The organism is Spirosoma arcticum (assembly GCF_054779955.1).
The window spans coordinates 115,343-230,685 of record NZ_BAAGXG010000003.1; the positions used below are offsets into that span (position 1 = coordinate 115,343).

Genomic DNA, 115,343 nt, shown 5'->3' on the forward strand with positions numbered 1-115,343 from the left:
CCGTGTCGGACGCGGGCATCAGCCCCGACGAGATCAACCTGATCGACAGTTTGCAGAAGAGTGGCAAACTGAAAATCCGCGATTACGCGATGGTCAGTCTCGGCGAACCAAACATGAATTACTTTCTGAAACGCGGTCCGTTCCAAACCGACCGGCTGACGGTGCGCTCGTTTAAACTTTATGCCGACGGCGCACTCGGCTCGCGCGGAGCCTGTTTGCGTCAGCCTTACGCCGACCGGCGCGAAACGGGTGGCTTTCTCCTGCTCAGCCCTGCCGAGTTAGAGCGTGTTACGAAATTACTCTATGCGTCTAACTTTCAGGCCAATACGCACTGCATCGGCGACTCGGCCAACCACCTCATGCTGGAGTTGTACGGCAAGTTGCTGAAGAAGTCCAACAACCGGCGGTGGCGCATCGAGCACGCACAGGTCGTTTCGCGGGACGATGTCTGGAAATTTGGCCGATACTCAATTATTCCGTCGGTACAGCCCACCCACGCGACTTCGGACATGTACTGGGCCACCGAACGCCTGGGGACAATTCGGGTGAAGGGCGCGTATGCGTTCAACGACCTGATGAAGCAAAACAGGTTGATTGCGTTTGGCAGCGACTTTCCGGTAGAGGCTCCCAATCCGCTATTTGGTTTTCATTCGGCCGTAGCGCGTCAGGATGCCAAAAACTTCCCGGCCGGTGGTTACCAGATGGAGAACGCCGTTGACCGAAAGTCGGCCCTGCTGGCCATGACGCGCTGGGCCGCCTACGCCAATTTTGAAGAGCAATTACGCGGTAGTATCGCCCCCGGCAAACAGGCTGATTTCGTCATACTCGACCGCGACATTATGACCGTGCCGAACGCGCAACTACGGCAGACAGTCGTTCGGCAAACGTGGATTGGTGGTGAGCGGGTTTATTGAAACGATTCGTGATTCCAACGCTAAAGCGGTGGACTGATAAAGGTTGCTATACATGACTACTGACTCAACGCCCCTTCCCGAGCGGGTTCGTCCCCGCACCCTCGATGAGGTAATCGGCCAGCGTAAACTGATTGGTCCCAACGGGGGATTGCGCCGGGCGGTGGAGGCCGGACGATTACCTTCCATGATTTTGTGGGGACCACCGGGCGTTGGAAAAACCACACTGGCGCTGCTACTGGCCGAAGCCGTCAAACGGCCGTTTGTGGCCCTGAGCGCCATCAATTCGGGCGTCAAAGAAATTCGCGACGTGCTGAGCCGACCCAGCGGATTTTTTCCGCCAGTGGTATTCATCGACGAGATTCACCGGTTTAATAAAGGCCAGCAGGATGCGCTGCTCGGTGCGGTCGAAAAAGGCCAGATCACCCTCATCGGCGCAACCACCGAAAACCCATCATTCGAGGTAAACGGCGCCCTGTTGTCACGTTCGCAGGTCTACATTCTGGAACCCCTTAGCCGCGAGGAACTCATTCAGGTTGTGGACCGGGCCATTGCGCAGGATGCGTTTCTACGGTCGAAGCAGATTACCGTTGAGTCATACGACGCCCTGCTGCGGCTGTCGGGGGGCGACGGACGCAAATTACTGAATCTGTTAGAGTTGGTAGCTTCGGCGCACGTATCGGCGGAGTCACTGGTTATCACCGACGACAACGTAACGGCGGTGGCCCAGCAGAACATTGCCCGCTACGACAAATCGGGTGAACAGCATTACGACATTATTTCGGCGTTTATAAAATCGCTGCGCGGCTCCGACCCCAATGCGGCTCTGTACTGGATGGCCCGGATGATTGTGGCGGGCGAAGACCCGGTGTTCATTGCCCGGCGGATGCTGATTATGGCGTCGGAAGACATTGGCAATGCCAACCCAACCGCCCTGATTATGGCTTCTGAAGCGGTGCAGGCCCTTCGCGTCATCGGTATGCCCGAAGGCCGTATTATTCTGAGCCAGGTGGCGGTGTACTTAGCCACCTCGCCCAAGAGCAATGCGAGTTACGTAGCCATTGACGACGCCATTGCATTAGCCGAACAAACGGCGCATCTGCCCGTGCCACTCCATCTGCGCAACGCCCCCACGAAGCTAATGAAGCAGATTGGCTACGGCAAAGATTACCAGTATGCCCACGCGCACGAGGGCAACTTTGCCCGGCAAAACTTCCTGCCCGACGACCTGAAGGGTCATAAACTCTACGAACCCGGCCACAATGCCCGCGAACAGGAAATCCGGCGTAGCTTATCAACGTGGTGGGGCGAGTGGTACGGGTATTGAGCGCTAAATCACGAAGGGTAGCTGGGTACAGCCTTAACAGAACGGCTTGACTTTAAGCCGAATAGCAGCCTAAACAAAACAATTCTACGAATCACAAACTCGTACAGAAGAACGGTACACAAGAAGGTGCCTCCTACAATAATGATGTATTTTAAACCAATGCTGACCGGCCATTGAATAATGTAATACCCAATTCCGATGAGGACCGTTTGGTGCAAAATATAAAAGGGATAAACCGCTTCGTTCGTGTATTGCAGAAAGGCGTTGCCTTTCCGTAAATAGTGACGTGCGAAGCCAATAAAACACAGAGGCCAGCACCAAATATTCAAGCATTTAAAGAAACAAAAAAGCAGCCAGCCAGCAGTTGTCGTTTCCAGAAACCCTTCTCCGGGTGCGTGCCAACCCCAGTAAATTGCCCCGAAAGCAATAACGCCACAAGCGAAGTACCCCCATCGGTTCTTCTCAATCTGGGGCCAAACTTGTTCATAAATCGACAAGAAAAAACCGTAGATCAGGCAGAGACTGTAGAACGTGAAATTGTACCAGTCAGCCACCAAATTACGAGTATCCGGCCAGGCGTTACGCAGTAGCAATTCGGTTAGCAGCAGGGGCAGGGTGAGCCATAATAAGCCGTAATTAGCCGTGAAAAGAGATACTACTTTCAACCTGTTTCCGCCTTGACGCAGCCACAGAAATAGTGGCAATAGCAACAGCGAGTAAGCAAGCAAATACACCACAAACCAGAGGTGATTCCAAGTAAAATTACCTGATTTGAAAAAATCGGGATAAAAAGACCAGTACGAAGGATAGTTAATGCCGTGGTTAAGTCGTTCGAAATAGACCTGGGGTGGAATAACCAGCACGATACCGGCGACCAACGGGATCAGCAGTCGACGTATCCGATCTCGTACGTATACGACCGATGAGCGTCGGCTGAGCGCAAAGCGGGTACCGACACCTGAAATGAAGAACAATAGAGGTAGCCGCCATTGGTTGACGAACAACATAGGCAACTTAAAATCCTCCGTAAGCTGCTGGTTCTGAATGTGAAAGCCCCAATCCACAAAAATTAGTCCAGCATGGTACGGAATTAATAAACCGAACGCTAACACTCGAAGCCAGTCTAAGTAATAAAGTCGGCTCGTGGGGGCAACAGTGGGCATGTCGGAGAGATTTACAGGAGAAAATACAATAGACTCATATTATTGGAAAGTGTTGCACGTACCGTTTAGTAGTCTCTTCGGCCTGTTCATCGGTTTCCGTTTAGTTTTTCCTGGGTTGGTATCACCGCTACGTCCCGTTCGCGCTCGATCTGTTCGACGTACACGGCATAATCAGCTGGTTCAATTTTGACACCGAAATGATTGGCGTAGGCCTGGGTAAACTCAGCGCCAAAATACAGAATGGCCGCCGTGTAGTAAATCCAGACCAGAATAACGATCAGCGAACCGGCGGCTCCGTAAGCGGTGGTTGTTGTTTCGACGTACAAGCCGATCAGGTAGCGGCCCAGCATGAACAGCAAGGCCGTGAAGAGCGCACCCCAGCGCACAACCCGCCAGGCAATTTTAGCGTCAGGCAGGACTTTGAAAATAATGGCGAATAAGACGGTAACCACCGCCGTGCTCACCATAAAATTGAACCCACTGATGAGCAAAATGCCGAATTTGGGAATATAGCGCGTCAGCATGTCACTCAGCGCCAGCACCAAGCCGTTGACAATGAACGACACTAACAGCAGAAACCCAAGACTGACCACCAATGAAGACGACAGTAGCCGGTCTTTGAGCAGTTTCAGCCAGCCTCGTTTTGGTTTCGCCTTAACGCGCCAGATCAGGTTGACCGAATCCTGAATTTCGACAAAAATCGTGGTAGCACCAATCACCAGCGTCACCACACCAACCACCAAAGCCGTGCTGGTTTTGCCCGACAGTTCCACGGCTTTAATCATGTCCTGAATCTGTTTGGCAGCCTGATTACCCACCAGCCCATTGATTTGCGAAAAGACTCGCCCCTGAATAGCTTCCTGCCCCAGAAAAATACTAATCAGCGACATCACCAGCACCAGCAATGGAGCCAGCGAAAAAACGGTGTAATACGCCAGAGCCGCGCTTAATTTCAAACATCGGTCGTCAATAAACCCGTTGTACGAGTCTCGCAATAATATCCAGACATTGACGAAAAATCGCTTGATTGGCTGAGCGTTCATGGACGGGTGGAATTCAGGTCAGGTTATGCTACTAAAGATTTCGAATGTACCGCTGACCGCCCAATGCCCGCATCTGCCGGGAAATCTGACTCGTTCGGCGCTGAATGTAGTTTGACGGACGGCTGATAGAAAACTGGCGGGGATTGGGCAGCACGGCGGCAATGCGGGCCGCTTCACTACGGGTGAGCGAAGCGGCCGAGTGCCCGTGATACCGCATTGAGGCCGCTTCGACGCCAAACGTCATCGGGCCGGTCTCTGCCACGTTCAGGTACACTTCGAGAATGCGTTTTTTGCCCCAAATCAATTCGATCAGCGCCGTGAAATACACCTCTAACCCCTTACGAAGGTAGCTGCGGCCGTTCCACAAAAACACGTTTTTAGCTACCTGCTGCGAAATGGTACTGGCTCCGCGTGGCCGTTTCCGACGTTGGTTCTCCTTGATGGCATCCTGAATTTCGTCGAAGTCGAACCCCCAGTGCGTCGGAAATGCCTGATCTTCGGAGGCCACAACGGCCAGCGCAGCCTCCCGACTGATGTTGTCGTAAGGTCGCCATTTTTTGTAGATGTGGCCGCTCTCATTCGTACCAATCGTGTCCATCCAGCGCGAAACGATCAAAGGAGTTACCCAAACGGGCACGTATTTCAGCACGATGACGTAACCGAGAGACCCGAAAAAAAGCCAGAGAAACGCCTTGACACAGAACCAGTAACCCCGCTCCAGCAGGGGCCGCTCCCGAATGAACCGGCGGGCTTTTTGCCAGCGTCCTGACTTCTGCAGCCGGTGCGTCGACGCGTGTGAAGCTTTGGGGCGGGGTTGGGGAGTTACGTTGCGTAACGAATTACCGGGACGTTGCGGATTCATAAAATGGGGCTGCTGCGCGAAAATGAGGATTTTTACCGTAGCCTGAATGGCCTGTTAACCTTTTTATTAACGCCCGCCGGAGAAATCGTCGGTCCTGACCGCAAAACACCGACCATTCCACCCGCTCTACTCCACAAATAACGTCGCAGCCACCCGGTCGGCAAAGAGTTTGCCAGACTCGGTCAACCGCAGCCGGTCATTATCCCGTACCAACCAGCCCGATGCGTACAGCGTCATTAAATCACGAGCCTGAATCTGGGTGAAGTCAGCGCCAAGCAACGTGTTCAATTCGCCAACCGAGCAACCCCATTGCGTCCGTAGCCCCGTTAGCAGGTACTCGTTTACCTGGTCAGCAGTGGTTAGTTGTTCAACCGTCGCGGGTAACACCCCCCGCTCGATTTCAGCGATATAACGTGCATTGTTAGCGATGTTGTATTGCCGACTGTGATCCGTATACGAGTGGGCACTCGGACCGATGCCGAGGTACGGCCGTCGTTGCCAGTAGGCTGTGTTGTGCCGGGCATACCGACCCGGTTGGGCAAAGTTGGAGATTTCGTAGTGCTCGTAGTTAGCGCCGGTGAGTGCTTCTGTTAATTCTTCAAACTGTTTGGCTGCCAGTTCGTCGTCGGCAGGGGACAATTTGCCGGTTTTCTCCCAGCGTCCGAAAGCCGTATCGGGTTCAATCGTAAGCGCATAAGCCGACAGGTGCGGCACGTTGAGGGCGAGCACTTTTTGCAAATCGGCCGTCCAGAGCGATTCAAGGCGATTCGGGATACCATAAATTAAATCCACGCTTAAGTTATCGAAACTCGCTTCCCGCGCCAGCCGGACGCATGTTTCAGCTTCGGTGGCGGTGTGGGCGCGGTTCATCCAGCGGAGGGTGGCCTCGTCAAACGTTTGAATACCAATGCTCAACCGGTTAACGTACCGGCGCAGCATCGTCAGTTTCTCGGGTGTTAGATCGTCAGGATTAGCTTCGAGCGTGATTTCGGCCGGTTCGCCGTCGGGCAATACAGTGAAGTGAGCATGAATGGTATCGAGAATCTGCCCTAACTCCGATTCCGTCAGCAGCGACGGCGTACCGCCCCCAAAGTAAATTGTCTCCAGCGCGTTGGTGGGCAAGTAGTCTTTTTGGAGCGCAATCTCGGCGCAAAGAGCATCAACCAGCGCTGATTTTCGGCTCAGGTTGGTACTGAAATGAAAATCGCAGTAGTGGCAGGCCTGCTTACAAAAAGGGATGTGAATGTAGAGATGCATACATCCACAACACCATTAGACTAATTTTTTCTCCAAGACAATGGTCAGGCCCCGCTTTCCCTGTAAAGTACCAACGATGTCGAAACCCGCCCGAATGTTCAACACGAGCATATCGCGCCATTTATTATAGGTTTGCGTACGAATAGTATGATAACCGTTCTGCCAACACCAGTCGTGCTGCTGACGCATGAGTTCAGACGCGATACCCTGCCCCCGGTACGCTGGGTCGACGCAGCCGAGCCAACTGTAAAAATGACCGGGCTTTCGTTCATAACCGAGTTTGCAGCCAATGACCCGTTCATTGTCAAGCGCCAGCAGGGTTAGCATGGGTGCCTGATGGCAGTGGTAGTCGAGGTCAGCTATGAGTTCGTCGCGGGACTGGTTGTTAAATACGGTAATTAACAGGTCGAGGAGCGACGTTAGCAGGGCCCCTGTAGGCAGGCCATTGTGCGGTTGATACTGAAGATTCATAGGGCAAAAAAGGGGCAAAACCGTTATTTTGCAACACGGTTTTAACAATAGATTGTATGACGGCTCCTGAAACAGATTTATCCGAAACGCCCATAGTTGAATCGGACGCGCAGGTAAAACTCCGCGAATTGACCAATCAGAGTTGGAATCTGGAACTGTTTATCTCGGGCGCAGCGCTGTTTGCTACCCTCACTCTGGCCGACGGTCTCGACGATGCACTGATGTATTACCGTTACAACCTGATGCCCGACGAGAGTGGCATTCACGATATAATACCCACGCAAATCGTTAGTTTGTGCAAAGCAGCCTGCTACGTGTTGTTCGGAGCATTCCTGGCCAACTTCGTCATGCGGGCCTTCTGGGTGTCATTAGTCGGTCTGCTGGCTGCGTACCCCGGCGGCATCCGCTACGACCAGATTGCCATGCTAAGCCAGTACGCCCGCGAACAGTACGCCCGTCGGCTGGGTTCGCTGGCCGACTATGTCATCCGGCTCGACCGGCGCTGCAACGTCATCTTTGCGCTGGCATCGGTAGTAGCGCTCATGTTTTTGGTCATCGCCATTGGGTCTGTCGTCCTGATTACCGTCGTAACGATGCTGCAATGGACTTTATCTTCGTCGACCTACGCAGCGTTCCTACATATTTTTCGGTATGTACTCATAGCGTTATATACCGTGTTTATGCTTTTTCTCATTTGCGCCAACATACCCGCCTGGCGTGACAATCCCCGCGTAGCATCTTTATACTTCCACCTCAGTAATGGCATCTACTGGCTCACACCGGGGGTTGGCAAGGCTACTCAGTACATCACGTACACCTTTCTGAGCAACATTTCTAAAAAAACACTCTACCGACGGCTGGGAGCTGTCTTCGCTCTGTTTATGGTGGTCGAAATCGTGACGATGCTTATTGACGTTAACCGCGTTCGGGGTTCCCAATTGTTTGACAGTCGCTCCTTTATGAGCTTAAACGCGGGCGGCAGCGTGGTTGAGTCAACGGCTTACGACAACTTACGTCCCGAAGCAGTTTTGGCGAACCAGGCGACCATTCAGGCCGATGTCATCCGCGAACCCTACGTGCGGCTGTTTGTTGCCTACCCGAAATTGCTGGATGAAGAATTGACCAAACGATTTAAGGAACCACTTTGGCCCGATAGTTTAAAGCGGAAGGAACGGCGTGAACAACGAGCGACTTGGCGTATTGGGGCACTTAACCGCTATTTTCAGGTGCTCATCAACGACTCGCTGTATGCCGATCCGGGCTTTCTGTTCACCGAGCGGCCGGATAACGACCAGCGCGGTATAACCACCGTGCTGTTACCGACGAATATGAAATTGGGGAGAAACACGCTTGAAGTAACCATACCCGACTCGGGCAGTACGGTTCAATCGTATTGCAAGATTCCGTTTTGGTACGTGCCGGAGCAGTAAATCAACGGTCCGGGCATTTCTTGCAGCGTTTGCCCTTTTTGTACTTCTTGCAGCAAGTTTTCAAAACGCACTCGTGACCAATAAACGGATTCGTCTGGCCGGGAGATTTTACTGAAACGGTATTGAACACTTCTTCTCTACGACCGAATTCGGTTTCCATTGTCTATGTGTTGTCCGACTGCAAAAGTAATGTTATTTAGATTTATTAAAAATAAGGATAATGAGAAAGTTTTTAGTAGCAGTTGGGTTGAGCATGGTCGTGAGCGTGGTGTTCGCGCATGAGTTCTGGCTACAGCCGAGCCAGTTTTTTGCCCGCGTTGGCGACAAAATCAACCTTCAGGTGCTGGTTGGAGAAGGATTTTTAGGTGAACGTTCCGAAGGCAAAAAGAACCGCATCATCCAGTACCGCCACCATACCGACGCTGCAGTCACTGATTTGTCTCCTACCCTGTCCGGCGACACCTACGGCGACGTGTCGGTGACCCTCACTACACCCGGTACGAACCTGTTCAGCTTTGCCAATACCCCCAAATCCCTAGCCATGAAAGCCGATAGCTTTCTGTTGTACCTCGAAGAGGATGGCCTCGACAACGTGATTGCGGCCCGCCAGCAACTGGGCGAAACCACTAAGCCCAGCCGTGAATTGTACCAGCGTTGCGTGAAAACCCTCGTGCAGGTCGGCAGCAAGCCGACCGGCACATTCGCCAAAAACACGGCTATGCCGCTGGAGATTATGGCGGTTGAGAATCCGTACGCAAAGCGCCCCGGCCAAACGGCCAATTTTCAAATTCTGTTCATGAACAAACCGCTGTCGGGTGCGCTGGTTCGCTACTGGAACCGCGCTGCCACTCACCAATCGGCCCAAACTGCGCCCGCCGACCAACCGCCCTACGAGGAAAAGCAACGTTCCGACGCGCAAGGCCGGGTCAGGTTCCGGCTGCGGGCGGGCCAGAACATGGTGAGTGTAGTGCGAATGATACCAGCGCAGGATACGGCGTCGGCCGATTGGCACAGCTATTGGGGCAGTCTCACGTTTGGCAACCGATAAACAATTCTTTCTATGAACACTCTCCGCCGTTTTCGCGACTACGCGCCGTTCATGCTCCGGCTATCGTTTGGCTTCCAGCTAATCTACTTTACACAGGACAATATTTTCAATTTCGAGAAAATGCAGGAGTTTGAGCGCTATTTAGCCAAACTCAATTTTCCAATTCCGCTCGTTATGGCCTTTCTGGCCGCTTATGCCGAGTTTATTGGTGGGATTCTGATGATTCTGGGCTGGCAGACCCGGTGGGCCGCTGCGGTACTGGCATTCAATTTCACCATAGCGGTTGTGTTCGGCCACGCCGTTATCAGCGACACCTACGCCAATTCGTACCCATCGTTGCACCTGCTCGCGATGAGCATTTTTCTGTTACTCAACGGACCCGGCAAGCCATCCATCGACGAAGGAGTTTAATGGATAATGTAAAATGAACAATCTGCTCGTGCCATTATTCATTTTACATTATTCATTGTCCATTAAGAATTTCGCCCTTCATGTACAACTGTACCTGCCCCGCAATATCGACCCGGTCACCATTGAGTTTGCATTTCAGGTAGCCGCCCCGCGCCGACACTTGCCGGGCCGTGAGTTCGGTTTTGCCGAGCTTTTCGGCCCAGTACGGCACCAAAGTCGTGTGGGCTGAACCCGTTACGGGGTCTTCGTCGATGCCCGACAGTGGACCAAAGAATCGCGATACGAAGTCAACTTCAGCATCGGCATTAGCCGGGGCGGTGACGATTATGCCCCGCGCCGGCACCGTGCTCATCTCCCGAAAATCCGGCGTCAGGGCTTCAATCTGTTCCTGGGTTTCGTACACCAGCATATAATCGGTTTTCCCCTTAAACACCATCAGTGGCTTCTCCCCTAAACTGGTCAGTAAGGCGGGCGGCTGCACATTGGGCCGTTGCACCACGTCGATTGGGAAGTCGAGCGTGAGCCAGCCATTTTCACCCCGGCAAACCTTCAGCAATCCACTGCGGGAGTCGAAAAAGATCTGGTCAGTGTCGGGTTTTTCTTCTAAGTAAAAAACAACATGGCCCGTTGCCAGCGTAGCATGGCCGCACAAGTCGACTTCAACCGTTGGCGTAAACCAGCGGATATGGTACTGAGCGGGGCCGTCGGTTTTGACGTAGAAAGCCGTTTCGGCGAGGTTGTTCTCGGCCGCAATCTGCTGCATTTGTTCGTCGGGGAGCCAGTCGGTCAGTGGCACAACGGCGGCCGGATTACCCGCAAAAAGCCGGTTGGTGAAGGCATCGAGTTGATAAAGGCGCATAGAGTTCAGAGCTGTGTGTTAAGACGTTGAAAAACGGTTTCGTTGAAGGCCGTCAGCGACGGTAGTTTAACAGCAGCAATGTCAAATTTAGGATTATTACGCTCAAATTCGGCTGGTACTGCTACGGTAGACATCCCGGCCGTGTGCGCCGAAAGAAGACCACTGCCCGAATCCTCGAACGCCACACAATTGGCGGGCAACACACCCAGCTTTCGGGCCGTACCCAAATAAACGTCCGGGGCGGGTTTGTTGCGGGCTTCCAGGGTGGCCGAATGCCAGAGCGTAAGCAGCGAACGAATGCCAATTCGATCAACGACCACCTCGATCAGGCTCATTGGCGAAGCCGACGCAATTGCCGTTGGCATGCCGCGCCGGGCGAAGAACTCAATAGCGGCCACTGCACCCGGCATCGGCTCGGCGAGGGAGGCAATCCGCTCGTGAACATTGTCCGTGATGGCATCCGCGAGTTGCCCATTGCTCCGTCCCGATGCGTCGGCCGTCGACCAGGGCCGCTGGGTATGCCAGTAATTAACTACGTCTAAAATGGGCATGCCCGTCGTTTGTTTGCACTCGTCGTCGGTCAGAATCAGGCCAACCGAACTAAAAACGACGCGTTCGGCGGCTCGCCAGTGGGGTTCAGAATCCACTAATAGGCCATCCATATCAAATATTGCTGCGTGTATCAAAGAGAGTCGTAGAAGTAGAGTTGTAAGTCGTAGAAGTCGTAAGGGTTTAAGAATACGTCGGTCACTTGCGACTACCTTGACTCTTACGACTTACGACTATTTTGCCTGTTTAAACCTCCGCCCGGCGGAAGGGCTTAACGTCAACTTTATCCCAAACGCCCTGTACAATGTAGGGGTCCGTGTTCAAATAATCCGCCAATTGTTCGTCGGTCTCCAGATCGAGCATCAGCATGGACCCAATCATCCGACCCTCGGAATCGAGCAGGGCACCACCGACTATAAACTGACCATCGGCTTTGAGTTGACGGACGTAGTCAAGGTGAGCGGGGCGGACTGCCATGCGCCGGTCGAGTGCATCGGCATCGGTGTGGTCGTAGGCGTGAATAACGTAGTTCATAGAATCGTGAAATAAACGGAATCAGGCAACGGGGTTTTGTTTGAAGTAGTCGATAGTAAGATTATAAAAAGTTCGGGCTTCGGTTAGTAGCAGTTGCGCCTGTTCTTCGGTTATGTACGTGTCCATGTCATAATCTGCCGACTGACGGGCTTCAAAATTACGCTCCATAATTTGACCGGCTTCCTTTCCAAACTTTCCTGTTTTAACAAACAATTCGTGAAACTTAACCCTGGCCCCTTCGTGCTTTTTTGTCGTTATACCTTCTGTTAGTAGTAGCGCACAGGCGCAGTAAAATATGGCGTAATAAGATCGATTGGCTAAAGCCAGAACCTGATTATGATCGAGCAATATGTCGGCCGCGTCGAGTGCGTCATCGGCATGATTCAAATATTTTTGAATTAACTCAATCATACCAGTAATCCCTCACGCCGGGCATTTTCATAAACCGGCATAAAGGAAGACGCGTATTTTCGAGCCGCTACGGGTAGTGGAGAAACTGCCTTGCCATAATCGAGTATTAGATTCATTGTCAACTCGCTCAATCGAAATCCTTCGGCAATCGTATTCACCTGTTCATCATTGAGCAACACCATCAGGTCAATATCGGATTCCTCGTCATAATCGCCACGGGCGTAGGAGCCGTAGAGCACCACGCCATGCAGCCGGTCGCCATACAGGGTTTGCAGGGCCGCTTTGAACTCGCGCACGATGGGTTCGATAGCCGGATTAATGGCTGAATTTAGCGTCGTTTCCATAGTCAAACGTAAGCGTTCCGGCGTTTTCTTCCTAATTTCCGCTATTTCCTGGTCACTACTTGCTTTGTTGTCTAATGAAATTGATTTTCTACTGGTCTTTCGCTTTCGTGTCGGCATCGCTGCTCGCCCAGCCCGCGCCAAAACCAACCGGCTCCGCGAGCCGCCCACCACTCACCGTCGAAACTATTATGCAGGACCCAAAAGTCTGGATTGGCACGTCGCCAACCAGCCCGTTTTGGTCCGACGATTCCCGAACGCTTTATTTCAACTGGAATCCGGACAAAGCTACCAGCGACTCACTTTACAAGGTGACGTTCACAACCGGCCGGAGCAAAACGCTCATCGCTTCTTCGCCAACCAAAGTTAGCCCAATCGAGCGCCGGGGGTTGCCAACCGCTCCCCTGGGGGCTTATAACCGGACCTACACGCAACGGCTGTTCGAGCGGCAGGGCGATTTGTTCCTGCTCGATGTTAAATCCGGTTCAACCCGTCAGTTGACGAACACAGTTGAGGCTGAAACCGATGTTGTCTTCTCCGGCGATGGACAACGGGCAGTCTTCCGGCGCAACGTGACCAACCTGTTCAGCATCGACCTGAGCACGGGTCAACTTACACAACTGACTGACTTCCGAACGGGAGAATCGCCACCAACGCCAAAAACCACCGACGAAGAGAAGTTTTTGAAACAGGACCAGTTGCGGCTATCGACTGTACTGAGCGAACGAAAAGCCAAAAAAGACGAAGGCGAACGCACCAGCAAAGCTGACCGCCCCCCGCATCCAAAAGCCGTTTATCTCAATGGCAGGCAGTTGACCACCCAGCAGGTTAGCCCCGACGGAACGTTTGTGACGTATCGACTGACTAAAAGCGCGGCCAATGCTAAACTGGCTCAGGTACCCAGCTACGTGACCGAGTCGGGCTACACGGAAGAGATTCCGGCCCGCACCAAAGTGGGCGCACCGCAAGCGACGCACGAGTTTTTCGTGTATAACGTTGGCCGCGACACGGTTTGGTCAGTTAACGTCAGGAGCATTCCGGGTATTTATGACCAGCCTGATTATTTGAAGACCACTGGTACGACCAAACCCGACACCGCGAAAAAAGCCCGCCCGGTCATTATTAACGGCCCGGTCTGGTCGGCCGATGGCAAGTTGTGCGTCGTCGTCGTGCGGTCGGTGGATTACAAAGACCGGTGGATCATGCGCTTAGACCCGAGTGCAGGCCCGGCCAGAACACCCAGACTAACCCTGCTCGACCGGCAGCACGACGACGCCTGGGTTGCCGGACCGGGCATTGGCTCAACGCTATCGACGGGCAACATGAGCTTTCTGGCCGATAATCAAACGCTCTGGTTCCAATCGGAAGCCGATGGCTATTCGCATATCTACACCGTTGATGTGCTGACGAACGAGAAAAAACAGTTGACAGCGGGCAAGTTTGAGGTACAGCAGGTGCAGCTATCAAAAGACAAAACGCACTTTTTCCTCCAAACCAATGAAGTTCATCCCGGCGAACAGCACTATTACCGGATGCCCATCACCGGTGGAGAACGCACGCGGCTAACGACCATGACCGGCGCCAACGACGTGACGCTTTCGCCCGACGAAACCCGAATGGCCATTCGCTATTCGTCCAGCAATCAACCGTGGGAGTTGTACGTAGCAGATGTGAGTCAACCGTCGCTGGTTGCCAGTAAAACCCGGTCGGTGCGGTCGGTGAGGACACAGACCGAGGACAAGGCAATCAAACTAACCAGTTCCCAAACCGACGCGTTTAAGGCCTATCTCTGGCGTGACCCAACGCTGGTAACCATTCCCGCCCGCGATGGTCAGACGATCTATGCCCGGCTGTACAGACCCGATACTCCTACCGGCAAAAGTGTGGTATTCGTCCACGGCGCGGGGTATTTACAGAACGCGCACAAGTGGTGGAGTCAGTACTTCCGCGAGTATATGTTTCATAATCTATTGGTCGACAAAGGCTACACCGTGCTCGACATCGACTACCGGGCCAGTGCGGGCTATGGTCGCGACTGGCGCACGGGCATCTACCGGTACATGGGCGGTAAAGATTTAGACGATCACATTGATGCGGCCAAATGGCTCGTTCAGACGCAGGGCGTCGACGCGAAGCGTATCGGTATCTACGGCGGTTCGTATGGGGGATTTATCACGCTGATGGCCATGTTCACGCAGCCGGATGTTTTCAAGGCCGGAGCCGCACTACGACCTGTAACGGACTGGGCGGCTTACAATCACCCCTACACGGTCAGCATCCTCAACGAACCCCAGTCCGACTCGGTGGCGTACCGCCGTTCGTCGCCCATCAACTTCGCCGAGGGGCTAAAAGGGCATTTGCTCATTTGCCACGGCATGGTCGACGTGAACGTTCACGTGCAGGACGCGATCCGGCTGTCGCAGCGGCTCATTGAACTCAAAAAGGAAAATTGGGAACTGGCGCTGTACCCCGTCGAAGATCACGGCTTCGTGGAACCAACGAGCTGGATGGACGAGTACAAACGGATTTTGAAGCTGTTTGAGGAGCGGTTGTGATGCAGACAAGCGCGTTTCAGAGCTATTCGTAATGACCGTGGCAGGAAAGTACATCGATAGTCTCGTCGGTTGCACGGTAAACCAGTTCTAAAGCTGTTTGACCGGTCAACCCTGTAAGGTCTCAAAGACCTTGCAGGGTTAGATCACTCCACCACGACCCGGCTCATCACCCGCCGGTCCCCGGCATCGGCTTTGAGCAGATACGTACCAGCCGGGAGATCTGCCAATGGCCACTCAGCCGACTTTTTGCCCGTGAAGGCCGGTAGCTGATACTGCCGCACCGCCCGGCCCGATGCGTCGAGCAAGCCAATGCCCACCGCCAACCGCTCCGCCTGTTCGATCTCCACCCGCAGCCGATTCCGAACCGGATTTGGCACAACCCGCACCGAGAAAGTCGTTACGGGTTCGTTCAGGGCCGTCAGAATAAAGTCGATGGCGTTCGATGGGGGCGATAAGCAGCCGTTATCGGTAATAATAATGTAGTACTGGCCACTGGCAAAGGGCGCCAGCGTGGGCTGAGTTGCGTTGGCAACGGCCCTGGCGGAGTCGCTGCCCGTGCGGACGTACCACTGAATACCCGTGGTGTAGAAATCGGCCAGCAGCGTCCCGCCCGACTGCGTGATGGTGGGTTTGAACGGCGTCTGATTTTGCGCCTTCATCGACACAAATGCGGTGGCCGTGGTGCAGCGGTTGCTATCCACGACGCTCACCGTATAGGTGCCCTCGGACAGGCCAGTTTGTGTCGCCGTGAAGCTTCTGAGGGTATCCCGGCGTTCCGTCATCCAGTAATAGGTGAAGGGCTTTGTGCCGCCCGCCACCTGCACGGTCGCTCCGCCATTCGTACCCCCCGTGCAGGAAACATTTTTGATCATCCCATTCGAGAGTGTCATGGCCGATGCATCCGTCACAGAAACCGCAATGGAATCGGTACAACCCACTTCATCGATCACCCGGAACCGGTAGGTATTGGGACGAAGATCGGCAATCTGGCTGGCGGGCTGGTAAGGTTGCCCGGCTACCTGAAACTGGCGGATAACACCCGTGCCGCCCGTGCTTGTCAACTGCACCGCCCCCGTTGGGCACACGCAGCAGGCCGCCGGTACAACGGCGGCTTTCACCACCAGCGGCTCCGACTTAACTACCGTAGTTGAACTAACGCTCGTGCAGCCGTTCGCATCCGTGCCAACAATGGTATACTCACCAACGCCGACACCCGTAAATACGTTACTGGCCTGAGGAGGTCTGCCCGATGCTAATTGATAGGTCACCACGCCCGTGCCCCCGGCAGGCGTCAGTGTAATGGTACCGCTGTTGGGGCCGAAACAATTGACCGGCTTAACGGTAGATAGCACATTGAGCGGGGCGGGCTGATCCACAATAACGCTGGCTTTCCCCTGGCATCCGTTGGCATCCTGCACGGTTATTTCATAGGTGCTGGCCGCCAAACCCGTAAACAACGTACCCGCTTGCAGTGGGGCCGTGCCAATCTGATATTGATAAGGACCTTTGCCGCCTTCGACCGATAAACTAATACTGCCGTCGGACGCTCCTGCGCACCGGGCCGGGCGGATAGCCGGTTTGATAGCAAAGGGTGTTGGTGCGCCAATTTCGACCGGCTTTCGCAGCACACAGCCTTGTTTGTCTACCACCAATAATGAATAGGCCGTGTTGGCTTTCAGGTCGAAAAACGTGCCACCTGCCTGAAGTGGACCCTCGTTCAACGAATACCGATAGTCACCCGCACCACCCGACCCCACGGCAATCAATCCACCGTCGGCACCGCCAACGCACTTGGCTCCCACGGCCGTGACGGTAACGTTCACCGGAAGTGGTTCTTTAACCTCGGCAGTAACCCGCGACACGCAGCCCACCGCGTCACGCACCGCAACCGGATACGTTCCGGCCTTCAGGCCGACCAGGGAATTCCCCGCCTGAAATGCCTGCTCATTGAACTGGAACTGGAGTGCGCCGGTGCCACCGCTGGCCCCGATGGTAATCTGGCCGTCGCTCCGTCCCGAACAGGAAACTGGAACCAACTGCGTATTGATGGCAATAGACGGACGAACCGACACCGTGGCGGTAGCCGTCGTTGTGGTAACCGTGCCGACACCAGTGCCGGTAGCGGGCGGTGTTGTTATTGAGCAGGTAGCGGTGTAGGTTGTCGTTTGACCCGGTGCAACAACAATGCTGCTGCCCGTCTGGGCGGTTGACCAGCGAACGATTCCGGTGGCCTCGCAGCCCGAAGCCGTCAGGGTGGTGCTGGTTCCGGCGCAGATTAGGGCCGAACTAACCGAAACCGACAGTACGGCGGGTGCGTTGGCCGGGGTGGTATCGTCGGCGTGGGCTGACCCATTAGCTAACAACAGACTGACAAAGGCAACTACCTGACCGCAGTGGAGAAGAGTTGAAAGAACAAAGCGTAAAGCAAGCCTCATAAGCACTCAGAAAAATTAGTCTAAAGTTTTAAGTGTTTGCGGCTTAACAGCTTAATTGCATGTACACCGCTCCGGCGGCCCGGTCAAAACTAAATACGCTTCAATACTTAAGCAGTCAAGCAGAATTTGCTTAGACACTCAGTAAAACAGGCCCCAGTCGTCGGGAGCATCATTGTCTTTGTCGAAGTTATTGACCCACTCCACAAACAGCAGGCGAAACTGCTCAATTTCTTCGCGCAGCACGTTCAGATAAGCCGTTTGAGCCAGTTTTTCGGCTTTGCAGTAGGATGTCTGAGCCAGCAGTTCGCGGGCGTGCATTTTGATGATGACGGCATTTTCCATGCGCAGCGTGTAGAGATCGCCCCCTTCAGCGCCAACGATTTTAGGAGCCAGCATCATGGCATTGGCCAGCATCTGCTCGTGCATCATCAGCACGTCTTCCTCTTTATTAATGGTCTCGACAATCGCTTGCGTCAGTTCCATAAGCTCATTAGCTTTGCGCAGAATGGGCAGGTTCTTGATCCGCCGATTCTCCGCTTCCATCTCAGCACGAGCCTCCTGGGGATCGTAATCCTCGTCGAAACCGTCCCAGTCCATGAAGTTATCGTCGTCGTCCTCGTCGTCAAAGTTCATTGCGCATTGGCGAAGGGGTTGAGCACCTTCTTATGGACAAAGTAAACCAAAGGAATACCAAAAACAAACGGTTATCGCCGAAATCTCCCCATTGCCCTACCAAACCGGGCAGCAGCAGGCTCGTAGCTGACGACCTATTCTGGATCAATGCGTTCTTCAATCCTCACTGATTTATTTATGCCAGATCCGCAAAAATGAACAGTACTGTGGTTGATAAGGTTTTGTTTACCTAATTTAGTAACTAATTACACCTAAAACACCGTTATTTAGTGTCATATAGTGATTTGTTTTAATAGCTTTATCTGCTTTATTCATTATGAACATACATTTCCGCTCACTCACCGTAGCCATCACTGTATTCATCATCGGTATTGTATGCGCTGGTGAAGCGTCTGGACAGTTCGATGTTACGTTTCCGTTGAACCGGATGGTTATCCAGCGTAACAACACCAATCAGGCCACTGTTCAGATTGCGGGCAGCTACGCCCAGCCATTGGATGCCGTTGAGGCCCGGCTGGTGGCCCGCGTGGCCGGTCAGGGCACCAGCACCAATTGGGCTACGCTGCAGGCCAGTCCGACCAACGGGCAGTTTAATGGCACACTGACGGCATCAGGAGGCTGGTATCGAATTGAAGTGCGGGGAATGCGCAATGGGCAGGTCGTGGCCACCGACAGTGTGTCCCGCTTTGGCATAGGCGAAGTGTTTGCAATTATGGGGCACTCCAACGCCCAGGGGTCCAGTTGCATTATCAATGGCGAAGACAAGTGCGTAACCCGCGAGGGTGCCGTCGACGACCGCGTTACGGTTGTGGGTCTCATTACGGGTACACCCGAATTTTACCAGTACGAACTGACGGCCAACACCAGCATCTTACCCGGCCTGACGGCTTTCTCCCAATTGACGACCTATAGCGGTATGTCGCCCTTCGCCAAAGTGGCGTGGAACTGGGGCCGGATGGGCGACGTACTGGCGCAGCGCATCAACGTACCGATTTTGATCTACAACGCGGGCTTTGGCGGCTCCAACATGGAGTACAATTATAAAGCGGCCTACGACATTCCGTTCGATCACGGATTTATCAAGTACTCCCTTCGGATGCCGTTTGTGAATACGCGTAACCTGATGAACCTCTACGTTCCCTCAACGGGTATTCGGGCGATGCTGGTTCTGCACGGCGAAAACGACCGGGCCAACACGACCGACCAGATAAAAACGCACTACTATGGGGTAATCGACAAGGCGAAGACCGAATTTAACAAACCCGATTTAGCTTGGATCATCGCCCTGTCATCAACTGTAAACGGACCATTTCAAAACGTCCGAAATGCGCAGTACGATGTTTCGCACAATCCGGCTTACCGAACCTACCAGGGACCCGACCTCGACGTGATGACGTCGGTTGAGGAACGGCCCGACGGCGTTCATTACTCAGCAGCAGGTCAGTACCGGGCGGGCACGTTGTGGGCCGATGCCATCACCGACCAATACCTTCAGTCTATCACACCCTACATGGCCGAGTTACAGCCGTTAGCCAGCATTGCCTGCGCCAGCGGCAACCAGCTTCAACTCACCCAGCCCGGTAGCTATTCATACAGTTGGGACACGGGCAGCACCGCCCAAAGCCTCACCGTTGGTGCGGGTACGTATTCGGCCCGGCTGCGCAACGCCCAGAAAAAAGAATACTTTCCACCCGCCGTAACAGTTCCCGGCAGCGTACGCCCGCCAACGCCAACGATTACGACCACGGGTAGCGCATCGGTAATCTGCCAGAGCAGCGGTCTAACGCTAACGTCTTCCAACAGCGCAGACCTGAACCGATGGAGCACGGGAGCAATGACGCCATCCATCACGGTCACGTCGCCGAATGCGTACACGCTGCAAGCGCAGAATGCCGTGTACGGATGCCTGTCAAATACCGTTTCAAAAACAATTAGTTTAGCCGGAACCGACCTATCGCTGTCGATGCGGGTTAGCCGCCGAACCCCCGTTGTGGGCGATACGGTAACGTTCACACTGACAGTGCGCAACGAAAGCGCCTGCGACGCACGCAACGTGTCCATGCAGAACCGCCTGCCGGATAACCTGACGTTTGTGTCGTCGGCCGATGGATTGGCCGTTGCCAATGGCGTTGTGAGCGGCACGGTAGCGGTCATTCCTGGAGGCAGTGCGGTTAGCCGCCGGTACGTTGCCCGCCTGACCGCACCAGCCGTTTATCAGAACGCGGCCGAGGTAGGTGCCGTTGTCAATATTGACCCCGACAGTCAGCCGGGGTCGGGCACCGGCGATGGACAGGACGATGCCGCATCGGTCGATCTGCGCACCAAATCGACGGGTGCGCTGGCGTTGTATGCGTCGCCAAACCCCAACCAAACGCCCCTGCCGCCTGTGCAATCCAATCAGCCCCCAGCCGCGTCTGACAAAGCTGACCTCAGCCTGACAATGCAAACGAGCAGCCGTGTTTTGACGGCGAACGAGTTGGTGACTATCACGCTGACGGTCTCTAACCGGGGCGGGCTCTCGGCTACGGGAATCAGTCTCCAAAATGAGCTGCCAACCGGGTTTCAGTTTGTCAGTTCGGCATCGGGTATGACCGGGAGCGGTCAGGTTGTAGCGGGAACAGTTGGTAGTTTGGCAAGTGGACAAGCAGTTACGCTGACGTTTGTTGCCAGGGCGGGCGGGACCGGAACGGTTGAAAACAAGGCTCAGATTACCGCTGCCGATCAGCCCGATTCCGACTCAACGATCAATAACGGAACCAACAAAGGCGAAGACGACGAAGCGCGTACCGATCTGCGAATAGCAACCCCATAACGTGGCTCGGCCAGCTCGACAACAGGGGATCGACGGGAGCCTTTTCTGAGAAAACGGCCGTGCAATCGAACAAAAACGGGGGCAACCTGTATATTTGTCTGCTGTAAACCCTGGTTCCCTCTGTTTAGAATGACGTATTGTTTAGGTATCAAAGTCGCGTCGGGTTTGATTGCAATCGCCGACAGGCGCCTGACTTCGGGTACGGAGGTATCGTCGAATCGCAAAATTTCGGTTCACGAAGTTGAAAATCACTCCCTCTTCGTTATGACATCGGGCCTGCGCTCGGTGCGCGACAAGGCAATTACATACTTCAGGGAAGTGCTCGCCGAGCGTGACCAATCGTTCAACAAGCTTTACAAAGCAGTAAATGCTTTCGGCGAACAGGTCCGGCGGGTAGCGCAGGAAGACAAAGCCGCCATCACAGCCAGTGGAATGAACTTCAACCTGAACGCCATTGTTGGTGGGCAGTTGGAAAACGACGAGGAGCACAAGCTGTTTATGCTGTATCCCGAAGGCAACTGGGTGGAGGTCGATCAGGGGTCGCCATTCAAAATAATTGGCAACTCCGGCTACGGCAAACCCTTATTATTCAGAAATTTATCGTACGAAACCAGTCTACAGGATGCGCTGAAAATCGGCTTTCTGGCGTTTGACGCTACCCGCGTCAGCGCCAACGATGTAGACTATCCCTTAGATATTGTTGTCTACCCAAAAGACAGTTTTCACATGACCGAGTACCGGCTCGAAAAAGAGGATATGGAGGAGGTGTCACATCAGTGGAGTGCCTTACTGAGCAATTCGGTCCGTAAACTGCCAACGTACTGGATGGACCCCATTTTTGATAAAGTCAGGAGTAAAGTTTAATGGAGAATGGTTAACGAATAATGAACACTGGACGCCCGGTTGTCATTATACATTACTCATTATTCATTAACCAGTTTCCCCACCCTATGCACATCCACGTTCGCCACGAATCCGAGTACACCTACGATTACCCGGTTGCGCTCGGTCCGCAAACGTTGTATCTCTACCCGCGAGCATACCCCTACCAGCGGTTGCTGGCTTACGAACTAACGATTGACCCAAAACCGTCGCGTATTGTGCGCAACATTGACGTGGAGGGTAACGTGCAGCAGTTGGTTTATTTCGACCATCCCACCCGCCATCTGAGCGTAACGGCTGAGATGGAAGTTCAGTCTGACGAATTCAACTCGTTCGACTTTGTCCTGTTTCCTTTCGACACGCAACGGGTGCCGTTTCACTACCCGAAATCTGTAGAAGACCTGCTACAGCCGTATCTGGAGCAGGTTGGCATGTCGATTAAGGTTAGGCACTGGGCGGAGCAGATTGCAGCCGGGGCCGCCTGGCAGACAACCGCGTTTTTGATGGCCCTGAACCAAACCATTCGTGAGTTCACGTATGAAGTGCGCGAACTGGGCGCTCCTTTCCCCCCCGAACAGACACTGACGCTTTGCAAAGGCTCCTGCCGCGATTATACCACCCTGTTCATTGCCGCCTGCCGAAGCATGGGCATTGCGGCCCGGTTTGTGAGCGGCTACCTACTGGGCAACCCTCAACAGGAGCATCAGCTTCATGCCTGGGCGGAGGTGTATCTGCCCGGCGCGGGCTGGCGCGGCTTCGACCCCACCGAAGGCTCGGTGGTGGTTAACCGGCACGTCTTTTTAACCTCCACTGCCAAACCTGACTTAGCCGCACCCATCAGCGGTACGTTCAGCGGCCGGGCCAACTCGGTCCTCCGGTCGGAATTAACATTTTTATGAGTACCACACCGGATCGAACGTGGTGTAGCCTGATCGTCAGCCCAGCCTTGCCCAAGATCAGACAAGACCCATGAACTGAACCGCATTTTGTCCGTTTTCTGCCCATTGCCGACTATCTTTGTGGACTTATAAGGGCATTTACCTAACCCATCAGCGTGGCATTAATTAAGTCTATTTCCGGAATTCGAGGAACAATTGGAGGGCGCAGTGGCGATGGACTGACACCGTTGGACGTAGTGAAATTTACGGCTGCTTTTGGGCAATGGCTCCGTCACCGTAACCCTGACCGTCAGGTGGTTGTGATTGGGCGCGACGGGCGGCTGTCGGGCGAGATGGTCTCTAAACTGGTTGCAGCTACCCTGCAGGGTCTCGGCCTGAGTGTGATTGACCTGGGCCTGTCGACTACGCCAACCGTTGAACTGGCCGTAACGGGCGAAGGCGCATCGGGCGGTATTATTCTGACCGCCAGCCATAACCCCATTCAGTGGAACGCACTCAAGCTGCTCAACGAAGCCGGTGAATTTATTTCGGCTCAGGATGGGACCGACGTACTGACCATTGCCGAGGCAGAGTCGTTCGATTTTGCCGAAGTGCGTAAATTAGGTCGCTACCGGACCGACGATACGTGGCTGCAAAAACACATCGACCAGATTCTGGCCCTACCCCTGGTTGACCGCGACGCCATCGCCAAACGCAATTTCCGGGTGGTGGTCGATGCCGTCAATTCGACGGGTGGATTAGCCGTACCCCTGTTGCTGGAAGCGCTGGGCGTTGAGCAAATCACCAAACTGCACTGCGAACCAACGGGCAATTTCGCCCATAACCCCGAACCGCTGCCCGAAAACCTGCGCGACATCATCAAAGAGATGGAAAAAGGCGCGGCCGATCTCGGCATTGTCGTTGACCCCGACGTGGACCGACTGGCGCTAATTTGCGAAGATGGGTCGCCGTTTGGCGAGGAGTACACGCTGGTAGCGGTGGCTGATTACGTCCTCAAAAACAGCAGTGACAAATCAGAACAGTCCCGCAACACCGTCTCGAACTTGTCGAGTACGGTGGCCCTGCGCGACATAACCCAAAAACACGGTGGGCAGCATTTTGCATCGGCGGTGGGTGAGGTAAACGTGGTTGAGATGATGAAGGCCCATGATGCCAGCATTGGGGGCGAGGGCAACGGCGGCATCATTTATCCTACCCTGCACTACGGCCGCGACGCGCTGGTGGGCATTGCCTTATTCCTGACCCATCTGGCCCGGTTCGGCAAATCGGCCTCGATGCTCAGGCGGACGTACCCGAACTATTACATCTCTAAAAACAAGATTGAGCTTACGCCGGACATCGACGTTGATGCGGTGCTGGAACGAATTCAGGCTAAGTACGCCCGGAATCCAATCAACACCATCGACGGCGTTAAAATTGAGTTCGACAAGGAGTGGGTTCACCTGCGCAAGTCGAATACCGAGCCGATCATCCGCATCTACTCTGAGTCGGAAACGCTGGCCACCGCCGACCATCTCGCCGGAAAAATCATCAGCGACATCCGGGAGCTATTAGCGGAGAAACGCTGAGTCAACAAAGTGAACAAGTAGGAGTGCCACTGCCTTTTGGCGGTGGCATTTTTCGTTAGTCAATATTCAGCAACACCAGTAAGTCAGAAATAACCCTGTTTGTTCAACACCTTTTGGCAGCAAGTTTCGGCTGGTTACGAATGAGCGGCATTTAACCCCCACTGTGTAGAAAAAACTACTCAACTAAACTTGTATTGATTTGCGAAGCAATACGTTTTCAAAAAACAATCAGCTATGAATCAACATCTTATTGACCATCGTATGCTGTGGCACAGTTTTTAAGGTATAGTAAGAGTATTAGTTAATTGAACAAACTAACTTCAGAAATCATGAGCTTTATAAAAGGAGTATTGACTGGCTTGGCTATTGGCTACCTGACGGCCCCCCGCAGTGGTAAAGAAACCCGCGAGAAACTGTCCAGCAGTGCTAAAGATTGGCAGGATCAACTCAATGAAGGTATCAACCAGGTGAAATCGCAGGTGGATCAGCTTGGTGGCCAAGTGAAGAACACCGTCGATCAGTATAAGGGCAAAGCAGAAGATACCTACGATCAGTTTAAGAACGACGCCAACAGTAGCAAGCAACAGGCCAAGTCGGCCTATAATGACAACGTGGACGATGCCGCTAACGCAGCTAAATCCGGTATCAACGAAGCTGAAAGTGCCTTCAAAATGAATTAGTGCTCTCTGGTTTACTCAACCTTATGAATAGTAAGCTCCCGCCCGATTAGATCGGGCGGGAGCTTTTTTTGGCTCCAGTGCCACAAAATAGTCGCACAGAGTCGATTGCCTGTGTAGCAAAGAACAAAGCCCGGTCTACTTGAGACCGGGCTTTGTTGCCGTTTCAATGAAATGCCTGTTAGTTGCATTAGGAGCAAACTATGACATTCATTCAATTTATCAAAACCTACTTCGTGGAGTACGTCGTATCGTCGGTGTCAAAGCCGGTCCGCTCCGTACGAACGGTGCCTTCTGTGGTGCCGAGGTTCTCAACGTCAACTTCCGTTTTGCGAACCGTATCGCGGATAACTTCGTCGTGTTCGGTTACTTCTTTGCCAATCGAAATTTCTTCAACGACGTTGGCCGTTTTAGAAACTACTGCACGTTCGGCAGTCTCACGCATCTCAATCTGACCTTCCTGGAAGGCGTTCAGATCGGCTTCCGTAGCAGGACGGTTCACTGGATTACGCGTAACGGTTACGCGCTCTTCACGCAGACGAAGGCTTTCTTCAACCGGACGCTCAACAATGCGGCTACGTACACGCACACCACCTGTTTCAACCTCGCGCTTACCTACCTGCAGATTCTCCTCAACAACCTTAATGGTATCGCCGGTATTCATGTCCCGGTCGGTCATATCCGTCAGGTCTGTGCGGTCGGTTGTGCCCATTGTGGTACCCGTATAACCCATAGCACTCGTACCAGCCACACCTGTTTCGGTTGCCATGCTGCCGTATTGAGCATCACGCTCATTTACGTCGACAGCGCCGTTGTCGTCCAGAATGTCGGCAGCCCGCTCTGCTTCATCTTCCGACTGAGCATGAACCGTTACAATCGAACTCCGGTCACCAACCCGCGAATACCGGTCGGCATCATCACCACCGCCAAACAGCGAACTAAAGAAGTTACCGATACCGCTACCTACGTCTTTCGTGTCGTCGGCTACCTCTTCAGCATACGTACCGCTGGTGTTCCTGTTACGATCCTGAACATAATCTCCACCCGTTGACGTAGACGAATCTGTCTGCGTTGCGGATAGGTCAATGCTGCTGCGTGAGAACCCGTCGCTTACTAATGCTTCTACTGCCTGTTGTGCTTCACTGGCGTTGTCGAATACTCCAATTACTGTGAGTGCCATGATGTTGTTAGTTTAACGTTGAAAAGATTGATTAAGATTAATTTATAACGAAGGCTTGACAATCAAACCGAGCGTCCTTCTTCACTGTCGACCCGCTGCACAGTCACCTCCTCCCGGCGAAGCATGACCCGCTGCGTTTCATTGGTTGTTGTCTGCCGCCTGGTAACGTGCACCTCCTCAACCAGCAACAACCGTTTTTCGGTAATCAGTACTTCTTTCAGTACCGGGAAAACCGTCGTGTCTCCATCATAACGCACCGCCGGGGGGGCATCTACGTATTGATTGATGGTGACCCGCTCCACACTGAATGCTTCAGTTGTTAACGGCACATCAACGGTCTGCTCTTCTTCCACAACCGTTTTGTTCACCAGCAAGCGACCCGTTTCAACAACCCGCTTCTCGACCAGCAACTGCTCTTCAATAACTGGAAATGTATTGATGTCAGTCGTGGTCAACCCCTGCGTAAAGGGAAGAGTTAATTCAGTGGGCTTGTCGAAATCTTGAGTTGAATCCATTGGTGGCAGATGCTTCGGGGGGCGGTTATTAATAACCGGTGACGCCTTATTAAAAGAGTTGAACAAGTCTATTTGTTCTACATTTCCTGTTATTTTTATGTTAGCAACGTCTGTATCAGCGGTACAACGTTGCCAGCCCTCTTTTTTGAGCGTCGTCGATCTACGGACTATATTCTGCACTACCGCATCTCGCTCACAGGTCGATCATACCGGCTATAATCGTCCTTGGAATCAGTACCCATTTTAGCTCCGTACCCAGCGGCTGCTACGCCAATCAGCAAGCCAAGGAACCCAAAAATGGCCCCCTTCGACGCGGCCGAGGCAGCATCATCTGCCACGTGACGGGCCTTGATTTCAGCCTCTTTTTTGGTTTGTTCAAACTTAACACGCGCCTGCTGATACGTCTTCGTCCAGTTGTCAACGACCTGTTCGGCTTCGGCCCGGCTTTTGCCCGTCCGTTTCATAACTACGTTGACGGCGGCATTCCGGTCGATTTGATCGGCAACGCCTTCGCCCCGTTTCACGAACTGGTCAATGATACCATCGGCGGTTTCGTCGGCTCCCTGCGGATTAGAAGCAGCTCGTCCGGCGGCATTCTGTGCCTGATCACCTGCCCGTTCAACCTGATTCTCCAGCGCTTCGGGACGCAGACCGGGTTTGCCCGTTTCGCGCAGCAATTAGTTAACTTCACTTTTCAGATCGCTGAGGTCCAGATCCACACCGTTGGCACGTAACTGGTCCTGAGCCTGATCTGCTAATCCCGGCGCAGCAGCCGCAATGCCTGAACTGGCCCTGCTTACGATACCGCTCACTAAACTGCTGGCTCCACCAATGATCCGCCCAACGGCTGTTGTCAGCAGATAAACAGTAAAGAGCGTTACCAAGCACCACGTCAGTACGCCGTGAATAACGCCGTCGAATAGACGCGGTGTGCTGGCCAGCCGACCGGCTACCCAACCACCCACAAACAGCGACAGCAAACTGCTGACGATGTACCAGATGGCGGTTCCAATGCCCAGACCGGCCGCCGGGTTTTGCTCATCAACGGCATCAATTGAACTTAGCCCGACACCAATACCCAGTAGTGTCAGCAACATTTGAGTGACAATAGCCACCAAAACTCCGGCAAAAACGGCGCTCCACGATATGCGCTTCGTTAAGGCAAGTCCTCCCGTTAGCGGGCGTTCTGTGTACGTAGTTGCACGATCCATATTACTTTTTGTGTTAGTTGAAAAGAAGGTGAGAGTTCAGTCGCTCACCAGAGCGCATCTCTGTCAAAACCATGCCGCATTCGTAGTTGATAATCTATACTATTGATTATCAATAGATATAGTAGACAAAAGCTATTTGTCGGTCAATTGCCCTACTTCTCAACGGGGAATTTGTTACTCAAAACTGTGTAGTAAGGATGCATTATTAGGGTTAAGCTGCGGTACTTTTACTTAAGTAATACACAAAGAAAATCCCGCTGTAGCGGGATTTTCTTTGTGTACGTGACTGATTACGCCTTACAACTTAGTGACAACTACGTCGATCCGGCGGTTTTTCTCACGACCCGCTTCCGTTTCGTTCGTTGCTACCGGCTTCGACTCGCCCCGCTCGCGCGTTGCAACCCGCCCGGCGTCGATACCCGCTTTCACCAGCTCAGCTTTGACAGCATCGGCCCGATCCGCCGACAATGGATCATTGAGCGATTCAGGACCGGTGCTGTCGGTGTTGCCTTCGATGCGGATGTTCAGACTGGGATACGCCTGCATAATTTGAATCAGGTCGTCTACATTCGGACGGGCTTCCGTTGTGATGCGGGCCGAGTTGGTTTCAAAGGTCAGATTGTCAAACGTAAATATCTTCGGAACCTGACCACCTTTGACGGCTAAAAACTTGGCTAACTGGAAGTTGAACGAGTTTTCAGCCACGTTCAGCTTACGGCCACCCGGCAGGTCGACACCCACGCGAACCTCAGGACCCGAAGCGGCTGCGTTTCCATCTGTATCAGAGGCAATCGTTTCGGTTGTATCAGCACTAACTACAGTTCCCTCGCGAGCATCTGTGGTCGCGGTTTCGTCACGGTCACACATTCGTGTCAGCAGCAGAAACAAACCAATCAGGCCTAATGCCAGTAGCAGCCAGCGCCACCAGCCCCCCCCTTTGTTGTCGTCATCGTCGGTGCGCACGGTGGACGTGACCGGAGCAACGGGCGTGACCGGAACAACGGGCGTAACCGGCACCGACGTTGTTGTTACGCGGGTTTGGGTAATGGTAGGCAACCAGGCAACAGCCGTAGCGAGGGCGGCTGGGATACTGGCCCGAATGCCGTCGGTCTCGTCCCGAAACAGTGTAGCAAGTTGGGTTTCGCTTAAACTCCCCGTCCGGATTCGGGTATGCAGATAACCCATCAGCACCGACGCGACCAAACCAATCAGGGTGCTGGCCGATGCTTGTTTAATGCCACTGTAGGTAGCCGTCTCCTGGGCCAACTGCCCTATTTGCCCCCCGTGTAGCTTGGTCATGAATTCGTTACCCGATTGAGCGGCTTTCTGGCGGTCTTCCGGCGTTTCGACTAACTGCTCCATATTCTCGGAGTCGAACTTGGCATTGTTCAGCAGGTTATGAATCAGCGTAAGGCCATCGCTCTGATTTGATCGGTTGATGACCCCAGCCGTTACAGCGGGCAACAATCCGTCCACTGCCGTCTTGGTGGATGCTGGATTTTCATCGAGTGTCTGAGCTAAATCGTTGACCGTAGCCGTCGTGAATTTAGAGCGCAGATGCTCCAAGATGTGATTGGTCATTTCAATTAGTGATTAAGAGAACGTTGAGATTGTTAGTAAAATAATTGAACTACGTCACGTTGCTGAGTTCACTATCGACACCGATGTGCTAATCAGCGTTTGTTCGTCAACACAACACGAACAGCAGTGCATGGTTACTTTTTCGTATTGTGTGGTACGAAACTGAGTATAAACAACATGGATAAGAGGGGATTGCCAACGACACTCTCATCGTCAGCAACCCCCTCTTTTGACTTTTTCGCCCGTGTTTTGCACCAGCGAGATGCGTTATTTACCGGTGAGTAGCCGCCGTAGATAGCCTTACACCAATGCAAACAAATCCGTTATGCCCAGCATCCGTTTGCTGATGAAGCCCTCGCCAAATTCTACCCCGATGCGGTGACCATGTTCGCGGGTGCGGGCTTCCAGAAACTTCATGAATGGCTCACCCGATATGTAACTCTGCGGCTCGGAACTATCGGGGTTAAAAAACTGGCTCTGGTACGCTTTGATAGCTTCTAATTTTTGATTCCAATACGGCGACACATCGACCACAAAGTCGGGCGTTAAGGAACGGTCCTGGATGAAGTGATAAATGAAATTGGGCCGGTGAGCTTCCTGCGACTGCCCGTCTTTGCCAACGGTCTTAATTTGCCGCAAACCGGCGTAGAAACACGCCTGAATCACTAATTCAGCCGCCCGGCCGTGGTCGGGGTGGCGGTCATCGGGGGCGTTAGTCAGCACAATTTGGGGCCGATACTGCCGGATAATCGGAATCAGGGCCATCTGGTGCTCCTCATCGTTGCGGAAGAAGGCGTCGCGGAAGCCCATGTTCTCGCGGGCAACCAGCTTCATTTGCTTTGCTCCTTCCGCCGACTCCTTCAGTCGAATTTCCGGAGTGCCACGGGTGCCGAGTTCGCCCCGCGTCAGGTCGACACCAGCAACGGTTTTACCCTGGGCTACCAGCGACAAAACGGTGCCGGCACAAGTCATTTCAATATCATCGGGGTGGGCCGCGATGGCCAGAACGTCAACGGTCATGAAGTATCAGTGGGAAAATTACAGTGTTACTACTACCTGAATACTACTACAAACCCCACCCGAAGGTTCAACGGTGTTTATTTCAAAAAGTTAGACAAGTTCTCTTTCGTGACTAACTGAAACGGAATCAGCGTTTGCTTCTCATACGCCTGACCTTTGGCGGCTTTGATGGCTGTTTCGATAGCTTTCGATCCCTGCTGCTGGGCGTTCTGAAAAATCGTGGCATCCAACGTGCCTTTTTTTACGGCCTGTAATCCATCGGGAATAGCATCGATGCTCACAACAATCACCTTATCGTTCAAACCCGCATCGGTCAGTGCTTTCACGGCTCCCAGGCCCATCTCGTCGTTTTGGGCAAACACCGCGTTGATTTGTGAGCCGTAGGATTGAATCCAGTTTTCCATCAGAGACATGCCCTTAGCCCGGTCCCAGTCAGCCGTCTGGTGAGCAAGGAGTTTCAGGCCGGGGTACTGCTTCAGGATCTCGCGGGCACCCTGCTCCCGTTTTATCTGGGCAGCCTGACCCATGTAGCCGTGCATCATCAGCACGTTGCCTTTCCCCCCTAACTTGTCGGCAATGAACTTCATAGCAATCCGCGCCGATTCCACATCATCCGAACCCACGAAGGCCGACGGTTTCGCGCTGGTCTCCGAGTTGACGTTGATAATTGGAATTTTCGCAGCCAGCGCCTTCGTCACGGCGGGCGAACTGGCTTCCACCTCGCAGGGATTCATGATGATGGCGTCTACGTTCTGCGCAATGAAGCTCTCGACCTGCTCCACCTGTTTGAGCGCCGACCGCTCGGCATCGACGGTGACTAACTCAACACCGGTTTCCTGCGCTTTTTTGGCGATTTCGTCGTGTACGTTGACGATGAATTCATTCTGCATACTGAGCATGGTGACGCCCACAATCAGTTTCTTTCCTGCGTTGTCCTGACCTTTTTCATTGGACGCAGATTGACTGCAACCGATTAGCAGGCTAACGGCGAGTAGCGTGATACCAGGCAGATTCGATGATCTGAGTTTCATTAGGAGTCAATTAGTGGGTCGATTCAAACTGTCCAGCACCACGGCACCGATGATAATGATGCCCATCACGATCTGCTGGTAATAAGACGTGACGTTGAGCAGATCCAGGCCGTTGCTGATGACGCCAATTAATAACGCCCCAATCAGCGTTCCGGTCATGGTTCCGATGCCGCCCGAGGTGCTCGTTCCGCCGATGATAGCGGCCGCAATGGCATCAAGTTCGAAGCCGGTTCCGGCGTTGGGCTGGCCCGTTGTGATGCGGGACGTAAGTAGGATTCCGGCCAGTGCGGCTAATCCTCCGCTCAGCGTGTAAACCACCATTTTCACCCGGCTTAAGGCAATACCCGATGCTCTGGCCGCTTGTTCGTTGCCCCCAACGGCGTACATATACCGACCAATAACCGTCTTTTTGAGTAACCCCGAACAAATGATAAACGCCAAAATCAGGATGATAATGAGCATCGGAACGCCCCCAATTTTACCGCCACCAATGAAATTGAACGAGTCTGATAAATTGGATACTGGACGGCCTTTGCTCAGAATTAGCGCTAATCCCCGGCCAATGGTCATGGTGCCCAGCGTGACAATAAACGGCGGAACCCTGCTCCGGGTGATGACGAAACCGTTAAACGCACCAAACACCAACCCCGCAGACAGGCCAGCCAGTACCGGCACAGCCACCGGATACGTATCGGGATGGGCAAACAAGGCCGCCACCACGCCCGTAACGGCCACCATGGAGCCAATGGAGAGATCAATGCCGCCCGTGATAATGACGAACGTGACACCAAACGCCAGCAGGGCGTTGATGGACACCTGGGTGACGATGATTGTCAGGTTTTGAACGGTTAGAAACTGGGGAGTAATTAGCGAAAGCGCAATACAAATGCCGATGAACGCCAGCATAAGCCCGTACTTACCAATGCCCCGAATGCGCGTTTTGTACGAATTGTCAACTTGATTGAACTGAGTAGTGAAGCCGCTTTTCATTGGTGATCGGGAGAAATTGGCAATTAAGGCTGCATCGCATAGCGCAGGACCGTTTCGGGCGTGGCTTCTTCCCTGGAAAGCACGGCTGTTTGTTTTCCTTTCGCCAGCACCAGTATCCGGTCGCTCATGCCCAGCAGTTCGGGAAGCTCAGATGAAATCAGGATAATAGCGATACCAGCCGCTTTTAACTGGTCGATCAGTTTATAGATTTCGGCCTTCGCCCCTACGTCGATGCCCCGCGTTGGTTCATCGAGGATAATCAGCGACGGAGACGATAACAGCACTTTTCCGATGACAACTTTCTGCTGATTACCGCCACTGAGATAAACTACTTTCTGGTCGGGTCCAGCCGCTTTTATCGTCAGATCAGTCATCATCTTCGTAGCGGCTGCCGACTCACTGCTGGCCCGAATGAACGGTCCATCAGCGTATTTCGATAAGCTGGCCAACGTCATATTATACTTGACCGACAAACCCGGAATAAACCCTAACCGCTTCCGGTCTTCACTAACGTAGCCAATGCCCTGTCGGATGGCGTCGCACGGTGATTTGATGGTTGCCGGTTTACCCAGGATGTAGATTGCGCCACTGTCGATGCGGTCCAGGCCGAAAATAGCACGGGCAACTTTCGTTCGTCCGGCACCCATCAGCCCCGCTATGCCAAACACTTCTCCCGCGTGAACAGCAAAATTGATGTCGGCAAATACGCCGGAGCGACCAAGCTTTCTGACCGACAGTACTTCGTCGCCTTTGCGCCCGGTCGAATTGGGAAACAGGCTACCAATCTCCCGACCTACCATCAGGGTAATCAGGGTGTTTTCGTCCAGTTCAGAAGCCGGGCTGGTGCTTACGTAGTTGCCATCCCGCAGCACGGTGATCGTGTCGGCAATGGAAAATATCTCGTCCATCTTGTGCGAGATATAAATGATGGACACGCCTTTTTCCCGGAGACCCCGGATGATGCCGAACAGTGTAGCGACTTCCCGGTCCGACAGCGCGGACGTCGGCTCATCCATAATAATCACGCTGGCATCGTTGGAAATGGCTTTCGCAATGTCGACCATCTGCATTTCGGCCACGCTCAGGTCCTGCATTTTTGCATTGGGGCGGATGTTCACGCCCATTTGCGCCAGCAGTATTCCTGCCTGATTCGTCAGATTCCGGTCATTTAACCAGCTAAATAATCCGCCCTTCGTTTCCCGGCCCAGGAAAATGTTTTGTGCCACCGTTAATTCGGGAACAATTAGTATTTCCTGATGAATCATGGAAATACCTTTCTTTAGCACATCGTGGACGCTACCGGCTTTCAACTCATTTCCGTCGAAGATAATCTGGCCCGAATCCGGCGTCAGCAACCCGATCAGAATCTTCATGAACGTGGATTTCCCGGCTCCGTTTTCGCCCATCAAGGCGTGTACTTCACCTTTTCGAACGTTCAGTTGAACATTGTCCAATGCCTTTACACCCGAAAACGATTTCGTGAGTCCGCGTACCTGAAGAATGTAGTCTTGGTCGGGAGTGGGCATTGTTTGGTGACGGATGTTACCCCACGGCAGCGGCCGGGGACGGTCGGCCGCTGCCGTGGGGTAGAGCACTCATTAAGCTGTTTCCTTTCTCCCATTGGCAAAGGCTTCAGCCCCTGTGTCTTTCCAGCTTTTCGAGTTGGCTGACTCAATTACGGCTTCGCAGACTTTCTGGGTTTCCAGCGCATCCTGGAACGTGGGTGCGCAAGGGTCACCGGTTTCTAAGCTTTGGAGGAAATCGGCCACCTGATGCGTGAACGTGTGCTCATAGCCGATGCTCGTTCCCGGTATCCACCAACGATTCATGTACGGCTGATCGCTGTCCGTCACGAGGATAGAACGCCAACCCCGAACGACCGACTCATCGCTGTGATCGAAGTATTCCATGCGGTTCATGTCGTGCAAATCCCACCGGATGGACGCGTGTTCGCCGTTGATTTCAAAGGTGTACAACGCCTTGTGACCACGGGCGTACCGAGTCGCTTCAAACAGACCCAGCGAACCATTCTCGAAGTGACAATGGAACAGACAAGCATCGTCGATACCCACTTTTTGCACTTTGCCCGTCAACTGGTGAACCCGTTCTTTCACAAACGTTTCGGTAACGGCCGATACGTCGGTGATGGCCCCGTTCAGCCACATGGCCGTGTCGATGCAGTGGGCCAGCAGGTCGCCCGTCACGCCGGAACCGGCTGCGTCGGCGTCTAATCGCCACAGCGCGGTTCCGCCCTGCGGCAGGTCGGCGTTGATGGTCCAGTCTTGGAGGAAGTTGGCCCGGTAGTGAAAAATACGTCCCAGCTTACCCGAGTCGACGATTTGCTTAGCCAGCGTAACCGCCGGGACGCGCCGGTAATTGTACCAGACTGTATTCTGAACGCCCGCCTTTTCAACGGCTTCGACCATGCGTTGCCCCTCGGCTAATGTGCGGGCGAGTGGTTTTTCGCACAGAATCATTTTTCCCGCTTCGGCAGCCGCAATCGCGATTTCGGCGTGCGTATCGTTGGGGGTGCAGATGTCGACGGCGTCAATATCGTCGCGGGCGATGACCGCTTTCCAGTCGGTCTCGAAGGACTCGTAGCCCCATTGCTCGGCGAATTTCTGCACGTTGTCGGCGTTGCGCGAACAGACCGCTTTCAACACCGGTCGGTATTCCAACTCGGGAAAGAAATGACTAACCTGGTTATAACCGTTGGAATGCGTCCGGCCCATCAGGCCGGTTCCGATTAATCCAATTCGTAGTTCTTTTTTGTTTGCCATGTTAGGTGAGGTTTTCACGATTCATACCAGCCGTGCAACTTACGGACGTTGACCATCGTGGCCAGAATATCGTTCCAGGTCTGCTGGTTGTTCATGACCTGATTGGGGAACATGCAGCCATCCCAGCAGATGTGTTTGAAGGCCTTGGTGAGCTGACCAGTTTCATCGCGTAGCCAAAACCCGGCGTCGTTGGCTACGTCGAGTTTGCCGTTGGGGTCCAGCGCCTGGCAGTGCCGCCCGGTTTTGTCGTGAGAGCCCGAGCCAAATACGGTCCCGTCATTTTGGGCAACGTGAAAGTCGATGGTCCACGGACGCAGAGCCGCCGTCAATGTCTTAAGCGCTTTGGTCAATTCGCTGCGGTCGCTCCAGTCATAATTCTCGGGCAGAATGCGGTCCTGTTCGCGATTGTATCCCATCGTGTACAGCAACGTGTGCGCCATATCAGCCTGGAAACCCATATTGGGCCGGTTAACGGCTTCGAGGGTTTCCAGCATAGTTTTCCAACTGTGCATCCCGCCCCAGCATATTTCACCCTCGGCGGCTAATTTCTCACCGTAGTCGGCCGCTACGTCGCAGGCTTCGCGGAAAGTCTGGGCAATAAGCTTGGTGTTGCCGGTTGGGTCGGCGTCCCAGCTTTGGGGCGAACTGGCCGAATCGACCCGTACGACCCCGCTTGGCCGAACGCCTAACTCGCGTAACCGCTGCCCAACGTGGCAGGCCTTACGAATCATTTCGGCAAACTGAGCACGCTCCTCCTGGCTGCCCATTGCCGGATTGCCCCAAATCGGCGCGACCATCGAGCCGATGTTCAGGTTATACCCGGACACCTTATCGGCCAGCCGTTTAATGTCGTCGTCCGACATGTCGATGTTGAGGTGTGGGTCCATCAGGCCAATGTCAACGCCATCGAACCTGACCCCATCCACCTCGGCGGCTGCGGTCATTTTGAGCATCGTATCGAACGGGATAGGAGGTTCGGAATCGGGGCCTTTACCGACGATACCCGGCCAGGTTGCATTGTGGAGTTTGGGGTAGTTATTTTCGTTCATGGCAAAGGGGTTAAAAAATTTCGGTGATTTATCATTCCGACTGGTCCGCCGGTGCGGGAGGAGGAATCTCAATGTTGCGTATTAATCAATCTTGAGATTCCTCCTCCCGCACCGGCGGACCAGTCGGAATGATAGATCTCAATGTTTCACAGCACTAAATCAGGGTTGCCCGGTCCAAAGTGTTTCAGAATTACAATTGGGTCGGTAGTAGATGGGTTGACAATGGTGACGCCTTCCACAGCCGCCTTTTCGCTCACAAAAAATTCGTCATTCGTCAATTGACCGTACCGAATCAGAGCGGGCGTTTCAATGTCCCAGACGCCCAGTTTCCCATGCCCCTGCATGACAATCAGCCCGTAGGCCGCGCTGTCTTTGATAGTTACAGTCGTTCCTGGAAAAACGGTCAGTTCTTTGGCACTGAATGCGTCTGACTTGTAGCAAACCCAGTTTTCAACGTAACCGTCGGCTTGCATTTGGGCTAAGTCACCAACGGGTTTCGGATTCATGAACCGGTTGGCCATCATGTTCGGGTCAACGTTCAGATCCCAGTCAATGGCTTCCATCAACAGGTCAAAATCACCTCTTCGGTCAGTGGGCGTACCGTTCCAGAGCAAGTCTTCGGGAACAATAGCTTCGTTAACCAGCGACTGATACATAGCAAAAACGTCGGAGGCTTTCTGCGGCTCGTAGGTACACAGGCTCCCCGGCGCGTGGAGCAATCCGGGGGGCACATCCCAGCCAGTGCCGGGTTCGAGCCGGTAAGCCGACGAGAAGTTAGTGATCTTGTTATCGCCTTTAGTGAAGTTGACTAAGCACTCGCGAATCTGTTCTCTGGTAGTGCCGGGCGCGATGCCTATGAACGTGTACGGAAAATCACCCCCGTGGTTATTTAACTGGGGTGGAAAATAATACGCTTCGGGTTTGCCCAACTGACCAATAAGCGCGGCTTGCTCGTCGTTGTGGTGCAGGTGGTGGGGAAGCGGCCCCATGTTGTCGAAGAACTTTGAGTACATCGGCCAGCTACCGTACTCGTTCCAGAGCCGCTCACCGATTAACTCACCCTTGAGTTCATTAACAGCATCTTTCAATAAGAAATGCGCTTCATCCGCTCCGTCCTGAAAAACAATGGCACTCAGGCCCTCATTTTCGCCAGTCAGCGGACCATTTTTCGCGGGTGTAGTGGACGACAGCCAGCGCTCGTCGATGCCGCCCCGTTCACCACCCAGCACGTAATAATCGTCGGGGTGGAGCTTGATTCGTCGTCCCGGTACGCAGAACGACCGGGGCACCCAGGTGGGAGTTAGTCGCAAAATACCCTGTCCCTGCTCCAGGGCTTTTTCCGCTACACTTACAGTCAAGGTTGTTTCCATTAACGTTCATTCTTACTCAGCGTCTGCTGAACGGGTTAGAAATTGATTGATTTGTGTTTGGTAAATTGACTGATCTGCGCCGGATTGTGCAGCACTTCTACCTCTACGTCGTACGTTCGACGTTCACCCGGTTCCAGAAATAAGAGCGTATTCTGCTCCCTCGCTTTGGCCTGGCCAATGGGCGGGTGGGTGCCGGGTTCGATGCCGGTGACGTACTCGCCATTCCCCCAATGCTGCCAATTGGTTAGCCACGGTAGCTGTCCTTTCTGAAACCGCAGTGCCACCGCCAAACCGAGTTGCGCGTTGTGCAGTCCGGCGCTGCACCAGCCCGTGTCATTGGGCGTGGCATCAATGAATGCCACCGCTTCGCCCGTGCCGCTGTGGGTATCCATTGGCGCGGGACACGTTCGGAAGTCATGGCCTTCCTGGAAGATGTCGCCGTTAATGCCACCCTCCCGCGCCTGCCAGTCGCCCTGCCAAATTAGTTTGGTTCCTTCATCAATGAATGGCCAGCCAAAATTAAAATGGTAGAGTAGCATGTGAGGAGCCGATGTATTGGCCCGGTTGATTACTTCGTCGTGAATCCGAATGGTAGGTTGGCCGAGCGTTCCCGAAATGGTCCGTTTCAGTTCCAGACTGGGTCCGAACACCGTCGTTTCCCGCATCCGGCCGGTCAAGCTGAAGTCCAGTTTACCCGCCACCAGATCAGGCTGGATGATGGACTCGATTTCGGCTGGGATGTTGCTGATTCGCCCGTGAATTCCTCGTTCACCGTATTCGTCCTGCTCGGGGCCACCCACGTGCGAGAGACCACAGGTCGTTAGTAATCCGCCGTTGAACGTCCTGAGCCAGCCGAGTCCCCGATCCGAAAAGGGCTGGGGCGTGGTGATCCCGGAATGACTCAGCCAGGCCAAACTGTGCTGGTTGTAAAACGCGTCGGCAATGTCCATCGCCCGGTCAATGATCACTTTGTAGCGCAACCCCGTACCGGTATTGATCCAGGCCACTCGAACACCCCGCCCGGCACCATTGTCGAGCACGGATGTTTCGATGCCGCCCAACTGGGCCGAATTCGAGATTTTGTCTGTCCAGGGTTGTAGTGCCAAAGTCAGAAAAATGGATAATGAATAATGAGTAATGCACAATGAAACTTCTGATAATTAACACTATACATTATCCATCGTTCATTATCCATTTTATACTACAACTGCTTCAGCATCAGGTTCCGGTACTGCACCTTCATGGGTGGGCCTACGTGTACCTGTACGCCGAGCAGCCCTTTTGCCTTGCCGTTGACGGTGTCTTCGTCGGTGACGTCGCTCATCAACACGCCATTGATAAAGTGCTGTAAGTGGTTGCCTTTGACGATGAGGTGAAACTTGTTCCAGTCTTCGGATTTAATCAGCGTCTTCAGCGAATCAGAACTACCCAGCGAACCGGTCACAGTCAGCCCGCCCCAGGCATTTTTACTAACCTTCGCCCGGACCGCTTCCGGTGTTGCCTCACCCGTATAAGCAGGAATCGTCGTTTTCTGTCCGCGATACGCGAGTGTTGTTCGCTTCCGTTCCTCGTAGTTCTGGCCCGTGTACCGGTTTTTCCCGTCGATGTCGGCCTGATAGCCGCGTAGCGCAAAGGGTACGTCGGTTAGCCGGTCGCTACGGTAGTTGATACCAGAGTTACCGTCAGCGGTTATGTTGAACTCACCGGTAAACTCAAAATCGCCGGGTTCACCACCCTGCCAGACAATGAACGAGTTGGTCTTCAGCAACGTAGCGGGCGTGATTTCGCCAACCAAATTACCGTTTTCGACGCGCCAGTAGGTAGGATCACCCTCCCACCCTTTCAGCGTTTTGCCGTCGAATATCTTGACAAAGCCATTCGTCTTCTTTTGGGCCGTTGCGGAGAGTCCACTGCCGATCAGCACCGAAGTCAGCACCACTCCCACCAAAAGAACCCTCAAATTCTCTTTCAACATAATACTCGTAGTTCAGGGCGTTGCTTTATTTTCCTTTCGATGCGCGGTCGGTGGCTTTGTACACATCGCTGTCCGGTTTCCCGCCCGACTTCAGATAGGCGATCAGGTCTTTGAGTTCCTGTGGGTTCAGGCTGTTGATGAGACCCGGATACATAATCGACTCGGGTGAATACCGCTTCGACGTAACGTCTTTCTTTGGAATTTTCCGGAGATCATTGCCCGCAAACGGGTTCTGGGAAATCGAGTAGTTTGCCTTGTCCTCGTTCACTAACCGACCCACGACGGACTCCCCGTTTTTCAGGTAGAAGATCGTCGACGCGTACTGGTCGGAAACGGCCTTGCTGGGATGGATGATGGACTCCAGAATGTCTTTGTTCGAGAAGCGGGTACCGAGTTGGGTCAAATCGGGGCCAATGTCTCCACCAGTGCCTTGCATGGCATGGCAGCTACCGCATAAGGTGGCCGCGTATATTTTCTTACCCGTCTCAAAGTTCAGGGCCGTGGTTGCTGTGTCGACGGTGGCCAGAGCATTGTCCAGCGTCCAGCGCCGACCCGGCCCTTTCGGCGTATAATCAGTCTTGACAATGTCGTTGCCGGAACTGGTCAGTATATCGGCCCCCGACAGTTTATTGAACTTGTCGAACTGATCTTTCGGTACGTGGTTCAACGCCAGTTTGCGTGCCCGGTCGATAAACCCGACGTAGCTCCGTCCGCCCTCGTATTTAAACGCATTGCCAAACCAGGTGAAATACTTCGCACGGGATTCTGGCGTCCAGCCAGTTTCTGCCCGGCTCAGCATAACCGCGTAGTACGTCTGCTGAAGGGGCGGCACTTTCGACAGCATTTTGGCAATATCCATTCCATACTGTGGATTCCGCAAAATCAGGTCATTGGAAGCCGTAGCTGGTTCCAGACCAAGATTTTTACTGCCGGATTCATCTTTTAAGTCCATCTGCGCCAGCGTTTTGTTGACGGCACCCGGTGCTTCTAAGTAAATCAGGACTTTGCTGAGGCCCCGATTCAGCAAGGCTGTTTTTGCCGGATATTTCGGGTTCAGGTACGCGATAACTTTTTCTTTGTCCGCTGCTTCCGGGGCACCCATCCGCAGGAAAATCAGCTCGAAAGAACGTAGCATATCGAACTGTTGCGATTCGGGCAACTTGTCGTAGTTGATTTTCAGGAGCGAATTGATGGCTTTGCTCTTCACATCCGTATTCCCCTGACGAGCCAGCGCCACCATAGCCTGTATCGACCGTTGTGGATCAGTTTCGGCTAAGGCCTTCTCCTGCCACTGCGCTACCGGCTGATGTTCAACGGCAATGCGGGCGGCATACCGAACAAACCGGTCTGGGTGATTCAGATTAGGCCAGGCGGCTGCAATAGCCTCGGCGTTAGGACCTTCGTGGTATTTTTCGAGACTGGTCCTGAGCTTGTGCTCGGCCGTCAGAGCGGGTGCCTGAGACGTAGTAGCCTCAGAACCCGCGTAATAAACCCGGTACAAATCCGACTCCAACCGGCGACCGCCGGTCATAAAATACAGCGCACCATCGGGGCCGATGGTCCCGTCGGTTAAGGGCAGCGGGCTTCCCGAAATAAACTCTTCGCGTTCTCCTTCGTACGTAGCGCCTTTTGGTTTGAGATAAATCGAGTAAATAATGCCAAAACTCCAGTCGAAGGCGAATATTGACTGACGGTACTTTTGCGGAAACTTAGCCGTCTGACCAGACAATACGTTGGTCGGCGACCCCTGCCCAATGTTGAGCACCGGCGGCAGGTTGTCGGGGTTGCCGGGCAGCCATTTGCTGTTGCCGGTACGCCAGCCAAATTCAGCCCCGCTGACAACGTGGCAAATCCGGGTCGGGCGGTACCAGGGCAGACCAAAATCCCACTCCATGTCTGAGTCATAGGTGAACATATCGCCCGCTTCGTTGAAGGCAACGTCGAACTCGTTTCGGAAGCCCGCGCCCATCAATTCCCAGCGTTTGCCTTCGGGGTCTATTTTAGCGACCCAGCCGCCGGGTGCCATCCGGTCGTTGGCATGACCGCGCGGGTCCTTAATGAGCGGGAACATGTTGTCTTCCTTCCAGTTAGAAGGCAACCGATACGCGTCCATTTGCGGTACGTCGGTGTGATTACCGGCAACCACGTAAATCGACTGTTTGTCGGGCGAGAGCACGACGCTGTGCGGCCCGTGTTCGCCTTCTCCCTTCAGTTCCCGCAACATCGTCACCTTATCGAACTGATCGTCGCCGTCCGTGTCCTGTAGGCGATACAGGCCACTGGGTTTGGGGAACTGCTTGCTGGGCCGATTATTGACCATCACGTACAAGCTGTTGAAGGCATACAACAGGCCCTGTGCGTAGCCCATGCCAACGCTGGTATCTTTGGCGATAGCCAGCTTTTCAACGGTGGGCTGGGTCGAGCCGGAACCGATGGCGGGGATTTTTAATCGAAACAGACTACCGTACTGATCGGATACAATCAGCCGACCTTTATCGTCGAAGGTCATTGATACCCACGACCCCTGCTGGGTTTCGGAAGGACTGTAGATGTGTTCGGCTTTAAAACCCGGCTGAAGTTTAAGTTTTTCGGCTTTCGGATTCTCCGCTCCCTGCCGGTTGTTTTCCGGGTAGTTTACGCTGACCCAGGACGCGCCGATCAGAACGAGCACCGAGACCGCCAATCCGAGTTTAGCCTTGTTGATTGTAGTAACCATAACGCTTCTAAAAAATTAAATAATGAGTATCGTTGGAGTCATTTCTGGAGTGCCCCTGTGGACTGGACACACCGCTGTAATTAGCTGAATTAAAAACTAAAATCAGGGGTATTCTACTGATTAGATTGGCGAATTAGCGTTACCCTCACCCCCTGCCCCTCTCCCTGGGAGAGAGGAGGAAGACCTCCGGCTCGATGCACCCCTCTCTCAAAGGGCGAGGGGCAGGGGGTGAGGGGTTACGCTCAGAAATACGGACTCAACGCCGACTCAACGGCGGGCAACGGATAATAGTCGTCCAAAAGGGTAAAGGCGTTCGGCGGGGGCACAGCTCCGGCAGGGAAATAATAATTCAGCGGGTTCGCTTTGACCCGTTCTCCATACGCCCCGATAATCTCCTTCACCCGGCCCGTGCGGACCAGATCGAACCAGCGTTTGTTTTCAAAGGCCAATTCTACGCGCCGTTCCTTAAAAATAGCTTCGCGCATCGTGGCCTGCGCGGTCGCGGTCGTGGCGGCTAAACCCGCCCGTGTCCGTACCTGATTCAGGTACGTAGCTGCTTCGGCCGCTTTACCCTGCTCGTTCAAGGCTTCGGCCAGAAACAGCAGCACCTCGGCATAGCGATATACTGGCAGGTTGTTGCCCGTGTTGTTGTGCAGCGAATGGGGTTTCGCAAACTTTTTGATGTACGGATACTCTTTAATGTCCCGCAAACTCTGGCTTAACGTAACATAGCCAACAGAAATGTCTTTCCGCTTGTCACCGGTTTCGTAGGCGGCAATGATATCCGGCGTGGGTACGTTTTCACCCTCTCCGGTAAGCGGCTGCGGGTTCGACGTACCGGTTATCGCCACAATTTCGGTGGCTGTTATGGGTGTCGGTAACACCTGATAAATGTAGTTGCCGTTGTAACCAGCCGCCCCTTCCAGAAACTGGACTTCAAACACCGATTCGGCGTTGTTCTTGTTGCCCGTCGTGGTCGAAAAAGCGTTGGTATAATCGGGCATGAGCATATAGCCATCGTTGGTGACTACGTCCTTCATCAGCGCTTCGGCCTGCGCCCATTTCTTCTGCACCAGATACAGATTGGCCAGCAGAGTTTTAGCCGCGCCGGATGTTACCCGCCCCGCATCCTGTTTTGCCCGGTTTGGCAGCAGTTTACTGGCCTCCGTGGCGTCTTTGTCAATCTGCGTGTAGATTTCCTCGGTCGTTGCCAGGGGCAGAGCCGCATCCTCCCGCCCGGTCACGGGTGTCAGGTGCAGCGGCACTTTACCGAACAAACGCACCAGTTCAAAATAAGCGTGCGCCCGCAGAAACAGGGCCTGTCCTTTCAAATTGTTTTTCGTATCGGCGCTGGCAAACGTGACGCCGTCAATCAGGGCCAGAATCTGATTGGTGCGGGCAACGATCTGGTAATCCAGCCGGTATTGCTGAAGCACGTTGTCGTTCGACGTCACCTTTCCGGCCTCGCCGGTAGAGGTGGGCAACGCAAAATCGGCGATGTTTTCGGTCGGGTCAACCGCCCCGAACAAAACGTTGCGGGCGTAATACGTATTATCGGAGTGCAGTTCACCCAGGATCCAGATCCGGTCGTTCATGATGGGCCGTAATGGCACGTACGCTCCGTTGACGGCCTGCTGAAAATCAGTTTCTTTCGTGAAAAAGATTTCCGAGCTTAAATTCGTCTCCGGAATTACCGTTAAAAAATCGTCTTGGCAGCCGGTCAGGCATACGCCCAACAGACTGGTTAGCAGGAGTCTCGTTTTCATTCTTTTAGATGGGTAAGAATGTTGAAAGATGAGTTTGATGCGGCTTAGAAGTTGAGATTCACGCCCAGGGTGTAGGTGCGGGGAACGGGGTAGTTCGAGAAATCGACGCCCTGACTCAAATTGTCGCCGGGTCCGTTCCCGTCACCCTGCGCGCTGGTCTCCGGATTGGGGCCACCCCGGTATTTGGTGAATACATACGCCTGCTGGATGGATGCGTACAGCCGGGCCGATTTAAAGAACCGACTCATGGCCCCGAAGGTGTAGCCCAAGGTTATGTTCTTAATGGTGAAGAAGGACGCATCGGCTAAAAAGTGCGTACTGTTCCAGTCCCGCTCGATACCGGTGAAATTACCGCCATTGTTGGTCGCGCCGAATTGCCCATCGCCGGGCGTTATAACGGTGGTAGCGAACCCAGTGGCATTGTTTTTAACCCGGAACCGATCTTTCACGCCCGACACCAGGTTAAATACGCCATCTAAGTTGGCGGTGCTGTACAAATGGCGCACCCAAAGCTGATTGCCGTAGGAGCCAGACCCCTGAATCGCCAAATCGAAGTTGCCGTAGTTGAGCGTGTTCGTAATGCCGTACGTGAATTTGGGGAACGGGTTGCCAATAATCGTGCGGTCATCCCGGTCGCCCCCGTTGGTAATTACGCCATCGCCATTAACATCCCTCAGTTTTATGGTCCCGATAGCCGAGCGCCCCGGAATGATGGGGGAGTTGGCGAGTTCTTCGGCGCTCTGATAATAGCCTTCTTTAACCAGGCCGTAGAACTGGCCAAAGGGCTGCCCTACCTGCGTGATGTGAAACGTACCGTACACCCGGTCGATGCCCGGTGCCAGCGATACAACCTCGTTCCGGTTAAACGAAATGTTGGCATTGGTCGTCCATCGCAGTTTTCCGGTTGTGTTTTTAGTCGTCAGGGCAAATTCATGCCCCCAGAACTTAATTTCACCAATGTTGTCGAAGAAACTACCGAACCCGGCTTCCTGCGGAATCTGCACGGCGTAAAGCAGGTTGGTAGTCCGTTTGGTGTAAAAATCGTAGACAAACTGAATGCGGTCGTTGAACAAACCCAGGTCAAGGCCTATGTCGAACTGTTTGGTCGTTTCCCAGCCCAGATTGGGGTTCGACAGCGACGTTACCACTGCTCCGGTAGCCACGTTATTGCCAAAGACCGAGTTCACGGTATTATTGACCAAGGCATACTGGGTATAGTTACCGATGTTGTTATTACCAATTATGCCATAACTGGCCCTGATCTTGGCGAACGATACCTGTGAAAAGTCTTTCAGGAAATCTTCGTCGGAGACGACCCAGCCTACCGAGGCCGACGGGAACGTACCGAAGCGATTGTTAGCCCCGAATCGGGATGAACCATCACTTCGGATGGAGGCCGTCAGCAGGTATTTGCCTCTGTAATTATACGTTAAGCGGGACAGGTAGGACGTTAGCGCCCATTCGTTCACCGCATTGCCCGTGTTCGATGGAATGTCGATGTTTGACCCAACGGGCCGGGCAACAGCCGCCCGGTCAATATTAATCGCCCCCTGAATCGTTGGCAGTCGGTCGTCGGCGTACGTGTTGGCCTGAATCCGGGACACATCCTGCCGGAACCGCTGATTGGTGAAACCGGCCAGTAACTCAAAATTATGATCACCAAAACTCCGGGCGTAGGTCGCTAAGTTTTCGTTCAGCCACGATACATTGTCGTACGTCTGCCGGATCGACACGGCGGTGGTTGGAATCGGAACGTTGATAAAATTAGTCGCCGTCGACGGGTTAAAGAAAAAGAACTTAGAGTTCAGGTATTCCACGTTGATGCTCGAACGAAGCGTCAGGCCATTAATTGGTTTATACTGCGCGTACGCATTCGCCAGCAGGTTTACATTCTTTGTTTCGTTAACCAATTCATTCGCGGCCCGTACCCAGTTTGGATACGCAAAAATATTACCCGTGTTGCCCGGCAACTGGTTGAACCGGGTCAGTTCGCCGTTGGCATCGTAAATGGGCATGACCGGCCAGGTATGCAGGGCGTTGAACAGGATACCTGTTCCCCGGTCGCCATCGGTGCGGGGCGTATTGTCGAACACGTAGGACGGGGCCACGTTGAAACCCACGGCTACTTTATCGGATATGTTGTAGTTTGAGTTCAGCCGGAGCGAATACCGTTTGTAAACGTTATTGAGCACCACGCCCTGCTGATTGAAATAACCGGCCACTAATGAGGTGTTCGATTTTGCGTTGTTGGACGAGATGCTCAGGTTATAACTTTGGATGGGAGCCGTTCGCAGCAGGGCACCGTACCAGTCGTTGTTTTTCCCCTCATACTGGGCCGGATTCTGAAATATATCCGGTACGGCCTGGTTCCGGTCTTCGTAATATTCTTTTTTGTACTGAGCAAACTCAACGGCATTCAGCATGGCTACCCGGCCTTTTTGCGGCACCTGCTGCACCCCCGCAAACGTGTTGAAACTGATGTTTGTCTGACCGGGCTTGCCTTTTTTGGTGGTGATCAGCACGACCCCGTTGGCCGCCCGCGACCCGTAGAGCGAGGTAGACGCGGCATCTTTCAAGATCGAAATGTCCTCAATTTCGTCGGGGTTGAGCTGACCAATGCTGCCCGTAATGGGAAAGCCGTCAATGACGTATAACGGATCGCTGCCAGCCGAAACCGACACCTGCCCCCGAATTCGGATGGAGATTCCCTGACCGGGTTTGCCCGTGGTCTGGTTGATCTGCACCCCCGCTAAGCGGCCCTGTAGTTTCTGGCCGATCTGCGAAACGGGCAGGTCTTTAATTTCCTGCGCACTCACCGTTTGAACCGCCCCGGTTATTTCTTTCTTCAACTGACTGCCATAGCCAACTACCACTACTTCGTTCAGCGTCTGGTCGTCGGGCGATAAAGCAACCGTGAGCGTGGTTTGATCCCCAACAACGATCTCCCTGCTTCCGTAGCCAACAAAGCTAAAGACCAAGGTAGATCGGGTGTTGGGTACGGCGAGCTGAAAGCTGCCGGTGCCGTCGGTGGTTGCGCCCTGCGTGGTTCCTTTCACCACCACACTCACACCGGGTAAACCTTCCCCTTTTTCATCGGTCACCTTACCCGTCACTGGTATGTCTGCTAGGATAAGGCTCGTTAGTGTCTGCCTGGGAACGTGCAGGGCTAACAGGTTTTCACTAACCGATGGGCTGCGGTGGGATAATGTCGTTACCGTTTCCTGCGCTACGCTCCCGGAGGAGCCAGCTACTACACCCAACGCTATTAATGCATAGAGTCTTTTCATGGTTACATAGGATAAGGAGTAGAATTATTAGTGATCCAATTCTAAAAAAGACAATTGAATAGCCAAATATTACCAACCTTGTCTTGTTAACCTTCCTACACATACCTACCGTATACACAATTAACTTAATTAATGAAGACCTCATCGACCAGCAGCAGGGCGGGCTTTCCTTTGTTCGGATGCCAATTGGGGAGTTGGCTTACTGGTTTTGCAATAATTTTCAGGCAGGAAACGGCTTGCGGAGTGAACGAACACATAATCGCTTTTAATGCGGGTGCACTCTTTTTGAGGGGTTGGTCGGGCCTGAGCGTCGCGATTAATTTTAGCTGATCGCGGCTGGTACCGCCCCAGATTTCAACCGTGCCCGGCGGGAATATGCCGGTTTCTTCCTCAACCATAATGCGTAACGCAACGGAACTCACCCAAACCGGCTTTTTAAATTCGGATATCAGTGCCATGTCGTTTTTACGGAAACCCGCCCAGTTGTTAGCCCAGGCCGGGCTGTTGGCGTTGAACGTGCCCAGTTTGCCATCGAAGAATGTGTGAGCACCGTCGGCCTGATGAACCGGGTTGAGCGGCAGCAACAGATTCACACTATCCGGTTTATGGGTGCTTTTATAAAAGTCGAACGTAGCTACCGTGCTGCCAAACCAACCCGCCTTGTACGCCCTGGCTTTAATAAGTGTCGGTTTGTCGATTACCGTTTCGTTGGCAAACACGGGCGAGTTGACGCTGTCCGGCTCGGTTCCGTTGGTGGTGTACCGAATTTGAACGCCTTTGATGGGATGTTTTAGCTGCAGCGCGAGTGACTGACCGAAAATAGTAGAGCTGTTTTTTACCTGCGGTGGATTGAGTTTTATCGGTTCGCTGCCCGCCCCGTTGAATCCGGCAATGAACTGTATGTGCCTGTTCGCTTTTTGCAATTGCCCGATCTGGGAAGCGGTCAGAGCCGTGTTCCAGAGCGAGACGGTTTTCAGGCTTTTGAACGTGCCGATCTGCTTTCTTAAGTCGTCGTAACTCACCCTCGTCCCCGACAATGAGAGGGTTTTCAACTGCTTGAGAGACGCCAGTTCAGCTAATCCATTGCCCGTAACATCCGTGAAGTTCAGGTCTAATTTTTGGAGGTTCTCGAATTGACTGATGCGTTTCAGATCCGCATCGGTCACGGGCATCTTGTTGAGATTCAGGTAAACGACCTGCTGTTTTATCGAACTCAACTCGGCTAATTTCTCGGGTGTGTAGGCCGTTCTGTTGTACAGGTTAACCGCCAGCGCGGGCGATTCTCTGGCTAACGAAGCAACCGTCCGATAATCGTTATTAAGCTGCTTAACCGTCTCTTCATCAGCCGCATCGAAAGCATATTCGTCCGCCTGCTCAACCGGTTTGAACAGTGCAGAAGCAATAAAGCGCAATGAATCCGTGGGCGGCAGGTCGATTACTCTTTTCTTGAAATCGGCCCGGCCCTTTACCCACAATGACAACAGTGTGGTTTCCTGCGGAGTGAGCTGACTTTTGCCCGAGGGTGGCATGTGCTTTTTCTCGTCCAGCGGCAGGTGAATCCGCTGCAACAATAAGCTGCTGTCTGGCTGTCCGGCTATAAACAATTTACCGGTTTTTCCGCCCTTCCGAATCCACTCGGCACTCGTCAGGTTCAGTTCGCCCTTCAGCTTGTCGGGGTTGTGGCAACTGACACACTTCTGCTCAAAAATGGGCTGAATCACGTGGTTAAAAACCAGCGCCTGATCGAGCGGAACGGGAGCTAATTTAGTTTGGCTGCTCAGCGGCTCGAACAGGAAGTTATCACCGTGCGTCAATGTAGCGCCGTAATGCCCCGCCCCAATGAGACAAACAACCGTTGTCAACGCACCCGTTTGAGCAATGCGGGCGTTATACCAGGTCTTATTCCGACCCCAGTAAACCAGTGCCGAAATGTAGAAAATACCCACGCCCGACCACTTATGCCATTGCAGTACCTGACCGCTGTAACCGTCTTCCTTAGACAAAAACAAGCCCATGACGACCGTCACACCGGCGAACAAGGTCCCAACGAGCAATAGATTGCCTAAAAAGGTCCGGTATAAATCAGTTGACGCATTGCTTCCCCGAAACCGAAAAACCTCCATCACCATTGCCAGTAATAGCAGCACAATCGGAAAATGAAGCAACAACGGGTGCATTCGCCCCAGCGGTTGCAGCCAGACGGGCACGACAATACGGTCGCCAAACAGCAACAGGAATAGGGTGAACACCGCCAGCACAAACATCGCCTGCTCCGCCAGACCGATCAGTCGTTTATTCATAATAAAACCGTCAGATTAAGCGATGAGGTCATGTACGACCTTCCCGGACACGTCCGTTAACCGGTACCGACGACCCAAGTGTTTGAAGATCAGTTTCTCGTGATTGAGGCCCAACTGGTTCAACACCGTTGCCTGAAAATCATGCACGTGCACCGGATTCTGCGCGATGTTGTACCCCATCTCGTCGGTTTCGCCGTAGACGATGCCGGGTTTGATGCCCCCCCCCGCCATCCAGATCGTGAAGCAGCGCGGGTGATGATCGCGCCCGTAGTTGTCTTTAGTTAGTTTGCCCTGGGTGTAGCTGGTTCGGCCGAATTCACCGCCCCAGATCACCAGCGTTTCGTCGAGCAATCCACGCTGCTTCAGGTCAGTCACTAAAGCCGCCGACGCCTGATCGACGTCCTTCGCCTGCTTCGCTATTTCGAACGGGAGGTTGCCGTGCTGATCCCAACCCTGATGGTACAACTGAACGAAGCGAACTCCATTTTCGGACAGTTTGCGGGCCAGCAGGCAGTTAGCAGCAAAGGTGCCCGGCACTAAACAGTCAGGGCCGTAGAGCTTGACAATATCGTCCGGCTCTTTGGAGAGGTCCATCACTTCAGGCACCGCCGTTTGCATTCGGTACGCCATTTCGTACTGTTTCACTTTAGCGGTTATCTCCGGGTCGCCAAACTCCTGATACGACAGATCGTTGAGTTGCGCCAGATTATCGAGCATGTCCCGACGCGCCTGCCGGTCCATGCCCTCGGGGTCGCGCAGGTAGAGCACAGGGTCCTCGCCTTTGCTGAACTGGACGCCCTGATGAATGGAATCCAGAAATCCATTCGACCACAGTTTTGAGTAAACACCCTGCCCGTTGCCAATTCCGCGCGACAGCAGCACGGTGAAATTGGGCAGGTTCTTGTTTTCGTTACCCAGCCCGTAACTCAGCCACGAACCCATGCTCGGCCGGTTGCCCTGCTGCGAACCCGTCTGCAAAAACGTCAGGGCCGGGTCGTGGTTGATGGCTTCGGTAAACATAGACTTCACGATACACAGGTCATCCACGATGCCAGCCGTGTACGGAAATAGATCACTGACCCACGCCCGCGACTCGCCGTACTGTTTGAAATCGACGAACGACCCCACCATCGGAAACTCCTTCTGGTTGGCGGTCATGCCCGTCAGCCGTTGCGTTCCCCGGATGGAAGGCGGTAACTCCTGCCCCATCAGTTCCCGCAGTTTGGGCTTGTAATCGAACAGTTCCTGCTGGGCGGGCGCTCCATTCTGGAACAGATAGATCACCCGTTTGGCCTTCGGCGCAAAGTGCGGAATGCCGGGCGTCAATCCGTCTTCGTCCGTTCCATCTCCACGGAACAGATCGGGAATCAGCAACGAGCCTAAGGCCGCACTGCCCAAGCCTAAGCTCAGGCGGGACAGAAAGCGACGCCGGTTAAAATTCAGGCCGTGTTCGAGGATTTCTTTTTCCATTGTGGTCAGAAATTATCTAAAAATAGGCTCATCACCCCACCCCTAACCCCTCCCCGTCAGGGAGGGGAAAACTAATCATGTGCTTGTTCCCCTCCCTGACGGGGAGGGGTTAGGGGTGGGGTATCTATCACGACTTTGTAATGGTTTCTTCTAAGTTATAAATCGTCGTCACGACCCGCATCAGCGCGGCCAATTCGGTACGGTCGATCCGGGCTGGAATGGGGTGTTCCCCAACGGCTAATGTCTTATCGACGTTCGCTTTGGTAAGCTTTTTAAGCTCTCTCTTGTAATAGGTAGTCAACAGCGCTGCTTCTTTTTCACTCGGTTTCCGGCTCACAATCAATCGGAATGCCTTGCTGATTTTATCGTCCACGCCACTGCGTTCCTGCAATAACCGAGCGGCCAACACGCGCGACGCTTCCAGCACCGTCGGGTCGTTCAACATCACCAGGGCCTGCAACGGTGTATTAGTTTTCAATCGTTTGACCTCACATAGATCGCGGTTGCTGGCGTCGAAAATAGCCATCGACGGCGGAGGAACGGTACGCTTAATGAGCGTGTACATGCCCCGCCGGTAGAGGTTTGCTCCGTGATCCTGGGTGTACATCGACAGCAGTCCCCGCCCCGACGTAGCGCCTTCCCACAAACCCGCTGGCTGGTACGGTTTCACGCTGGGACCGCCGATGGTTGGATTCAGCAATCCGCTGCTGCTTAGCACTAAGTCTTTGATAAATTCGGCATGAATCCGGTAACGCGGCCCTCTTGCCAACAAATTGTTGTCCGGGTCAGCCGCTAATTTTTCCGGCGTAATCACCGCCGATTGCCGATACGTAGCTGAACTCACCATCTGTTTGACTAATCGTTTGATGTCCCAGCCGTGCTCCATAAAGTCGACCGCTAACCAATCGAGCAGTTGAGGATGTGACGGCAGATCGCCCTGCATCCCGAAGTCGCCGGACGTTTTGACGATGCCTTTCCCGAAAAACTCCTGCCACAATAGGTTGACATAAACCCGCGCCGTGAGCGGATTTTTTTTATCGAACAGCCACTTAGCCAGCCCCAGCCGATTTTTAGGATAGCTTTCATTGAAAGGCAAAATGGCGGTTGGCGTACCGGGCTGGACTTCATCGCCGGGAGCATCATACGCCCCCCGCTTCAGGATAAACGTTTTGCGGGTCGTGTCCAGATCGCCCATCACCGACACGATCAAGCGGTTGGTATCCCGCTTGTTGACGAACGACAGAATGCTTTTTACGTCTTCGTCACTAATTTCCATCATCGGCTTTTTGGCGTACGTATCCGGCCCGCCAATGACCGATTCCATGCCCACTTCCTTCACGTTATTAAAAAACGCGAAGAGCTGGTAGTATTCTTTGTGCGAAAACGGATCGTATTTATGGTCGTGGCAATGGGCGCATTCCATTGTTATGCCGAGTAATCCCTTGCCAAACAAATCGTTGCGATCCGTGACGTACATCGTTCGGTATTCCTCCTGAATGGTGCCCCCTTCTTCGGTGATTTTATGGTTTCGGTTGAAAGCCGTCGCAAGCAGTTGCTCCTTGGTTGACTTTGGCATCAAGTCCCCCGCTAATTGCCAGGTTACAAAATCGTTGTAGTGCAAGTTTTTGTTGAACGCGTGGATTACCCAGTCGCGCCAGGGCCATTGCGTCCGGTAGCCGTCGTCCTGGTACCCGTGCGAATCGGCGTAGCGGGCCAGGTCAAGCCAATGCAGGGCCATTTTTTCGCCGTAGGCCGGACTGCGCAACAACTGATCGACCGCCTTTTCGTAGGCGTTAGCGCCTTTATCGACCAGAAAGCTATCCATCAGGTTGAGGCTGGGCGGCAACCCGGTCAGATCAAGGCTTAGTCGCTTCAGTAACCGCTCTTTGTCCGCTTCTTCATTGGGCGCAACGCCCGCTTGTTCCTGCTTCTGTAAGATGAAATAATCAATCTCGTTTTTCGGCCAGTCAGTCTGTTTCACTGGCGGGAGTGCCGGTTTCTTCGGAGCGACAAACGCCCAGTGTTTTTCGTAAGCAGCGCCTTGTTTGATCCATTTTTCGATGAGGGCTACTTCACGAGCCGACAGTTTCAGGTTGGACGCTGGCGGGGGCATCATGATGGACGTGTCGGGCGAGGTAATCCGCAAAAAAACCTCCGATAGGTCGGGTTTGCCAGGTACCAACGCATGAGCCGACGGATGCTCTTTCAACGCCTGGTAAGCACTTTCGGCCATGTCAAGCCGCAATCCGGCTTCCCGTTTGTTGGCATCCGGGCCGTGGCAAGCCAAACACTTATCCGACAAAATAGGCCGGATATCGAAGTTGTAGCTGATCTTATCTGGAATAATTTCCGGTCCGTCATTTGTTAGTTTACCGGATGAACCGGTCGTGCAGGATTGTAGGTAAACCACAATCCCGGTAACCATTGCCATCAAGTAATAAAGAGCCTTACGCATACTAAGCTTTTTTTAAGCTGCATCCTCGGTCTGTGTCCTCACCGGGACGCGTAGTCAGACCGTATCCTGGTGTCATGCAAAGCGGTCTGACTACGCGTCCCGGTGAGGACACAGACCGAGGACGAAATGAAAAAATCATCAGGCCAGCAGTTCCATTACCGGTTTCCCGGTTCCGTCTGGCGTCGAATAGAACGGACGTTTTTCAACCTCGTAATGCGTGTCTGGCTTAATACCCAGCGCGTGGTAAATCGTCTGGTGAATGCCCTCAATCCGCACGGGATTTTCAATGGTTTTACAAGGACGTTCGTCGGCGGTTTTACCGTACACGAATCCTTTTTTAATGCCTCCGCCGAACATCAGAATGGAACACCCATCCGTAAAGTGGCGGTGCATCCCGTAAAATTTCAAATCAGAAAGAATTTCCGGCTGTTTAACCTGCTCCTGCACCCTAGCCCCCGGTCGCCCTTCCATCATCATGTCGCGGCTAAACTCGCTGGCCAGCACCACAATTGTACGGTCCAGATGGCCGCTTCTGTCTAAATCCTTGATGAGCTGCGCAATGGGTGCGTCGATCTGCTTTTTCATATCCTCCAGCCGCGTATGCCCGTTTTCGTGCGTGTCCCAACCCTTAAACGGTTCATATTCCGTGGTGACGCTGATGAACCGGGCACCCTGTTCGGTGAGTCGGCGAGCCAGCAAACAGCCTAATCCAAACTTGCCGGTATTATAGATGTCGTAGCTGTTTTTCGGTTCTTTGCTCAGATCGAACGCCTTCGCTTCGGGGGAGTTCAGGAGCCGGTACGCCTGCTCCATCGACCGCCGGAGCGATTCTTTCTGGTAGTCACTGCCATACTCGCCAACCGGTCCTTTACCGATCAGTTCATTGTATAGTTGATTCCGTCGCTCGAATCGTTTACTATCCATCCCGACCGGCGGACGAACACTCTCCAAGCCCTGACTGGGGTCGGGAATAAAGAACGGACCAAATTCATTACCCAAAAAACCAGCGGTATGAAACGCCTTCAACTCTTCGGCCTCGCCTACGGTGAACCGCTGTCCAATGTCGACAAAAGCGGGAATCACCGGATTTTTCGGACCTAACTCCTTGGCAATCCAGGAGCCGAGGTGCGGAGCCGCCACGGTTTGAGGGGGTTCGTAGCAGGTATGCCAATGGTACTGATGGCGCGAATGAAGAATGTGGCCCATGTCGGCGGCCACGTACGACCGAATCAGCGTGCCCTTGTCCATGACTTTGCCGATGGATTGCAGCCCGTCCGAAAAATTAATGCCATCCAGCACGGTCGGCACCGGTTTAAACGTGCTCAGCACCCGGTTTCCTTCCATCCCTTTCTCAAAAGGCGTATAGCGCTTCGGATCGAAGGTTTCGGTGTGGGCCATGCCCCCGGCCATCCAGAGCAGAATCACCGTGTCGGCAGTTCCGGCCGTTTGACCCGGCTTCGTCGTTCGGTTGCAGCCCGACAACAAGCCCGATACCGGCGCACCAGCCGCCAGCGCGGCCAGCGTAGCGGCACTCGTTTTTTGCAGAAAATCGCGTCTGTTGTATGTGGTTTTCATCGTGTTTATGTGTTCTACCCCACGGCAGCGTCCGGGGCGGTCGGACGCTGCCGTGGGGTACTCAATAAATCAGTTGAAACTCAGGATGTAAACTTATCGCCCATACCAAATCCTGAATGCCTTCGGTGCTGGGACTTTTGCCAACAATTCTCTGGGCAACAGCCAGTTCATTCGGTTTTGGCTCCCGGCCCAAGGCTTTCCAGTACAGGTTTCGCACCAACACGTCCGACGCTGGGTACGTGGCTTTCCACTGCTGAGCGCCCCGTTTAAGGGCGTCGTTGAATTTCTCGCCGTTGGTTAGTTCCAAAGCCTGCAGCAGGTTCGCCTGCGACGACCGGCTGGTGCTGACCGTTTCGCGGTTTGGGCGACCGAGCGCCGTCAGAAACGGATCATTCTTGACTAACGACGCCCGTGGAAACGGCATCTCTTTTTTGAGTCGTTTGGGAAACTGCTCCTCCACAATGGACGTATCGGAATAAATTGGAATAAACGCCAGACTAACCGCATCCGTAAACTGCTCGGCCGTGAGCCGACGGCGGACCATGCCCTGAAACACGAAGTTGGGAGCCATAATCAGTTCGGCTTCTTTCACCCCTACCGAAGGCAACTGGTACGTACGGGATGTCAGAATGGTAAACATCAGTTTTTTGATGTCATAGCCGTTCGTGGCGAAATCCGACGCCAGCCAGTCGAGTAAATCCTGACTCCACGGATCGTTATCCATCATATCGACGGGTTCGATAATACCCCGGCCCATCACCTGCGCCCACACCCGGTTGACGACGGTACGATACAGGCGGCCGTTTTTGGGCTGCACCATGAAGTTAGCCAGTTCGCGGAGTCGTTCGTCAGTGGCGGCTTTGCCGTTGATGGTGCCTAATTTCTCGAAAATGATCTTGCGACCAGCCAGTTTGCCCGTTGGCTTATCGCAGCGGTTGATTTCCAGAATCGTGTCGGCAAACACATTGGCGAAGGCGTAGGCGTCGGCTAATTTCCAGTCGCTAATAAAACTGTCGTGGCACGACGCACATTTGAGGTTCAGCCCCAGCAACACCTGCGACACGTTCTGAGCCGCCTGCATCTCCGTCCGCTGACTCGAATTGATGGTGCCCCGCCATTTGATGCCCTTGATGAAGCCCGCCGATTCCTTGGTCGGGCTGACGAGTTCCCTCACGAATTGGTTGTACGGTTTGTTGGCTTTCAGCGACGAGTAAAGCCAGTTCGTAATGTCGAAGCGGCCACCGGTGATGTAGCCCGTGCCGGTATAGTCGTTGCGGAGCGCATCATTCCAGAACGTGAGCCAATGCTGAGCGTAATCGGTGTTGCGGCTTAGCAGTTCCTTCACGAGGATCTCCCGTTTATCAGGTCGCGTATCGGCCACGAACGCTTTCAGTTTATCGGGCGAGGGCAGTAACCCAACTACATCCAAATAAACCCGGCGCAGGTAGGTCCGGTCATCCACGACGGCTTTCCAGGCGATCTTGTGTTTCTGGAAATACACATTGACGAAGCGGTCGACGGGGTTAGTCAGGCCAGCCGCCGAGTCAGGCAGGGCGGGTAAGCGCGGCTCCAGAGCGGCTACTTTATAAATGCTTTTTTCGGCACCACTCGGCCAGGGAGCGCCTTGCTTAATCCAGTATTCGAGCACTTCAATGTCGTGTTCGGTCAGGCGTTTACCTTTGGTGGGCATGGCGTCGTCGTGCCCGGCCGGAAGCTTAACGCGCCGAATCATGTCGCTGTCTTCGGGATGACCGGCTACCAGCACCACACCGTCCTCGCCACCCTTGAAGATGAACTCCTTTTTGTCTAACCGCAGCCCCCCTTTTACTTTGGCAGGGCCGTGGCAACTGTAGCAGTTGTGCGCCAGAATAGAGCGAACTTCGACGTTTAACTCGCCAATCTGCTGGTCGTTGAGGGCTTGACCAGCGCTGGCAAAGGCAAATTGCGAACCACCGGTTGCCGGAGCACTCGGCGTGTTAACGTCTGGCAGTACGCTTGTCAGGTAGTCGTCGCCGTGGGTGAGCATGGCCCCGTAATGACCGGCTAAACTCACGCCAAGTACAGTCACTATCAGCAGGCCCCGGTAGAGTTGCATCCGACCGGAACGAAGCGCAAAAACCGTCCCGATGGCCAGCGTCATCGTTGCCAGCCCCGTCCACTGGTGAATTACGACAGTTGTACCGCCGTAATCGTCCTGCCGGGAAAGAACAAGACCCAGCGCAGCCGCCACGATGGAACTGATGGTACCAATCCAAACCATTGCCGTGATGCCCGCCCGCAGTTCGGTCGATTTGCGAAACCAGCCGACGCCTTCGAGCAGTAGGGCAATGCACAGCAGGCCAACCGGAAAGTGAACAATTAGCGGATGTAAACGGCCCAGAAATTGCCAGAGCCAAAACGATTCAGTAAGTATGGTCATTCCGTTGAGGTAATGAATTATGGGACAGTTTTGAACACCCCCAACCCCCTGAAGGGGGCTTTGGTTGCGAATGAGTGAAGCCCCCTTCAGGGGGTTGGGGGTTAAGTGCCGCTCGGAAAAGTGTATTCCATTTAATAACCAGTATTCTGGGTTAATTTACTGTTAATCAGAATTTGGGGGGCTGGAATAGGCAGATAATACTCAAAATCGGTATACACGTAATCCAGCGCATTATAGGCTACGCCCCCCCGAACCACGGTTGGATTGGCTTTCTCTTTGGCTCCATACGCGTTCATGAAGGCCGCTAATTCAGCCGGGGTTTTCGTGCGCTTCAGATCAAACCAGCGGTGGTTTTCAAACGCCAGTTCAAGCCGTCGTTCGTTCAGAACAGCCGTTCGGAACGTGTCTTTGGTGAGACCCGTCAGAGCCGCCAGACCAGCGCGGGTTCGTATTTGGTTAAGGTAGCCCAAAGCCTCGTCCGTAGGGCCTGACGCTTCGTTAATGGCTTCAGCCAGCATCAGTAGCACGTCGGCGTAGCGCAGCACCGGCCAGTTGTCGTTGGTGCGGCCTGCAATGCTGTGCGGATTGTTAAACTTGGTGATGTACGGCACTGGAACGACTTTACCCGCCAGTGTATATTCCGTTTTCAGCGAAGCCGCCTTCCGCTTGTCGCCGGGTTCGTAGGCAGCAATCAGGTCGTTGGTTGGTATGTTCCGACCACCGGGTACAACCGTTGAAAAGCCCGTAACGGCATTCGACGATTGGCGGGGGGCGAAAACATACGTAAAATTGCTCCACTCGCCCAGGTCATTATCGCCCTGGTACTGAACCTCGAATATGGATTCGGGGCCGTTCTTACGAGCGGTGCTGAAATTATCGGCGTAGTTGGCATTCAGGGTGTAGCCCAGCGTCGTTACCTGCTTCAGCGTCGTTGTGGCCTCCGCATACTGCTTCTTAGTCAGGTATACTTTGCCCAGCAAGCTCAGCGCGGCTCCCTGCGTTGCCCGCCCAATGTCGGCGGTTGCCGTATATTTTGCGGGCAGCAGCGTCGATGCGTCTTTCAGGTCTTTCTCGATTTGGGCGTACACGTCGGCCTGGGGCGACCGAACCAGGTCGAAGGCATCGTTCGGACTGGCTAAGGTGGTCGTAACCAGCACCACGTCGCCGAAGTACTGCGTCAGATTGAAGTACAGATAGCCCCGCAAAAACTTCAACTGCCCTTCTATCTCCTTTCGGGGGGCGTCGGCTACGGTTGCTTCGGGGAGCCGCTGCAACGTGAAGTTGACATTATACAGCGCCGAATAGTATTGATTCCAAAGGTTGGCGATTTCCCCATTGCCTGAGTTCACGGTCGAGAACTCAAACGCTTCCCAGCCACTGGCCCCACCCCGGTCGAGGGGGTTAAAATCCAGCGTGGTGTTGTCGGTGGGAAACTCACCGAACAGATAGGCCGTGTTGGCAATGCCCTGCAACTGGCCATAGGCTCCGTTGAGGGCCTGTTTCAACTGGGCTTCGTTTTTGTAGAATACCCCCGTTCCAATGCGGGTTGGGTCGGTCTGGTCCAGGAAGTCCTCACGGCAGGACGACTGCAACAACCCGACAACACTAATTCCGATAGCAATTATCTTTTTCATGGCTGTGGTAGCGCTTAGAAGTTTAGTTTGATGCCGGTGGAGAACGTTCTGGGAACCGGATACGACTCGTCGTCACTGTTCAGTTCGGTTCCACCCCGCACGCCCGCATCGGGATTACCGCCGGGGTACTTCGTGAAAATGAACAGGTTAGACGCGTTGATGAATATTCGGGCGTTTGACAAAATGGACTTCACCCTGGGTAAATTATACCCAATGGTGACGTTCCGCAGCCAGGTGTGGCTACCGTCGTACACGTATCGCTCGCTGCTCTCGCGCGACCATTTGAAGTAATTGGTGCCGCCCTGCGAGTTTTTAGAACCGGGATTTGAGCCGGGGTTCTGGGGCGAGCGCCACCGGTCTTTAGCTTTGTCGAGGACGTTAAACACGCCATCCATATTCATGGTCGATGCTTCGATGTTCCGGTAGATGTCGTAGTTCTGGGCACCCATGAATAAGATGTTGATGTCGAACCGCTTCCAGTCGGCCGCGAAGGTCCAGCCCCAGGTGTACGCCGGGTTCGGATTGCCAATGATTTTCATGTCGCGGGTGTCATAAGTAACCTCCCCGTTGCCATCGGCATCCAGAAACTTCATGCCGCCCGGTATCACGCCATCCTGCTTGGGCGCGGCATCAATCTCCGCCTGCGTGTTGAAGATGCCGAGCTTTTCGTAGCCAAAAATCATCCCAATTGGCTGGCCCACCTGCTGAATATTGTAACCGCCGTAGAAACCGCCCTGCAAAATGAAATCATTAGCCCCCTTGATGGCCAAGATCTTGCTTCGGTTGAAGGTAATATTCGCATTGGTCCGGAAATTCACCTGACCCAGCTTAATGCGGTAGTCGGCGGCCAGTTCAACGCCCTTGTTCTCTACTTTGCCAATATTAGCCAGCGAGTTGGTGAACCCCGACACGGCCGGTATCGGCACGTTCAACAGCATATCGGTCGTGACCTTTTTGTAGTACTCGAAGGTGAAGGTCAGTTTATTATTAAACAGGGACAGGTCCATGCCCAGGTCCAGTTGATTCGACTTTTCCCAGCCTAATTCTGTGTTGGCAAACGAGGAAACGACCTTGCCTGGCACCAGTTGCCCATTCAGGACGTAGTTGTTAATGCCCAGAAAAGCCAGACTGGCGTAGTTACCGTCATTGGTATTGTTTCGCCCAATATTAAGGTTATTGTTGGCCGTTACGGCGTAGGTATTGTTGCCGGTCATGCCCCAACTTCCGCGCAGCTTCAGGTCTGACACCCAGTCTGATTTCGGAAAAAATGATTCTTCCGAAACCCGCCAACCCGCCGAGAAGGCCGGAAAATCACCAAATTTATTCTCGGCACTGAATCGGGAGCTTCCCTCCCGGCGCCACGATGCCGACAGCAGGTATTTGTCGCGGTAGGAGTAGTTCAGGCGGGCAATGTAGGCCAGCATGGTCCATTTGCGCTCCATTGAACTGGACGAGCGGATGGAGGCTGCGCCTAAGAACGGAGTCAGGTCGTCGGGGAACGTATTGCCATCACCGTAGATTCCCTTCACCGTTTCCTGTTGCGCTGTGAAACCCGCCAACGCATCGAACCGATGATTGGCGCCGATGTTAGTGCTGTAGGTCAGAAGTTGGTCGGCGGCATAGTTCTTCAGTTCTTCGGCGTCATCGCGTTCGGTAGCAATGCGGGGTGGAGCGCCATTGGTGCCGTTTTGAACGGGCAACCCGATGGTCGACGGTACATACTCCTTGTACGTATTATAGTTAATGCGGGCATTCAGCGACGAGCGGAACTTAAGTCCTTTCAGAATAGACACTTCAGCGTAGGCACTGGCCAGCACGTCGGCAATGTTCCGGTTTCGTTTCAGGTTTTTCAACACGAACAGCGGGTTCGGAAAACCAAATACGCCATCCGTTCCATTGTAGTACGGGATTAGTTCGCCGGTTTTGTCATCGTAGGCCGGAAAGCGCGGGTCCATAATCAATGCGCCCCCCACGGTGTTGCTTCGTCCGTCGGTGTTGGCCAAACTCGACCGGGAGTAACTACCGGCCAGATTTACGCCCATCGTGATGAATTTATTGACCTCGCCCGCCAGATTTACCCGCAACGATGCCCGGTCGTAGTCGGTGAACTGAAGCACGCCGTCTTCCTTGTAATACCCGGCCGACACCACCGATTTAATGGGGCCTTTGCCCGACGAAAGGGTCAGGTTCATATCGGTGAACGGCGCACTATTATTCAGAATCAGATCATACCAGTTGGTCGAATACTTGGTTTGCTCGGGAAACCGGTACCCAATCGGAATATCGTCGGGGGTTGGCTCCCGTTTCTGGAAGTAGCGGATGTTATCTTCGAGTACTTCTTTTTTGAACTGCGCAAACTCCACCCCGTTCAGCACCTTCACTTTCCGGGTGTCGGGCAGGGTATTCACGCCATAATCAACGGAGAAGTTTAACGAGGTTTTGCCGTCTTTAGCACTCTTGGTCGTGATGAGCACTACGCCATTCGATCCCCTGGCTCCGTAGATGGCGGTTGCTGCGGCATCTTTCAGGATCGAAACGGTCTCAATGTCGTTGGGATTTAAATTCTGGCCGACCGATGTGCCCACCGGAAATCCGTCGATTACGTAGAGTGGGTCACTCCCCGCCCCAAGCGAGCTGATTCCCCGAATGCGGATGTCGAACTGCTGACCGGGCGTACCGCTTCGCTGTTTGGTAACGACCCCTGGAGCCTGACCCTGGAGCAGCCGGGTGAAGTTGGAAGCGGGTACTTCGCCAATCCGGTCGATACCGATAACGGATATGGCCGAGGTAATATCCTGCTTGCGCTGCGTGCCGTAACCAACAATGACCACTTCGCTGAGGGTCTGGTCGTCGGGGGCCAGCGTTACGTTCAGCGTAGACTGATTACCCACGGCAACTTCCTGCCCGCGATAACCCACGAAACTAAATACCAGAATAGATCGGCTGTCAGGCACGACAATTCGGAAGCTGCCGGTAGCGTCGGTGGTAGCGCCCTGCGTGGTTCCTTTCACTACGACACTCACGCCTGGCAACGCGCTGCCTTTTTCGTCGGTTACTTGTCCCGAGACCGTTACATCTGCTGTTTTGAGGGTCGTTATCTTTTCCGTAAGTTCAGGAATATGCTTAGCCAATAGTGACTCACCGGCTGGCAAGACCCGGTTGGAACGCAACCCTGCCGATTGCTGAGCCAGGCTCTGGAAGCAACCAGCTACCATGCTGAGCGTCATTAATAGATAAAGTCTTTTCATGATCTGTAAGATAAGAGATAGGATTTGGAGACAACTCAATGCCGAAAAAGACAATTGAATAGCCAAATATTACCAATTACAGATCACCAACTTCCCTACACATACCTATAAGTTTATAATTTTTTTTCAAAACCTCGCTCACAGCTCGTCCCGACAGTTAGTTTCTTCGCCAACAACACGGTAGCGGACGAACAAAAACGGGGTGCCAGGTTTTCACCCAGCACCCCGTTTCGTGCAAATCAGGCCCGTTCGCCGTGCTCATAATTTCACAATTTTCACCACTTTGTTCTGCGTTGGTGTACTGACTCGCAAAAAATATAAGCCTGCCGACCGACCCAACCGCACAGTAGCCCGCTCTGTGGCGGTGGCCTGCTCAATCAGTGTCTCGCCTACCGTATGACCCTGACTGTCAAAGGCTTGCAACCGTAGCCGCTCGCCCAGCGCACCCCGTATATCCACGTCCACCGTTTCGGCGTAGACCGGATTACCCAGCACCGACACGGTGAGCGCAGGCGTTGTCTCTACTCCTACCCGTGCTCCACCCGCCGAACAAACCGACAGCCAGTTGTAGGTAAAGCTGGCCTCACTAACCGTACCCGCCTGCGTGGCTTTCAGGGTAATTGTCGGATTGTCGGTGTACAGATTGAGTGTGTACGGTCCGGCATTGGTGGTAGGAGACGACTCGTTTCTGACCCAGAAATTCACCGGCTGACCCGTCAATCCGGCATACTGCGGAGCGAACGTCAACCGGCGCTGCCCCGCCGAAACGGTAGCGCAGTTTACCTGTGTCACCGCCGTGATGGCAAAACCTGCCGGAGGCTGCGTGGAGGCTGGACTGACCGTGATAATAAAGACGGTACTCGCCGATAGTTGACCAGGATCGGTGGCGGTTATGGTCACTTCGGATATACCCAATGCACTGGGCGTACCGCTGATGGTGGCGGGTGCCGAAAACGTCAGCCCGGCAGGCAAACCATTTACCAGAAGCGTCAGGTTGTTGGGCGTCTGCGCATCGGTAAACGTGTTCGGCGGTATGGTGAAGCTAAACGCCTGCCCAATCGTAGCTGACTTATTAGAAATCGGGTTTGCCACGGTTGGGGGCGTGTTTACGCCGGAGCCGCCCGAACAGGCAGCCAACCAGTTGTAAGCAAAACTGGCCTCACCAGCCGTACCCGCCTGCGTGGCTTTCAGGGTAATCGTCGGATTGTCGGTGTACAGATTGAGTGTGTACGGTCCGGCATTGGTGGTAGGAGACGACTCGTTTCTGACCCAGAAATTCACCGGCTGACCCGTCAATCCGGCATACTGCGGAGCGAACGTTAACCGGCGCTGCCCCGCCGAAATGGTGGCGCAACTTACCGGCGTTACGCCCGTGATGGCAAAATTCGTTGGGGGTGGTGAAGTAGGTGTGTACTTAATTCGGTACAGGGCGTTGTCGCTCAAGCTCAGGTAATACAGGTTTCCGTCAAGTCCCGTTGCCAGACCCACCGGCGAACCCGACAGCCCCGTGGCAAATGCGGAGCGGGCTGCCCCGGAGCCCGACACGTCGATCACGTTGATCCACTGACTGCACAGATCCTGGTAGAAGTATTTACCCGTGAAACTCGCGGGGTAATTAGTGGACGGCGGATTAAAAAATGTGCCGCCCGTGATGGCGCACCCGTTCCCATCGCCACTGCCGTGCGGATAAGCAAACGTTGGGTTGGTAAAAGCTGGGTTCGCACTGACTCCTTCTGCATCCGGCCAGCCAAAATTCAGGCCGCCCGTTGTTGCCTCGTTTATTTCTTCGTAAGCACTCTGGCCAACGTCATTAACGAAGATGCGGCCGGTTCCGGGCTGCGTCGTGATCGTGTAGGGGTTGCGCAATCCGTAAGCCCAGATTCGCCGTCTGGGTGCCGACCCGGTCGGGAATGGATTATCAACCGGTATGGTCCCGTCCGGGTTGATGCGCAGGATTTTTCCGAGGTGATTTTCCAGCGTCTGCGAGTTACTGACAACCGCGTTTTCACCCACGCCCGCGTACAGTTTACCGTCTTTGCCAAACGTCAGGGAGCCGCCATTGTGGTTGGTCGCATCCAGCGGTTCCATATCCAGCAGCACCAGTTCACTATTGGCCAGCATGACGTCGCCATTGGCGGTGAATCGGCTGATGCGGTTGTGGCTCGGCCCCGAAGGAACCGTGTAGTATAGATAAACGTACTGATTTGTAGCAAAATTAGGATCGAGCGTCAGGCCAATCAACCCACGTTCGCCCTGCGAGTCTACGTTTAGTTGAACAAAGGGCGTGGGCAGCAGCGTACCATTTTTGATGATGCGGAGTGCCCCACCCTGTTCGGCCACAAAAATGCGCCCGTCCGTTGCGAAGGCGATAACGTTGGGTCTGTTCAATCCATTGGTTACCAGTTGCTGACTGAATCCAGTTGGCAACGTCTGGCCCTGCACATAAGGTGCGGCAAGCAGCAGGATGAGTACAGTAAGCCGCGTGAGAACCAGCTTACTCTGGTTTGTGAGTAACCCGCGCTTTACCTGTCTCCGGAAATTTGTGTACAGATTTTTCATAAATGAGTATCATCTTAGTTAACTATAACCACTATCGGTTATAAAAATAAGCTAAATGATAGACTGATCTGATTATTTTTATAATAATTATTGTACGTGTTTATTAACACTCCATTATAGATTAATTATTCAGACTAATGGGGTCTCCTTAGAAGCACAATACAGTTCAGTAAGCAAAAGCACTTGTCATTACCATCGACACGGCACGAGTGACCCTCTCGGGTGTAGTCCGTCTTATTCGGGTTGCCTGCCCCGGATTAGCCGAAAAATGGTATTTTGCGGCCGTTCCTAACTACGAAGGCATCTTCTTCAGCCTGCTTAGTTCCTTTAAAACCCACCTGCATACACTCGTATCTATGGCTTATAAAGCGCTTGCTCTCCAACTAACCTGCCAGTCTGTTAACCCCTGCACAACCCGCGACGAAGCCGAAGCGATAATGCTCCAGACCATCGACCGCATTGAAAGACAGATTGCCGCATCCGTTAGATTCATCGGCCGCGATACGCTCTTAGTGGTGGTGCCGGAGCATTTTTTAACCGGCTCGCCCTTGGGCGAAACCATCGACGGATGGCGCGAAAAAGCCGCCCTCGATATTGACGGCCGCATTTACGAAGCGCTGAGTGCCATGGTGCAGCGGCAGCAGATTTATTTTTCGGGCAACGCTTATGAACAGGACCCCTTCTTTCCCGAGCTTTATTTCCAGACCAGTTTCATCATTGGCCCCAACGGCGACGTGCTGCTGCGCTACCGGCGACTGAACGCCATGTATATTCCCACGCCCCACGACGTTTGGGAGTTATACGTTGATGCGTATGGCTACGATTCGCTGTTCCCGGTGGCCAAAACCAACATTGGCAACTTAGCCTGCATTGCGTCGGAGGACAGTTTATACCCCGAGATAGCCCGCTGTTTGTCCATGCGCGGAGCCGAGGTGCTGCTGCATTCTACTTCCGAAATCAGCAGTCCGCTGCTCACTCAGCGAAACGTAGCTAAACTGGCACGGGCCACCGAAAACATGGCGTATGTAGTGTCGGCCAATTCGGCGGGCGTGCTTGGTAGTCCCCTTCCGGCTGGCTCTAATGACGGCAACTCCCGGATCATTGACCCAAAAGGGCTGGTATTGGCCGAAGCAGGCTCTGGCGAAAGTATGGCAGCCCACGCCGACATCGACCTGGTGGCCTTGCGGGAGTTCCGGCAACGCCCGGCGGTGGGAAATTTGCTGGCCCGGCAACGGTTCGAACTCTACGCCCAGAGCTACACGCAAACCAGCATTCACCCACCCGGCACACTCCTGAGCCAGCCCGCCGACCGGGCGAGTTTTCTGCGAACCCAGCAGGATGTGATCAAAAAGCTATACAGTTGATCTCACCTACGTAGTAATTTCCTTGACAATGTACTAATTCTGTAAGACTGGGGACTATTTCTATCAATCAGGGGACAATCTACGATACGACTAAACAGGCAATAACTCTCTGCTCTACCTTAGAAGCCTGGCCGGATTGGCCGGGCTTTTTACGTATAGCAAAACCACGGTCAAAATTATGTTTTCGCTCCGTGATACTCACATAAGCGACACTACCCGGATACAAGGTAGCCGACAAACCAACAGCGGGCTAAACCTGTGAACTGGCTTAAGCAAACAGTACGAATTTTCATTCTTCTATTCCCTTAAAACAACTAACGATCATGAAAACAATTTCCATTTTACGTTGGGGTTGCGCACTGTTACTTCTGTCCGCACTGCCCTCATTGGCCCAGAATAATTACGTGGCCAACACGGTTAACTCCGCTTCCCCCGGTAATTTTAATACCTTGGTAGGCCCCTTCTCAGGCAATGCAACCATGACGGGCATTGCTAATACCTTTCTGGGTAATCGTGCGGGCGTCAGTAATACAATGGGCTCTAATAATACCTTTCTGGGAGATCAAGCGGGCGTCAGTAACACAACAGGCAATAATAATAACTTTCTGGGAGGTCAGTCGGGCGTCAATAACACAACGGGCAATAATAATAACTTTCTGGGTAATGGTGCAGGACGGGCTAACACAACAGGCGGTGATAATGCCTTCTTGGGAGGTCAAGCGGGCTTAAATAACACATCGGGCAGCGGTAATGCCTTTCTGGGTTATGTTGCAGGGAGGACTAACACAACGGGCTCTTTTAATGCCTTTCTGGGCGTGAGGGCGGGCTATCATAACACAACGGGCAGCGGTAACGCCTTTCTGGGTTATAATGCGGGCGTCACTAACACAACAGGATCTTCTAATGCCTTTGTCGGCAACGAAGCGGGACAGACGAATACCACTGGCTACAGTAATGCTTATCTGGGTGTTCGGGCAGGCTACACTAATCAAAACGGCCATAACATTGTAGCCATCGGTGACTCGGCGGGGTATAACAATACCATCTCCAACAACGTCTTTGTGGGCAGTAAGACCGGCTTCTCCAACACGACCGGTTCCTTCAACGTCTTCACGGGGGCCTACGCGGGCTACGATAACACCACCGGCTCCTTCAACGTCATCTACGGTCTCGACGGGGGCCGTTTGAACACATCGGGCAGCTTCAACACGTTCATGGGCCATCAGGCCGGGGCCGCCAACACGACCGGCACCAACAACACCTTTCTGGGCTTCCGCGCCGATGTGGGGTCAGCTAACCTGACCAACGCCACGGCCATTGGCAACGGGGCCAAGGTAGACGTGAGCAACGCGGTCGTGCTGGGCAATGGGGCCAACGTGGGCATCGGCACCAGCAGCCCAACCAACAAACTGCACGTTAAGAGCGGCATAACCAACGTATCGGGCGTGCGACTGGAAGGCCTTACCAGTGGTAGCCCGGCGAGTGCAACTAACCAGACCAAGTTTCTCACCGTTGATGGCAGCGGCAACGTCATCCTGGGCAGCACTACCGGCAGTGGAGCCCGCGAGGCAGCCGCAGATGCGCTCTGGGAGCGATCCGGTGAGTTGGTGCGGAGCATGACCGGGAGGGTAGTCATTGGCGAGGGAGTCAGCAAGACGCCAGCCGGTTACAGTTTGTTTGTGGGCCAGGGTCTGCTGGCTGAGAAAGTAAAGGTGGCTATCAAAAACACGACCGACTGGAGCGACAAGGTTTTTGCCCCTGACTACCGGTTGGCCCCACTGGGAGAAGTGGAGCAGTACATCAAAACCCATCAGCACCTGCCGGGCATTCTCTCGGCCGAGCAAGTCGTTGAGCAGGGCATGGATGTGGCGCAGATGAACGCCAAACTACTGGAGAAGATTGAAGAGTTAACGCTGTACGTAGTAACGCTGAATAAAGAGGTTCAACAACTACGGCGACTGAGTAAGCAGCCATCCGGGAAAATCAACTCAGCAAACAAAAAACCAACCTTGTAACCACGAACGCACCATGAAAAGGACGCTATTACTTCTCATCCTGCTTCTGCCCTGTAGCGGTGTTTTCGCGCAGGAATACGCTGGCACAAGCACCGTTACCCGTCCGGTTCCGACTGGAGTGGTTCGCGAAGAGCAGGCAACCGAGCACTTGACAGCCACCAACGCCGTCGAAGCGGGCGCTACGGCCCACTACACGGCCGGGCAATCAATAACGCTGCAACCGGGTTTTTTAGCGAGGGCTGGTTCGGTGTTTCAGGCAACAATTCGCCCTGTTAATAGCCGCAGATCGCCCGAAACCGGCACGACGCTGACGGCCAAAGCCTTTCCGAACCCGTTTGAGACGACAACGACCGTGGAGTACAGCCTGCCCGAAGCCATACGCACCACCCATACCCTCACCGATGCAGCGGGTCGGCCTATTACGCGGCCGGATGGACGGCCGGTTGAGTCGGCCGGTCTCCACCAAACGGCACTCGATCTGAGTCAACAGCCCGCTGGTATTTATCTATACCAGCTCAGGACGGCAAACGGAGTTAAAACGCTACGTCTGATTAAGAAATGATGATTACATAAAGCGGCAACAGTCAGCCTAAGCGATTCTGAACGGGTTGCCGCAGCCTGACAGCGAGAGCCAGTGTCTTTCCACCAACTCGGTAAGCTATTGGCTCTCGATGATTTTTGCCTTACGTCGGCGTTTCAGACGAAACAAACTACTGCCCGCCTGCTCCGGCGTTTGGTCGCCCAGCAGAACGCCCCACGGCCGCAAACTATCGACCCGGTCGAAAATTACTTTCATGATGGCAATGGCCGGGATGGACAAAAACATGCCCGCCACGCCCGCCAAGGCCCCGCCAACCAGCACACCCACGATGGAAGCCAGCGCATTGACCCGTACTTTTGAGTTGACAATGAGCGGCACCAGCACGTTGTTATCGATGAACTGAACGAACAGAAAAACGCCGAGCACACTGGCTATAATAGACAGGTCGGGCTGGTTGCCGAAGGTAGCGAGGACCGCCAGCACCGTAGCCACTAATCCACCGATGTACGGAATCAGGTTCAAGATAGCGGCAATCACGCCGAGCAGCACGGCGTACTGCACACCCAACACCAACAGCCCGATGGAGTTGAGCGCAGCTACGCAGGCCGTTTCGATCAATAAGCCCACCACGTAGCTCTGAATAACGACCTTGATGCCCGACAAGACCTCCCGCACCCGCTCGGTGTGATTTTCGGCAAACAGCACCACCACAAAATGCAGCAGCAGGGAGCGGTAATAGAGCAGCAGAAACACGTAGATCGGCACCAGCGCCATCGTACCGAGCGGCCCGGTGATTATACCCAGCGTACCCGCACTCTGCAAACTGTCGAGCGTTTGGGTCTGGGCTTTCTGGAGGTATTTCTCCTGCTGACGGTAGCTGACGTTGTATTCGCGCCGAACCCACCGTCGGGCATCGTCGGCTAAATCGCTGAGGTTCTGACGAAGTTTGGGCAAATCGTCCGTAAAGTCCGACAGTTGCATGGACAGCACTACCGTTAATCCAGCCAGCACAACAATAGCCAGCAACAGGGCTAAACTAATGGCAATTACTTTGTGCACCCCCACCCGGACGAGCCGATCCTCAACGGGGCGCAGCAATACGGCCAGTAGCCCCGCCATAGCAAGCGGCACCAAAATATCCTGCCCCAGGTAGATAGCCGTCGTCAGAATGGCTAAGGACAGCAGGGAATGCGAAAATTGATGGTAGTGCGGGCGAGTTGATTCGGGGAGCATAGTGAGGTAGTGAAATCAGGTGCAAAATAGACATTTGCCGTTTCCTCACCGCACAGTTCACTTTTCCCGGCTCCAGACCTCATCGACTTTACCGCCCGTTGAACTCTGCCCGGTATGCCGCCACTCCCGCTCGCCAACTCCGGCTTCAAACGTGAGCGACCGGCCCACGCGGCCGTTGTCGCGGGAGAAGAAATCAATGGTTTCGGTGTATTTACCGTCTTTCAGCACGTAGGTGCCGCCCCCACTGCCAGAAAACTGCTTTGTCTCCGGGTTGATAGCCGCCCATTGAAACCGGCTCCCCGTCAGCAATTTGAGCGTTTTTCGGGATCCCCGCTGCATGGTCGTCACCTGACCCGCGTCGTTGGCGCGGCCAGTAATGCGCCACAATCCCGCCAATGGGGTCTGCGCCGACGGTTCATCGACCCGGCTGAACGTTCGGTTTCCCGCCGGGCCACTCATCATGAGTTTCCCGTCGCGCATTGAAACCCGGTACGTCTCCGTTTGGCCAACGCGGCTGCTATCCTGCGTGTCGAACTCGACGGTCATTGTCAACTGATCGGCCGCCTGCTGCCACTTGCCACCCCGGCTACTGATAAATCGGCTGGGTTCATACATCGTTTGCATCAGGTAGGCGTCGGTAAGCGTCAGCATGACCGTAGCCCCCGACGGCTCAGTCAGCCGCCAGGCTCCGGCCATACCGGACTGCGCGGGTTGAAACGCAGCGACTACCCCAATAGTAAGCAGAAACAGGGCACTGAAATAGCGTACTTTCATGGTGCGTTGGGTTTGTTTGGCTTAAAAGTCATCCTACCAGACTACACTACTCAACGGCAACTGAGTAGTAAGTGGCCTGCTCCAGAACCCAGTTCAGGAAGCAACAACGGTCTTTCGTTGAACTTGCCGTAGTTTTGCGAGTTATTCAGCCATGACCTCAAGCATCCGCGATATCGCTTACCAACTTCGGCAGGGACAGCTCATTGCTCTCGCCGACGAAACGGGCTGGTCGGTAGTGGCCGATCCAATCCACGACGGGGCCGTTGAAACCCTGCTCACCCTGCGGCCTGTTATGCCCGCCGGACTATTGCCAACGGTGCTTATCATGAACACCGACCAACTGGGCATGTATGTGGCCAAAGTCCCGGATGTAGCCTACGACCTGGTCGAGTTTGCCGATGACCCACTCACGGTTATTTATGAGCATGGCAAAAACGTATCGCTGCGCTTGTGGGACGACGAAGCTCAATCGGGCGCAACACCAGCCGGAGCGGGCGAATTAGCCGTCAGGCGGTCGCTCAGTGAAGACGTGCAGCGGTTGATCGGTAGTTTTAGCCGCGGGTTGCTGACAATCCCGTTCGAGTCGCTGTCATTGCCGCCAACAGTTACGGAGGTCGTCGCCGAACGATTCGGAACGGTGCCGGGTACGCTCCAGCGACCGCGTATTTTGTGGCTCGCTGTTAATGGAACCATCAAGTTTATTAGAAAATAATACGGAAGCCGACCAAATGAATTTTAAAGATACGCTCGATACCAACCCAATCTTTGCCCGCATTGCGGACGAAGCCGAACGGCTGGGTGTGCCCGCCTACGTCATTGGCGGATTCGTGCGCGATCTGGTGCTGGGCCGTCCATCGAAGGACATCGACGTGGTCTGCGTAGGCAGCGGTATTGCACTGGCCGAAGCCGTTGGCAAAGCGCTGCGGACAAACGTAGCGGTGTTTCCTAACTTCGGTACGGCTATGCTGAAAACTCTACACGAGGGTCAACTGTGGGAAGTGGAGTTTGTGGGTGCCCGTAAGGAATCATACCGGAGCGAATCGCGCAAGCCAATCGTGGAAGATGGCACCCTGGAAGATGACCAGAACCGCCGGGACTTCACCATCAACGCAATGGGTATTAGCTTGAGCAGGGATTCGTTTGGTGAGTTGATTGACCCATTCGATGGTCTGAAAGACCTCAAACGCAAAACGATCCGAACCCCGCTCGGTCCCGACATCACCTTCTCCGACGATCCCCTGCGCATGATGCGGGCTATCCGGTTTGCGTCGCAGTTGAACTTCGACATCGAACCCGACACCTTCGACGCCATCGTGCGCATGAACGAACGCATCGGTATCGTGTCGCGGGAGCGCGTAACCGACGAGCTAAACAAAATTATCCTGTCAACCACGCCGTCGTATGGATTCAAGCTGCTGTATCACGCCGGTTTGCTGGAGCGCATTTTCCCCGAACTGATCGCGCTGAAGGGTGTCGAGACCATCGAAGGCAAGGGCCACAAAGACAATTTCTACCACACGCTGCAGGTGCTCGATAATGTAGCCAGCCGCACGGAATCATCGCCTGCTCTGAGCGAAAATGAACTGTGGCTGCGGTGGGCGGCCCTGTTGCACGACATCGCCAAACCCGCTACCAAACGCTTCGATCAGCGGGTTGGCTGGACGTTTCATGGACACGAGGACCTGGGTGCCCGCTGGGTGCCGGGTATTTTCAGGACCATGAAGCTGCCCCAAAACGAGCACATGCGCTTCGTGCAGAAACTTGTGCGGCTTCACCTACGACCTATCGCTCTTACTAAAGAGCAGATTACCGACTCGGCCCTGCGCCGGTTGCTGGTCGATGCGGGCGATGACCTCGACGGACTGATGGCCCTCTGCCGCGCCGATATCACCTCAAAAAACTACGAGAAAGTCCAGAAACACCTGCGCAACTTCGACCGGGTCGAGCGCAAACTACATGACCTCGAAGCGCGTGATCAACTGCGTAATTTTCAGCCCGTGATTACGGGCGAGTTGATTATGGAGACCTTTAACCTGCCGCCCTCGAAGCAGGTGGGCGAGATAAAAACCTTCGTCCGCGAAGCTATTCTGGACGGTGTCGTTCCTAATAAATTAGATGTGGCTTTTCCGTTTTTAGTGAATGAAGGCCGTAAACGAGGATTAACTGTGGTCAAAGCCCTGTCAGAATTGACCACTACTAACCTAATTAGTACCAAAAACGAAAACTCTGTCTAACTCAATCAATGGAGAATAAAACGAATTTCCGGCGCTTTTTTGGCGCATCGCTCACCATCCTCGGCGTGGTCGTGATCCTGTTCGCGCTAATCGCTTTCTTATCTGACGGCAAACCCGTTTTGGGTCTCAGCGTCTCGAAAGGGGAAGCAGCCGCCCCATTCATCGTTGGCATGATCTTCCTCGTCACCGGCGTTAATTTGGTGCGGGAATCGTAGGAGATGTATGATATTGGATGTAATGTTCTTGCGTCAGCTACATCATACATCATTTAGAAAGTCTTGCCATCAGCAGCCAATCATACGTATTGAGGGGTTGGGGCAGGCCATCGGGCTGAAGTTGCAGGTACATCAGGTGCAGGTGCGTGGGCGAGCGGGTTTTGTAGGCGTTGAAGCCGGTGCGCCCCATTTCGGCAAGTTTCTGCCCGGCCTGCACCCATTGCCCCGGCGCTACGTGAATTTCGCTGTTGTGGGCGTAGTAAAACAGACCGTGCAGCGTTGGATCGTAGACCCAAATCCAGTTGCCACCCCGGTAGTCGGAGCCGGGTTTCCAGGCGGTTTCGATGGCCAGTACTAATCCGCTACTCATGGACAGAATATCGACGGGCTGACTCGTGCGGTCGTCTAAGTTATTCTGATTACGGTCGACGATAAAAATATCCTGAGCCGGGTGGCTGCCGCGTGCGTTGTAATCGAAGAGGTCAAAACCAGTCGAGCGATAGCCTTCGCCGTGGGTACCGCCGATGGCACTGGTCGAGTAGCCCCGTATAGGAAACGAGAAATACCGCCCGGTCCGGCGCAGGCTGTCGCGTTGAAGCGAGTCGATGCGGGGGCTTTCTAAACTCCGGAAACGGGTCTGTAACCCGCGCAGGATGGCACTGAACTGTAGTCGCGCCGAGTCGGGGATAACCCGTTGCTCCCGAATCTGGGTGTATAAGGTTTGAAACTGCTGGCAATACGCGTAGGTAGTCGGCTCGTCTGAATTGGTGATAACGACCTGCGACGACGCCACATTTAAGCTTCCTACCAACAAAGCGCCTGCAATACCCACTATTCGCATGAACGAAGCCCAATCAATCCTCACTACTATTCCTGTATATTGACCGGCCAAAAATACGTAAACGTCCGCATTCGCTATGTCTTTTTCTACCTCTGTTATCTGGATCACCGGCGCGTCGTCGGGCATTGGCGAAGCCGTCGCGCTGGCATTGGCCAAACAGGGTGCCCGACTCATCCTGTCGGCTCGCCGGGCCGACGAGTTACAACGCGTAGCTACTCAAACCGGTCTGCCCGCATCCGACGTGCTGGTGTTGCCGATGGATATGACCGACACGGCGACTCTACCTGCCCACGTCGAGACCGTGCGGCAGCGTTTCGGCCGGATCGACTACGTATTTCAGAATGCGGGCATCACCCAGCGCGGCACAGTTGCCAATACGGATTTGTCGGTTTATGAGCGACTGATGGCCGTTAATTTTTTCGGCGTTGTGGCGCTTACGAAAGCCGTATTGCCGCTGATGCTGGCGCAGGGCAGCGGCCATTTTGTGGTCACGAGCAGCGTAGCAGGCAAATTAGGCACCAAACTACGCTCGGGATACTGCGCCAGTAAACACGCCCTCCACGGCTTTTTCGATGCGCTCCGGGCCGAAACCGCCGACGCCGGGCTGCGCGTAACGCTTGTCTGTCCCGGTTACATCCAAACTCCCATCTCGCTCCACGCCCTCGGCCCCGACGGGCAGGTTCATGGAAAAATGGACGACAATCAAACGAAGGGAATGACTGCTGACAAATTTGCCCGGCAACTGCTGCGGGCAGTGGAGAGGGAAAAAGAAGAAGTGTACATCGGTGGCTCGGAAACGTACGGCATCTATTTGAAACGCTTCCTGCCGGGGGTGCTGTCGCGAATTCTGCGTAACCGAGAAGGAGTCTGAAACAGTTTGTGCCGGGCCGCCGGAGCGGTTCGTAGTTTGTGGTTTCTCCGGCGTCAGCCAACCACAAACTACCAACTAAAAACCTACTTTCCGCTAACCGTGGCTGGCTTGCCCGACTGTTCCATATAATCCACGGCCAGGTGGCAAAGCGATTTCATGCCGAGCACAAAGCAGCTTTCGTCGATCTTGAAATCGGGCGTGTGGTGCGGAGCCGCATCAACAACTTTTGTGCCTTTGGTCATGCCGCCGAGGAAATAGAAGAAACCCGGTACTTTCTGCTGATAGAATGAGAAGTCTTCGGCACCGGTTTGGGCGGGGGTGATTTTAACGTTGCTCTTCCCAGCTACTGTTTCGAGTGTGCCAATCATCTGGTCGGTGAGTTTGGGGTCGTTGTATGTAATGGGATACATGATGTCGATCTTGACGTCGGCTTTGGCCCCGGCACTCTCCGCAATGTTGGTCGCGACTTCGTTGATTCGGCGGTGGATGGTTTTCTGCATGTCAGCATCGAGCGAGCGAATTGTGCCAATCATGTTCACCTCTTCAGGGATAATATTCTGGCGGATGCCCCCGTGAATAGCGCCCACCGTCACCACGGCGGCATTATCGGTGAGGGGCAGGTTGCGGCTCACGATGGTTTGCAACCCCATCACCACCTGCGCCGACGTCACGATGGGGTCTACCCCCGACCAGGGAGACGCGCCGTGCGTCTGCTTACCCCGGAGCTTAATGGAGAACTGATCGACAGCCGCCATGGTCGCGCCGGGCCGGTATTTGATCGTGCCGACTTCGGTTTGCGAGTTGATATGCAATCCGAAAATAGCGTCGACTTTGGGGTTTTCCAGAACGCCTTCTTTCACCATCAGGTAGGCTCCACCCTCTTCGCCAACCGGTGCGCCCTCTTCGGCGGGTTGAAAAATAAACTTCACCGTACCCTTCAGGTCGCTTTTCACGGATGTCAGCACCTCGGCAACGCCCATCAGTATGGCGACGTGTGTATCATGGCCGCAGGCGTGCATGATGCCCGTTTGCTGGCCGTTGTACTCAGTTTTGGCCTCGGATTTAAACGGCAGATCCACCCGCTCGGTCACGGGCAGGCCATCCATATCAGCCCGCAACGCCACTACCGGACCCGGCCTACCTCCTTTGAGCAGCCCCACGACGCCCGTTTTGCCGACGCCCGTTTTGACCTCCATGCCGAGTGCCTGCAAGTGAGCCGCAATTTTAGCTGCTGTTTGAAACTCGCGGTTGCCCAGTTCGGGGTGCTGGTGGAAATCCCGACGCCAGGCAACCACCTTTTTTTCGAGACTCTCGGCGGTTTTGTCTAAGCGGGCGTTCAGCGCTGGTGCCTGGCCGAAAGCGGTTGGCAGTAGAGAAACTCCTGAGATAAGTGCGATTACGCAGGTCTTGTAGTTATTCATCGAATACGTTACCAGTAGTTACAGATGCATTGAGAAGGCAATTTACCACATACTCATAACAAACAATTGCCTAATGGACATAGTGCGCAATTTTATTTCTCACTGAACACAATTCTCAAAACTAAGCACAATTTCCAAAAGGGCGTTCTGATTTAAACTATCGTGTAATTTCCGAAATCCATGACGTACTAATTATTCGTATAGACAGTATCTTTGTCACCCAATTTAACAGACTCCAATGTAATTTTAATCTCTACTCACTTATGCGCAAAATTTTATTAGCAAGCTGGCTTCTTTCTCTGCTGTTCTGCTTGCCAGCATTGGCACAGGATGTGACGGTAAACGGCCGGGTCACTTCATCAGATGATGGCTCCGCTCTACCGGGCGTGAGTATCCAGGTAAAAGGAACAACCCGTGGCGCAACGACGGACGCCGAGGGACAGTACCGCTTGAGCGTGCCAGCCAACGCCCGATTGGTATTCAGCTTCATTGGTTTTGATAACCAGGAGATTGCAGTCGGCAATCAGTCTACGATTAATGTATCGTTGACGAGTGGCGCTCAAAGTCTGGACGAGATTGTGGTAACCGCCCAGGGTATTGAGCGCGACAAACGGTCGCTGGGTTATTCGACGCAGGAAGTTGGTGGTGCATTGCTCCAGCAGAAGTCCGAACCAACGTTGCTCAACAGCTTGCAGGGTAAGCTGGCGGGTGTGCAGATTACGGGCGCGTCTGGCGCACCGGGTGCCTCTACGAACATCAACATCCGGGGTATTACGTCCTTCAACGGATCGAACCAACCGCTGATTGTGGTTGATGGTATCATTTTCAACAACGACGTCAATAATACGCAGAACACGCTCTTCGGCTCTCAACCGGCCAACCGCCTGAACGACATCAACCCGGACAACATCGAGTCGTTAAACGTGTTGAAAGGACCAGCCGCAGCCGCGCTTTACGGGTCGCGGGCGTCGGCCGGTGCCATTGTTATCACGACTAAGTCGGGGCGCAATCAGAACAACAAAACGGAAGTCACGATCACGTCTTCGTACAACGTACAGAATGTGTATGGCATTCCGCGTTTGCAGAACGATTTTGGTCAGGGGGCTAACAACCTGTTCGTCAATAATTCGACCAACTCGTGGGGACCTCCGTTTGTAGGCGGGCCAACGTCGATCACTAACCTTCAGGGACAGGAGCGTCCCTATCGGGCGTACCCTAATAACGTACTGGATTTTTACCGGCAGGGCAGTATCCTTCAGAACACGGCCAACATTGCCGGGGGCGACGCAACCCGAAACTTCCTATTGTCAGTGGGCAACACCAGCCAGAATGGTATCTCACCAAATACAAAGTTTGTGCGAACTAACATTCAGATGAGTGGCGAGACCCGGCTGAATAACGGACTACGGATTACAGGTACGGCTTCGTACGTACAATCCGTACAGCGGGGCATCGGTGGCGGTAACGGTGGCAGCGCGTTTGGGCAGTTGACGCGCATCCCGCGCAGCTATGACCTGACCGGCGAACCAAATACCGATGCTAACGGCCGGAGTCTGTACTTCAACACGACGATCAACAACCCATACTTTGCCGCTAACAACTCGATTGAAAGAGGCCAGGTTGACCGGTTCTTTGGTAACTTCACGATTAGCAAAGATGTATTTCCCTGGTTGAATGTGCTGTACCGGGCAACGGGCGATACTTACACTGACCGGCGGAAATTTACGGAATCGGTTGGCTCAGCCCGCACCCCATTGGGATCGGTTTCGCAATTTAATACATTCCAGTCGGAGTTAAATGGCGACCTGATTATCACGGCTAAGACCAACAAGTTTTTCTTAGAAGGACTAACGGCCAATCTGCTGCTGGGTAATAATATTAATCAGCGCCGGAATCAAGACCAGAACGTAGTTGGCACATCACTAACGATTCCTGGGTATTTCAACGTCAACAATGCATCGGTGTTCACCAGTAGCACGGAGGAATCAGAAATACGCCGGTTGGTTGGCTACTACGGGCAGGCTTCGTTCGGCTATAACAACTACCTGTTTCTGGAATTGACTGGCCGTGCTGACCAGTCATCGACGCTGCCAGCTGCCAATAACCTATACTTCTACCCATCAGCAGCGGTCAGCTTCGTACCCACAGAAGCGTTTAAAATTCAATCAGATGTGTTGTCGTACGCCAAAGTGCGGGCCAATCTGGCACGGGTGGGTCGTGATGCTGACCCGTATTTGTTGACCTCGTTTTATAACTCGGCTACTTTTGGTAATAACGTAGCCAGCGTCACTTTCCCTCTGTCGATTGGTGGCACGAACGTTCCGGGTTTTGACATCAATGGACGGATTGGCAGTCAGGATATTACGCCGGAATTTGTGACGTCGGGTGAAGTAGGTATAAATTTAGGTTTCTTTCAAAACCGGATTGGTGTTGATGCGACGGTATATAATACGCGCTCGACCAATCAGATTTTCAACGTAGCGGTTGCTCCGTCGTCGGGTTTCGACACGCGCACGACTAATGTGGGTGAACTTACCAACCGGGGTCTGGAACTTGTGCTGACGGGTACGCCGGTCCGCACGAAAGGCTTCAAATGGGACGTAGCGCTGAATTACACGTTGAACCGTAACAATGTCGCGTCGATTATTGAGGGTGTGGAGCAATCAGTTATCGATGGTAACTCATTTATCGGCATTTCGCCGTCGATCTTCATTGGTCAGCCGTACGGAGTCATTGTCGGTTCTGCCAATACCCGTGTGCAAAGCGATGACGCAACCAAAGCGAACTACGACGCAACTGGGCAGTTTGCTGGTCAGAACGTAATCAACCCGCTGAATGGTCTTTTTGCCCCAGCGACGGCCGGTAAGGTGATTTCAAATCTGCAACCACGCTACACGGCTGGCTTAAACAACACATTTTCGTACCGGGGATTAGTGTTGCAAGTGTTGGTCGATACGCGCCAGGGTGGTCAAATTCTGTCGTTTGGCGCGGCTGACGTACGCTCGAACGGTTCGCTCTACGCAACGGGTATTGACCGCGACCAACCGCGCATTTTACCCGGTGTGATTCCAGTTACCGGCGCAGATGGTACCGTGACGGGTTACCGGCCTAACAACATTCAGCTACCAGCGCAAACTTACTGGGGCGGTTTGGGAGGCTTAGGCTCGGAAGGAGCGGCTTTTGACGCAACGGTGTACCGTCTGCGCGAGCTGTCGCTGAACTATTCATTGCCGAAAACACTGCTCAACAAGACACCGTTTGGGCAAATTTCGGTGGGTGTGAGTGGCCGTAATCTGTTATTCTATGCCCCAAATTACTTTGCTGACCCCGAAGTTAACACGCAGGGGGCGGGTAACATTCAGGGGCTCGACCTGAGTGGTGCGCCTAACACCCGAAACTACGGTGTTAACGTGCGTCTGACTTTTTAAAAACGTTTTGCTTTAACAGATCAACCAATGATTCGTCAGTTCAAAAAAACATATATTCTGGTGCCGTTGCTGATTAGTTTAGGCGGGTGCCAGCGGTTTCTGGACGTTAATGTAACGCCTAACCGACCCACGTCGGTTACGCCAGCCGTATTACTACCCACAATCGAGGTGGGAGCCGCGTTCGCCAATGCCAATGAGTTGAACCGGTTCACTTCGGTAGCCGTGCAGCAGTTGACCGGTGCTGGTGGAACGCCATCCGCCACGGACGTTTACGTCACGAGGGGCGATGATTTTAACAATCAGTGGCAGGGCGAACTCTATAACAGTACGCTGATTAACGCGAATGAAATCATTCGTCTGGGTGATGCAGGGAACGGAAAAGCGTATTCGGGCATCGCCAAAATCGTGAAGGCGTATGGTTTCAGCTTAGCTACCGACTTGTGGGGCGATGTCCCCTACTCGCAGGCGTTGCAGGGAGCAACCAACACACAACCCCGGTTAGACAAGCAGGAGGATATTTACAAGGGGAATGCATCGTTAAATATTCAAAGCCTCTTCGATCTCGTACGCGAGGGTCTGACCGACCTGAATTCGGTTACGCTCACGTCGGGGGGTCTTGTGACGGGGGGTAGCCTTGCGCCGGGCACGGATGATGTAGCCTACCGGGGCAATATTACCAAGTGGAAGCAGGCTGGCAACACGCTGCTGTTGAAATTGGCGAATACCATCAGCCGGAAAGATCCGGAATTGGCCAAAACGGTTATCAACGAGGTACTGACCCGGAATGTGTACATCAAATTAAACGCCGACGACCTGAATGTATCCTTCGGTGGCAGCGTTGGCAGTCAGGATCCCCGGTACACGTACACGGTCCTGAGTCTTTTTAAAGACGACCTGATTATGAGTACGCGTTACCTTACGCTCCTGCGGAGTTTGAATGATCCCCGCCTGCCCGTATTTTTCACGAAACCAGGCGCTGATTATGTAACGCTTGATAACGGTTTCCGGGGAACACTACCCACGCCGGTCACAAACTGGTCGCGTTATAACAGCTACGTAATTGGGCAGAATGGTGAAGGACCGGTTCGGTTACTGACCAACTTCCAGCGGGCATTCATTCTGGCGGAGTCGGCGCTGATACTGGGTACACCGGGTGATCCGCAGACGCTATACGCTGAAGGTATCCGGGCGTCGATGACGCTGGCGGGCATTCCAGCAGCGCAGATCGACACATACATAACGGCCAACGCGCTGAAGGGTACGCAACAGGAACAACTGGCGCAGATTATGACCCAGAAATATATTGCTTTTACGGGCAACGGTATTGAAATCTGGAACGATAACCGCCGGACCAACTTGCCTGCGCTCCCCCGTTCGCAGAACGCTGCCGGTATTGATGGCACACCACAGGTTCGGCTTGTGTATACATCAACCGAGGTAACCCGCAACCCAAACTTCCCCAACCCCGCCCCGCAAACCAACGTAAAGCTGTGGTGGGACGTTGATTAACCAACTCATTTTTTATCTACGCACACATGAAATTAACAATCATAAAAGGGTTTCTGCTGGCAACGTTAGCAATGTCTAATTTTGCCTGCGAAGACGATTTGGTATACAGTGAGCTGGTTCGCGACAATCGTCCTGCCGTTCCGGTCACATTTCCCGGCACAACGACCTACGGTTTCAACCCGTTTGTGCTGACTTCTCTTTCGGCGGGTGGCAAAATTGAGTTTACGGTGTCCATTCCGTCGACCAGTGGGCGCACAATTAAGGAGATTACAAAAATTGTGGGCGGTGGTACAGGCATTAACGTTGGTACGCTGAACACTGCTACGGCTACCACGGCGTTTAATACAGCGCCCATTGCCGGTAGCGGAACGACAGTCGTTTTTAGTACGACGATTGCCGATTTTAAGAGGAAGTATCCGGCGGTAGTGACTGCGCCCGTGGCCCTGCCAAATTACACCGAAATTCAGTTCATCTTTCTGGTGACACTCGATGATGGTACGCAGATTATCCCTACACCAGTTCGGGCCAGAATTGTTGCGTAAATTACATTGATAGGGCCTCGGCAAACAAAAAAGCCCTCTGCGCAATCAGAGGGCTTTTTTGTTTGCCTGACTGATGGACAAACACACGGTGAATTAGTTATCTATTTAATGATAAACTCCCGAATTGCCGGTGTTGGTCACTACCTGCCCGAACGCATCGTTACGAACGACGAGATAGCACCGGGTATGGGGGTAGACAGCGCCTGGATTGAAGAACGCACTGGTATCCGCGAACGGCGGTACGCCAAAGCGGGTGAAGAAACCCCAGCCACAATGGGAGCCGCTGCGGCCCGAATTGCCATTGAGCGGGCGGGCATTACGCCCAATGAGGTGGACTTCATTGTTTTTGCCACGATGAGTGCCGATTATTTGGTACCCGGCTGCGGTGTGTTGCTCCAGCGGGAGTTGGGCATTACTACTACCGAAATCGGGGCGCTCGACATTCGGAATCAGTGCTCCGGCTTCCTCTACGCGCTGTCGGTAGCCGACAAATTTATTAAAACCGGTACGTATCGAAACATCCTGGTAATAGGGGCTGAGCGACAGTCGTGTAATCTGGATTTCTCCGTTCGCGGGCGCGACGTGGCCGTGTTGTTCGCGGATGGAGCTGGGGCGGTGGTCTTACAGCCAACCAACCAGCCTGATCGGGGCATTCTGTCAACGCATCTGCATTCCGACGGCACCCACGCCGAAGAGTTGTCGATCATTAACCCCGGCAGCCACGGCAACTATCACTTTAACCAGTACAAACCGCAGTACCTGAACGCGGAAAATAATTTTGTGCATCTTAACAATGGACCGTTCGAGCCACCGTACTTGTTCACGGGTGTGTTTAAGGGCTTTCTGGTTCTTAAAAAAGCATTCGAGAAATTTCCCGCCGTCATTTGCGAGGCCGTTTGCTCCAATAACCTCACGCTTAGCGACGTAGACATGTTCGTGCTGCACCAGGCCAACGGACGTATTCTGGAGTATGTGCAACGCAGCATGAACATTCCCGACGCAAAACTCTGGACTAACATTCAGCACTACGGCAACACGACCTCCGCTTCCATACCAATTGCCCTTAGCGAACTCTGGGAAGCCGGAAAAATACAGGATGGCCACCTACTTTGTTTAGCGGCTTTCGGCAGCGGCTTCACCTGGGCATCAACCTTGGTTCGCTGGTAATGTCGGTTGTGCGGTTCCCCGCCAGATTTGTAGCTTTGTCAAAGCAAAAACGACAACCTATTTCTACCATGCACGTTGGCGAAACATTTACTTACCGCTATCACTTCTCCCAGGACGACGTCCGCACGTTTGCCGACTTAACCGGCGATGATAATCCCCTCCACCTCGACGCCGATTACGCGGCCACAACGCCATTCAAACGCCCTATCATGCACGGTATGCTGAGCGCAAGCGTGTTTGCGCGGGTGTTTGGCCGAAATTTCGGCGGCACGGGGGGCGTCCACCTGTCGCAGTTGCTGGAGTTCGTCCGGCCTATGTACCCCGACACCGACTACGAAGCCCGCTTCGAGTGCAAAGGTATTGACACGAAGCGACACACGGCCGAAATCAGTTGCATCGTCGTGGACCCCGCCACCAACAAAGTAACCCTGCGTGGCTTAGGCGTTGTATTCCACAAAGAGATGTTTGTTTAATTTTCGATATATTTATCAGAACAAAGCCGCTGATAATTATGCAGACGCTCACCCGCCCAATTTCGTATCGAGAGTTCAGAGAGATGGAGTTTGCCGAGCACGAACTCGAGGAATTCATAGTTGAACTCATTGATGGACAAATTGTGCCCCGTAACTACCCCACCGCAACGCATCAGCGTATTTTAGCCGATCTTCATTTAATCATCGGCAGTCACGTTAAAACCAGTCAACTGGGCCGGGTGCTCTTCGCGCCCTTCGGGGTTGTGCTGGACGACTTCGACGACGTTCAGCCCGATCTGATGTTTGTTACGGCGGCTAAGCAGAATATTATTCGGGAAGACGGTATCTTCGGTATACCCGACCTGTTGGTGGAGATAATTTCGCCGAGTTCAATCAGAACTGACCGGGGCAAGAAATTCAAACTGTACGAGCGGATGGATGTGCCGGAATACTGGATCGTGGACATCAACAACCGCAGCATCGAGGTGTATCAGCGTCAGGAATCAGGCTACGAACTGGTGTCGTTTGCAGCCGAACAAGGCGAGGTTGAGTCGCTTGTACTGGCAGGATTACGCGTTGAGGTAAGGGCGTTATTTATGTAAGCATGAGTTTAACACAGGCCACCCCTACCCCAGCCGCCAAAAGATACCGCAGCGTGGGTACGGCAAATCGATGGCTCCCAAAGTACCCACCCAGCAGCCCACCCGCGAAGGCCGCGCCGATCCAGCTGTACAAAGACGAATCGGGCGAGTATCCCTGGCTCACCAGCCCAAACAGGCCCGAGAGCGAATTAACAAAAATAAACAGGGCTGACGTAGCCGCCACTTCTTTCAGCCGCGCCCAGCGAAACAGCAGCATCAGCGGGCTGAGAATAATGCCCCCGCCAATGCCGATCATGCCGGACAGCAAACCAATAACGCCCCCCGTTAGCAATCCTGCGCCCAGCGGCACAGGCTTCGGCTCCTCCTCCCGGCCACGCACCGTCCAAACTAATCGAATAATGACCAGCAGCAGGCACCCCGCCAACAGTTGCCGGTAAAGCGTGTCACTTAGGGGGATCTTGGCCCCTACAAACGCCAGTGGCACACTCGCCACCGCAAACGGCCAGAATTTCTCCCACCGAAAATAACCCGCCCGGTAAAACTGCCAGAACGAAACCGTAGACACGAACAGGTTAAGCAGCAGCGCCGACGGTTTCAGCAGAACCGGCGCAACGCCAAACAAGGCCATTGTAGCTAAGTAACCACTGGCCCCGCCGTGCCCAACGGACGCGTAAATAAAGCCGACAACGAACAGGCAAATCAAAAAAAAGAACGGATAATCCATAGCAGGTCAGGCAAGTTGACGATCAGTACGTTCCTACCGAAAGCATGACGAGCGTGCAGGCATTGATGGGTTCGATACCGTCGTTGCGTAGCTGTCGGGCAAAATCCGGATTTTCGGCACCGGGGTTGAAAATAACACGCCGGGGCTTTAATCCCCGGATGTAGTCGTAAAAAACAGCCTGGTTGCGCGGGCCAACGTACATCGTCACCGTGTCAATGTCCAGCAAATAAGGCTGGTCGGTTTTGATCGGGTGCCCGTCGATGGTTCCTTCCCGCAGCCCCAGCAGTTCAATAGCATGGCCGCGCTGCAACAAGCTGCGGGCGGCCCGATTGGCATACCGATCCGTATCGTCGGTGGCTCCGACCACCAATGTTTTTTTCTCCTGAACAGTATCCATGCGCGTACTCATTAGCAATAAAATGCGGCATTGGGCAGCAATCACCTGCATTAACAAAGCTAATAGCATGGCAGTTTCAGATGCGATGAAGCCATCTGTTGAGTTTTAGCCCAACAAGATGATGCTCGCCTATCAAGCGTCCTCTTTTTTTTACTTATCAAATGCGTGTCTACACCTGCTTTAACCCGTTTTTTTCTACTTGTCAGCATTTTTTGTGTTGGTCGCGCTAACTATTTTGTTTTACATTTGTTGAACAATTGTTAAACAAAGTACCCCGCTGAAGCACGTGATCTTCGACTAATTAAGCAACGCATACTGACCACCAATCCCGATGGAAAAGAAAAACGAAAGCTTTTGGCATGAGAAGTGGACACCAATTGTGTTCGATGGCATTGACAACTCACCCCGTTACCACGTTTCCAGCTATGGTCGGCTGCGTAGTTTTCAGTCGGTGGCGAACGCGGATCAGGCCAAAAAGAGTGGCAGTGCTGAGGGTACGCTCATAAAAGGGTCCGTTATTCAAGGCTATCGGTCGCTTAACATCCGGTCGGGGGGGAAAACCCTGAATCGGTACGTTCATAAACTGGTAGCTGAGTATTTCGTGGTTCGCCAAAGGCCCGAGCAAACGTTCGTAATCCACGTAGACCATGATAAGAAGAACAATGTCTACACCAATTTGCAATGGGCTACGAAGGATGAGATGATCGAGCACAACCGAAATAATCCAACCATTAAAAATCGGCCTGCCCTTTACCGAACCCGCAACTACAAACTGACCGAGAGCAAGGTCATTATTATTAAAAAACTGCTCCGCAGCGATAAGAATCGGTTGAAAATGATCGCTAAACAGTTCGGCATTACGCATACGCAGTTGAATCGCATTCGGTCGGGCGAGAACTGGAAACACGTGACCATCGATGAAGACACTTACCGGGACCGGGATGCATCGACCGGATTGGTTGCCACTCCGCTTTTCGAGTGATGCCTGCATGACCACCAGTTAGCCAACGGATTACCGCTAAGTCGGTCCTATTGCATAACCGGTTGTCCATCCAACACCATTGGCACACTTGCCAGCGGCAGAGAAAGAAAAAACGACGTGCCGACGCCCTCGGTGGTTTCAAACCAGATGCTGCCCCCGGCGTGCTCCACGCCCCGCTTGGCAATGGCCAGTTCCAGCCCCGCCCCGCCCCGCTTCGTGCTGAAATTAGGCAGGAACACTTTCGTCCGAATGGCTTCGGGAATGCCTACGCCATTGTCGTGAATCTCAATTTGTACCTTGTCGTCCCGCGCATAGAGCTTTAGGTTAATAGACGGTTTCCTAACCGGCGGCACGGACTGAATGGCGTTGATAAGCAGATTGGTCAGAATGCGCCCCATCAATTGCCGGTCACCAATTACCATCAGCGGCCCGGATGCTATCTGTCGAAGGAGCGTAATGCGGGAATTGTCATCATGAAAATCGGCAGCTTTGTTCATTACGCCCGTCACCTCAAACACTTCATTCCGGGGTAGCGGCATTTTATCAAAATCGGAGAACGACGTGGCAATATCACTCAGGTTGTCAATTTGGTCGAGCAGCAGATCGAGCGTTCGCTGAATGACCTGATTACGGTCTGACTCGCTGTTTCCTCCGGGTCTCCTGTCGACTTCGCTGATGTTGGGTAGTTGGCGCTGCAGGTGTTGCAGCGTTAGTTTCATGGGGGTCAGCGGGTTTTTGATTTCGTGCGCTACCTGCTTGGCCATCTCGCGCCAGGCCGACTGTTTTTCGCTCTGGGCAAGCGCCTGCTTGCTTTCTTCGAGGTTAACGAGCATCCGGTTATACTCCCGAATGAGCAGCCCGATCTCGTCGTCGGTGTGCCAGGGCAGCGGTTCGTTTGGCCGGTCGAGGTTTGTTTTTCTAATCTTCTGGGTCAGTAAACGCAGCGGTTTTGTCAGCACGTTCGACGCGAAGTACGATACCACCAGGAAGAACAGGAACAGGACCGTGAAGATGCTCAGCGCCGATTCAATCACTTCGATTATCTGCCGGTCGAGTTCAGGACCGGCGTAAAAATAGGGAATGCTAAGTATCCCCAGCAGCCGTCCATTATACGATTTAATGCTCGCGTAAGCCGTTCGGTATTGTTTGGTTCCCAGCGATTCGTTAAGCAGTATTTGATTTTCCTTATCGTCAATGATGCGAATGTAAGCTTCTGGATTAATGCGTTTGGACAGGTGACCACTCTCATATAACAACGGACGCGTAGACGTGTAAAGCTGCCCCTGCGTGTCGAACAGGTTGATGTCAATATCGGCGTCACGGGCAATTTTGCCCAGTTCCTCCTCCATCGACGCCTTACTGCGCTTCTTGGCCTGGAGGTGCTCATCCAGATAAGACAGAAAATTGGCGGCAATGTTCCGGGTATTGCTGATGTACGTGTTCTCCTGATTATCAATATAATTGGAACTGATCACGCCCAGAATAATCAGTATTACCAGTAACAGGGGCGCAAAAAACGCTACGTTAAGCAAAATCTGAATACGGGTCGCGTAGTTGATGCTGAACTGGGAAAAGCCGTAATTAACCGCGTAGATAACGATAACCAGGAGTACGGCCAGCACCAGCAACAGGTACAGGAACGAGAAATTAGCAAAAATGCTCCGAAAGGGATACTCCTCCGACGATACCACAACAACGCGCCCGTCGCGGCCACGCTGCGCCAGGTGCTGGTAGTCATTAGCCGACAACCCGTTAATGAACAGTGCCGAATCGGCCAGCATCGACAGCGGCATCTTTCGTTCGTAGTTGTAGCTGCCCGTGCTGTAAAGCAACCGGGGCGTCGGCCGCTGACGCTGCGGTTTGTTCAGTGCCGACGAACCGGAACGCGGGTCGTTGAGTCGTGGGTTGCCAAAAATTGCGTAGCTGTATTTCTGACTGTTGGGATTCTGACTAAACTTGGTGTCGACTAATAATTCGGGATAAACGCTCGCTGGCCGCTCGTTGCGCAGCCGCAAATCGAGCACAACGTACCCAATTGTGTCCCGTGCGGGGGTAGCGGCCGGTTGGGCTGGGGGCGGCACCGGTTGTCGGAGGGGAACGAAACAGACATACTGCTTAATGAACTGATTGCTCGCTTCATTAATAAAGTACACGCCCGGATACTCCGTCTTAAAGATTGACCGGCGATAACGGTTCGTGAGACTGGCCAGTGTTGTGGCGTTCTGACTTACGTCGAGTGGTGCTCCACTGGCCCGAAACGAGGATACGTCAATGTCATATTTATCAATGTATTTATCCAGATGCAGCGTTTTGACCCGTTGCTGAATCCGCTCCCGCACCAACAGCGTATCGGTTAGCAGGGCGCGGGCAATTTCAGCATCACGCGTGATGGACTCCTGGGCTTTACTGATCAGGAACTCACCGAACTCGTCGTTTTCGGCCAGGAGCTGCTTGCCAAACTCACGCTCGTAGACCAACTGCTTTCTGATCTCCTGATTATAAACGACGTAGGCGGTTGTGACGGCGAAGATAAAGGCCGCCAGGAACAGATAGATTGACGTCTTGTACTGAAACGTGTACAGTGTTTTCGGAAACTGGCCCGTATAGGCGAGCAGAAAAAACAGACCGTTGAGCAGCAGGATAGACCTCAGTTGCCAGTTGAGCGCAATAAACAGACCGGCCGTGACGGCCGTGCCCATCACAATCAGCAGGATCCCCCGAACATGTCTGTCGGATCGGTTGTAACGCAAAAACAGGCTGACCAGCAGGTGAGTCAGCAAAAAGTAAATAAAAGCAATGGCTACGAATACCAGCAGGCACACAATTTTCAGCGGTGAGAATCTAATATTAAGCGTGATATCGAGCGTAAACTGCGACTTCTCATAAATGTTGTTGAGTTCGTCGTAGCAACGGCTGAACACAACGTAACTCAGCACAACCAACCCCACCGACAGCACGTTACAAACCCATTCGGGTCGGCGCAGCAGAAACGTGTAACTCCACGAGCGGTGGTAATGCTTGACCCAGTATGAAGCCAGCACGATCGCCACGGCAGCGTTCAGCAGCAGATCGCCCAGCGACGGCACCAGCACCGACGATGCGTAAAATTTGGGGTTGAACAGATCTGATTCGACAAACAAAAACGGTACGCCAAAGTAAAGCATCACCACCCGCAGTAAAACAAGGTAGCCCGCCAGCCAAATGAAACCCCACTCGTGCTTTCGTTTCTGGTTCAGCCCAATTATAAGTTGCAACACGTATAATCCCAAAAAAATAATGCCCAGCGATGCCAGAATAACGGTGTTAACGGGTGTTGACTGATTGCGATAGGCATCTACCTGGGGCGGCACAACCGAGAACAAAAAAACGGGTGTGTTGTCGTAAATAGCCTGGTAGTTGTTTTGGCGCTGATCAGTAATGGCTTTTGGATCGAGCGCAAACAGCGTAGCGTTGTAACCCGATTTCAGGTACGCATTATTGTTCTGATAGGACCGGTACACATTCACCAGCGAAAACACATCGACTGTGCTGTTATTCCTGCGAATGCGTTCGTGACTGACCACGTAGCGCCCCTGCTCAAAATCGACCAGCCGGGGGTGCGTTACAACGGCCACGCGGTCATAATCGGGAATAAACCGGTAATCGGACCAAAACAGCAACTGCCCGTTTTTAAATACAAAATACGGGTAACGAGTTGGCAGGCTCAGGTCAGCGAAAGAAGGGTTAGATTTTTTCCTGAGTAACGACACAACATCGCGTAACTCATTGGTACTGACGCGCATTTCGTCTTTGACACGCTCCTGAACCGTATTCAGGTATTGCTCATCGGTCGCGCTCGGCGCATCGCGTTCCAGTATCAAATAGCACAGTATCGACAGACCAACCGATAGCACGGCCAGTACTAAAAAGATATGTCGTTCGATACGTTTCACAGTGCTGAGGAAGTAGATTACCGATGTAGACCTAAAATCATGCCAGAATCAGCGATAGCAGCATATTATGCCTGAAAACCAGGAAATTAATCAGCCTGGCAACGCACTGGCAGCAACCGCACACATGAATAAACCTGAATAGTTACCTATTTATCCACTGTGTAGCCGCCCGTTTCATACCCGATTTCGGCACCCAGTACGTAGAGTAAATGTTTACGGTCGATAATGACACGAACCCCGTCAACGTTATACACATCGTCGGCCGGACCGGGCATGTCGAAACCCAGCAACCACGACGATCCACAGCCACCACCACGCACACCCACCCGCAGCCCGTATTCAACCGGAATTTTATTGGCTAAGAGCGTGTCCAGAATTTGTTGACGGGCTTCGACCCGAACACGAACGGGATTGTTGAGCATAAAAACAGTAAACAACAAGTAACGAACCGTACGTACGGTTCACCGTAAAATTACCTATTTTACCCAATATTACTTCTTCCAATATGGAGCTATTGAGCGACTTCCTGAAGCTAATCGTACCGGCCGGCCTGGTTCTTTATGGTATGTACCTGACCGTTAAATTATTGTTGGAACGCGAAGCTGACCGGCATCGCTTCGACGTTAAAAGCCGCTACACGGAGAGCGTCGTGCCGGTGCGGCTACAGGCCTATGAGCGGATGGTGCTGTTTCTGGAGCGCATCAGCCCCAACAATCTACTGCTGCGGCTGGGCGGCAGTGCAACCACTGTACTGGAATTTCAACAGCGGCTGTTGCAGGAAATACGGGACGAATACAACCACAACCTCTCGCAGCAGGTGTACATGAGTCAGGCCGTGTGGGATCAGATTCAGGCGGCCATGAACGACGTCACAACGCTCATCAACCAGGCCTCGGGCGACACCCGCCCCGACGCTCCCGCCCTCGACCTGTCTAAACGCATTTTTGAGCGCATTATCGAGAAAGACCGCCTTCCCACCACCAACGCGCTTAAAGCCGTGAAAGACGAAATTCAGGCGATGTTTATGTAAAAAAAGGAGTCATAAGAAGGTAGTCGTAAGTGGCTGATGCACGAACCACAGACGCGTCAACGACTTACGACTACCTTCTTATGACTCCTTTCAAAACACCCCCGCCGACAACGTCATCGCTTTCTGGAAGGCTTCCTGATTGATGGAGGGGGCAAGTCCGTCCTGCGCAAGCGTCTGAATAATTTCCTCTGTTGGCAGGTTGCCGGTCAGTTCATCGGCCGCCATCGGACACCCGCCGAAGCCACGCAATGCCCCATCAATACGCTGCACCCCCGCCCGAACAGCCGCCCGCACCTTGTCGGCCGTTTCGCCCGGCCGGGTATGCAGGTGCGCGCCAAATTCAACTTCTGGAAAGTGACCGATCAAGTGCCTAAACAGGTTTTCGATGGCTTCTGGCGTCGATGAGCCAACCGTATCGGACGGGGCAATGATCCGGACGCCCACGTCTACCAGACGCTCACTGAATGCACTGACCAATTCGGGACTGTAGGGGTCGCCGTACGGATTGCCAAACCCCATCGACAGGTAAACAACCAGTTCTTTACCCGCCTGGACGCACCTCGTTTGTATACTTTCCACCTCGTCAAATGCCTGCACAATGGATTTATTCGTGTTCCGTTGCTGAAACGTTTCCGATACCGACAGCGGAAACCCAACGTACCGGATCGACGCAAACGGGATGGCTTCTTCCGCCCCGCGCACATTAGCCACAATAGCCAATAAGTTCGTTTTGGTGCGGGATAGATCCAGACCAGCCAGCACGTCGGCCGTGTCGCGCAGTTGCGGAATGGCTTTGGGCGAAACAAATGAGCCGAAATCAAGCGTGTCGAAGCCAACCTGCAGCAACGCGTTGAGGTATCTAATTTTAAGGTCCGTTGGCACAAAGTGCACCAGACCCTGCATGGCGTCGCGCGGGCATTCGATGAGTTTCATGGGCGGGCAGGCTGTGGATAACGCGACAACACGGCCAGAATCAGCATGGCGGCTGCACAGATGCCCAGGCCACCGGCCTCGCGGGCCATCTCGATGTTCATGCTCCGCATTCCAACTTCACTGAACAGAAACCCTTCAAAAGCAGGTGGCCACTGGTACACCGCTGCGACCACATACAAAACCGCCATCCCGACCAGAAACCACCAGCGGGCCAACCCGGCGTAAGCCATCAGGCAGGCCACAGCCGCAAAGCCGTAGATGGGAACCCAAAGCTCCGGGTCGGGGTCGTTGTACTGGAAAGCCGCAAACAAAACGAACAACAAACCAAAAATGATCGATAGGATTTTACGCATGGTGTTGGCAGTTAGAGAGTCAATCAGTCGGTCAGTGGCTTTCGCCGGTCCCACCCCGGCCGGTGCGGTCAGCTACTTACCGACTTACCAACTCATTGACTGATCGACTTATTTTATTCACAATACTCCGCGACGGCGTTCGTCGCGTCGGCATACCCTAAATTCCGGGCTTGCTTCAAGCTCAGGCAACCGGCCTCCCGTTCGTTTTGCAGCAGTTGGGCCAGCCCCAACCCGTAAAATGCCTTACCAAATTTTGGGTCGGCCTGAACGGCCTGCTGAAAATCAGATGTCGATTCAGCTAATTGCTTTTGTTGAAACCGGAGATTACCCCGATTGTAAAATGCCAGTGCGTTTTTAGGGTTTAACGAAATAGCCTGCGAAAAATCATTCAGGGCGGGCTGAATCTGATCCTGAGCAGCAAACAACTGCCCCCGGTTCAGGTAAATTTCAGCCGTAATGCGTCGGCTGGTATCGGGTGCCAGACGGATCGCGTCTGAGTAATCCTTTAATGCGCTCGTGAGGTCGTTTTGGGCTACTTTGAGCAGGCCCCGATTGTAATAGGGCCGATAGAAATCCGGCTTGAGTTTAATCGCCTGATCGTAATCCAGTCCTGCATTCGTGTAATCTTTTAATTCAAAATAAGCCACGCCCCGCGAGTTGAAAGCCTCAACATTGTCAGCGTCGGCCTCAACAGCCTGATTGAGCACCTGCACAGCCTCCCGAAATTTGCCTTCTCTCAAATACGTACGCCCCCGCTCTACATGCTCATCCGACGATTCGCAGGCGCTGATACTGACCAAAATACACCAGATAAGCCACGCTGAACGCTTCATGTTTTTTCGTTTTCAGGGCAAAGGTACGGGCGAAATTTGGTCGTTTGGTTAATAGTTGCTTAACTTTGCATCGGCAAATCGGTGCTACCAGCTCCTGCTGAATCCCCCAGGTCTTGACCGAAGCAAGGGTAAGTGGTCGTAGCGGTGAGACATTGGTTTGCCATTTTTTATTTTAGGCCGATTCGTTACGAATTGGCATAGGTCGCCCCGCCGTCTTTAGCTGTTTGTGCGTTTTAGCTGTACCAGGCCGCTAAATTTCCTGCCTCTTTACATGGACCTGCTTACTCAACTGACCGCATCGTACCGGGCTACGTTCCACGACAACCCACTGCTCATCTGCTCGCCGGGCCGCGTCAACCTCATCGGCGAACATACCGACTATAATGAAGGATTCGTGCTACCGGCCGCCATCGATAAAGCCATCTACTTAGCCGTTGGGCCGCGCCTGGATAACGAAATTCACCTCATTGCCCACGATCTTCAGGAAACCCATACCGGATCGCTCGCTACCCTCATCCCTACCCACACCTGGGCCGATTATTTATTGGGCGTGGTATCCCAATTGCGTCTGATGGGCCACCAGCCCGGTGGGTTTAACTGCGTCTTTGGTGGCACCATCCCACTTGGGGCGGGGTTGTCATCGTCGGCCGCGCTCGAAAACGGAATTGGCTTTGCCCTTAACGAACTGTACCAATTAGGACTGGACCGGATAGCACTGCTCAAAGTCTCGCAACGAGCCGAAAACGACTTTGTTGGGGCTAAAGTTGGTATCATGGACATGTTTGCCAGCATGATGGGCCGCGCCGGACACGTGATTAAACTCGACTGCCGGTCGCTCGACTATACCTATGCACCCCTGCAAATGGAAGGCATTCGTATCGTACTCTGCGACAGCCGGGTGAAACACTCACTCGTAACGTCCGAATACAACACACGTCGGGCCGAGTGCGAATCAGGCGTACGATTTCTAAAGACCTATTATCCCGATGTTAACAGCCTGCGCGACGTGACGATGGCTATGCTCGACCGTCACCTGCGCGACACTCAGCCGCTGATCTACCGCCGGTGTGCCTACGTGGTGCAGGAAAACGGGCGGTTGCTCGACGGCGTAGCCGCGCTCGAAGCAGGCGACATTGATGCCTTCGGCCAATTAATGTACGGGTCACACGAAGGTTTAAGCCGGTGGTATGAGGTGAGCTGCCTCGAATTGGATACGTTAGTCGACATTGCCCGGCATCAGCCCGGCGTGTTGGGAGCCCGCATGATGGGGGGCGGCTTTGGTGGCTGCACCATCAATTTAGTGCGGGAGGAAGCCCTCGACGCGTTTATGACCGTGATTACAAAACAATATAAAGTCAGTACTGGTAAAGATACCTACATTCACGTCTGCAAAATTGAAGAAGGAACGCACGTAATTAACTCAATTTAACCATGAAATTTTTCATTGACACGGCCAACCTGGCCGACATCCGCGAAGCTCAGGAAATGGGTATTCTCGACGGCGTAACCACCAATCCTTCACTGATGGCCAAAGAAGGCATCACCGGTAAGGATAACGTGATGCGCCATTATAAACAAATCTGTGAAATTGTCGATGGTGACATCAGCGCAGAGGTGATTTCGATCAAATATGACGAAATGATTAAAGAGGGCGATGAGTTAGCCGAACTCGACGAGAACATTGTGGTGAAGATACCCATGACCGGCGACGGCGTGAAAGCCATTAAATACTTCTCCGAGAAAGGTATCCGTACCAACTGCACCCTAATTTTCTCGGCCGGGCAGGCACTGTTGGCAGCCAAGGCGGGGGCTTCGTACGTATCGCCGTTTGTGGGTCGGTTAGACGACATCTCGACCGACGGTATGGCCCTGATTGAGCAGATCGTGACGATCTTCACCAACTACGGCTATACCACCGAGGTATTGGCTGCGTCAGTACGTCACCCGATGCACGTTATACAGTGCGCCGAAATTGGTGCCGATGTAATCACAGCTCCGCTGAGTGTCATTAAGTCACTGCTCAACCATCCACTCACCGACAGCGGTCTGGCTAAGTTCTTAGCCGACCACGAGAAAGCAAACTTACCGGTGAAACAGTAAAAATAGTCGGTCAGTTGGTCAGTCAGTGAGTAGCTCACTACACACCCGCGTCAGCTACTCACTGACTGACCAACTCACTAACTAATTGACTCCATTCATGTTCTCCACCGAACCCGTTCTTAGTCTCGACCACGCCGACATTTATCAGGGCCAGAAGCTGGTGCTGGGCGACGTGTCCTTTCAGATCAATAAAGGCGATTTTGCGTACCTCATCGGGCGCACGGGCAGCGGCAAGTCGTCGTTACTCAAGATCCTTTATGCCGATCTGTGGCTCCGAAATGGCAAAGGCTTTGTGGCAGGCTACCCGCTCGATGCACTCAAACCCCGCGACGTGCCGCAACTGCGCCGAAAAATCGGTATCGTTTTCCAGGACTTCCAACTGTTTTCCGACCGGTCGGTCGAAGACAATCTGAAGTTCGTGCTGAGGGCGACTGGCTGGAAAGATAAAACGGAGATGAGCAACCGCATCGCCGATGTACTGATGCAGGTGGGGCTGGGGACGGCCCAGAAAAAGATGCCCCATCAACTGTCGGGGGGCGAACAACAGCGGGTGGTCGTGGCCCGCGCCATGCTGAACGAACCCCAGATTCTGATTGCCGACGAGCCAACCGGTAACCTTGACCCGGCGGTGTCGGATCAGATTATGAAAGTTTTCCAGGCTATCAACAACGCTGGTACGGCCGTGCTCATGGCCACTCACAACTACGAACTGCTCAACAAGTACCCCGCCCGCGTCCTGCGCTGCCAGGATGGTCAGGTGGTAGAATTGATGGGGTAGAAATGATGTAGAATGCATAATGGTTAATGAACAATGTAGACCTGACATATTCACATTGTTCATTAACCATTATGCATTCTACATCCTACATCATTTCTACATTAACCTTACTTGGCTTTCAGATACGCAAACGGAATAACCATTTCCTCCAGCGACACGCCCCCGTGCTGGAACGTGTTGCGGTAGTGATTTACGTAGTGATTGTAGTTGTTGGGATAAGCAAAGAAATAGTCTTCGAGCGTGAAGACGTAAGCCGTTGATACGTGCGGCTTGGGCAAAAACAGCCGCTCTGGTTTGCGGCCTACGAACAAGTGGTTATCATCGAACCCTAAATTCTTGCCCTGCTTGTAGCGCAGATTCGTATTGGTTTCGCGATAGCCAACGATCTTGGCCGGTTTCTGCACCCGAATCATGCCGTGGTCGGTGGTGACGATGAGCCGCCCACCTTTAGCAGCAATCTTCTGAATAAATTCCAGCAGGGGCGAATGCAAGAACCAGGACCGGGTGATGGACCGGTAAGCCGATTCGTCGGGGGCCAGCTCCTTGATCATCGCCATGTCGGTGCGGGCGTGGCTGAGCATGTCCACAAAGTTGTAGACAACCACATTCAACTGATTCTGCAACAGGTTGTTGAAATTGTCGACGAGTGATTTCCCTTGGTTGACGTTTAGAATTTTGTGGTACGACATCTTCACATCCACGCGGCTCTGCGTGAGTTGTCGGCGCAGAAATTCGTCTTCGTGGTTGTTCAAACCTTCGTCCTCGCTGTCGTCGTTGACCCACAGGTCGGGGTGTTTGCGCTCCATCTCACTCGGCATCATACCCGAGAAAATGGCGTTCCGGGCAAAGCTGGTCGTAGTTGGTAAAATCGAATAATAAGACGATTCTTCTTCGACCGTAAAGTACTCCGCCAGTAGCGGCTCAATTATTTTCCACTGGTCGTAGCGCAGGTTGTCGATCAGCAGGAAGAAGAGAGGTGCCTCACCCGATGCGCCATTTTGATTCAGCAACGGAAACACTTTCTTGCGCATCAACTGGTGCGACATCACGGGGCTGTCCATCTTGGGTTCGTTCAGCCAGTCTTCGTAGTTTTCCATTACGAACTTACAGAACGTTGCGTTGGCTTCGCTTTTCTGCATGTTCATTACTTCCAGCATACTTTTGTCCTGCGACGTATCCAGTTCCAACTCCCAATAAATAAGCTTTTTGTACACGTCGGCCCATTCCTCAAAACTCATGCGGTCGTTGTACTGCATGGAAATGTTCCGAAAATCCTGCTGGTAACCGATGTTGGTCCGCTCAGTCACGAGTCGTTTGTTGTCCAATATTTTCTTGACCGACAGTAGAATCTGATTGGGGTTGAGCGGCTTAATGAGGTAATCGGCGATCTTGGAACCAATGGCCTCTTCCATAATGTGTTCCTCCTCGCTCTTGGTAATCATGACCACCGGCAGGTTGGGACGCATCTGCTTTATCTGCGACAGCGTCTCCAGACCCGTCATGCCGGGCATCATCTCGTCTAAAAATACAACGTCGTAGTTAGTTTGCTCAACCTCATCGAGCGCGTCGGCTCCACTGTTAACGGGGGTAACGTCGTAACCTTTATTTTTCAGAAACAGGATATGAGGCTTCAGGAGATCAATCTCATCGTCGGCCCAGAGTATCGAATAGTTTTGCATGTGTGCTCGATTAAGGAAACGTATAGTGAGTCCGGCCGCACCGGTTGGTGGCTGGAAAGCAGAAAAGCTGCTGTACTCTAAACGTCCAACGCCCGCTTCTGTTCGCGCGGTTCAGCGTTAAGGTTTTTTAACAGGGGAAGGACTGAGTTTTTAGTTTGTAGTTTGTGGTTGGCTGACGCGTGAGCCGGACGCGTCAGCCAACCACAAACTACAAACTAAAAACCTTCTCCAAATCCTCCGGAGTGTCAATACCCTGAGTGTCCAAATCGGTAAGGACGGTGCGGATGCGGTAGCCGTTTTCGAGCCAGCGTAGTTGCTCCAGACTTTCGGCCAGTTCGAGCGACGAAGGTGGTAGCTGCGTCAGTTGGGCCAGTATATCCGTGCGGTAGGCATACAAACCAATGTGTTTGTAATACGTATGCGCGGCCAACCAGGTATCAGTCGGCTTGCCACGCAGGTACGGAATCGGCTGACGGCTGAAGAACAGCGCTTCGCCGGTGGTGCTCAGCACGACCTTCGCTGTGTTCGGACTGAGCAGCGTTTGCGGGTCGCTGATGGCCTTCACGAGTGTTGCCAGTTCCGTTACACCGTCGAGTACCGAGGTGAGCAGGTCGATTTGGCGGGGCTGGATAAACGGCTCGTCGCCCTGAATGTTAACGACGTAATCAGCGGGGACACCAAGTTGCTGCACAGCTTCCTGACAGCGGTCGGTGCCGCTCTGATGATGCACCGACGTCATCACCACCTCGCCCCCGAAGTCGGTAACGTGCGCCCGGATTCGCTCGTCGTCCGTGGCCACCACCACGCGGCTGAGCGAGGTTGCCTGTCGGGCCTGCTCCACCACGCGCTGAATCATACTTTTGCCGTTGATATTGACCAATGGCTTGGCCGGGAAGCGCGTTGATGCGTAGCGGGCGGGGATTATACCGAGAATGACCACCTTACTGGGTTTTAGTTGCGGGTGTAAAGTAAACGGAAAGCGTTGGAAAACCGTTTTTGGGGAAAGCAGCCGTATTTTATCCTAATTTTACGAACAACGCCGTCAACAGTCGGCAGGCCGGGCACGACTCAACCGCTTTGTCCCTGCGTATATCCATGAAAAATCAGCTACTCATACCCCCCTTCCTGCTTTTGCTAAGCGGTTTTCTTTACGCCATCCCGTCCCCTGGCGGGTTCATAACACGGGACCGTGCTACACGAACCGACTCCGTTGGTATTGAGAAAAAGGGCGGCAAACGCTTCATTCTGCACCGGGTCGATCAGGGGCAGACGCTCTACGCCATTGCCCGGCGGTATGGCCGGTCGGTGGCCGATCTGAAAGCGGCTAACCCCGATATGAGCGAGTCGGTACGCTACGATCAGGTGGTGCGAATTCCAATTCCCGACGGTGCGCTCAACCGGAAAGAAGCCAAGGCCATCGACAAAGCCATTCGTAAAGAAGAAAAACAAGTTGAGCGCGAGGCCAAAGTCACTAATTCGGCCACCGTACCAGCCGCCAAAAGTGCTAAAAAAGCGGATGACCCGGCGCGGGCGGGCATTCACGTGGTTGAACCGGGACAGACGCTCTACAGTTTAGCCGTTCGGTACGGGGTGCCCCAAACCGACGTTCGCAAGTGGAACAACCTCGCCAACGATAACGTGTTGATCGGTCAGGCCCTGATTGTCTCCGAGAAAGCCTACCAGGCCCGAATGCCAGCAACGGCCGTCGCGTTTATTCCGCCAAAAGCGCCCGACACCCCGGCCCGGACCAGCCCGGCAAAATCGACCGAAACCAAACCGACGTCGACCAGCCGACCGGAGACAAAGCCAGACCGCTCCGCTCCCCGCAACCCCGACGAATCGGTGGCCGATAACCGCCGTCCCGACGCGCCCACGGCACCGGAGCGACCCGACCGACCCACCGGTGCCAAACCGGCTGACGTGGCCGTTGTTGAACTGCCCCGACCCGGCAACGATGCGCCCATGCCCGCGCGGGGTCGGCGGGTGTCGAGCAGTGGCGTAGCGGAGATGATTGAAGGGGCCGACGACTCAGGCAAATACCTCGCCCTGCACCGCACGGCTCCCATTGGCACACTGGTTCAGGTGCGCAATGAATTTAACAACCAGAGTTTGTGGGTTAAAGTCATTGGTCGTTTGCCCAACACGGGCGTCAACGACAAGATATTGGTTAAGCTTTCGGCGCAGGCCTTCGCGAAACTTTCGCCCGACGACCGGCGTTTCCGGGCTGAAGTCAGTTACATTGTCCGGTAGGGAACCCCGTTATGGAAAAGGAAACGAAAGAAGAACGTATTGCCCGGCGTCACCGCGAACGCGACGCCCAGATGAAATCCTCACCGGGCTACAAAACCTTTGCCGTCATGTTCACGATGGCTTACCCGTTCATTGCCGTATTCACATTTGTGATGTCGACGATTCTGGCTCTATTTTCGGGTGTTTCGCGGGCAATGGCGTGGGTCGCCAGCGGGGGAGCGAGTAAGTAATGAAAAATGGACGGTTTGGTGATCCGGAATGGACAATGAATAATGCTTTACGCGTTCAAGTGCCTACTGCCCATCATCCAGTACCCATTGACCATTTTACATTAAAAGATTTTCTCGATGCGAAGGCCGATTTGTACAATCGGCCTTCGTTCATTGAGCGCGACCCTATCAGCATTCCGCATCGGTTCAGCCGGAAACAGGACATCGAAATCATGGGGTTCTGGGCGGCCGTTTTGGCCTGGGGACAGCGGCCGGTGATCCTGAAAAAAGCAGCTGAACTGGTCGAGCACATGGACGGTGCGCCCTACGATTTTGTCCAAAATCACGAGGAGAGCGATCTGAAACGGTTTCTATCGTTTAAACACCGCACCTTCAACGCAACTGATGCGCTCTATTTTCTGCACTTCTTCCACCAGTATTATCAGGCCAACGACTCGCTGGAAGATGCGTTTCTTAACGTACCGGCGGGCTTTAGCTCGTCTGAGACTGACGGGCTAAAGCCCGCCGGTACGCATACAGTCGGTACGGTCGAACAGGCCCTCATCACGTTCCACGACCGCTTTTGCTGCGACCCCTTCTTCCCCGCCCGAACGCGCAAGCACATCGCTACGCCCGCCCGCAACTCGTCGTGCAAACGGCTGCTGATGTTTCTGCGGTGGATGGTCCGGCAAGATGACCGTGGGGTTGATTTCGGTTTGTGGATGCGCCTGCGCCCCGACCAATTGGTGATGCCTATCGACGTTCACGTAAACCGGGTGTCCCGCCAGTTAGGGCTGCTCACGAGACCCCAAACCGACTGGAAAGCAGCGCTGGAACTCACCGAAACACTGCGCCAGTTCGACCCGGCCGACCCCGTCCGCTACGATTTCGCGCTGTTCGGGTTGGGCGTTGAGGGCGAGTTATAAACTGACTTGTTCAAGGGTTCGCTTATTATTTGTTCGCCCGCTTCCACGCTTCCGAACGCTTCGTGCATCTTGGCGCGGTCGAAGGCCCGTTCGTTGTTGGCTAACCAGATCGTGGCCACGCCGTTACCAATGAAGTTGGTGATGCTGCGGGCTTCGGACATGAACCGGTCTACGCCCAGCAAAAGCGCCAGCCCTTCCACCGGAATCGCTTTCACGGCCGTCAGCGTACTGGCCAACACCACAAACCCACTGCCCGTAACCCCGGCAGCCCCCTTAGACGTCACCATCAGGATACCGATTATGGTGAGCATCTGGGTTAGATCGAGTTGAACGTCGAAAACCTGCGCCAGAAAGATGGTTGCCATCGAGAGGTAGATCGTCGTGCCATCGAGGTTGAACGAATACCCCGCCGGAACCACCAGCCCAACCACCGACCGGGCGCAGCCCATGCGCTCCAATTTTTCCATCAACGACGGCAAACCGGCTTCCGACGACGACGTGCCGAGCACGATCAGCAGTTCTTCGCGGATGTAGCGCAGAAACTGCCACAGGCTGATGCGGTATGACCGGAGGATGAGACCGAGGATACCGAAAATGAACACGGCCATCGTGGTGTAGACCGTACCCATCAGTTTAGCCAGCGGCAGCAGTGTTGCTACTCCGTATTTTCCAATCGTGTAGGCCATACCGCCAAAGGCACCGATGGGAGCCAGCAGCATCACCTTGTGCAGTCCCCAGAAAACGTATTTCGACAGTTGATTCATCCAGCCAATGAACCGCTCCCGACCGCCGTAGCGGCTGAGCAGGACGCCGAACACAATGGCCGCCACCAGCACCTGCAGCGTGATGTTGTCGAAGAAAAACTTTACCCAGCTAAATTCCGTAGCGCCTTTGGTGTATTTCGAGATGTCGCCCCCGCTGAGTTGGGCGGTCGATACGCCCGCGCCGGGCCGGATGACGTTCGCCACCAGTACGCCAATCAGCAGCGCCACCGTCGTGACGACTTCAAAATAGAGCAGTGCCTTCGCTCCTACTTTGCCCACTTTTTTGAGATCGCCCATGCTGACGATGCCGAGCGCAATGGTCAGGAAAATAATCGGGCTGATGAACAGCTTGACGAGACTGATGAAAAATCCACTCAGAAACTCGCTGAACGTAGCGCCCAGCGTCAATTCCTGACCCATCAACCGACCTTTGAGCGGAGCGTCCAGCACCGGTGCCAGCGCGAGGTCAGGTCGAAAATGGCCCAGCAACACGCCCAGCGTAATGGCCGTCAGTACCCAGAATGTCAGATTGGTAAGTAGTCTTTTCATAGCGTGCAACGAGTGAATTGCCTTTCGGAAAGATAGGCGGTTCTTTATCCGTCACCAAAAAACCACCTTCATTTCGATGTAGTCACCAATTCATCCTCAGCCGTTAACGTTGCGTGTCGTTTGCTAATTCGGCCAAACAAAACCGGGTCCCGACTACTTACCTAAATGTAACAACCTGTCTCGTCAATCATGCCGTTTACCATCTCTACGCAATCATTTGGTCCGCTGGCAACCGGCTCCGAACCACTTACTGAATACGTACTCGAACACGAGGAAACGGGTGAGTTTTTGAGCATTATTCCCAGCCACGGTGCCCTGCTGCGCCAGTTGGTTTTGCGAAAAGGTAATGAGTTGCTGGCCTTAATTAAAGCGCCCGAATCGCCCCAGGCCCTGCTGGCCGATGAGAGCTATGCCAGCGCGTTATTGTATCCGTTTCCGAGTCGAATTCGGCACGGCATCTACCGGTTTGGGGGCGAAGACTACGCGCTGCCCATGAACGAAACAAACCGCGACAATGCGCTGCATGGCTTCGTACACGGCAAGCCATTTGCCGTTGTCAGCCAGGAAACAACGCCTACCTACGCCCGGCTGGTGCTGCGCTACGAGTATCCGGGTTTGTTGGCTGGCTACCCATTTCCATTTGCGCTGACCGTTACGTATGAGCTAATTCAGGCCAATCAACTGCTGACTGGCAACTTCACCAACGACCGCATGTGTGCCCTGCGTATGAGCTATTCGGCCCTGAACACCGGAACGACGCAGTGCCCGGCCGCATTTGGCTGGCACCCTTATTTCATGCTGTCCGAGGAACCGGTTGATGAGTTGACGCTTTCGCTGCCCGACCGGGCAACCATTCTGCTCGATGATGACATGATTCCGACCGGGCAACAGGCCGCCGAACAAGCCGCCACGATTCCCCTGCGCGACCAAACGCTGGATACTCCTTTTGCGCTAACCCCGGCCGTTACCCCCGCAACGGTCAGGCCGTTTGTCGAAACCATACTGACCTCACAGAAAACGGGCATCCAGCTTATCGTTGGGCAGCAGACCGGCCCCGGCAGGTTGAACTACATTGTCTGTTACACGCCCCCCCGGCGCGACAGCGTAGCCATCGAACCTCAAACAGCCAGCGTCAACGCCTTCAATACCGGCGAGGGACTGTCTACTATAGAGCCGGGGGATTCATTGGACGGTACGATGTGGGTACGGCTGGATTAATGGCGTATATTGATCAGCGTTCACCCAATGCTCAGTCAATGACTATACCAGTTTTCTACAAATTATTGCTTCGGGCAACCTACGTCACAACGGGGATGCTTCTAATCTGGATTTGCTTAGATGCGTTCATTAGCGGAACCGTTTGGGCGGGAATGCCGGTAAGCAAATCGGCCCTGACCGTTGAGTACTGCGAGTTCAACCACGTTGATCGGTTCTTTCACCAGCCCATTAACACTTATTCCAATTTAACGTACTTCTTCTGGGGTGTGCTGATTTTACTGATTGCGTGGCAGGATTATACCAATCGAACTAAAACGAACCTAAACAGATTGGAGCGCTTCCCCCTGCTTTCTGCTTTAATGGGTGCTTGCTTTGTGTACCTAAGTGTTGGGAGCGCGTTTTTTCATGCTTCGCTGACGTATGCTGGCCAGCGGGTCGACATGAATGGCACCTACGGAATTATGCTTGCCCTAATCGGCATTGCGCTCTATCACATCGTTCACAAAATCACTTTTACCACTACTCAAAAACACATTTGGATTTTGTCTTTGGTGGCGATTATCGGCTTGTTTTTAGAAATAGCGCTCCGGGTATCGAGTTCCCAATTAGTACCGGCTTTAATTCTGTTTCTAAACGTACTGATGGTCGTGCATTATTTTCAATTCAGAAGAGAGCGCTCGATTGTGCTGGTCATCATCAGTTTCGCGTTGATCGTAATCGCCATAAAAATAAGGACGCTGGATGTGCAAAAGGTGGGTTGTGATCCCCATTCAATCATCCAGGGTCATGCGGTATGGCATCTACTGACAGCCTTAAGCAGCTTCTGTAGTTACTCGTTCTTTCGCTTCAACGGTAGCGTGACTAAACCTTTCTTAAACTGATTTACGACGGTCCTACTTAGGGCAACTATAACTGACTAATTGACAAAATAACGATTTGTATACGAATTTTTACGCCAAAATGTCCGAAAAATGGCTCCGGTACGTGGTTTGTTAGCGAGTAGTATAGGGTGAATGATGACGGCATTTCATTCTCCATTACACATTATTCATTATCACGCCCATAACCATGAACTTTAACAACTATACCATCAAAGCGCAGGAGGTCGTGCAGCAGGCGACCCAAATTGCGCAGGGCAATAGTCAGCAGACCGTCGAAACCGGTCACGTGCTGAAAGCCATTTTGGACGATGATCCGAACACTGTCGGATTTTTGAGTAAGAAAGCAGGCGTCGATACCAGCCGCCTGACGCTTGCCTTAGACGCTATCGTGAACGGTTATCCCAAAGTGTCCGTTTCCGGGAATACGCAACAGGGTATCTACCTCGGCAATGATCTGAACGCGGCCCTGCAACGTGCGCAAACCCAGATGAAAGACTTTGGCGACGAGTACGTCAGTATCGAAATGATGCTGCTCGGTCTCGTGGGTGGGAAAGACGCCGTCGCCACGCTATTGAAAGACATTGGATTTTCGGAAAAGACCTTAAAAGACGCCATCAACGAATTGCGTGGCAACAATAACCCTGTGAAAGACCAAAACGCCGAAGCGACCTACCAGTCGTTGCAACGCTACAGTATTAACCTCAACGAACGCGCCCGCACTGGCAAAATCGACCCGGTCATTGGCCGCGATGAGGAGATCCGGCGGGTGCTGCAAATCCTGAGCCGCCGGACCAAGAACAACCCGATCCTCATTGGTGAGCCGGGTGTTGGTAAAACGGCCATTGTCGAAGGACTCGCTCAGCGCATCGTGTCGGGCGACGTACCAGAGAACCTCAAAACCAAAACCATCGTCTCCCTCGACATGGGCCTGCTCATTGCGGGTGCCAAGTACAAAGGCGAATTTGAGGAGCGACTAAAGGCCGTTATTAAAGAAGTGACCGACTCCGACGGGCAGATTATTCTGTTCATCGACGAGATTCATACGCTCGTAGGGGCGGGTGCTGGGGGCGAAGGCGCGATGGATGCGGCTAACCTCCTGAAACCGGCCCTGTCGCGGGGTGAACTCCACACCATTGGAGCTACGACGCTAAAGGAATACCAGAAGTACATCGAGAAAGACAAGGCCCTCGAACGCCGTTTCCAGACCGTATTAGTTGATGAGCCGGACGTAGCCGACGCCATCAGCATCCTGCGCGGCATCAAGGATAAATATGAACTGCACCACGGCGTACGCATCAAAGACGATGCCGTTATTGCGGCCGTCGAACTCTCGTCGCGCTACATCACCGACCGGTTTCTGCCCGACAAGGCCATCGACCTGATGGACGAAGCAGCGGCCAAGCTGCGGCTCGAAATGGACTCGGTACCTGAAGAACTCGACGAACTCAACCGGCGCATTATGCAGTTAGAGATCGAACGCGAGGCCATCCGGCGCGAAAATGACAAGGAGAAAGAAACGTCGCTGAACCGGCAAATCGCCGACCTCAGCGACCAGCGCAATGAACTGAAAGCCCGCTGGGAAACCGAAAAGGAATCAGTTAACGAAGGCCGGACGCTAAAGGAGCAACTCGACCAACTGCGCTTTGAAGCCGAACAAGCCGAACGCTCCGGCGACTACGGCAAAGTGGCCGAAATTCGCTACGGACGCATTCCTGAGATTGAGCAGAAACTTACTGAACTGACCAACAGCGAAACCAACGGCGGCTCGCCCGACCGGATGATGCAGGAGGAAGTTGCTGCTGAGGACATTGCCGAAGTAGTAGCCAAGTGGACGGGTATTCCGGTGCAGAAAATGCTGCAAAGCGACCGCGAGAAACTGCTTCATCTGGAGCAGGAACTCGGCAAACGCGTCGCCGGGCAGGCCGAAGCTATTGAGGCCGTGGCTGATGCCGTGCGCCGGAGCCGGGCCGGAATGCAGGACCCCAAGCGACCCATTGGCTCGTTTATTTTCCTGGGCACCACGGGCGTCGGTAAGACCGAAGTAGCCCGGACGCTGGCCGAGTACCTGTTCAACGACGAAAACGCGCTGGTCCGCATCGACATGAGCGAATACCAGGAACGCCACGCCGTGAGTCGGTTGATTGGTGCTCCTCCGGGCTACGTGGGCTACGACGAAGGCGGGCAACTGACCGAAGCCGTGCGCCGGAAACCCTACTCGGTGGTACTGTTAGACGAGATTGAAAAGGCACACCCCGACGTGTGGAACATCCTGTTGCAGGTACTCGATGAAGGTCGCCTGACGGACAACAAAGGCCGCGTGGCGAACTTCAAAAACACGATCATCATCATGACCTCGAATATCGGCAGCCACCTGATTCAGGAGAAATTTGCCGAAGACGAAGGCTGGAACCACTCGCTCGTACTGGACGAAGCGAAGACGGCGGTGATGGAGTTGTTGCGGCAAACAATCCGGCCGGAGTTTCTGAACCGGATCGACGAGATCGTGATGTTCGAGCCGCTGACGAGGGCCAACATCCGCAAAATCGTGGACATTCAGTTCCGCGATATCAAGCGCCGATTGGCCGAAACCGGCATTCAACTTGACGCTACGGACGAGGCCCTGACCAAAATCGGCGAAGAAGGTTTCGACCCGACCTTTGGTGCCCGCCCGCTGAAACGCGTGTTGCAGCGCCGGGTGCTCAACGCCCTGTCGAAGTCAATTCTGTCGGGCGAGGTCAGAAAGGATTCCGTCGTGCTGATGGAGTTGGACGATGACGGCGAAATCGCTTTCACGAATTTAGACGCTGAAATCGAATTATAATTGACAGATTTTAGGAAGCCCGGTTGCCTTCAGGTAGCCGGACTTTTTTGTGTTCTACATGCTTATATTTGTTTGTGAACATAAATAGTCAGTTGTATGCTAAACGTTCAATACGTTACCGATCCCAGCGGCAAGCCTCTCTACGTACAGGGCCCATCAAAGAATATGAAAATTGTTGGACTGAGGGCTAAGACAGTCTCATTGGGGCCCTAAACAACAATCTGCGGGGCGGTAACGTACTGCTTAATTTTTGTTGGATTTGTTGGCGTTTAGGTGACCAGCTATGGCATGAATGCAGATTGTTCTTTAAACTTGTATTCTAATTTCATCTACCGACTCAACCATGACACGTCTAACCAAAACCCGCGTGGCACCGCTCGCGTTGGCGGCCCTTATCCTGCTCGAAAGTTGTGCCAGTTCGACTACGATTCAATCGAACCCAAGCGGGGCGAAGCTTTACCTGAACAGTAGCTACGTCGGCACCACGCCCTACCGGCATACCGACACCAAGATCGTTGGTACGACGACCTACATCCGCCTGGAAAAAGAAGGGTACGAACCGTTGAATACGTCATTTTCCAGGGATGAACAAGCGGACGCAGGCGCTATCATCGGCGGTGTTTTTCTGCTATTTCCATTTCTGTGGACCATGAAATACGATCCGTCACACATCTACGAACTGGCACCTCCCGGCTCTTTCCAGCAACCTGGGGTTGCTCCAATGCCGTTGGCCAACGACCCCGCTTCGGCCAGCCCCAAAACCGCCAAGCTGCGTGACCTCAAGAAACTACTCGACGAAGGAGTTCTAACGAAAGAGGAGTACGAAAAAGAAAAAAAGAAGACGCTCGATTCTGATGACTAACCCAGCGCGGCCGGTATGTTTACCGGCCGTTTCTGCGTTCGTACTCCACGAAATCAAACCCGGTCTCGTGGCGCTCGTCGGCGGGGTGCGGTACGCGGCTTATCTCATCCCACTCATTTTTATCGTACTCCGGAAAATACGCATCACCGTCGTAAGCTTTGTGAATTTCGGTCAGGTACAACGTGGTAGCAATGGGTAAGGCCATGGCGTAGATCTCCGCCCCGCCAATTACAAAGATTTCTTCCTGATCAACCGCTTGTGCTTTGTCGATTGCGTCATCAAGCGTATGCACCACCGTTACGCCCGCAGCCTGGAAATCCGTATTCCGAGTAACAACGATGTTCGTTCGATTGGGCAGCGGCTTGCCGAGGGCTTCCAGCGACTTACGCCCCATGATGATGGGATGATGGCTGGTCTTCCGTTTGAAATAAGCGAAATCGTCGGGCAGGTGCCACGGTAAATCGTTTTGCCGACCGATGATGCCATTTTGCGCTACGGCGGATATGAGGCTGATTTTCAATACTAAACTGGTTTATGGTTCGTAGTTTGTGCCGGGCGGCTGGTGCCGTTTGTGGTTAGCTAACGCAAAAGCAACATATGCATTAGCCAACTACAAACGGCACCGGCCGCCCGGCACAAACTACGAACCTATTTAACTCCTTTTCGCCGTTCCATCAGCTCACGCCAGGTAGTAACGATAATGCCTTCTTGTGCTATAAACGCCTTTAAAACTGGGTCCATCATGGCCAGCATATCCCCTTTTCGGGTGGGACTCGATGTGCTGATCTGGTCGAAGGTGGACGTTGGGGCGGTACAGTGCATAATAACATACGTCAAACCCGGCTGGGCCGACGTTAGCAGCTCCACAAATTTCTGGGTCTTGTATTTTCGTAAATTCTCGTCAGTTACAGGAGTCCCGGCCGGTAAATTCCAGCCGTAGCTGGTGCCGTCGAGGTCGTCGAGTACAGGCAGACCAGCGTCCCAAAGTTGTTTGCCCACCTGCGCAATCAGTTGCCGCTGCGCGGGGGGTACGTTATTCACCTTGATAATTAGCGACGCGTGACCGCCGGGAAACAAAATCGGGATTTTCTCCTCAATGGCAACTTTGACATACCGCGACAAAAACTTGGGTTGAAACAACGTACCCATGTGCGAGTCCATGTGCGTTGGCTGAAGACCAAACGCCCGGTAGCGGGCCAACTGCGCCCGAACTTCGGCTTCTACCTCGTCGGCCGACGCGTGCTCAACCACCTGCGCGACCGAGTGCCAGAAAGCGCCCTGTTCATCATACAGCCCCGGCGCTTTTTCGCGCCCCACCAACGGCGACCACCGGTAGGCATCCCACTCCGATGTCAGGGTCAGGTGAACGCCCGCATCGGTGTTAGGGTGCTGTTTGAGATACGTGAAAAACTGGGGCACCCAGCCGCACGGCATCATCACACTGGTTGAGTTAGCGATGCCTTTGTCGAGCGCATTCATCGTCCCCACGTTCGACTCGTAGCTCATTCCGGCGTCGTCAACGTGCAGAATGATAACTTTCTTACCCTTGGGAAAGCCTAATTTCTCGGCGTAGGTTTCCGTTTGCGCCTGCGTTGTTGTTACGTTGACCAGCAATAGCAAGAGGCAGAGAAATGATAACTTCATGGCTATGTTTTGGTGATTACCATACCTGTAAGGTCTCAGACCGGGTCGGACCGACGCATCGGCGCGTATGGTCCGCCGTTGCGGCCCTTGCAGGTTTACATCAAAGCTTATTCCCCCGCAAAAACTCCTCGGCTGTCATGCGCCGTTTCCCTTCGGCCTGCAACGAATCGACGGATAACCAGCCATCAGCCGCCCGCACCAGAATTACTTTTTTATGGTCTGTATAAGCCTGACCCGGCTCAGCCACGAATGGCGACTCATTGGCTACAGAAACCTGATAAACCTTGAAGAACTTACTATTAATTAGCGTCCAGGCGGTTGGAAAGGGCGACAGGCCACGCACGAAATTTCGGATCGTAACGGTGGGCTGGTTCCAGTTGATCTCGGTAGTTTCGCGGCTTAGTTTAGGCGCTGGTTTGGCGTCGGCAACGGCAGGCTGGGGCGTTCGGGGGTAGTTACCCGCTTCAATGGCTCGCACCGTTCGCAGCACCAGGTCGGCCCCGCGCTCCATCAGCCGGTCGTGGAGTGTACCAGCCGTGTCGTCGGGGTAGATTGGCTCCTGATCCTGAAAAATCATCTGGCCCGTGTCAATTTCTTTCTCGATAAAAAATGTCGTAACGCCCGTTTGCGTCTCGCCATTAATGATGGCCCAGTTGATAGGCGCGGCCCCGCGGTACTGAGGCAGCAGCGACCCATGCAGGTTAAACGTACCAATTGTTGGCATTGCCCAGACCACTTCGGGCAGCATTCGGAAGGCGACGACAACCTGTAGATCAGCCTTGTAGCTGGCTAACTGTTCCAGAAATACCGGATCGCGGAGTTTTTCGGGTTGCAGCACCGGTAGGTTGGCGGCCTGAGCGGCTTTTTTCACCGGCGAGGCTGTCAGCGTCAGCCCACGTCCCGAGGGCCGGTCGGGGGCGGTGACCACCGCAACGACGGAGCACCCCCCGCTCAGCAGGCGCTGTAGGCTCGTAACGGCAAAGTCGGGCGTTCCCATAAACACAATGCGAAGCGGTAGTGGCATGTATCGATGAATTGGTTTTTAATCAGCAACTGGGCTTCGTATTGAAATAGCCCGTAAGTATTCTTATTTTTGTCGCTCAGACGCGTTACTACAACGCGCTGCCGTCAGAATGCAATCGGCCGAAAAACGGCTTTATCTATGCGACGAATGGCTAACCATGTTCCTGAACCGTTCGCTTCGGTACTCCGACGGCGACACTGACGCGGCTGCAAAGAAAACCAATTTGGTTGCAGAACGGTCGGTGTACCGTTCTTTTTGTTTTTAGTGGCTCGTCGCCAAATCAATGTGAAAAACGAGTAAGTAAAGTACAGTAATCATGGCAAAAATATCTTATTACACCGAAGAAGGCCTTAACCGGCTCAAAGCTGAGTTAAACGAACTAAAAACTAAAGGCCGGACGGCCATCGCCCACCAGATTGCCGAAGCCCGCGACAAGGGCGATCTCAGCGAAAACGCAGAATACGATGCGGCTAAAGACGCACAGGGCCACCACGAGCTAAAAATTTCAAAATTGGAAGAGGTAGTGGCCAATGCCCGCGTACTGGACGAATCGACAATTGACGCGTCGCAGGTATCGGTGCTGTCGAAGGTGAAGATCAAGAACGTAAAGAGCGGAGCCGAAATGCTCTACACGCTCGTTTCGGAAGAGGAAGCCGACCTGAAAGCCGGGCGGATTTCCGTCGGGTCGCCTATCGGCAAAGGGCTGCTGGGCAAGCGCGTCGGCGAAAAAGCGACGATCACCGTGCCAGCCGGTGTGCTGGAGTTTGAAGTTGTCGATATAGCGCGGTAAAAAGAGTAATGAATCGGTCCGCCGACGCGGATAAACGATGAATGCGCTGGAGTTGCAATCATCGTTCATCCGCGTCGGCGGACCGATTCATCATTCATCATTTATTTCCTCATGCCAACTCTCTTTTCCCGAATTGTGGCCGGTGAAATTCCGGCTCACAAAATTGCCGAGACCGACGATTTTCTGGCGTTTTTAGACGTGATGCCCACCGCAATGGGCCACACGCTGGTAATTCCAAAAAAAGAAGTCGATTACCTGTTTGCCTTAGACGACGATCTGTACGCCGGTCTGATGGCGTTCGCCAAACGCATTGCCCCTGCCATCGAACGCGCCGTGCCCTGCAAACGCATTGGCGTGGCCGTAATTGGACTGGAGGTGCCCCACGCGCACGTTCATCTGATTCCGCTCAACTCGATGGCCGACATGGATTTCGGCAGCAAGCTGAAGCCGAGCCAGGAAGAACTGGCCGAAACGGCGGAGAAAATCAGACAGGAGTTGGGCTTTTGAGTTTGAGGGTTTGTAGTTCGTAGTTGGCTGACGCGTGTTTATGCTGGCGTCAGCCGACTACGAACTACAAACCCTCAAACTACAAACTCTCTTTATTTCAGCTTCTCCTTCAACCGGTTCATCTCCCCGGTGGGTGCCGACCGTTCATATAAAATGCAGTAGACGGCGTTCACGATGGGCATGTCCACCCCAAAACGCTGATTGATTTCGTAGATACTTTTGACGGCGTAGTACCCCTCGGCAATCATGTTCATTTCGGCCTGCGCCGACTGAATGGTGTAGCCCCGGCCAATGAGTGTGCCGAACGTGCGGTTGCGGCTGAAGGGCGAGTAGGCCGTTACGAGCAGGTCGCCGAGGTAGGCCGAGCCGCTCAGGTCACGGTGTTTGGGGTAAATAGCATCGACAAAAAGCTTGATTTCCTGCATGGCGTTGGACACCAGCACGGCCTGGAAGTTGTCGCCGTAGCCCAGTCCGCGCGTGATGCCGCTGGCTAAAGCAATGATGTTTTTCATAACGGCGCTGTATTCAATACCGTAAATATCATCGACAGGCGTCGTCTGCACGTACCGGCAACGCAACAGTTGAGCCACGTCTTCGGCGCAACCCGCGTCGGGCGAGGCAATGGTCAGGTACGACTGCTTTTCCAGCGCAACTTCCTCGGCGTGGCACGGCCCGGCAATTACTGCAATCTGCCCGGCCGGTACGCCGTACTGTCCGCTGACCCAGTCCGTAACGAGTTGATTCGACGCCGGAATCATACCTTTTATGGCCGATACAACGCGTTTTTCGGCAAAATGATCGGGTTTGAGGCCCGTCAGCGCATCGGCCACGAAAGCCGCCGGAACCGCCAGAATCACGTAGTCGCTATCTTTAACCGCTTCCCGAATTTTGGTGCAGACTTTCACCTTGCGCGGATTCACCTGCACGTCGCTGAGGTAACTGCGGTTGTGGTTGTATTTTTTGAGGTGGTCGGCGTCGGTCTGGCTGCGCATCCACCATTTGATCTGGACATTGTTTTCGGACAGGATTTTAACGAGCGCCGTAGCCCAGCTTCCGCCCCCCACCATCGTTAGGCGGGTTGGTTGAGTCATTTTCATGGGATGCAAATACGGGAAAAAGGCGGAAGACAGGAAACCAGTGTTTAAACAAGGCGTATCGTAGTTGGCCGCAGCCTGTTGCAGGATTAACCGAATAGCAACCAGGTTTCCTGCTGCGTAGGCCACAGTTTTTTCGTGACCACGTACTTCGCCCGGTCTTTCGAGAAACGCAGCACGATCTCTTCGGGTATGAGCGTGACGTGGGTGGAGGACTGAGCTAAATTGTTCGGGATAGAGGGGCGGGACCGATTGGTTATTAGTGACTAAATCGCCATTTTGCAGAACAAAAAAGAAAGAAACGTTATGCTAACGCACATCGATATTGACATTCAGAATGAGCAGGAAGCTACCCGCATTCTGTCGTTGCTGAACCGTGAACACATCCCACACCGGGTACACAAAAAAGTGGTATTCACCGAAGAAGAGCGGGCAGAAGCGCAGGAGCGAGTCATGCGCGGAGCACCTACACTAAACGTCGACGAAATGCTGGAATGGCTTAAAGAGTCTAAAAAAGACCGTAAACTGCCTTTCCGGGACGACGAATGAGACTTCTGGACTTCAACCTGCTTATCTACTCGGCGCAGGATGAATACAAATTTTTGCGGTCGCTCATCCGTGACAGGCAAACCTACTTGTCTGCCGCGTCAAAAGTAGAAACGTTAGGTTACCACAAGCTGTCTACTGACGAACGACTGTATTTTGAAGACATCTTTAAGTCAGCTACTGTCCTGTCAATTACCGACGACGTTGTAGATAAAGCGGTTGAACTTCGACAACAGAAACGAATGTCATTTGGCGATTCCATCATTGCTGCCACTGCCCTGCTGAACGGCTTTGACCTATACACCAACAACACCAACGATTTCATCCACATCCCCGGCCTGACGGTCGTCAATCCGCTCAACGAGCAATAGCATCTGTTTTTGCTGTTCTAACCCAGCACCCACCAGCAATTTATAGTGAGTGATTCAACAGGCCTGCCCTTCAATGGCTGTTGGTTGCCGTAGGTGTACTCTATTTTCGCATATTTGCCTACCTCCTACTCACTAATCCTGCTCTAAACCGCTCACCTACACCACGATGGAAATCTTTCTACTTGCTGTCCTGCTTGTCCTGGTTCTTGTGGCCAACAGCCGGTTCAACGCCGTTAAAGAAGCAGTCAACCTTCAACACACGGTTATCAGTCAGTTACGGGCTGACCTGCTCGCCTTTCAACAGGAACTTCGTAGCCAAACCCCTCCGCCCCCAATAGCCCAGCCCTCGCTGACTGATAACCCGGCGGAATTACGTACCGAACGGGCAACGCTCGTTGTTCCACTCACTCCGCCAGTACTGGAGCCGGAGCCGGTTAGTATGGCATCCGATGTTTTGCGGCCAGAAAGTCAGCCCGAGCCAGTTCTGGATCGTCTACCCATTCAGGAGCCGATCATGCCTGCTGAGCCGAGGCTCTCGTTCTTCCAGCGATTTATGGCCGAAAACCCGGATCTGGAAAAGTTTATCGGCGAAAACCTCATTAATAAAATTGGCATTGCCATTCTGGTGGCGGGCATTGGCTACTTCGTGAAGTTCGCCATTGACCAGAACTGGATCAACGAAATTAGCCGGGTGCTCATTGGCGTGC

At 53.6% G+C, this 115,343-nt stretch carries 96 protein-coding genes (2 of these 96 running past the window's edge); 41 read left to right on the top strand and 55 right to left on the bottom strand.

The genetic code is table 11. The features are described 5' to 3' along the window. Both ACYVHB_RS07755 and ACYVHB_RS07760 read left to right on the top strand, forming a co-directional pair. On the top strand, positions 1 to 914 hold the 3' portion of the coding sequence (locus ACYVHB_RS07755) for an amidohydrolase (protein ID WP_461051132.1). It extends 718 nt beyond the left edge of the window; the window shows 914 of its 1,632 coding nt (coding positions 719-1,632); its start codon lies beyond the left edge, outside the window; its stop codon occupies positions 912 to 914. Positions 915 to 966: 52 nt separating this feature from the next. Next, a complete protein-coding gene (locus ACYVHB_RS07760) occupies positions 967 to 2,238 on the top strand; it encodes a replication-associated recombination protein A (protein WP_461051133.1) in 1,272 nt (423 codons plus the stop codon). Between the two features lie 8 nt (positions 2,239 to 2,246). On the opposite strand, the gene ACYVHB_RS07765 is transcribed toward ACYVHB_RS07760, so the two are convergent. The 5 genes from ACYVHB_RS07765 to ACYVHB_RS07785 form a co-directional block, all read right to left on the bottom strand. Next, positions 2,247 to 3,401 (bottom strand): acyltransferase family protein, encoded by a 1,155-nt coding sequence (locus ACYVHB_RS07765; RefSeq protein ID WP_461051134.1) that lies wholly within the window; start codon positions 3,399 to 3,401, stop codon positions 2,247 to 2,249. Between the two features lie 86 nt (positions 3,402 to 3,487). Then, the gene (locus ACYVHB_RS07770; protein ID WP_461051135.1) at positions 3,488 to 4,444 is read right to left on the bottom strand and encodes a YihY/virulence factor BrkB family protein; all 957 of its coding nucleotides are present in this window, start codon (positions 4,442 to 4,444) and stop codon (positions 3,488 to 3,490) included. Between the two features lie 31 nt (positions 4,445 to 4,475). After that, a complete protein-coding gene (gene mtgA, locus ACYVHB_RS07775; protein WP_461051136.1) occupies positions 4,476 to 5,306 on the bottom strand; it encodes a monofunctional biosynthetic peptidoglycan transglycosylase in 831 nt (276 codons plus the stop codon). A 126-nt stretch (positions 5,307 to 5,432) separates the two neighbouring features. Continuing rightward, a complete protein-coding gene (gene hemW / locus ACYVHB_RS07780) occupies positions 5,433 to 6,563 on the bottom strand; it encodes a radical SAM family heme chaperone HemW (protein WP_461051137.1) in 1,131 nt (376 codons plus the stop codon). 15 nt (positions 6,564 to 6,578) lie between these two features. Then, positions 6,579 to 7,034: a GNAT family N-acetyltransferase gene (locus tag ACYVHB_RS07785; RefSeq protein ID WP_461051138.1), complete on the bottom strand. Its 456-nt coding sequence runs from the start codon at positions 7,032 to 7,034 to the stop codon at positions 6,579 to 6,581. A gap of 56 nt (positions 7,035 to 7,090) precedes the next feature. On the opposite strand from ACYVHB_RS07785, the gene ACYVHB_RS07790 reads away from it, so the two are divergent. From ACYVHB_RS07790 to ACYVHB_RS07800, 3 genes are all read left to right on the top strand, one after another. After that, positions 7,091 to 8,464 carry a hypothetical protein gene (locus ACYVHB_RS07790; RefSeq protein WP_461051139.1) on the top strand — a complete coding sequence of 458 codons (1,374 nt, stop codon included), beginning with the start codon at positions 7,091 to 7,093 and terminating at the stop codon, positions 8,462 to 8,464. A 220-nt stretch (positions 8,465 to 8,684) separates the two neighbouring features. Then, positions 8,685 to 9,512 carry a DUF4198 domain-containing protein gene (locus ACYVHB_RS07795; RefSeq protein ID WP_461051140.1) on the top strand — a complete coding sequence of 276 codons (828 nt, stop codon included), beginning with the start codon at positions 8,685 to 8,687 and terminating at the stop codon, positions 9,510 to 9,512. 12 nt (positions 9,513 to 9,524) lie between these two features. After that, positions 9,525 to 9,923 carry a DoxX family protein gene (locus ACYVHB_RS07800; RefSeq protein ID WP_461051141.1) on the top strand — a complete coding sequence of 133 codons (399 nt, stop codon included), beginning with the start codon at positions 9,525 to 9,527 and terminating at the stop codon, positions 9,921 to 9,923. Between the two features lie 52 nt (positions 9,924 to 9,975). Here ACYVHB_RS07800 and ACYVHB_RS07805 read toward each other — a convergent pair whose 3' ends face one another. The 5 genes from ACYVHB_RS07805 to ACYVHB_RS07825 form a co-directional block, all read right to left on the bottom strand. Further along, the gene (locus ACYVHB_RS07805; RefSeq protein WP_461051142.1) at positions 9,976 to 10,782 is read right to left on the bottom strand and encodes a PhzF family phenazine biosynthesis protein; all 807 of its coding nucleotides are present in this window, start codon (positions 10,780 to 10,782) and stop codon (positions 9,976 to 9,978) included. A 5-nt stretch (positions 10,783 to 10,787) separates the two neighbouring features. Next, positions 10,788 to 11,468 carry a hexitol phosphatase HxpB gene (hxpB, locus tag ACYVHB_RS07810; RefSeq protein ID WP_461051143.1) on the bottom strand — a complete coding sequence of 227 codons (681 nt, stop codon included), beginning with the start codon at positions 11,466 to 11,468 and terminating at the stop codon, positions 10,788 to 10,790. A 109-nt stretch (positions 11,469 to 11,577) separates the two neighbouring features. Further along, entirely contained in the window at positions 11,578 to 11,865 is a 288-nt protein-coding gene (locus ACYVHB_RS07815; protein ID WP_461051144.1) for a YciI family protein, read from the bottom strand. Positions 11,866 to 11,886: 21 nt separating this feature from the next. Then, on the bottom strand, positions 11,887 to 12,276 hold the full coding sequence (locus ACYVHB_RS07820) for a HEPN domain-containing protein (protein ID WP_461051145.1): 390 nt from the start codon (positions 12,274 to 12,276) through the stop codon (positions 11,887 to 11,889). After that, on the bottom strand, positions 12,273 to 12,620 hold the full coding sequence (locus ACYVHB_RS07825) for a nucleotidyltransferase domain-containing protein (RefSeq protein WP_461051146.1): 348 nt from the start codon (positions 12,618 to 12,620) through the stop codon (positions 12,273 to 12,275). Before ACYVHB_RS07825 ends, ACYVHB_RS07820 begins: the two co-directional genes overlap by 4 nt. A 74-nt stretch (positions 12,621 to 12,694) precedes the next feature. Here ACYVHB_RS07825 and ACYVHB_RS07830 point away from each other — a divergent pair, with 74 nt between their 5' ends. Continuing rightward, the gene (locus tag ACYVHB_RS07830; RefSeq protein ID WP_461051147.1) at positions 12,695 to 15,172 is read left to right on the top strand and encodes a S9 family peptidase; all 2,478 of its coding nucleotides are present in this window, start codon (positions 12,695 to 12,697) and stop codon (positions 15,170 to 15,172) included. 143 nt (positions 15,173 to 15,315) lie between these two features. On the opposite strand, the gene ACYVHB_RS07835 is transcribed toward ACYVHB_RS07830, so the two are convergent. Next, positions 15,316 to 17,607 (bottom strand): T9SS type A sorting domain-containing protein, encoded by a 2,292-nt coding sequence (locus ACYVHB_RS07835; protein ID WP_461051148.1) that lies wholly within the window; start codon positions 17,605 to 17,607, stop codon positions 15,316 to 15,318. Between the two features lie 138 nt (positions 17,608 to 17,745). Next, a complete protein-coding gene (locus ACYVHB_RS07840) occupies positions 17,746 to 18,240 on the bottom strand; it encodes a hypothetical protein (RefSeq protein ID WP_080241076.1) in 495 nt (164 codons plus the stop codon). Positions 18,241 to 18,556: 316 nt separating this feature from the next. Between ACYVHB_RS07840 and ACYVHB_RS07845 the strand changes: the two genes are divergently transcribed. The 5 genes from ACYVHB_RS07845 (at position 18,557) to ACYVHB_RS07865 (ending at position 25,081) form a co-directional block, all read left to right on the top strand. After that, entirely contained in the window at positions 18,557 to 21,052 is a 2,496-nt protein-coding gene (locus ACYVHB_RS07845; protein WP_461051149.1) for a DUF11 domain-containing protein, read from the top strand. Between the two features lie 129 nt (positions 21,053 to 21,181). Then, the gene (locus ACYVHB_RS07850) at positions 21,182 to 21,916 is read left to right on the top strand and encodes a peptidase (protein ID WP_461051150.1); all 735 of its coding nucleotides are present in this window, start codon (positions 21,182 to 21,184) and stop codon (positions 21,914 to 21,916) included. 86 nt (positions 21,917 to 22,002) lie between these two features. After that, positions 22,003 to 22,833 (top strand): transglutaminase family protein, encoded by an 831-nt coding sequence (locus ACYVHB_RS07855; RefSeq protein WP_461051151.1) that lies wholly within the window; start codon positions 22,003 to 22,005, stop codon positions 22,831 to 22,833. Positions 22,834 to 22,988: 155 nt separating this feature from the next. Further along, positions 22,989 to 24,401, top strand: coding sequence for a phosphoglucosamine mutase (gene glmM, locus ACYVHB_RS07860; RefSeq protein ID WP_461051152.1), 1,413 nt, complete (start codon positions 22,989 to 22,991; stop codon positions 24,399 to 24,401). A gap of 329 nt (positions 24,402 to 24,730) precedes the next feature. Next, on the top strand, positions 24,731 to 25,081 hold the full coding sequence (locus ACYVHB_RS07865) for a YtxH domain-containing protein (protein WP_461051153.1): 351 nt from the start codon (positions 24,731 to 24,733) through the stop codon (positions 25,079 to 25,081). A gap of 226 nt (positions 25,082 to 25,307) precedes the next feature. Here ACYVHB_RS07865 and ACYVHB_RS07870 read toward each other — a convergent pair whose 3' ends face one another. The 25 genes from ACYVHB_RS07870 to ACYVHB_RS07990 all read right to left on the bottom strand — a co-directional run bounded on the left by ACYVHB_RS07870 (position 25,308) and on the right by ACYVHB_RS07990 (position 65,209). Beyond that, positions 25,308 to 26,258: a YsnF/AvaK domain-containing protein gene (locus ACYVHB_RS07870; RefSeq protein WP_461051154.1), complete on the bottom strand. Its 951-nt coding sequence runs from the start codon at positions 26,256 to 26,258 to the stop codon at positions 25,308 to 25,310. Between the two features lie 62 nt (positions 26,259 to 26,320). Next, complete coding sequence (locus ACYVHB_RS07875) at positions 26,321 to 26,773, bottom strand: YsnF/AvaK domain-containing protein (protein ID WP_461051155.1); 453 nt, start codon at positions 26,771 to 26,773, stop codon at positions 26,321 to 26,323. A gap of 179 nt (positions 26,774 to 26,952) precedes the next feature. Then, complete coding sequence (locus tag ACYVHB_RS07880; RefSeq protein ID WP_461051156.1) at positions 26,953 to 27,450, bottom strand: hypothetical protein; 498 nt, start codon at positions 27,448 to 27,450, stop codon at positions 26,953 to 26,955. After that, on the bottom strand, positions 27,451 to 27,984 hold the full coding sequence (locus tag ACYVHB_RS07885) for a hypothetical protein (protein WP_461051157.1): 534 nt from the start codon (positions 27,982 to 27,984) through the stop codon (positions 27,451 to 27,453). Positions 27,985 to 28,281: 297 nt separating this feature from the next. Continuing rightward, entirely contained in the window at positions 28,282 to 29,565 is a 1,284-nt protein-coding gene (locus ACYVHB_RS07890) for an OmpA family protein (RefSeq protein ID WP_461051158.1), read from the bottom strand. A 300-nt stretch (positions 29,566 to 29,865) separates the two neighbouring features. Then, positions 29,866 to 30,585, bottom strand: a complete 720-nt coding sequence (gene bshB1, locus ACYVHB_RS07895) for a bacillithiol biosynthesis deacetylase BshB1 (protein ID WP_461051159.1) — start codon at positions 30,583 to 30,585, stop codon at positions 29,866 to 29,868. 77 nt (positions 30,586 to 30,662) lie between these two features. Beyond that, positions 30,663 to 31,616, bottom strand: coding sequence for a sugar ABC transporter substrate-binding protein (locus tag ACYVHB_RS07900; RefSeq protein WP_461051160.1), 954 nt, complete (start codon positions 31,614 to 31,616; stop codon positions 30,663 to 30,665). A 6-nt stretch (positions 31,617 to 31,622) separates the two neighbouring features. After that, on the bottom strand, positions 31,623 to 32,606 hold the full coding sequence (locus ACYVHB_RS07905) for an ABC transporter permease (RefSeq protein WP_461051161.1): 984 nt from the start codon (positions 32,604 to 32,606) through the stop codon (positions 31,623 to 31,625). Positions 32,607 to 32,629: 23 nt separating this feature from the next. Then, positions 32,630 to 34,132, bottom strand: a complete 1,503-nt coding sequence (locus ACYVHB_RS07910; RefSeq protein WP_461051536.1) for a sugar ABC transporter ATP-binding protein — start codon at positions 34,130 to 34,132, stop codon at positions 32,630 to 32,632. 72 nt (positions 34,133 to 34,204) lie between these two features. After that, a complete protein-coding gene (locus tag ACYVHB_RS07915) occupies positions 34,205 to 35,386 on the bottom strand; it encodes a Gfo/Idh/MocA family protein (protein WP_461051162.1) in 1,182 nt (393 codons plus the stop codon). Between the two features lie 14 nt (positions 35,387 to 35,400). After that, positions 35,401 to 36,435 (bottom strand): sugar phosphate isomerase/epimerase family protein, encoded by a 1,035-nt coding sequence (locus ACYVHB_RS07920; RefSeq protein ID WP_461051163.1) that lies wholly within the window; start codon positions 36,433 to 36,435, stop codon positions 35,401 to 35,403. Positions 36,436 to 36,581: 146 nt separating this feature from the next. Beyond that, complete coding sequence (locus ACYVHB_RS07925; RefSeq protein ID WP_461051164.1) at positions 36,582 to 37,805, bottom strand: class I mannose-6-phosphate isomerase; 1,224 nt, start codon at positions 37,803 to 37,805, stop codon at positions 36,582 to 36,584. A 35-nt stretch (positions 37,806 to 37,840) separates the two neighbouring features. Next, complete coding sequence (locus ACYVHB_RS07930; RefSeq protein WP_461051165.1) at positions 37,841 to 38,911, bottom strand: aldose 1-epimerase family protein; 1,071 nt, start codon at positions 38,909 to 38,911, stop codon at positions 37,841 to 37,843. 95 nt (positions 38,912 to 39,006) lie between these two features. Then, entirely contained in the window at positions 39,007 to 39,780 is a 774-nt protein-coding gene (locus ACYVHB_RS07935) for a 3-keto-disaccharide hydrolase (protein WP_461051166.1), read from the bottom strand. Between the two features lie 25 nt (positions 39,781 to 39,805). Beyond that, the gene (locus ACYVHB_RS07940; RefSeq protein ID WP_461051167.1) at positions 39,806 to 42,496 is read right to left on the bottom strand and encodes a c-type cytochrome; all 2,691 of its coding nucleotides are present in this window, start codon (positions 42,494 to 42,496) and stop codon (positions 39,806 to 39,808) included. Positions 42,497 to 42,738: 242 nt separating this feature from the next. Then, positions 42,739 to 44,262, bottom strand: coding sequence for a RagB/SusD family nutrient uptake outer membrane protein (locus ACYVHB_RS07945; protein WP_461051168.1), 1,524 nt, complete (start codon positions 44,260 to 44,262; stop codon positions 42,739 to 42,741). Positions 44,263 to 44,306: 44 nt separating this feature from the next. Then, the gene (locus ACYVHB_RS07950; protein WP_461051169.1) at positions 44,307 to 47,549 is read right to left on the bottom strand and encodes a SusC/RagA family TonB-linked outer membrane protein; all 3,243 of its coding nucleotides are present in this window, start codon (positions 47,547 to 47,549) and stop codon (positions 44,307 to 44,309) included. Positions 47,550 to 47,674: 125 nt separating this feature from the next. Further along, entirely contained in the window at positions 47,675 to 49,849 is a 2,175-nt protein-coding gene (locus tag ACYVHB_RS07955) for a c-type cytochrome domain-containing protein (protein WP_461051170.1), read from the bottom strand. A gap of 15 nt (positions 49,850 to 49,864) precedes the next feature. Then, the gene (locus ACYVHB_RS07960; RefSeq protein ID WP_461051171.1) at positions 49,865 to 51,319 is read right to left on the bottom strand and encodes a DUF1501 domain-containing protein; all 1,455 of its coding nucleotides are present in this window, start codon (positions 51,317 to 51,319) and stop codon (positions 49,865 to 49,867) included. Positions 51,320 to 51,446: 127 nt separating this feature from the next. After that, positions 51,447 to 53,774, bottom strand: coding sequence for a PSD1 and planctomycete cytochrome C domain-containing protein (locus ACYVHB_RS07965; RefSeq protein ID WP_461051172.1), 2,328 nt, complete (start codon positions 53,772 to 53,774; stop codon positions 51,447 to 51,449). A 138-nt stretch (positions 53,775 to 53,912) separates the two neighbouring features. Continuing rightward, entirely contained in the window at positions 53,913 to 55,349 is a 1,437-nt protein-coding gene (locus ACYVHB_RS07970; RefSeq protein ID WP_461051173.1) for a DUF1501 domain-containing protein, read from the bottom strand. Positions 55,350 to 55,410: 61 nt separating this feature from the next. Continuing rightward, positions 55,411 to 57,768 carry a DUF1549 domain-containing protein gene (locus ACYVHB_RS07975; protein ID WP_461051174.1) on the bottom strand — a complete coding sequence of 786 codons (2,358 nt, stop codon included), beginning with the start codon at positions 57,766 to 57,768 and terminating at the stop codon, positions 55,411 to 55,413. Between the two features lie 131 nt (positions 57,769 to 57,899). Next, the gene (locus ACYVHB_RS07980; RefSeq protein ID WP_461051175.1) at positions 57,900 to 59,402 is read right to left on the bottom strand and encodes a RagB/SusD family nutrient uptake outer membrane protein; all 1,503 of its coding nucleotides are present in this window, start codon (positions 59,400 to 59,402) and stop codon (positions 57,900 to 57,902) included. 14 nt (positions 59,403 to 59,416) lie between these two features. Beyond that, the gene (locus tag ACYVHB_RS07985; RefSeq protein WP_461051176.1) at positions 59,417 to 62,650 is read right to left on the bottom strand and encodes a SusC/RagA family TonB-linked outer membrane protein; all 3,234 of its coding nucleotides are present in this window, start codon (positions 62,648 to 62,650) and stop codon (positions 59,417 to 59,419) included. Between the two features lie 258 nt (positions 62,651 to 62,908). Beyond that, positions 62,909 to 65,209, bottom strand: a complete 2,301-nt coding sequence (locus ACYVHB_RS07990; protein WP_461051177.1) for a PQQ-dependent sugar dehydrogenase — start codon at positions 65,207 to 65,209, stop codon at positions 62,909 to 62,911. A 356-nt stretch (positions 65,210 to 65,565) separates the two neighbouring features. Here ACYVHB_RS07990 and ACYVHB_RS07995 point away from each other — a divergent pair, with 356 nt between their 5' ends. From ACYVHB_RS07995 to ACYVHB_RS08005, 3 genes are all read left to right on the top strand, one after another. Then, a complete protein-coding gene (locus ACYVHB_RS07995) occupies positions 65,566 to 66,573 on the top strand; it encodes a nitrilase-related carbon-nitrogen hydrolase (protein WP_461051537.1) in 1,008 nt (335 codons plus the stop codon). Positions 66,574 to 66,896: 323 nt separating this feature from the next. Further along, on the top strand, positions 66,897 to 68,588 hold the full coding sequence (locus tag ACYVHB_RS08000) for a TMF family protein (RefSeq protein ID WP_461051178.1): 1,692 nt from the start codon (positions 66,897 to 66,899) through the stop codon (positions 68,586 to 68,588). Positions 68,589 to 68,601: 13 nt separating this feature from the next. Then, positions 68,602 to 69,150 (top strand): T9SS type A sorting domain-containing protein, encoded by a 549-nt coding sequence (locus ACYVHB_RS08005; RefSeq protein WP_461051179.1) that lies wholly within the window; start codon positions 68,602 to 68,604, stop codon positions 69,148 to 69,150. Positions 69,151 to 69,246: 96 nt separating this feature from the next. Here ACYVHB_RS08005 and ACYVHB_RS08010 read toward each other — a convergent pair whose 3' ends face one another. Continuing rightward, complete coding sequence (locus tag ACYVHB_RS08010; protein ID WP_461051180.1) at positions 69,247 to 70,362, bottom strand: AI-2E family transporter; 1,116 nt, start codon at positions 70,360 to 70,362, stop codon at positions 69,247 to 69,249. Positions 70,363 to 70,419: 57 nt separating this feature from the next. Next, the gene (locus ACYVHB_RS08015; protein ID WP_461051181.1) at positions 70,420 to 71,136 is read right to left on the bottom strand and encodes a membrane or secreted protein; all 717 of its coding nucleotides are present in this window, start codon (positions 71,134 to 71,136) and stop codon (positions 70,420 to 70,422) included. A 151-nt stretch (positions 71,137 to 71,287) separates the two neighbouring features. Between ACYVHB_RS08015 and ACYVHB_RS08020 the strand changes: the two genes are divergently transcribed. The 3 genes from ACYVHB_RS08020 to ACYVHB_RS08030 are packed head-to-tail and all read left to right on the top strand — an operon-like array spanning position 71,288 to position 73,585. Beyond that, positions 71,288 to 71,848 (top strand): L-threonylcarbamoyladenylate synthase, encoded by a 561-nt coding sequence (locus ACYVHB_RS08020; protein ID WP_461051182.1) that lies wholly within the window; start codon positions 71,288 to 71,290, stop codon positions 71,846 to 71,848. Positions 71,849 to 71,864: 16 nt separating this feature from the next. Further along, positions 71,865 to 73,370 carry a CCA tRNA nucleotidyltransferase gene (locus ACYVHB_RS08025; RefSeq protein WP_461051183.1) on the top strand — a complete coding sequence of 502 codons (1,506 nt, stop codon included), beginning with the start codon at positions 71,865 to 71,867 and terminating at the stop codon, positions 73,368 to 73,370. 8 nt (positions 73,371 to 73,378) lie between these two features. Continuing rightward, positions 73,379 to 73,585 (top strand): hypothetical protein, encoded by a 207-nt coding sequence (locus tag ACYVHB_RS08030; protein ID WP_461051184.1) that lies wholly within the window; start codon positions 73,379 to 73,381, stop codon positions 73,583 to 73,585. A 49-nt stretch (positions 73,586 to 73,634) separates the two neighbouring features. Here ACYVHB_RS08030 and ACYVHB_RS08035 read toward each other — a convergent pair whose 3' ends face one another. After that, complete coding sequence (locus ACYVHB_RS08035) at positions 73,635 to 74,426, bottom strand: M23 family metallopeptidase (protein WP_461051185.1); 792 nt, start codon at positions 74,424 to 74,426, stop codon at positions 73,635 to 73,637. Between the two features lie 76 nt (positions 74,427 to 74,502). Between ACYVHB_RS08035 and ACYVHB_RS08040 the strand changes: the two genes are divergently transcribed. Then, complete coding sequence (locus tag ACYVHB_RS08040) at positions 74,503 to 75,297, top strand: SDR family oxidoreductase (RefSeq protein WP_461051186.1); 795 nt, start codon at positions 74,503 to 74,505, stop codon at positions 75,295 to 75,297. An 83-nt stretch (positions 75,298 to 75,380) separates the two neighbouring features. Here ACYVHB_RS08040 and ACYVHB_RS08045 read toward each other — a convergent pair whose 3' ends face one another. Beyond that, positions 75,381 to 76,718 carry an amidohydrolase gene (locus ACYVHB_RS08045; protein ID WP_461051187.1) on the bottom strand — a complete coding sequence of 446 codons (1,338 nt, stop codon included), beginning with the start codon at positions 76,716 to 76,718 and terminating at the stop codon, positions 75,381 to 75,383. A gap of 263 nt (positions 76,719 to 76,981) precedes the next feature. Here ACYVHB_RS08045 and ACYVHB_RS08050 point away from each other — a divergent pair, with 263 nt between their 5' ends. The 6 genes from ACYVHB_RS08050 to ACYVHB_RS08075 all read left to right on the top strand — a co-directional run bounded on the left by ACYVHB_RS08050 (position 76,982) and on the right by ACYVHB_RS08075 (position 84,439). Beyond that, positions 76,982 to 80,146, top strand: a complete 3,165-nt coding sequence (locus tag ACYVHB_RS08050; RefSeq protein ID WP_461051188.1) for a SusC/RagA family TonB-linked outer membrane protein — start codon at positions 76,982 to 76,984, stop codon at positions 80,144 to 80,146. A 27-nt stretch (positions 80,147 to 80,173) separates the two neighbouring features. After that, positions 80,174 to 81,655, top strand: a complete 1,482-nt coding sequence (locus tag ACYVHB_RS08055; protein WP_461051189.1) for a SusD/RagB family nutrient-binding outer membrane lipoprotein — start codon at positions 80,174 to 80,176, stop codon at positions 81,653 to 81,655. A gap of 26 nt (positions 81,656 to 81,681) precedes the next feature. After that, entirely contained in the window at positions 81,682 to 82,197 is a 516-nt protein-coding gene (locus ACYVHB_RS08060) for a hypothetical protein (protein WP_461051190.1), read from the top strand. A gap of 108 nt (positions 82,198 to 82,305) precedes the next feature. Next, positions 82,306 to 83,364, top strand: coding sequence for a 3-oxoacyl-ACP synthase III family protein (locus ACYVHB_RS08065; protein ID WP_461051191.1), 1,059 nt, complete (start codon positions 82,306 to 82,308; stop codon positions 83,362 to 83,364). A gap of 68 nt (positions 83,365 to 83,432) precedes the next feature. Beyond that, the gene (locus tag ACYVHB_RS08070) at positions 83,433 to 83,837 is read left to right on the top strand and encodes a MaoC family dehydratase (RefSeq protein WP_461051192.1); all 405 of its coding nucleotides are present in this window, start codon (positions 83,433 to 83,435) and stop codon (positions 83,835 to 83,837) included. A gap of 38 nt (positions 83,838 to 83,875) precedes the next feature. Further along, positions 83,876 to 84,439, top strand: coding sequence for a Uma2 family endonuclease (locus ACYVHB_RS08075; protein WP_461051193.1), 564 nt, complete (start codon positions 83,876 to 83,878; stop codon positions 84,437 to 84,439). Here the strand turns inward: ACYVHB_RS08075 and ACYVHB_RS08080 are convergent. Then, the gene (locus ACYVHB_RS08080; protein WP_461051194.1) at positions 84,432 to 85,163 is read right to left on the bottom strand and encodes a sulfite exporter TauE/SafE family protein; all 732 of its coding nucleotides are present in this window, start codon (positions 85,161 to 85,163) and stop codon (positions 84,432 to 84,434) included. The two genes, ACYVHB_RS08075 and ACYVHB_RS08080, sit on opposite strands and share 8 nt — an antisense overlap. A gap of 22 nt (positions 85,164 to 85,185) precedes the next feature. Next, positions 85,186 to 85,560 (bottom strand): CoA-binding protein, encoded by a 375-nt coding sequence (locus ACYVHB_RS08085; protein WP_461051538.1) that lies wholly within the window; start codon positions 85,558 to 85,560, stop codon positions 85,186 to 85,188. Positions 85,561 to 85,891: 331 nt separating this feature from the next. Here ACYVHB_RS08085 and ACYVHB_RS08090 point away from each other — a divergent pair, with 331 nt between their 5' ends. Then, positions 85,892 to 86,542: an HNH endonuclease gene (locus tag ACYVHB_RS08090; RefSeq protein WP_461051195.1), complete on the top strand. Its 651-nt coding sequence runs from the start codon at positions 85,892 to 85,894 to the stop codon at positions 86,540 to 86,542. 47 nt (positions 86,543 to 86,589) lie between these two features. On the opposite strand, the gene ACYVHB_RS08095 is transcribed toward ACYVHB_RS08090, so the two are convergent. Together ACYVHB_RS08095 and ACYVHB_RS08100 are read right to left on the bottom strand one after the other, a co-directional pair. Further along, positions 86,590 to 90,474 (bottom strand): sensor histidine kinase, encoded by a 3,885-nt coding sequence (locus ACYVHB_RS08095; RefSeq protein ID WP_461051196.1) that lies wholly within the window; start codon positions 90,472 to 90,474, stop codon positions 86,590 to 86,592. Between the two features lie 146 nt (positions 90,475 to 90,620). Next, entirely contained in the window at positions 90,621 to 90,896 is a 276-nt protein-coding gene (locus ACYVHB_RS08100) for an iron-sulfur cluster assembly accessory protein (protein WP_461051197.1), read from the bottom strand. Between the two features lie 83 nt (positions 90,897 to 90,979). Here ACYVHB_RS08100 and ACYVHB_RS08105 point away from each other — a divergent pair, with 83 nt between their 5' ends. Further along, a complete protein-coding gene (locus ACYVHB_RS08105; protein WP_461051198.1) occupies positions 90,980 to 91,504 on the top strand; it encodes a DUF7935 family protein in 525 nt (174 codons plus the stop codon). A gap of 90 nt (positions 91,505 to 91,594) precedes the next feature. Here the strand turns inward: ACYVHB_RS08105 and ACYVHB_RS08110 are convergent, their stop codons facing one another. The 3 genes from ACYVHB_RS08110 to ACYVHB_RS08120 form a co-directional block, all read right to left on the bottom strand. Beyond that, positions 91,595 to 92,437, bottom strand: coding sequence for a hydroxymethylglutaryl-CoA lyase (locus tag ACYVHB_RS08110; RefSeq protein WP_461051199.1), 843 nt, complete (start codon positions 92,435 to 92,437; stop codon positions 91,595 to 91,597). Then, a complete protein-coding gene (locus tag ACYVHB_RS08115) occupies positions 92,434 to 92,790 on the bottom strand; it encodes a transmembrane 220 family protein (RefSeq protein WP_461051200.1) in 357 nt (118 codons plus the stop codon). Before ACYVHB_RS08115 ends, ACYVHB_RS08110 begins: the two co-directional genes overlap by 4 nt. A 113-nt stretch (positions 92,791 to 92,903) precedes the next feature. After that, positions 92,904 to 93,623 carry a tetratricopeptide repeat protein gene (locus ACYVHB_RS08120; RefSeq protein ID WP_461051201.1) on the bottom strand — a complete coding sequence of 240 codons (720 nt, stop codon included), beginning with the start codon at positions 93,621 to 93,623 and terminating at the stop codon, positions 92,904 to 92,906. 271 nt (positions 93,624 to 93,894) lie between these two features. Between ACYVHB_RS08120 and galK the strand changes: the two genes are divergently transcribed. From galK to ACYVHB_RS08135, 3 genes are all read left to right on the top strand, one after another. Further along, positions 93,895 to 95,052, top strand: a complete 1,158-nt coding sequence (gene galK / locus ACYVHB_RS08125) for a galactokinase (protein ID WP_461051202.1) — start codon at positions 93,895 to 93,897, stop codon at positions 95,050 to 95,052. Positions 95,053 to 95,054: 2 nt separating this feature from the next. Beyond that, positions 95,055 to 95,723, top strand: a complete 669-nt coding sequence (gene fsa, locus ACYVHB_RS08130; protein ID WP_461051203.1) for a fructose-6-phosphate aldolase — start codon at positions 95,055 to 95,057, stop codon at positions 95,721 to 95,723. A gap of 97 nt (positions 95,724 to 95,820) precedes the next feature. Continuing rightward, entirely contained in the window at positions 95,821 to 96,501 is a 681-nt protein-coding gene (locus tag ACYVHB_RS08135) for a cell division ATP-binding protein FtsE (RefSeq protein ID WP_461051204.1), read from the top strand. A gap of 107 nt (positions 96,502 to 96,608) precedes the next feature. On the opposite strand, the gene porX is transcribed toward ACYVHB_RS08135, so the two are convergent. Continuing rightward, positions 96,609 to 98,180, bottom strand: coding sequence for a T9SS response regulator signal transducer PorX (gene porX / locus ACYVHB_RS08140; RefSeq protein WP_461051205.1), 1,572 nt, complete (start codon positions 98,178 to 98,180; stop codon positions 96,609 to 96,611). Between the two features lie 208 nt (positions 98,181 to 98,388). Then, positions 98,389 to 99,120 (bottom strand): 3-deoxy-manno-octulosonate cytidylyltransferase, encoded by a 732-nt coding sequence (gene kdsB, locus ACYVHB_RS08145; RefSeq protein WP_461051206.1) that lies wholly within the window; start codon positions 99,118 to 99,120, stop codon positions 98,389 to 98,391. A gap of 56 nt (positions 99,121 to 99,176) precedes the next feature. Here kdsB and ACYVHB_RS08150 point away from each other — a divergent pair, with 56 nt between their 5' ends. Genes ACYVHB_RS08150 through ACYVHB_RS08160 form a run of 3 tightly spaced genes read left to right on the top strand, consistent with a single transcriptional unit; the run spans position 99,177 to position 101,565 of the window. Next, positions 99,177 to 100,430, top strand: coding sequence for a LysM peptidoglycan-binding domain-containing protein (locus ACYVHB_RS08150; RefSeq protein ID WP_461051207.1), 1,254 nt, complete (start codon positions 99,177 to 99,179; stop codon positions 100,428 to 100,430). Between the two features lie 11 nt (positions 100,431 to 100,441). Beyond that, positions 100,442 to 100,660, top strand: a complete 219-nt coding sequence (locus ACYVHB_RS08155) for a hypothetical protein (RefSeq protein ID WP_461051208.1) — start codon at positions 100,442 to 100,444, stop codon at positions 100,658 to 100,660. A gap of 35 nt (positions 100,661 to 100,695) precedes the next feature. Beyond that, positions 100,696 to 101,565 carry a TIGR02757 family protein gene (locus tag ACYVHB_RS08160; protein WP_461051209.1) on the top strand — a complete coding sequence of 290 codons (870 nt, stop codon included), beginning with the start codon at positions 100,696 to 100,698 and terminating at the stop codon, positions 101,563 to 101,565. Here the strand turns inward: ACYVHB_RS08160 and ACYVHB_RS08165 are convergent. Continuing rightward, positions 101,520 to 102,878, bottom strand: coding sequence for a cation:dicarboxylate symporter family transporter (locus ACYVHB_RS08165; RefSeq protein WP_461051210.1), 1,359 nt, complete (start codon positions 102,876 to 102,878; stop codon positions 101,520 to 101,522). The two genes, ACYVHB_RS08160 and ACYVHB_RS08165, sit on opposite strands and share 46 nt — an antisense overlap. Before the next feature lie 189 nt (positions 102,879 to 103,067). Between ACYVHB_RS08165 and ACYVHB_RS08170 the strand changes: the two genes are divergently transcribed. The 4 genes from ACYVHB_RS08170 (at position 103,068) to ACYVHB_RS08185 (ending at position 108,660) form a co-directional block, all read left to right on the top strand. Continuing rightward, entirely contained in the window at positions 103,068 to 104,096 is a 1,029-nt protein-coding gene (locus ACYVHB_RS08170) for an aldose epimerase family protein (RefSeq protein WP_461051211.1), read from the top strand. A gap of 38 nt (positions 104,097 to 104,134) precedes the next feature. Beyond that, complete coding sequence (locus ACYVHB_RS08175) at positions 104,135 to 104,977, top strand: ceramidase domain-containing protein (RefSeq protein ID WP_461051212.1); 843 nt, start codon at positions 104,135 to 104,137, stop codon at positions 104,975 to 104,977. 187 nt (positions 104,978 to 105,164) lie between these two features. Next, positions 105,165 to 107,798 (top strand): ATP-dependent chaperone ClpB, encoded by a 2,634-nt coding sequence (clpB, locus tag ACYVHB_RS08180; RefSeq protein WP_461051213.1) that lies wholly within the window; start codon positions 105,165 to 105,167, stop codon positions 107,796 to 107,798. A 343-nt stretch (positions 107,799 to 108,141) separates the two neighbouring features. After that, positions 108,142 to 108,660: a PEGA domain-containing protein gene (locus tag ACYVHB_RS08185; protein ID WP_461051214.1), complete on the top strand. Its 519-nt coding sequence runs from the start codon at positions 108,142 to 108,144 to the stop codon at positions 108,658 to 108,660. Between the two features lie 19 nt (positions 108,661 to 108,679). On the opposite strand, the gene ACYVHB_RS08190 is transcribed toward ACYVHB_RS08185, so the two are convergent. The 3 genes from ACYVHB_RS08190 to fmt form a co-directional block, all read right to left on the bottom strand. Then, positions 108,680 to 109,180: a dihydrofolate reductase gene (locus tag ACYVHB_RS08190; protein WP_461051215.1), complete on the bottom strand. Its 501-nt coding sequence runs from the start codon at positions 109,178 to 109,180 to the stop codon at positions 108,680 to 108,682. 128 nt (positions 109,181 to 109,308) lie between these two features. After that, positions 109,309 to 110,304, bottom strand: coding sequence for a polysaccharide deacetylase family protein (locus ACYVHB_RS08195; RefSeq protein ID WP_461051216.1), 996 nt, complete (start codon positions 110,302 to 110,304; stop codon positions 109,309 to 109,311). A gap of 100 nt (positions 110,305 to 110,404) precedes the next feature. Continuing rightward, positions 110,405 to 111,328 carry a methionyl-tRNA formyltransferase gene (gene fmt, locus ACYVHB_RS08200; protein WP_461051217.1) on the bottom strand — a complete coding sequence of 308 codons (924 nt, stop codon included), beginning with the start codon at positions 111,326 to 111,328 and terminating at the stop codon, positions 110,405 to 110,407. Between the two features lie 316 nt (positions 111,329 to 111,644). Between fmt and greA the strand changes: the two genes are divergently transcribed. Further along, on the top strand, positions 111,645 to 112,118 hold the full coding sequence (gene greA, locus ACYVHB_RS08205) for a transcription elongation factor GreA (RefSeq protein ID WP_461051218.1): 474 nt from the start codon (positions 111,645 to 111,647) through the stop codon (positions 112,116 to 112,118). A gap of 111 nt (positions 112,119 to 112,229) precedes the next feature. Beyond that, a complete protein-coding gene (locus tag ACYVHB_RS08210; protein WP_461051219.1) occupies positions 112,230 to 112,625 on the top strand; it encodes an HIT family protein in 396 nt (131 codons plus the stop codon). A 92-nt stretch (positions 112,626 to 112,717) separates the two neighbouring features. Here ACYVHB_RS08210 and ACYVHB_RS08215 read toward each other — a convergent pair whose 3' ends face one another. After that, positions 112,718 to 113,722, bottom strand: a complete 1,005-nt coding sequence (locus tag ACYVHB_RS08215) for an NAD(P)H-dependent glycerol-3-phosphate dehydrogenase (protein ID WP_461051539.1) — start codon at positions 113,720 to 113,722, stop codon at positions 112,718 to 112,720. A 303-nt stretch (positions 113,723 to 114,025) separates the two neighbouring features. On the opposite strand from ACYVHB_RS08215, the gene ACYVHB_RS08220 reads away from it, so the two are divergent. The 3 genes from ACYVHB_RS08220 to ACYVHB_RS08230 all read left to right on the top strand — a co-directional run. Beyond that, positions 114,026 to 114,268, top strand: a complete 243-nt coding sequence (locus tag ACYVHB_RS08220; RefSeq protein WP_461051220.1) for a hypothetical protein — start codon at positions 114,026 to 114,028, stop codon at positions 114,266 to 114,268. Next, positions 114,265 to 114,636, top strand: coding sequence for a type II toxin-antitoxin system VapC family toxin (locus ACYVHB_RS08225; RefSeq protein WP_461051221.1), 372 nt, complete (start codon positions 114,265 to 114,267; stop codon positions 114,634 to 114,636). Before ACYVHB_RS08220 ends, ACYVHB_RS08225 begins: the two co-directional genes overlap by 4 nt. A gap of 166 nt (positions 114,637 to 114,802) precedes the next feature. Further along, on the top strand, positions 114,803 to 115,343 hold the 5' portion of the coding sequence (locus tag ACYVHB_RS08230) for a DUF2339 domain-containing protein (RefSeq protein ID WP_461051222.1). It continues 1,943 nt past the right edge of the window; 541 of the gene's 2,484 nt are visible here — the first part of the coding sequence; it begins with the start codon at positions 114,803 to 114,805; its stop codon lies off the right edge, out of view.

Coding starts and splice junctions, on each gene's coding strand:
- fmt (WP_461051217.1), bottom strand. CDS start 111,328: ATGCCACTACCGCTTCGCATTGTGTTTATGGGAACGCCCGACTTTGCC.
- ACYVHB_RS08115 (WP_461051200.1), bottom strand. CDS start 92,790: ATGCGTAAAATCCTATCGATCATTTTTGGTTTGTTGTTCGTTTTGTTT.
- greA (WP_461051218.1), top strand. CDS start 111,645: ATGGCAAAAATATCTTATTACACCGAAGAAGGCCTTAACCGGCTCAAA.
- bshB1 (WP_461051159.1), bottom strand. CDS start 30,585: ATGACCGTTGACGTTCTGGCCATCGCGGCCCACCCCGATGATATTGAA.
- ACYVHB_RS07965 (WP_461051172.1), bottom strand. CDS start 53,774: ATGCGTAAGGCTCTTTATTACTTGATGGCAATGGTTACCGGGATTGTG.
- hemW (WP_461051137.1), bottom strand. CDS start 6,563: ATGCATCTCTACATTCACATCCCTTTTTGTAAGCAGGCCTGCCACTAC.
- ACYVHB_RS07975 (WP_461051174.1), bottom strand. CDS start 57,768: ATGACCATACTTACTGAATCGTTTTGGCTCTGGCAATTTCTGGGCCGT.
- ACYVHB_RS08020 (WP_461051182.1), top strand. CDS start 71,288: ATGACCTCAAGCATCCGCGATATCGCTTACCAACTTCGGCAGGGACAG.
- ACYVHB_RS07795 (WP_461051140.1), top strand. CDS start 8,685: ATGAGAAAGTTTTTAGTAGCAGTTGGGTTGAGCATGGTCGTGAGCGTG.
- galK (WP_461051202.1), top strand. CDS start 93,895: ATGGACCTGCTTACTCAACTGACCGCATCGTACCGGGCTACGTTCCAC.
- ACYVHB_RS08135 (WP_461051204.1), top strand. CDS start 95,821: ATGTTCTCCACCGAACCCGTTCTTAGTCTCGACCACGCCGACATTTAT.
- ACYVHB_RS07800 (WP_461051141.1), top strand. CDS start 9,525: ATGAACACTCTCCGCCGTTTTCGCGACTACGCGCCGTTCATGCTCCGG.
- ACYVHB_RS08185 (WP_461051214.1), top strand. CDS start 108,142: ATGACACGTCTAACCAAAACCCGCGTGGCACCGCTCGCGTTGGCGGCC.
- ACYVHB_RS08030 (WP_461051184.1), top strand. CDS start 73,379: ATGGAGAATAAAACGAATTTCCGGCGCTTTTTTGGCGCATCGCTCACC.
- ACYVHB_RS08010 (WP_461051180.1), bottom strand. CDS start 70,362: ATGCTCCCCGAATCAACTCGCCCGCACTACCATCAATTTTCGCATTCC.
- ACYVHB_RS07900 (WP_461051160.1), bottom strand. CDS start 31,616: ATGAAACTCAGATCATCGAATCTGCCTGGTATCACGCTACTCGCCGTT.
- ACYVHB_RS07905 (WP_461051161.1), bottom strand. CDS start 32,606: ATGAAAAGCGGCTTCACTACTCAGTTCAATCAAGTTGACAATTCGTAC.
- ACYVHB_RS07915 (WP_461051162.1), bottom strand. CDS start 35,386: ATGGCAAACAAAAAAGAACTACGAATTGGATTAATCGGAACCGGCCTG.
- clpB (WP_461051213.1), top strand. CDS start 105,165: ATGAACTTTAACAACTATACCATCAAAGCGCAGGAGGTCGTGCAGCAG.
- ACYVHB_RS07850 (WP_461051150.1), top strand. CDS start 21,182: ATGACGTATTGTTTAGGTATCAAAGTCGCGTCGGGTTTGATTGCAATC.
- mtgA (WP_461051136.1), bottom strand. CDS start 5,306: ATGAATCCGCAACGTCCCGGTAATTCGTTACGCAACGTAACTCCCCAA.
- ACYVHB_RS08070 (WP_461051192.1), top strand. CDS start 83,433: ATGCACGTTGGCGAAACATTTACTTACCGCTATCACTTCTCCCAGGAC.
- ACYVHB_RS08105 (WP_461051198.1), top strand. CDS start 90,980: ATGGAGCTATTGAGCGACTTCCTGAAGCTAATCGTACCGGCCGGCCTG.
- ACYVHB_RS07870 (WP_461051154.1), bottom strand. CDS start 26,258: ATGGCACTCACAGTAATTGGAGTATTCGACAACGCCAGTGAAGCACAA.
- ACYVHB_RS08110 (WP_461051199.1), bottom strand. CDS start 92,437: ATGAAACTCATCGAATGCCCGCGCGACGCCATGCAGGGTCTGGTGCAC.
- ACYVHB_RS08045 (WP_461051187.1), bottom strand. CDS start 76,718: ATGAATAACTACAAGACCTGCGTAATCGCACTTATCTCAGGAGTTTCT.
- ACYVHB_RS07920 (WP_461051163.1), bottom strand. CDS start 36,435: ATGAACGAAAATAACTACCCCAAACTCCACAATGCAACCTGGCCGGGT.
- ACYVHB_RS07925 (WP_461051164.1), bottom strand. CDS start 37,805: ATGGAAACAACCTTGACTGTAAGTGTAGCGGAAAAAGCCCTGGAGCAG.
- fsa (WP_461051203.1), top strand. CDS start 95,055: ATGAAATTTTTCATTGACACGGCCAACCTGGCCGACATCCGCGAAGCT.
- ACYVHB_RS07950 (WP_461051169.1), bottom strand. CDS start 47,549: ATGAAAAGACTCTATGCATTAATAGCGTTGGGTGTAGTAGCTGGCTCC.
- ACYVHB_RS08210 (WP_461051219.1), top strand. CDS start 112,230: ATGCCAACTCTCTTTTCCCGAATTGTGGCCGGTGAAATTCCGGCTCAC.
- ACYVHB_RS07825 (WP_461051146.1), bottom strand. CDS start 12,620: ATGGAAACGACGCTAAATTCAGCCATTAATCCGGCTATCGAACCCATC.
- ACYVHB_RS08035 (WP_461051185.1), bottom strand. CDS start 74,426: ATGCGAATAGTGGGTATTGCAGGCGCTTTGTTGGTAGGAAGCTTAAAT.
- ACYVHB_RS07815 (WP_461051144.1), bottom strand. CDS start 11,865: ATGAACTACGTTATTCACGCCTACGACCACACCGATGCCGATGCACTC.
- ACYVHB_RS07940 (WP_461051167.1), bottom strand. CDS start 42,496: ATGGTTACTACAATCAACAAGGCTAAACTCGGATTGGCGGTCTCGGTG.
- ACYVHB_RS08220 (WP_461051220.1), top strand. CDS start 114,026: ATGCTAACGCACATCGATATTGACATTCAGAATGAGCAGGAAGCTACC.
- ACYVHB_RS07855 (WP_461051151.1), top strand. CDS start 22,003: ATGCACATCCACGTTCGCCACGAATCCGAGTACACCTACGATTACCCG.
- ACYVHB_RS08005 (WP_461051179.1), top strand. CDS start 68,602: ATGAAAAGGACGCTATTACTTCTCATCCTGCTTCTGCCCTGTAGCGGT.
- ACYVHB_RS07770 (WP_461051135.1), bottom strand. CDS start 4,444: ATGAACGCTCAGCCAATCAAGCGATTTTTCGTCAATGTCTGGATATTA.
- ACYVHB_RS07835 (WP_461051148.1), bottom strand. CDS start 17,607: ATGAGGCTTGCTTTACGCTTTGTTCTTTCAACTCTTCTCCACTGCGGT.
- ACYVHB_RS07990 (WP_461051177.1), bottom strand. CDS start 65,209: ATGAAAAATCTGTACACAAATTTCCGGAGACAGGTAAAGCGCGGGTTA.
- ACYVHB_RS08085 (WP_461051538.1), bottom strand. CDS start 85,560: ATGGATACTGTTCAGGAGAAAAAAACATTGGTGGTCGGAGCCACCGAC.
- ACYVHB_RS07995 (WP_461051537.1), top strand. CDS start 65,566: ATGGCTTATAAAGCGCTTGCTCTCCAACTAACCTGCCAGTCTGTTAAC.
- ACYVHB_RS08060 (WP_461051190.1), top strand. CDS start 81,682: ATGAAATTAACAATCATAAAAGGGTTTCTGCTGGCAACGTTAGCAATG.
- ACYVHB_RS08120 (WP_461051201.1), bottom strand. CDS start 93,623: ATGAAGCGTTCAGCGTGGCTTATCTGGTGTATTTTGGTCAGTATCAGC.
- ACYVHB_RS08075 (WP_461051193.1), top strand. CDS start 83,876: ATGCAGACGCTCACCCGCCCAATTTCGTATCGAGAGTTCAGAGAGATG.
- ACYVHB_RS08175 (WP_461051212.1), top strand. CDS start 104,135: ATGACTATACCAGTTTTCTACAAATTATTGCTTCGGGCAACCTACGTC.
- ACYVHB_RS07865 (WP_461051153.1), top strand. CDS start 24,731: ATGAGCTTTATAAAAGGAGTATTGACTGGCTTGGCTATTGGCTACCTG.
- ACYVHB_RS07790 (WP_461051139.1), top strand. CDS start 7,091: ATGACGGCTCCTGAAACAGATTTATCCGAAACGCCCATAGTTGAATCG.
- ACYVHB_RS08165 (WP_461051210.1), bottom strand. CDS start 102,878: ATGAAAAGACTACTTACCAATCTGACATTCTGGGTACTGACGGCCATT.
- ACYVHB_RS07970 (WP_461051173.1), bottom strand. CDS start 55,349: ATGAAAACCACATACAACAGACGCGATTTTCTGCAAAAAACGAGTGCC.
- ACYVHB_RS08055 (WP_461051189.1), top strand. CDS start 80,174: ATGATTCGTCAGTTCAAAAAAACATATATTCTGGTGCCGTTGCTGATT.
- ACYVHB_RS07985 (WP_461051176.1), bottom strand. CDS start 62,650: ATGAAAAGACTTTATCTATTAATGACGCTCAGCATGGTAGCTGGTTGC.
- ACYVHB_RS07980 (WP_461051175.1), bottom strand. CDS start 59,402: ATGAAAAAGATAATTGCTATCGGAATTAGTGTTGTCGGGTTGTTGCAG.
- ACYVHB_RS07760 (WP_461051133.1), top strand. CDS start 967: ATGACTACTGACTCAACGCCCCTTCCCGAGCGGGTTCGTCCCCGCACC.
- ACYVHB_RS07820 (WP_461051145.1), bottom strand. CDS start 12,276: ATGATTGAGTTAATTCAAAAATATTTGAATCATGCCGATGACGCACTC.
- ACYVHB_RS08215 (WP_461051539.1), bottom strand. CDS start 113,722: ATGAAAATGACTCAACCAACCCGCCTAACGATGGTGGGGGGCGGAAGC.
- ACYVHB_RS07910 (WP_461051536.1), bottom strand. CDS start 34,132: ATGCCCACTCCCGACCAAGACTACATTCTTCAGGTACGCGGACTCACG.
- ACYVHB_RS07885 (WP_461051157.1), bottom strand. CDS start 27,984: ATGGATCGTGCAACTACGTACACAGAACGCCCGCTAACGGGAGGACTT.
- ACYVHB_RS08065 (WP_461051191.1), top strand. CDS start 82,306: ATGATAAACTCCCGAATTGCCGGTGTTGGTCACTACCTGCCCGAACGC.
- ACYVHB_RS07805 (WP_461051142.1), bottom strand. CDS start 10,782: ATGCGCCTTTATCAACTCGATGCCTTCACCAACCGGCTTTTTGCGGGT.
- ACYVHB_RS08080 (WP_461051194.1), bottom strand. CDS start 85,163: ATGGATTATCCGTTCTTTTTTTTGATTTGCCTGTTCGTTGTCGGCTTT.
- ACYVHB_RS07765 (WP_461051134.1), bottom strand. CDS start 3,401: ATGCCCACTGTTGCCCCCACGAGCCGACTTTATTACTTAGACTGGCTT.
- ACYVHB_RS08225 (WP_461051221.1), top strand. CDS start 114,265: ATGAGACTTCTGGACTTCAACCTGCTTATCTACTCGGCGCAGGATGAA.
- ACYVHB_RS07890 (WP_461051158.1), bottom strand. CDS start 29,565: ATGACCAATCACATCTTGGAGCATCTGCGCTCTAAATTCACGACGGCT.
- ACYVHB_RS08195 (WP_461051216.1), bottom strand. CDS start 110,304: ATGAAGTTATCATTTCTCTGCCTCTTGCTATTGCTGGTCAACGTAACA.
- ACYVHB_RS08040 (WP_461051186.1), top strand. CDS start 74,503: ATGTCTTTTTCTACCTCTGTTATCTGGATCACCGGCGCGTCGTCGGGC.
- ACYVHB_RS07935 (WP_461051166.1), bottom strand. CDS start 39,780: ATGTTGAAAGAGAATTTGAGGGTTCTTTTGGTGGGAGTGGTGCTGACT.
- porX (WP_461051205.1), bottom strand. CDS start 98,180: ATGCAAAACTATTCGATACTCTGGGCCGACGATGAGATTGATCTCCTG.
- ACYVHB_RS08000 (WP_461051178.1), top strand. CDS start 66,897: ATGAAAACAATTTCCATTTTACGTTGGGGTTGCGCACTGTTACTTCTG.
- ACYVHB_RS08025 (WP_461051183.1), top strand. CDS start 71,865: ATGAATTTTAAAGATACGCTCGATACCAACCCAATCTTTGCCCGCATT.
- ACYVHB_RS07960 (WP_461051171.1), bottom strand. CDS start 51,319: ATGGAAAAAGAAATCCTCGAACACGGCCTGAATTTTAACCGGCGTCGC.
- ACYVHB_RS07845 (WP_461051149.1), top strand. CDS start 18,557: ATGAACATACATTTCCGCTCACTCACCGTAGCCATCACTGTATTCATC.
- ACYVHB_RS08160 (WP_461051209.1), top strand. CDS start 100,696: ATGAATAATGCTTTACGCGTTCAAGTGCCTACTGCCCATCATCCAGTA.
- ACYVHB_RS08015 (WP_461051181.1), bottom strand. CDS start 71,136: ATGAAAGTACGCTATTTCAGTGCCCTGTTTCTGCTTACTATTGGGGTA.
- ACYVHB_RS08155 (WP_461051208.1), top strand. CDS start 100,442: ATGGAAAAGGAAACGAAAGAAGAACGTATTGCCCGGCGTCACCGCGAA.
- ACYVHB_RS08170 (WP_461051211.1), top strand. CDS start 103,068: ATGCCGTTTACCATCTCTACGCAATCATTTGGTCCGCTGGCAACCGGC.
- ACYVHB_RS08090 (WP_461051195.1), top strand. CDS start 85,892: ATGGAAAAGAAAAACGAAAGCTTTTGGCATGAGAAGTGGACACCAATT.
- ACYVHB_RS07785 (WP_461051138.1), bottom strand. CDS start 7,034: ATGAATCTTCAGTATCAACCGCACAATGGCCTGCCTACAGGGGCCCTG.
- ACYVHB_RS07840 (WP_080241076.1), bottom strand. CDS start 18,240: ATGAACTTTGACGACGAGGACGACGACGATAACTTCATGGACTGGGAC.
- ACYVHB_RS07945 (WP_461051168.1), bottom strand. CDS start 44,262: ATGAAAACGAGACTCCTGCTAACCAGTCTGTTGGGCGTATGCCTGACC.
- ACYVHB_RS07955 (WP_461051170.1), bottom strand. CDS start 49,849: ATGAATAAACGACTGATCGGTCTGGCGGAGCAGGCGATGTTTGTGCTG.
- ACYVHB_RS07830 (WP_461051147.1), top strand. CDS start 12,695: ATGAAATTGATTTTCTACTGGTCTTTCGCTTTCGTGTCGGCATCGCTG.
- ACYVHB_RS08050 (WP_461051188.1), top strand. CDS start 76,982: ATGCGCAAAATTTTATTAGCAAGCTGGCTTCTTTCTCTGCTGTTCTGC.
- ACYVHB_RS08100 (WP_461051197.1), bottom strand. CDS start 90,896: ATGCTCAACAATCCCGTTCGTGTTCGGGTCGAAGCCCGTCAACAAATT.
- ACYVHB_RS07875 (WP_461051155.1), bottom strand. CDS start 26,773: ATGGATTCAACTCAAGATTTCGACAAGCCCACTGAATTAACTCTTCCC.